This window comes from Moritella viscosa, from assembly GCF_900120065.1.
Taxonomy (GTDB): domain Bacteria; phylum Pseudomonadota; class Gammaproteobacteria; order Enterobacterales; family Moritellaceae; genus Moritella; species Moritella viscosa.
The window spans coordinates 1-115343 of the sequence record NZ_FPLG01000087.1 but is presented as its reverse complement, the minus strand read 5'-3'; the positions used below and the strand labels follow the sequence as shown (position 1 = coordinate 115343).

At 39.1% G+C, this 115343-nt stretch carries 75 protein-coding genes and 1 pseudogene (1 of these 76 running past the window's edge); 52 read left to right on the top strand and 24 right to left on the bottom strand.

The window, feature by feature from the left end; translation table 11 throughout:
• The 4 genes from BT797_RS12060 to BT797_RS12045 form a co-directional block, all read left to right on the top strand.
• Position 1 carries a 1-nt sliver of a type IV pilus twitching motility protein PilT gene (locus tag BT797_RS12060; RefSeq protein WP_045112034.1) on the top strand. 1034 nt of this gene lie to the left of the window's left edge, so a 1-nt sliver of its 1035-nt coding sequence is all that appears in the window; its start codon lies off the left edge, out of view; its stop codon straddles the left edge of the window (only 1 of its three bases is visible, at position 1).
• 11 nt (positions 2-12) lie between these two features.
• Entirely contained in the window at positions 13-1128 is a 1116-nt protein-coding gene (locus BT797_RS12055) for a PilT/PilU family type 4a pilus ATPase (protein WP_075472224.1), read from the top strand.
• Between the two features lie 63 nt (positions 1129-1191).
• A complete protein-coding gene (yaaA, locus tag BT797_RS12050) occupies positions 1192-1971 on the top strand; it encodes a peroxide stress protein YaaA (protein ID WP_045112032.1) in 780 nt (259 codons plus the stop codon).
• Between the two features lie 468 nt (positions 1972-2439).
• Entirely contained in the window at positions 2440-19167 is a 16728-nt protein-coding gene (locus BT797_RS12045; protein ID WP_075472223.1) for a LamG-like jellyroll fold domain-containing protein, read from the top strand.
• Positions 19168-19526: 359 nt separating this feature from the next.
• Here the strand turns inward: BT797_RS12045 and BT797_RS12040 are convergent, their stop codons facing one another.
• The 3 genes from BT797_RS12040 to BT797_RS12030 all read right to left on the bottom strand — a co-directional run bounded on the left by BT797_RS12040 (position 19527) and on the right by BT797_RS12030 (position 22311).
• The gene (locus tag BT797_RS12040; protein WP_045112029.1) at positions 19527-20174 is read right to left on the bottom strand and encodes a TIGR04211 family SH3 domain-containing protein; all 648 of its coding nucleotides are present in this window, start codon (positions 20172-20174) and stop codon (positions 19527-19529) included.
• A gap of 159 nt (positions 20175-20333) precedes the next feature.
• Positions 20334-21608, bottom strand: coding sequence for an inorganic phosphate transporter (locus tag BT797_RS12035; protein ID WP_045112028.1), 1275 nt, complete (start codon positions 21606-21608; stop codon positions 20334-20336).
• Between the two features lie 22 nt (positions 21609-21630).
• On the bottom strand, positions 21631-22311 hold the full coding sequence (locus BT797_RS12030) for a TIGR00153 family protein (protein WP_045112027.1): 681 nt from the start codon (positions 22309-22311) through the stop codon (positions 21631-21633).
• 276 nt (positions 22312-22587) lie between these two features.
• On the opposite strand from BT797_RS12030, the gene BT797_RS12025 reads away from it, so the two are divergent.
• Positions 22588-24081, top strand: coding sequence for a CYTH domain-containing protein (locus tag BT797_RS12025; RefSeq protein ID WP_075472222.1), 1494 nt, complete (start codon positions 22588-22590; stop codon positions 24079-24081).
• Positions 24082-24147: 66 nt separating this feature from the next.
• Here BT797_RS12025 and BT797_RS12020 read toward each other — a convergent pair whose 3' ends face one another.
• From BT797_RS12020 to BT797_RS12000, 5 genes are all read right to left on the bottom strand, one after another.
• Positions 24148-24468, bottom strand: coding sequence for a hypothetical protein (locus BT797_RS12020; protein ID WP_045112025.1), 321 nt, complete (start codon positions 24466-24468; stop codon positions 24148-24150).
• A 23-nt stretch (positions 24469-24491) separates the two neighbouring features.
• A complete protein-coding gene (locus BT797_RS12015; RefSeq protein WP_075472221.1) occupies positions 24492-25133 on the bottom strand; it encodes a hypothetical protein in 642 nt (213 codons plus the stop codon).
• 102 nt (positions 25134-25235) lie between these two features.
• Positions 25236-25928, bottom strand: a complete 693-nt coding sequence (locus BT797_RS12010; protein WP_045112023.1) for a PspA/IM30 family protein — start codon at positions 25926-25928, stop codon at positions 25236-25238.
• 23 nt (positions 25929-25951) lie between these two features.
• Positions 25952-26365, bottom strand: a complete 414-nt coding sequence (locus tag BT797_RS12005) for a YjfI family protein (RefSeq protein ID WP_045112022.1) — start codon at positions 26363-26365, stop codon at positions 25952-25954.
• A 234-nt stretch (positions 26366-26599) separates the two neighbouring features.
• Positions 26600-27496, bottom strand: coding sequence for a DUF350 domain-containing protein (locus BT797_RS12000; protein ID WP_045112021.1), 897 nt, complete (start codon positions 27494-27496; stop codon positions 26600-26602).
• Between the two features lie 179 nt (positions 27497-27675).
• On the opposite strand from BT797_RS12000, the gene glnE reads away from it, so the two are divergent.
• Positions 27676-30540 carry a bifunctional [glutamate--ammonia ligase]-adenylyl-L-tyrosine phosphorylase/[glutamate--ammonia-ligase] adenylyltransferase gene (gene glnE / locus BT797_RS11995; protein ID WP_075472220.1) on the top strand — a complete coding sequence of 955 codons (2865 nt, stop codon included), beginning with the start codon at positions 27676-27678 and terminating at the stop codon, positions 30538-30540.
• Positions 30541-30612: 72 nt separating this feature from the next.
• Here glnE and lpxL read toward each other — a convergent pair whose 3' ends face one another.
• Both lpxL and BT797_RS11985 read right to left on the bottom strand, forming a co-directional pair.
• Positions 30613-31569 (bottom strand): LpxL/LpxP family Kdo(2)-lipid IV(A) lauroyl/palmitoleoyl acyltransferase, encoded by a 957-nt coding sequence (lpxL, locus tag BT797_RS11990; RefSeq protein ID WP_082276054.1) that lies wholly within the window; start codon positions 31567-31569, stop codon positions 30613-30615.
• Positions 31570-31723: 154 nt separating this feature from the next.
• Positions 31724-33064 carry a TolC family outer membrane protein gene (locus tag BT797_RS11985; RefSeq protein ID WP_075472219.1) on the bottom strand — a complete coding sequence of 447 codons (1341 nt, stop codon included), beginning with the start codon at positions 33062-33064 and terminating at the stop codon, positions 31724-31726.
• Between the two features lie 280 nt (positions 33065-33344).
• On the opposite strand from BT797_RS11985, the gene nudF reads away from it, so the two are divergent.
• The 13 genes from nudF to BT797_RS11905 all read left to right on the top strand — a co-directional run bounded on the left by nudF (position 33345) and on the right by BT797_RS11905 (position 60692).
• The gene (gene nudF, locus BT797_RS11980) at positions 33345-33980 is read left to right on the top strand and encodes an ADP-ribose diphosphatase (RefSeq protein WP_045112018.1); all 636 of its coding nucleotides are present in this window, start codon (positions 33345-33347) and stop codon (positions 33978-33980) included.
• Between the two features lie 238 nt (positions 33981-34218).
• The gene (cpdA, locus tag BT797_RS11975) at positions 34219-35043 is read left to right on the top strand and encodes a 3',5'-cyclic-AMP phosphodiesterase (protein WP_075472218.1); all 825 of its coding nucleotides are present in this window, start codon (positions 34219-34221) and stop codon (positions 35041-35043) included.
• Between the two features lie 26 nt (positions 35044-35069).
• Positions 35070-35657: an esterase YqiA gene (gene yqiA / locus BT797_RS11970; RefSeq protein WP_045112016.1), complete on the top strand. Its 588-nt coding sequence runs from the start codon at positions 35070-35072 to the stop codon at positions 35655-35657.
• 21 nt (positions 35658-35678) lie between these two features.
• Positions 35679-37568 carry a DNA topoisomerase IV subunit B gene (gene parE, locus BT797_RS11965; RefSeq protein ID WP_045112015.1) on the top strand — a complete coding sequence of 630 codons (1890 nt, stop codon included), beginning with the start codon at positions 35679-35681 and terminating at the stop codon, positions 37566-37568.
• A 360-nt stretch (positions 37569-37928) separates the two neighbouring features.
• Positions 37929-40082 carry a peptidase domain-containing ABC transporter gene (locus BT797_RS11960; protein WP_082293701.1) on the top strand — a complete coding sequence of 718 codons (2154 nt, stop codon included), beginning with the start codon at positions 37929-37931 and terminating at the stop codon, positions 40080-40082.
• On the top strand, positions 40064-41449 hold the full coding sequence (locus tag BT797_RS11955) for an HlyD family type I secretion periplasmic adaptor subunit (protein WP_045112014.1): 1386 nt from the start codon (positions 40064-40066) through the stop codon (positions 41447-41449). Before BT797_RS11960 ends, BT797_RS11955 begins: the two co-directional genes overlap by 19 nt.
• Positions 41449-43590 (top strand): type I secretion system permease/ATPase, encoded by a 2142-nt coding sequence (locus BT797_RS11950; protein ID WP_075472217.1) that lies wholly within the window; start codon positions 41449-41451, stop codon positions 43588-43590. Before BT797_RS11955 ends, BT797_RS11950 begins: the two co-directional genes overlap by 1 nt.
• Before the next feature lie 84 nt (positions 43591-43674).
• Positions 43675-44019 carry a protein RtxH gene (rtxH, locus tag BT797_RS11945; protein ID WP_075472216.1) on the top strand — a complete coding sequence of 115 codons (345 nt, stop codon included), beginning with the start codon at positions 43675-43677 and terminating at the stop codon, positions 44017-44019.
• A gap of 17 nt (positions 44020-44036) precedes the next feature.
• The gene (gene rtxC / locus BT797_RS11940; protein WP_045112011.1) at positions 44037-44498 is read left to right on the top strand and encodes an RTX toxin-activating lysine-acyltransferase RtxC; all 462 of its coding nucleotides are present in this window, start codon (positions 44037-44039) and stop codon (positions 44496-44498) included.
• 24 nt (positions 44499-44522) lie between these two features.
• A complete protein-coding gene (gene rtxA, locus BT797_RS24290) occupies positions 44523-56492 on the top strand; it encodes an MARTX multifunctional-autoprocessing repeats-in-toxin holotoxin RtxA (RefSeq protein WP_139291674.1) in 11970 nt (3989 codons plus the stop codon).
• 347 nt (positions 56493-56839) lie between these two features.
• Entirely contained in the window at positions 56840-57859 is a 1020-nt protein-coding gene (locus tag BT797_RS11915) for a Fe(3+) ABC transporter substrate-binding protein (protein ID WP_045112010.1), read from the top strand.
• 146 nt (positions 57860-58005) lie between these two features.
• Positions 58006-59637, top strand: a complete 1632-nt coding sequence (locus tag BT797_RS11910) for an ABC transporter permease (RefSeq protein WP_045112009.1) — start codon at positions 58006-58008, stop codon at positions 59635-59637.
• Positions 59637-60692 (top strand): ABC transporter ATP-binding protein, encoded by a 1056-nt coding sequence (locus BT797_RS11905; RefSeq protein WP_045112008.1) that lies wholly within the window; start codon positions 59637-59639, stop codon positions 60690-60692. Before BT797_RS11910 ends, BT797_RS11905 begins: the two co-directional genes overlap by 1 nt.
• Before the next feature lie 94 nt (positions 60693-60786).
• On the opposite strand, the gene argR is transcribed toward BT797_RS11905, so the two are convergent.
• Complete coding sequence (argR, locus tag BT797_RS11900; RefSeq protein ID WP_045112007.1) at positions 60787-61248, bottom strand: transcriptional regulator ArgR; 462 nt, start codon at positions 61246-61248, stop codon at positions 60787-60789.
• Between the two features lie 323 nt (positions 61249-61571).
• Between argR and artP the strand changes: the two genes are divergently transcribed.
• The 8 genes from artP to rlmB all read left to right on the top strand — a co-directional run bounded on the left by artP (position 61572) and on the right by rlmB (position 70189).
• Positions 61572-62312, top strand: a complete 741-nt coding sequence (gene artP, locus BT797_RS11895; RefSeq protein ID WP_045112006.1) for an arginine ABC transporter ATP-binding protein ArtP — start codon at positions 61572-61574, stop codon at positions 62310-62312.
• A gap of 32 nt (positions 62313-62344) precedes the next feature.
• Positions 62345-63088, top strand: a complete 744-nt coding sequence (locus BT797_RS11890) for a transporter substrate-binding domain-containing protein (RefSeq protein WP_045112005.1) — start codon at positions 62345-62347, stop codon at positions 63086-63088.
• A gap of 132 nt (positions 63089-63220) precedes the next feature.
• The gene (gene artQ, locus BT797_RS11885) at positions 63221-63895 is read left to right on the top strand and encodes an arginine ABC transporter permease ArtQ (RefSeq protein WP_045112004.1); all 675 of its coding nucleotides are present in this window, start codon (positions 63221-63223) and stop codon (positions 63893-63895) included.
• Positions 63892-64557, top strand: coding sequence for an arginine ABC transporter permease ArtM (artM, locus tag BT797_RS11880; RefSeq protein WP_045112003.1), 666 nt, complete (start codon positions 63892-63894; stop codon positions 64555-64557). Before artQ ends, artM begins: the two co-directional genes overlap by 4 nt.
• A gap of 252 nt (positions 64558-64809) precedes the next feature.
• Positions 64810-65748 (top strand): malate dehydrogenase, encoded by a 939-nt coding sequence (gene mdh / locus BT797_RS11875; protein WP_075472215.1) that lies wholly within the window; start codon positions 64810-64812, stop codon positions 65746-65748.
• 152 nt (positions 65749-65900) lie between these two features.
• On the top strand, positions 65901-66698 hold the full coding sequence (locus tag BT797_RS11870; protein ID WP_045112001.1) for a tetratricopeptide repeat protein: 798 nt from the start codon (positions 65901-65903) through the stop codon (positions 66696-66698).
• 183 nt (positions 66699-66881) lie between these two features.
• Positions 66882-69401, top strand: coding sequence for a ribonuclease R (gene rnr / locus BT797_RS11865; protein WP_075472214.1), 2520 nt, complete (start codon positions 66882-66884; stop codon positions 69399-69401).
• 35 nt (positions 69402-69436) lie between these two features.
• Positions 69437-70189 carry a 23S rRNA (guanosine(2251)-2'-O)-methyltransferase RlmB gene (gene rlmB / locus BT797_RS11860; RefSeq protein WP_045111999.1) on the top strand — a complete coding sequence of 251 codons (753 nt, stop codon included), beginning with the start codon at positions 69437-69439 and terminating at the stop codon, positions 70187-70189.
• A 176-nt stretch (positions 70190-70365) separates the two neighbouring features.
• Here rlmB and BT797_RS11855 read toward each other — a convergent pair whose 3' ends face one another.
• Positions 70366-70932, bottom strand: coding sequence for an RDD family protein (locus BT797_RS11855; RefSeq protein ID WP_045111998.1), 567 nt, complete (start codon positions 70930-70932; stop codon positions 70366-70368).
• 172 nt (positions 70933-71104) lie between these two features.
• On the opposite strand from BT797_RS11855, the gene BT797_RS11850 reads away from it, so the two are divergent.
• The 4 genes from BT797_RS11850 to rplI all read left to right on the top strand — a co-directional run bounded on the left by BT797_RS11850 (position 71105) and on the right by rplI (position 73181).
• Positions 71105-71581, top strand: a complete 477-nt coding sequence (locus BT797_RS11850; RefSeq protein WP_082276052.1) for a GNAT family N-acetyltransferase — start codon at positions 71105-71107, stop codon at positions 71579-71581.
• A gap of 420 nt (positions 71582-72001) precedes the next feature.
• Positions 72002-72370 carry a 30S ribosomal protein S6 gene (gene rpsF / locus BT797_RS11840; protein WP_045111995.1) on the top strand — a complete coding sequence of 123 codons (369 nt, stop codon included), beginning with the start codon at positions 72002-72004 and terminating at the stop codon, positions 72368-72370.
• Positions 72371-72452: 82 nt separating this feature from the next.
• The gene (gene rpsR, locus BT797_RS11835) at positions 72453-72680 is read left to right on the top strand and encodes a 30S ribosomal protein S18 (RefSeq protein ID WP_006030173.1); all 228 of its coding nucleotides are present in this window, start codon (positions 72453-72455) and stop codon (positions 72678-72680) included.
• Positions 72681-72728: 48 nt separating this feature from the next.
• Positions 72729-73181: a 50S ribosomal protein L9 gene (gene rplI / locus BT797_RS11830; protein ID WP_045111994.1), complete on the top strand. Its 453-nt coding sequence runs from the start codon at positions 72729-72731 to the stop codon at positions 73179-73181.
• A gap of 85 nt (positions 73182-73266) precedes the next feature.
• Here rplI and BT797_RS11825 read toward each other — a convergent pair whose 3' ends face one another.
• The 3 genes from BT797_RS11825 to BT797_RS11815 are packed head-to-tail and all read right to left on the bottom strand — an operon-like array spanning position 73267 to position 78286.
• The gene (locus tag BT797_RS11825) at positions 73267-74871 is read right to left on the bottom strand and encodes an FGGY-family carbohydrate kinase (protein ID WP_045111993.1); all 1605 of its coding nucleotides are present in this window, start codon (positions 74869-74871) and stop codon (positions 73267-73269) included.
• 20 nt (positions 74872-74891) lie between these two features.
• Positions 74892-76580 (bottom strand): glycerol-3-phosphate dehydrogenase/oxidase, encoded by a 1689-nt coding sequence (locus BT797_RS11820; RefSeq protein WP_045111992.1) that lies wholly within the window; start codon positions 76578-76580, stop codon positions 74892-74894.
• A gap of 8 nt (positions 76581-76588) precedes the next feature.
• On the bottom strand, positions 76589-78286 hold the full coding sequence (locus tag BT797_RS11815; protein ID WP_045111991.1) for an FAD-binding oxidoreductase: 1698 nt from the start codon (positions 78284-78286) through the stop codon (positions 76589-76591).
• A gap of 173 nt (positions 78287-78459) precedes the next feature.
• Here BT797_RS11815 and BT797_RS11810 point away from each other — a divergent pair, with 173 nt between their 5' ends.
• The 13 genes and pseudogenes from BT797_RS11810 to BT797_RS11755 all read left to right on the top strand — a co-directional run bounded on the left by BT797_RS11810 (position 78460) and on the right by BT797_RS11755 (position 93657).
• Positions 78460-79488: an AraC family transcriptional regulator gene (locus BT797_RS11810; RefSeq protein ID WP_045111990.1), complete on the top strand. Its 1029-nt coding sequence runs from the start codon at positions 78460-78462 to the stop codon at positions 79486-79488.
• A gap of 117 nt (positions 79489-79605) precedes the next feature.
• Positions 79606-79920 carry a c-type cytochrome gene (locus BT797_RS11805; protein ID WP_045111989.1) on the top strand — a complete coding sequence of 105 codons (315 nt, stop codon included), beginning with the start codon at positions 79606-79608 and terminating at the stop codon, positions 79918-79920.
• 181 nt (positions 79921-80101) lie between these two features.
• A complete protein-coding gene (gene dnaB / locus BT797_RS11800) occupies positions 80102-81529 on the top strand; it encodes a replicative DNA helicase (protein WP_045111988.1) in 1428 nt (475 codons plus the stop codon).
• Between the two features lie 9 nt (positions 81530-81538).
• Positions 81539-82612: an alanine racemase gene (gene alr, locus BT797_RS11795; protein WP_045111987.1), complete on the top strand. Its 1074-nt coding sequence runs from the start codon at positions 81539-81541 to the stop codon at positions 82610-82612.
• Between the two features lie 345 nt (positions 82613-82957).
• Complete coding sequence (locus tag BT797_RS11790) at positions 82958-83611, top strand: TetR/AcrR family transcriptional regulator (protein ID WP_045111986.1); 654 nt, start codon at positions 82958-82960, stop codon at positions 83609-83611.
• A gap of 149 nt (positions 83612-83760) precedes the next feature.
• Positions 83761-83868 (top strand): annotated as a pseudogene (locus tag BT797_RS24285) (radical SAM protein); the annotation flags it as partial.
• Positions 83869-83991: 123 nt separating this feature from the next.
• On the top strand, positions 83992-85383 hold the full coding sequence (gmtY, locus tag BT797_RS11780) for a gamma-mobile-trio recombinase GmtY (RefSeq protein ID WP_075472211.1): 1392 nt from the start codon (positions 83992-83994) through the stop codon (positions 85381-85383).
• A 94-nt stretch (positions 85384-85477) separates the two neighbouring features.
• Positions 85478-89650, top strand: coding sequence for a gamma-mobile-trio integrase GmtZ (gene gmtZ / locus BT797_RS11775; RefSeq protein WP_075472209.1), 4173 nt, complete (start codon positions 85478-85480; stop codon positions 89648-89650).
• Positions 89647-90135: a gamma-mobile-trio protein GmtX gene (gene gmtX, locus BT797_RS11770; RefSeq protein ID WP_254796132.1), complete on the top strand. Its 489-nt coding sequence runs from the start codon at positions 89647-89649 to the stop codon at positions 90133-90135. The genes gmtZ and gmtX (BT797_RS11770) overlap by 4 nt, the downstream gene beginning before the upstream one ends.
• The gene (gmtX, locus tag BT797_RS24575; protein WP_254796131.1) at positions 90086-90301 is read left to right on the top strand and encodes a gamma-mobile-trio protein GmtX; all 216 of its coding nucleotides are present in this window, start codon (positions 90086-90088) and stop codon (positions 90299-90301) included. The genes gmtX (BT797_RS11770) and gmtX (BT797_RS24575) overlap by 50 nt, the downstream gene beginning before the upstream one ends.
• Before the next feature lie 153 nt (positions 90302-90454).
• Complete coding sequence (locus BT797_RS11765) at positions 90455-90886, top strand: hypothetical protein (RefSeq protein WP_244534185.1); 432 nt, start codon at positions 90455-90457, stop codon at positions 90884-90886.
• Between the two features lie 563 nt (positions 90887-91449).
• Complete coding sequence (locus tag BT797_RS11760; RefSeq protein ID WP_075472207.1) at positions 91450-91737, top strand: hypothetical protein; 288 nt, start codon at positions 91450-91452, stop codon at positions 91735-91737.
• A gap of 267 nt (positions 91738-92004) precedes the next feature.
• Positions 92005-93657: a hypothetical protein gene (locus BT797_RS11755; RefSeq protein ID WP_075472205.1), complete on the top strand. Its 1653-nt coding sequence runs from the start codon at positions 92005-92007 to the stop codon at positions 93655-93657.
• Between the two features lie 56 nt (positions 93658-93713).
• On the opposite strand, the gene BT797_RS11750 is transcribed toward BT797_RS11755, so the two are convergent.
• The 6 genes from BT797_RS11750 to BT797_RS11725 all read right to left on the bottom strand — a co-directional run bounded on the left by BT797_RS11750 (position 93714) and on the right by BT797_RS11725 (position 100305).
• Positions 93714-94616 (bottom strand): radical SAM protein, encoded by a 903-nt coding sequence (locus tag BT797_RS11750; RefSeq protein WP_075472203.1) that lies wholly within the window; start codon positions 94614-94616, stop codon positions 93714-93716.
• A 365-nt stretch (positions 94617-94981) separates the two neighbouring features.
• Complete coding sequence (locus BT797_RS11745; RefSeq protein ID WP_075472201.1) at positions 94982-95899, bottom strand: HNH endonuclease family protein; 918 nt, start codon at positions 95897-95899, stop codon at positions 94982-94984.
• Positions 95896-97278 (bottom strand): AAA family ATPase, encoded by a 1383-nt coding sequence (locus BT797_RS11740; protein WP_075472199.1) that lies wholly within the window; start codon positions 97276-97278, stop codon positions 95896-95898. The genes BT797_RS11745 and BT797_RS11740 overlap by 4 nt, the downstream gene beginning before the upstream one ends.
• Positions 97279-97897: 619 nt before the next feature.
• A complete protein-coding gene (locus BT797_RS11735) occupies positions 97898-98149 on the bottom strand; it encodes a hypothetical protein (RefSeq protein WP_217653258.1) in 252 nt (83 codons plus the stop codon).
• A gap of 217 nt (positions 98150-98366) precedes the next feature.
• Positions 98367-99737, bottom strand: coding sequence for a DEAD/DEAH box helicase (locus BT797_RS11730; protein WP_075472196.1), 1371 nt, complete (start codon positions 99735-99737; stop codon positions 98367-98369).
• Positions 99738-99741: 4 nt separating this feature from the next.
• The gene (locus BT797_RS11725; protein ID WP_075472194.1) at positions 99742-100305 is read right to left on the bottom strand and encodes a hypothetical protein; all 564 of its coding nucleotides are present in this window, start codon (positions 100303-100305) and stop codon (positions 99742-99744) included.
• 100 nt (positions 100306-100405) lie between these two features.
• On the opposite strand from BT797_RS11725, the gene BT797_RS11720 reads away from it, so the two are divergent.
• The 6 genes from BT797_RS11720 to BT797_RS11695 all read left to right on the top strand — a co-directional run bounded on the left by BT797_RS11720 (position 100406) and on the right by BT797_RS11695 (position 108521).
• Complete coding sequence (locus BT797_RS11720) at positions 100406-100714, top strand: helix-turn-helix domain-containing protein (RefSeq protein WP_075472192.1); 309 nt, start codon at positions 100406-100408, stop codon at positions 100712-100714.
• Between the two features lie 455 nt (positions 100715-101169).
• Complete coding sequence (locus BT797_RS11715) at positions 101170-103053, top strand: ABC-three component system protein (protein WP_075472190.1); 1884 nt, start codon at positions 101170-101172, stop codon at positions 103051-103053.
• Positions 103046-103660 carry an ABC-three component system middle component 1 gene (locus BT797_RS11710; RefSeq protein ID WP_075472189.1) on the top strand — a complete coding sequence of 205 codons (615 nt, stop codon included), beginning with the start codon at positions 103046-103048 and terminating at the stop codon, positions 103658-103660. The genes BT797_RS11715 and BT797_RS11710 overlap by 8 nt, the downstream gene beginning before the upstream one ends.
• The gene (locus BT797_RS11705) at positions 103660-106644 is read left to right on the top strand and encodes an AAA family ATPase (RefSeq protein ID WP_075472187.1); all 2985 of its coding nucleotides are present in this window, start codon (positions 103660-103662) and stop codon (positions 106642-106644) included. Before BT797_RS11710 ends, BT797_RS11705 begins: the two co-directional genes overlap by 1 nt.
• Positions 106645-106876: 232 nt before the next feature.
• Complete coding sequence (locus BT797_RS11700; protein WP_075472185.1) at positions 106877-107656, top strand: radical SAM protein; 780 nt, start codon at positions 106877-106879, stop codon at positions 107654-107656.
• Positions 107657-107918: 262 nt separating this feature from the next.
• Positions 107919-108521: a peroxiredoxin C gene (locus tag BT797_RS11695; protein WP_045111984.1), complete on the top strand. Its 603-nt coding sequence runs from the start codon at positions 107919-107921 to the stop codon at positions 108519-108521.
• A 111-nt stretch (positions 108522-108632) separates the two neighbouring features.
• Here BT797_RS11695 and BT797_RS11690 read toward each other — a convergent pair whose 3' ends face one another.
• A complete protein-coding gene (locus BT797_RS11690) occupies positions 108633-109094 on the bottom strand; it encodes a chemotaxis protein CheX (protein ID WP_045111983.1) in 462 nt (153 codons plus the stop codon).
• Between the two features lie 24 nt (positions 109095-109118).
• On the bottom strand, positions 109119-109559 hold the full coding sequence (gene zur / locus BT797_RS11685) for a zinc uptake transcriptional repressor Zur (protein WP_045111982.1): 441 nt from the start codon (positions 109557-109559) through the stop codon (positions 109119-109121).
• A gap of 813 nt (positions 109560-110372) precedes the next feature.
• On the opposite strand from zur, the gene BT797_RS11680 reads away from it, so the two are divergent.
• Entirely contained in the window at positions 110373-112187 is a 1815-nt protein-coding gene (locus BT797_RS11680; RefSeq protein WP_075472183.1) for an Ig-like domain-containing protein, read from the top strand.
• Between the two features lie 716 nt (positions 112188-112903).
• Here the strand turns inward: BT797_RS11680 and BT797_RS11675 are convergent.
• Entirely contained in the window at positions 112904-113182 is a 279-nt protein-coding gene (locus BT797_RS11675; protein ID WP_082295247.1) for a pyocin activator PrtN family protein, read from the bottom strand.
• Between the two features lie 745 nt (positions 113183-113927).
• On the opposite strand from BT797_RS11675, the gene BT797_RS11670 reads away from it, so the two are divergent.
• On the top strand, positions 113928-115034 hold the full coding sequence (locus BT797_RS11670; RefSeq protein WP_075472181.1) for a RepB family plasmid replication initiator protein: 1107 nt from the start codon (positions 113928-113930) through the stop codon (positions 115032-115034).
• Positions 115035-115343 lie beyond the last annotated feature (309 nt).

Here is a 115343-nt window from a genome sequence, read left to right as displayed (position 1 = left end):
AGGATGAATAACATGGGGATGCTACCACAACTCTTTAGTGCGATGAAAAAGCTTACTGGTTCTGACATGTATATTTCAGCGGGTATTGCACCAACAGTAAAACTACATGGCTCATTACGTGCGCTCTCGGAACATAAATTAACGGCTGAGCAATCATTAGCATTGGTGAAAGAAGCCATGTCTGAGGGGGAATATGCTTCTTTCTGTCGTACCAAAGAATCTAATTTCGGTATTTTCATACCGGATATTGGTCGTTTCCGTGTCAGCGCATTTTGGCAATTAGAAAAAGCGGGTATGGTGATCCGTCGTATTGAAACCGATATACCAGCAATGGATGAGCTACACTTGCCACCAATATTAAAACATACGGTACTAGAGAAGCGTGGTTTAGTATTAGTTGTTGGGGCGACGGGGTCTGGTAAATCAACTACGCAAGCAGCCATGGTGGGTTATCGTAACCAAAACTCATCAGGTCATATCTTAACGATTGAAGATCCGATTGAGTTTGTCCATGAACATGGTAGTTGTATTGTGACTCAGCGTGAAGTGGGAATTGATACCGAGTCTTTTGAAGATGCGCTGAAGAGCTCATTACGTCAAGCGCCGGATGTGATCTTGATTGGTGAAATCCGTTCACAAGAAACGATGGAGTTTGCCTTGGCGTTTGCGGAAACGGGGCATTTATGTATGGCAACGCTACATGCAACTAATGCCAATCAGGCTATCGATCGTATTTTGCACTTGGTACCAAAAGAAAAGCATGCTCAGTTGTTATATGATTTGTCTCTAAATTTAAAAGCCATTGTGGCACAGCAATTAATCCCAGTACAAGGTGGTTTAAGTCGACGTGGTGCATTTGAAATTTTATTGAACACACCTTTGGTCAGTGAATTGATCCGCAAAAATGAACTGCATAAAATTAAAGAAGTGATGATAAAGTCGGGCGAGCTGGGAATGCAAACCTTTGATCAAGCGTTATTAGCACTTTATAATACCAATATGATTAGTTATACAGAGGCTTTACATCACGCTGACTCGCCAAATGATTTACGCTTAATGATTAAGTTAAATCAAGGTCAAGCAGGCAGTGATAGTATGCTTGACGGGGTGACGATCGAAGCTTTGTAATGACGGGCTATAAAATTCATCGCAATATAATAAACATCAGTTTAAGAAAAGTAAGGAAGAGTTATGTTAATAGTGGTATCACCGGCTAAAACACTCGATTTTGAGACGCCGTCTATAACTGAGCAGTATAGCCAAGCTGACTTAACTGTACATTCGGCAGAATTGATTGATGTTTGTCGTCAATTAACGCCAATGGATTTGTCTTCATTAATGAAAATTAGTGATAAGTTGGCTGGACTAAATGTTGCTCGCTTTACCGAATGGTCAGCAGAGTTTACCCCCGACAATGCTAAACAAGCTGTATTTGCCTTTAAAGGTGATGTTTATACGGGTTTAGACGCAGAAACGTTTAGTGATGCTGACATGGCGTTTGCGCAGCAACATTTCCGTATTTTATCTGGTTTGTATGGTTTGTTACGACCACTTGATCTGATTAAAGCATACCGCTTAGAAATGGGCACTAAGCTCAGTAATGGACGTGGTACTAACTTATATCAGTTCTGGGGCGATATCATCACAGATAAAGTCAATGAAACGCTTGCTGCACAAGGCGATAAAGTGTTAATTAACTTAGCGTCCAATGAGTACTTTAAAGCGGTGCAAAAGAAGCGCTTAAAAGGACAGGTGATTACACCTGTATTTAAAGACTGCAAAGCGGGTAAATTCAAGATCATTAGTTTTTATGCTAAAAAAGCACGCGGTTTAATGGCGCGGTACATCATTGAGAATCAATTAACTGATGTGTCACAGCTAACGGCGTTTGATACTGATGGTTATTACTATTGTGATGCTGAATCAACGGATATTGAATTGGTGTTTAAGCGTGATGAAATCTTTAAATAATGAAATAGTATGTGTTATGAGTTAAATAAAGTGATGGTATAAATCAGTTTTAAAAAAGGATATTCATATTTGAATATCCTTTTTTTTAATCTAAATAATGAGTTAGTTTGAAACTGAATGTATTAGTAGGAGGATGGGTAAATAAAATTTTTTATAAGTAAATAGTTCATTCTATTTACTATTTCATAACAGCTATGTTTAAACAAACACAGGTATTCAAGGTGATTAATATCACAGCCTATTATTTTGGCATAATAAGTTCATCACAAAAAGTTGGTGTTATGTTGAACTTTTCATCTTTTAGTATTAATAACATCTTTAAGTACCTATTATGAGATAATTTAAAGTTAGAGTGTTAGCTTCACTCAAGGAAGACTGGTTAAGCTCATAACCTATATGCATTTTAATGATGATCTATATAGGTTATGGCTTAGCTAGTTGATATTATTTTATGGAAGAGTTATCAATATGCTTAAAATAAACAAATCTATTATTTTAGTTACTATCCTGTTGTTTCTGTCTATCTCCGTTTTATATGGGATAATTGACGGGTCTTCATCTTCATCTTCATCTTCATCTTTACCTAAAAATAATAGTCCTTGTTCTGCGGGACTTGATTGTTCCAATATAGACAGAGGTATCATTCGTGTTATTAAACCGACCGGTCTGTATTTGAGTGAAGCTATTCAGTTAGCTAGCACTCGATCTGAATGCTCAGCAGGCTGTGTCGTAGATCTAAGACCATTGTTAAATAAAAATATTATATTAAATAGTTCGCTAGAGACTGTTACCAACTTGTCCCACCCTATATGGGTGGTTGGTGAGCCTAGCCAACCAGCGGTTATTGATGGCGTGGGTAAATATCAAATCATATCAATTAATAATGATAAAAATACCGGATTTATTTCTTTTTTTGGTGTTCATTTTATTAATGGCCTAGCGCAGGGACAGAAGGGAACAAATGCTGGTGGTGGTGGACTCGGTGCTGGTGGTGCGATCTTTATTAATAAAGGCAAAGTTGTTCTTGAGCAAACAATTTTTAGTCAGAATACTGCAACAGGTGGTGATAGCGTTGATCCTGGTGGTGCAGGCGGAGATCCTTATGATAATCATTGTCAGAGTACAAGTGCAAAGCCTGGTGGTTCAGGTGGCCAGTTTAATAATAACGCTTCATTTAAATTATTAAGTGGAGGGGAAGGTGGTAAGGCTGGATCTAACTGTGGGTCAAAGCATTCTTGTGATCCTGAAGACGGACAACATGGAAAAACTGGTAGTTGGGGAGCTGGAGGTGGTTCTGGCGGTGGTGGTGGTGGTGATTGTAAAACATCGTATGATGCAGGTCGTGATGGTGGTAATGGTGCTAATGGTGGATTTGGTGCTGGCGGTGGTGCTGGAGGCTCTGGTGGTGGTGATGATAAGCAAGTTGGTGAATATGGACTTGAAGTTGGCCATAAAGGATATGGTGGTTACAGTGTTGATGAGAAGAATACTGGCTACGGTGGGGAAGCAAATAATGGTGTCGATGGTGGTAATGGTGGTGGTGCAGCTAAATTTGGTGGTGGCGGAGCTGGTTTAGGTGGTGCAATATTTGTAAGAGAAGATAATAATGCTCAACTTACAATGCGATTAAGCAAGTTTAATGATAATACTGTAAATGAAGGTGTATCAGGAAGTAGACATCCTGCACAAGCTAAAGGAACTGCATTATTTGTAACAAGAGATCAGCGTGATTACGATTTTAGTAATGATGATACCCTCTCTGATTATCCTCTATCTGAGCCCGTCCCTACCGTAGGGTTAAGTTTAGTTAACCTTAATAATGAACCTATCGATAGAGTTTATGAAGGCGAACGCGCTAATCTAAAAATTAATCTGTCTCAGCCTTTTGCTACTAAGACTCATTTATATTTTTATCTTAGTGATCCTGATGCTTATGCAAATCCAGGTAATAGTGATGATCCGGCAGCTATTGGCCAACAAACTAAAGCCGATTTTGCTTGGGGAACAACATTTATCTACTCTGTAGCCGTACCTGCTGAAACTGCAGGCGATATTTATCTGAATATTCCTAGACGCCAAGTCAATGATAAATTAGGCGCGTATACCGGAATTCAAACTTATTTAGACAAGCGTTTAGAAGGGGATGAGTCTTTTACTGTCAATTTATTAGCAAGTGATGCTTATGCTATTGATGTGAAAAATTTCTCACAAAAAGTAACAATAGAAGATGTTAACTTTCAAGTCGAAATATTATCAGACCTATCTCGCACGACTATTTGTGATCTTGCTGATGGTTTAGCCTCATCAGGCTCTCCTTGTGATCAAGTTACGTCACCAGTGGTTCGTAATAAAATTAATCTTGATGATATTAAAAGTTTGGGTTACGTAACTTTGCAGGCTAAGCGACCTGTTAATGTTCAGCGAGAATCAAAAGAGGAAGATTTACCTAATGGTTGGGATTCAAATGTCAGTCAGTACTCGACAGCTGTCCAGGGGGCATTCTTTAATAATGCATTAGCGGGTGGGCTACCGGTTCATTATAGTATTACAGAGACAGAGACAGAGACAGAGACAGAGTCTGGGGTTCAGTTCTTATCTAACCAAATCAATTATAACAATAATCGATATGAAAAAATTACGGATGGAAAGCTTGATGATTTAGAGGGGGCTCAAATATTTAATGCTGTCATCATTCCTGTTACCGATATAAATAATGAAAATAAAGAGAGTGATCTTCCTGCAGGTGCTGCCCGTATTTACTTCGCAGCGTTACCGGATGCAATCAAAGAGGAAAGCCAAAAATATACGCTCATACTTCAGGACTTTACAGATCCTAGTTATGATGCTGATCAGCTAGATATAATCTTACATAATACACCCGCCGGAGAATATCAGTTTTATCAACCTAAAAGTGAAGCAAAAGACGTTATATTTACGTTGCTTGATAGTGATGAATTTTCCCCTGGTATTATTATTTCCGATAATATTAATGGTGAGCAGGTAAACAAAACGGAAAATCCGTTATTATTAGCTGAAGATGAAAGTGCAATATTTTGGGTGAAACTAAGTAGTCAACCTAGTGCAGATGTCCACCTTAAAGGTGATATAGGATTAACTTTTTCTGCAGATAACTGGTTTACTTATCAAAAGGTTAATATTAGTTCATGGGGCAGTGTTATAAATGTTAGCGCTGATAGTAGCGACCCATTTTATAATAATTTAACGCTTGCTATATATCCTGAAACTGATGCACACAAATTAAAGATAACGGAAGGTAAAATACCGGATCTAACACAACGTGATGTGAGTATTCAAGTGCTTCCTGGTCTTGCCGAATATACGGAAGGAAGTAAAGATCAGCCTGAATTTATTATTAGTCTTGGACAACCGTTACCTTATGGAATCAACGTATTATATAGCATTGATGATAGTACGCCGAAAAGTATCTTTCTTGCTGCATACCATTCAAGTTTTACAGTCTCCTACCCACTTATTAATGATGATCTGATAAATGGTGTCCGTAAAATCAATATTAAATTGACGGGTATAACCAATCTTAGCGGTGAACCATTACAGGGGATTTCTTACTCTAAGGGTGGGGATACAGCTAGTTTAACTATCCAAGATGATGATATTTCAACGATTATAATTAGTCAGTATCAGGCGGAAAAACCAACTGTCGGCGATAAGGTTGTCTTATCACCAGAAGTGGCAGTTATCGGTTTTAAAGACAATGGCGATTTGATGATCCAACACCACGATCCATTGATAAAAGACATCGTTATTGAGAAAAAAGGTGCAGGTAAACTTGTTTCATCGGTTGTGGCTCGACATGGTTTATTGCAAGAAATAGCCCCGAATGAACAATCGGATAGCCCCTTAATTTATTTTCCTAAACTACCTTTAGAAGCTGAATTTACTCGTAATGAAGCATCTTTTACACGTAACGAACTCGTTGGAAATACTGTAGCCCGCTATAGAGGTCAATTAAAAGTAACTAAAACAGGATATTACCGTTTTAATTTAGCAGGACCGGCAACGGCATTAGCTGAATTATGGCTTAACCCTGTCAGTGCCGATAGACAGAATAAAGGATTAATTGCATCTTTAAATGAAGTACCGACATTGGGTACGAAAGACGATGAGGCAATCAGTTATCTACTTGATACAGAACATAGTTATTATATAGAGGCATTGTATCAAAACGCCTTGACGCAACCCGTTGGTGAATTTTCTGTCAGCTGGCAATTTAGTAAAGAGTCAGAAGGTTCTTTTTCTGAGTTAGTGGCTATATCCAAAGATAATTTGATCCCAGATACACTTACAAGTGGGTTCATGGTCGAAACTTGGCAGGATATCGCTGTTGACTCTATTGCTGAATTTAAAGCTAGCCAGTCATATCTAAATAAATCACCGGATAACAGTAAAATGTTGACTCGTGCTTTAGATATTCCATTAAATAATGAAGATAAAATTGGCCGCCGAATTAGAACTGTATTAACCGCACCGGAAACCGGTGAATATATATTTGCTTTAGCATCTGATGGTGATGCTCAGCTAACCCTAGAAGGTGCAGAGCTTGAACCACGGATCCTTGCTTATATTGATGGTAATGAGAAGTATGGTAAATATGAGGTGAAGGCTAAAGCTCATCCTCCATCATACACTCGAGTTCAATTTGAATTGTCACGATTTAATAATGCGATTACAGCGGAAGACCCTTGGACTGTAGAATATACCATGGGTGAGAATAAAGGAACATTACCACTCGGCAATAATAAAAAACTGTCACTGTTACCAGACTTGACAGGTGTTGACATGATTTGTAATGAATATGATTTTATTAATTCAGAGATTGTTAATTGGTATGGTAGTACTGATAACCCAGTATTAAATAATCAATTATATATAGGGAATCCTCCTACCGTTTCGAAGCCAGAACCCTGTAAGGACAATCCAGATCAAGGTTTATATCCAGACTATGATGGTAAAAGTATCACGTTTATTTTCCAGGAAAATATAAAAAGCGTAAGTGCTGACGACTATGTTAAGTTTATTGTTGATGGTCATGACCTAGGTGATCCGGCTGATTACCCTAAAGAGCATGATTGGTGGTGGGACGCAGCAATTGAAACTGAAACTCAAACAGAGGGGCAGAAAAACTCCCAGCAGAGTTCACGAAGGGTCCACCTGATTAAAGGTCAGCAATATACGTTAGAAGTATTACAGGTTAACAGCTTAGAGACGCAACACTTATCTGTTGCTTGGCAGAAACCATCCGATACTGGTTTGGTGTTACTGAGTGCAGATAGTCTCTCTCTTCCTCAGGTGTTGCTACCCATTGAATTGTTAGCGACTACATCAAATATAAAAGAATCGGAATTAGCAACAACACCAGATTCTGTGTCTGTATCTCTTAAGCTTTCTGGTAAATCAGTCTTTTTGTTGGGACAAGAGTATATAGTCAAAAGTATGACGTTAAAGGGCGCTACTAATTTAGATGGTACGCTATCTGCGTCGACCTTTATGCAATTTAATTCTGGCTTCAGTGGTTCTGTGAGTCAGGATGTCGTTCTTACTGAGGCTGCGACACCTGTTAATTTGATTTTACGTGATCAGGTCAGTGGCGCTGATGAAATGAATTTAACTGTTGGTCAGCAGCAACGATTAGGCTTTAGATTAAAATCGCAACCATTACCTAATGCGAAAGTAACCATAATATTAGAGCAGAGTGGTGTAGGTAGTGACGCAAATAATAGTGCCGCGATTCGTCTATATTGCGATGGATCACCAACTGAAGACTGCACTCAGTTTACTTTTACCGCAGAAAACTGGGATCAACCTCAGTTTGTTAACGTTATAGCTAAGTCTGCAGGTACGGATCAGCAAGGTACCTATTCACCGGATTTATCCTATATTAATTTGACCGCAAAACAAAATAATGATCTCCAAGCGACTTATACTTCAGATTCAATAAAAATACAGATATTTCCGAATAGTTTAAACACGCACCGGATCTATTTTGTCAAATCGAATGAAGAAAAGATTTCTGAAATAAGTTTCTCCTCATCGAGTGTTGGAAATATTATTGTAACTGATAATGAAGATACAGAGGTTAAAGGCTGGACATGGGGATTTAAAAATAAGCAACTTGTGGCATCAAAAAATGGTACCGAATTGTTAAGATTATTACCTTATTCTACAGAGGAGGCTGGCAGTGTTGATGCTGGAATTAACGCGGGTGTCGACCCTATAACCTTAACTGCCCAAGCGGTAGTTACTTCTGCATTGTTTAAACAAGAAACTAAATGGCGAGGGAATCTCTATATTACAGGGATCCAACTAGAAGCCAAAGGTGAGCGAACAACGGCGAGTGCTGATGTGAGTGTAATGTTAACAAATGGCTTACCAAAGATTACGATTCTCAGTAATATTACTGACGAAGACCTTGCCTTTAAGCAACCTAAAACTTTCTCTTATCATGCGCTATCATCAAGTGCCGAAGATAATATAACCGCTAATGTTGGTGAAATACTATTAACTGAGTTTGGTGCATTAACCGTTGTGGATAAAAAGGGATATGCAGCCTGGTCTTTTGAAGCTAATCCGCGTCCACAAGCCGATGTGATCACCTTTAATATCTCGAATGTTGCAAATGTCACGGAAAAAACAATCAGCTTAGTTGATATTAATAAGCAACCAAGGATTATTACCAGTTATGTTGCGTTAAGTGATCCGAGTAAACCGCTTGCTACCTTGTCTATTACGGATAATAGCGTAACTGAAGACGGTGGGGAAATAGCAATAACGGCAAGACTTGCAGAACCTGCAACGCAAGCGACCCGTGTTTATTTTAATATAAATACGCCAAGTTCAAATGAACCATCAAATATAGCGCTAAAACTGAAAGACAAAACTAACGGTTATGCGCTTGAAGTGACGGATGAAAATGTGTCATTAAAGGGAGAGGACAGTACAGGCATAACTTTAGAAATGTGGTTACATCCAGAAATCAGTAATAACCAGCAAGGGCTATTCGTTGGTGAAGACAATAACGAAGAAAGTAATTTATTGACGATAAAAAATCAGGTTTTGACTTCATTCAATGGTTTTAGTATTGAACTGCCTGACAATGTAATAAAAAAACAGTGGTTTCATATCGCTTATACGTCTTCAGCTTTAGGTGAGGTGTGGTATGTAAATGGAGAGAAAGTTGCAACAAACAATGCCAATGTTATTGCTACTATTCCGACTCATTTACGCGCGATTGGCCGGGCTAAAAATAAAACGGAGTATTTTTCAGGAGCAATAGATGAAGTCCGTATTTGGACTCAACCTCGAACCGATATGCAGATCCGCAGCAGTTATGCAATAACATTACCTACTGCTGGTTTGAATGACGATTATCCATCATTAAGTGGTTTGTGGCAGTTTAACCAATTGAGTTTAGCTAATATAGCCAATGAAAATATTCAATCGACATTGGAAAATAGCCAGGGAGACGAATTAGATCTCGAAGATTCGGCTGTAAAGCAAGATGTTTGGTTGGTTAAACAAAGTGCACAGGAAGGGGCTGATTATGAAATGCTCACGGGTTTTGTCACTCGTTCAAGCAATTTATTTAACCTTGAAACTGTCAGTCGAGGCCGGCTGTTCACCATTGCTGATTTTAATGGTGATAACTTACCTGATGCAGTGGTTATGGATGATTCAGGTCAGTTTTATTTACATCTTAATTTAAATAAAAAAATTAATCAGAGTCCTCAATTTCAGAAAGAACCACTTAATTTAATACTGAAAAATACGGTATCAATGACGGCTGGTGATTTAGATCAAGATGGGGACGTCGATTTGGTTATTGGTACTAATGACGGTCGCTTATATCAGCTAAAAAATACGGGTGATTTAAAAAAACCGCAATTTTTACAGGCTCATAGCCTTTATCAAAAAGGTACTAATCCAGAGCTGAAGAGTATGTTGTCTCCAACACTCGTTGATTTGGATAATGATGGTAAATTAGAACTCGTTGTAATAAGTAATGAAGGGAAAACAGTCCATTTTTCTATTGAGAAAGGTTTAGTAAACGCTGAGGAAAAAGGGCGTCACGTATTGACTCGCAGTCATACAAGCCTTCTCAATTTACCTAAGCTGAAACAGATGGAACAAGGCTACTTTATTCAATTTGTTGATTTTGATAATGATGGTGATAAAGATGCCGTCATTGATTATATCGGTAATAATCCGGGGCAGTTACCAGGGGGACTGAAGTATTTTGAAAATTACGGTAATGCGGAACAACCTTATTATGTAGCAGCTCCCCACAGTAATATTGCCAATTATTTGAGGCATCTTGATACAGATATAGGTGGTGATAATGTAACGATGCAGCATGCTTATGACCAAATTGAGTTCTATCAGTTTTTTGACTGGGACGGAGATGGTGATGATGATTTGTTCCAAAGTAATCATCAGGGTGTGATTAGTTTGAAGGAAACACAAGGTTTTTCTTTTGTCACCATTGACGAGGGGAATTCGGAAGCGAATATCATGATTAAGCTTAAAGATGATCAGCGTGCAGAGCCTCTTGAGTTTATTCAATTACAAATTGTCGAAGGTAATGTCAATCGAGCTGATTATCATACCAAAACGGGCAGTGATTTAGTTCGTATTGATATTAAAGATAATGACCAAGTAGGGTTGGTTGTGAAGCGGGAAGATGATTCAGTACTCACACTTAATGATCCAATTTTACGTATTGACGTGTCTGAGACAGAGACTGACGCTAAGCTTTATAAGGTCCATTTAGCGAGCCAGCCAAATAATGTCGTGAAAGTTAAAATTGCGACGACGGCTCCAGAGCTCGGTGGATTAGTGAGTAAGCTACCAGAAGAAGGCTTTAAAGATACAATTTCCTTTAAGTTTAATCCCGAAGGCGATAATTGGAAAACTGATCAGTTCTTTTGGGTTAAAGGTGTTGATGATTTAGTTGACGATGAATCTACTCTCTTTAGCTATTTGTTCATTACGAAGAGTGAAGATATAAATTATGATAATTTGGCAAATGCGCTGCCAGCGACAGGGATTGAGAATAATGATCACGCTGCGATAAATGTCAGTTTTTCAAGTTTACCAACAGCTGCGATAGCACCAGGTAGCATACATGCTACAGAAGGAGAAATTAACGCTGTTGAGGTTCGTCTGAATAGTAAACCTACACAGGCTGTGACAGTGTCCCTAGTGCCAGAAGATAACCAGTTAACCTTCTTTCCGCAACGACGTATTATAAAAATGGTCGATGTTGATGCTGCTAGTCGTCAGGTCAAAACTGTCATTGCTCGTAACGATAAGACATGTACTGACACACAAGGACTTTATGGAACCTTATGTTGGCAGTCAAATGGTGATTATACCTACCAGCAAGAAACAGCCGTTGAAGAGGGGCAAGCTAATGAGAATTTCTCTTATGTGATTGATAATGGTTATGGTCGTTTATCAAGTGATAGCCTCAGTATTGTATTAATAAATACTGAAGGTAAGCAGCAAAATGATCCAGTTATATTGAGTAAAAGTGGAAACCTATTCTTTAATGCTAATTCGTTGGCTGGTCAGCCAGTTGATTTAATATTTACCCCTGAAAACTGGGACTTAACCCGTACTGTTGCTGTGGCTGCTGTTGATGATGACATTGTGGAATATAATCATACTCGACAGATTGAACTGTTACTGACAGATCCTCAGCAAATGATTCTGGGCAATTATGGTCAGATTAATTGGGATAGTGACGGTCATTATCAGTATCGTTTGTCTAGGGAGCTGTCTGAGGGTGTCTATCAGGAACAACAGCTTTATTTTACCCAAATTGATAACAAACAATCTCACACATTGGATATAGCAATCGTTAGCAAAATTAATGAAAGTGGTGTTGATATAGCTGTTTATTCTTGTATAGATCGTGATAATTATAAGTCAGAACGCGATTGTTTTAAACGTCTTGATGATGCTGAAGAGCAAACGTTTACAGGCACAACTGATGGGCGACTTTCTGGTATGAGCCGTGATTTATTGGACCCGGTCTATCAAATGACAATGACGCAACCATTGTTAGTTAATATTGAAGATAATGATAAACCGATTGTGCGCGCGGGAGTGGATCTTAATGCGGGTGAAAATACTCACCCTGGTTACTTTACTTTCAGTGTACTGGAGAATGTAGGTTACCCAGGTGGTTTACCTGTTAACTATACACTTTATGGTTATAATTCTGCTGATCCTCATGGGGCAACCGCAGAATCTAAGCCACCAAAAGGCAGCGATGTATTGGCCGATCCAGGTCCCGACTTCCAAGGTTATGATACGTTAATGTCAGGTACTCTCTACATACCTAAAGATAAAAAACGGGTTAGTTTCCCCATTTTTCCGATTGATGATCTAACACCGGAAGAGTCTTTAGCTGCACGCTATGAAAAAGTTGTAGTCGTGATTAATCCGCCTGTATCTAATAAAGAGCATCCTGAATCTGCTGATCAATATCGCTTAGACTTGGCACATCCAGAGACACATAAAGCTGCTGTTCGTATTTTAGATAATGAAGATATCGGTCTGAAAATTGTCATGCCAGAAGGCGGTCTGAGTGTCGAAGAAGGGCAGTATAATGGATTTAGGGTTGGCTTAAAATCTCAACCACAGACTGACGTGAAATTAGCATTTTACTACGAGGATGTCCGTTATAAAAACCAGCGTGATCGTACCTTTATGGCTATCGAACCGATTGAATTTAGCACAAATAATTGGAATCAGTGGAAGACGGTAGATATTCACTTATTTAATAATTTGATTAGTAATGATGATGCATTAGCGCCTCGTTATAGCAATATTTATTTCACATTGCTTGATGAAAGTAATGAATGTCAGAAGGATTATGCTGACTCTTCTGTGTGTGAACCTTTTTATAATACGATGAAGGGGGCTCTGAATTTAACCAGCCCAATAGACGCTGAAGACAAAGATGCGCTCGTTATTGAAGGTGCAGTCAGTTTTTCTGGCGCTACTTTTGCTGAAGGAGAGTATGGGCAAGTTTCATTAACACCGATAAAAGGCAGTAAAGATTATTTAGGTGATTTTGTTTATCGTATTTCTGATGGGAAATTTGGTAGCTCAGATTCTCAAAAGGCAATACTCACCGCTATTTCCAAATCTCCGATTGGTAAGATCTATGATGTATTCGATTATCAGATCGCACTAAATAAAAATGATACGCTCATTCAAAAATTAGCGGTTGAGATTAGTGCCGTAAATCAAGCAATTCTTACTTCAGTCCCACCATCGGGGGAAAAAATAGCTTTCCCTGATGGGGATAATGGTACATTAGTATTTGATTTAGCTAATAATAGTTATACATATACATTGAACACGAATAGTAGTGAGTATACTCAATCACATTGGACTTTTTCAGACTCATTTGTTTACAGTCTGAACAATGAAAATGTTGAAGGTGACGTAAGTGATAACTTCGCATTTAATATTGATTTAACTAAGTATACGGATATGTCTGAAGGGAAAATATTATCTGCACAGGTGAATGGCTATAGTCCTGGGGTTTGTGATAGTGAAAATAATTTAACTGTTTGTATTGATAGTAATGGGGCTCCATATATCACAGGACAAATAATATCTGCTGCCTTAGATACAGGTTCAGAACTAGAGGGCAATATTCGAGCGAACGTAAGCCAGTATGGGCGAACATATGCGCTACCTAAAGTAACAAATATGTCATTGCGTGATAAGGATGATAATGATCTCTGGGTTGGAAAAGGATTACTCACGACAAATCCATTATTTACAGCAAATCCACTTAATTCAGTGGCAAGTTTAATTGCTGTGAATAATGAGATTAATTTAGCTGGTCAGTATGGCGAATTAATACTGGGTAAAGATGCGACTTATATTTACAAGCTTGATGAAACCCTAATTAAGGCTGGGCTTGATAATATTGATGAGCGTACAGTGACTGAGCGCTTTAAGTATATACTCAATAATCATTCTGATCATCTACTGGCACTGACTGTCACTTATAAGCAGTCTGGTGGTGCTAGTCTGGCGCAAGTGCAGGCTGATAGTGAGCTGTTATCTTCTGTTGAAGGTAAAAAACTGCAGTTCAGTGGTAAACTTTTGGATAAAGACAGCCCCATTAAACTCGTCCGAGCCGGACTGGTAACCAGTAGTGTTTATTTACAAGAAGCAGCGTTAGACCCTATCGAAATTGCGCAAGGAATCTCGGAAGTTTTAGGATTCCTTCAGGCGCGTTTGTATGATACTAGTGTCCCTTTACTTGGTCGATTAGGTGGTGGCCCAACAGGACTTACATCTGGTGATGCTAGCCATGCGAATATACCGAGCTTTTCTGAAAGAATTGAAGATATTGTCGTGAGTGAATTACTTAAACAACCGCACCTAACGACGACAGAAATACAAAGAATATTCACAAAAGCATTACAAGCTACCTTTGGTTATTATCATTGGCCTGTGCAAATTTTAAAGTTTGATAATGAAAAACTAATGCTAAAAGTTTCCTTTACTGCCGGATTAAGTGCTCAGACAGATGAATTTGTGACAGACTGGGGAATGCCAGGAATGGGACACTTTACTGGAGCAGCAAGAGGTACATTTAAATTTACCTCGGATCTGGTGTTTGGTATTAAGTTTGACCGTAAGAAAAAAGATACAGGTTATCAGAAATCAGTAAGACCTAGCATATTTATTGTCACAGACAGTGCTGCGCTAGATAGATTGCTTGGAAGCCCGGTATCTAAACCTGTTGAGCTTTATTCACTACAAACTTGGGAAGGAATATCGATTGCCCCTAATGGTATTGTTTTTATTACTCAACAGGGAAATATACCCGATATGGATAGTAAACCTGCAGAACCTAAGAACATGTTAGCTATTAATGCTGACCTGAAGAAGAGGAATGTTAAGGTTTATTGGCAATGGAAAAGGGTTAATCCAAGACACAGCGATCCTTATCAAGATAAACCTATATATGATTTTAGTGTTATAGAGGGCATAGTAAAAACATTATTGAGTGAGGAAGATGTGATATACGGTAAAGATAGTCATGATGCTCCCTTTATTGAAATATCACTCAAGCAACCTGAGTCAATAGGACCGAATAAGAATGTACCTATTATTATTAGTCATGAAGTGGATCCTGATCATAATCTTAATAAGGCTTCGACTAATCAGGAAAGGCAAAATATTGTAGCGGTATTGAACTATTTGTCGACGCTTAAGGACGGATTGAAGTTTAAAAACCGGTCCATTAAAGCGACCGATTTTAACGATAAGAACAACAATAGAGGCTCTCAAGCACTGAATTTTAATTTTGATATTAATGTTTTTGAGAGCATTGACTCAACATTACTTGGACCAAGGAATAGTACATTTACAGCGGATATTATAGTTAGTGAGATAAAACCTGCAGTAGAACTCAAGACTGATAGAACCTTAGTTATGCTTTCAACTACGCATAAAGACCCAAGTGTCATTTTGAAAACAAGTTGTGAAAAAACAGCTGATAATCGCTGTAAACCTGAAAAATTAAACATTAAAGCACCTTGGTTAAATGCACTGAAAGATTCGGTTAAATCAGTACCAAGTGATATGAATGTATTTAAGAAAAAATCGGTTTGGTCTGAAACGTTAAAACTTGAGGATGGTGATCTGAAAGTGATAGGTACCTTAAAGAAAAAAGGTAATGACTATCATATTGAATGGACATGGGAATTTTCATCACTTTCGGTTGAAAATGTAGCTTTTAATGGTAAAGATAAATTAAAAGACATTGATAATATTCAATTAAAAGGTGCAGATGACATACCGTGGAAAACTGTTCAATACACGCTTTCTAAGTATAAAATGATGTTTTTGAAATCAGAAAATACAGATACGCCTAAAGTTGACACGGTAAGTAAATTGTCTCTTAGCTTATCTTCAGCCCTTGACTTTAGTGGTGATATGCAATTATTTGTTGCGAGTGCAAGTATTAGTCAGGCTCCAATGCAACCGGCAAATGTGAGTGATACGGCGCAGACATCCCCAGCTAAAGTATTTAAAACACTTGTTGGCAACTATGATGACCGTGATAAAGTTATAGAATTTACGGAGGCGAATAGAAACGAAAATCTAGAGGCATATATTGTTGGTCAATATGGGATCTTATCTCTAACTGAGCAGGGTTATTATAATTATTACTTAAAACGTGATGTTTCTGAATCTAGTTATATTTTAAATTGCCTTGATTGGGAAACTAATCCGCCAGCAACAGCGCAAGAGTCAACGGATAAAATATTATGTAAAGATTTGTTGAATAGTGAATTCATCTCAATGACGGAGGAAGAAGAGGAAGAAGATCAGTATAAATATAAAATTAAAGCCCTGTTTAAAGGATATAAAATTTATTGTACGGACGAAGACAAAGTAAGTGAAGGGCAAGATTGTAAAGTACATAGTCCTAATATTTTGATGACGAAAACCACAAAAGGTGATCTTAAACTTAAAGGTGTCGCGTCATTAGAAAATGCAATTGATATTATGGGAGAGGGCATACCGAACTGGGAAACCTCGTCAAATTTGTCAAATAAATCAACATTGAATGAATTTTATAATCGTATTATCGCTAGGTCGTCTGAAGAAACGACTTATGGCATAACTCAACTCCAAGATGACTTTTTTATTTCGACTAAAAGTAATCTTGGTTTCCGTAAATTGAGCTTAATGATTAGGGACCAAAATATACTTAAGGTCAGTTTTGATAATCAGTCTGAAATTACATATTCAGGTGACTTTCATGATAATAGTTGGACCGGTGATAATTTATCCACTTTTGACTCTAATATCAAAGATATCGTAAAAGCGAGTAAGGGATTGATTCAACCGATGGCAAAAGCAAACTTATTTGCTGAGTTAGCGCTTAAAAGTACCAATGGGATACTTTATTGGACTGAACTTCGTAAGGAAAAACAAGGTGTAGTCAAATTCACACTGGGTGGTGATGCGGCGCTCTATGCGCAAATAGATACTGCAATAGGTAATAATGGTGGTGATGTAGTTGGCGGTAATGTTGATTTTCCTTTACCTTCGGTTGTTGCTAATTTAGGACTAACAGCACGTTATTCTGGAACGGATCTATTTTCTAATGTATCGAGCCGAGGTGGTGAATTTATCTTTGGAATTTATAATCTAGGTCTTGATCTTGGTTCTTTATTGTCGGATCAATTAGTGGAACCACTCTCGCATGTGGCGACTGAAATGGCTCCAATACGACCGATTGCGAACGCGTTAACGGCAGATATGAAGTTGTTTTCAAAGCTTAGCCTTCAACATGTATTTGATTCAAATAATGATGGTAAGGTAACAGTACTGGAAATACCTACGCCATTTTTGAAATCTCAGGGTTCTGCCAAAGCAAAGAAATATGCGAATATGCTTAAGAATGCGAATCGTTTTCTTGAGTTTACAGCGGATATTTTTCAGCTGATTGAAATTGCAGCTGACTTAGGTGAAGAATTATCTGGAGCAAAATCCTTAGAAGAAAGGATCATATCATTAGATGGTTTCTTGGTATCGCCTCAAGATATTCGTGTTACCCCTCATCGTGACACATCAAGTTTACCTGGTATTGATACATCTTTGGTTCCTTATGTTAATCAGCAAGGACATATTATTCTTGGTAGTGATAAAAACTTTGAGTTTACTAAAACTGCAACGGGTAAAGTTGGACCAAGTAAAGTTAAGCAAAGTTCACCTGAGCGTCCAGAACCTCCACGAGCTAATATAAAACCAAATAAAAACAAGAGTAAAGTGAAAGGGCGCTTTAACGAATTACGTAGTCGCGGCATTATTTCATTCCCAATTTTAAGTTCACCGTTGGACATACTTAAATTTATATTTGGTGATCCTGCAGAATTAATTTTAATTGATGTGCCTGATGTGGATCTTAGTTTTGAAATTGATCGGAAGTTCCGTCCTACCCCTATTCCTATCTTTGTTGGATATATTGGCGGTAGTATGCAAATAGCGACGGACATTAAAGTCGGTGTAGATACTGGAGGCTTATTACAAAGCATTTGTGGAAGTAATACTCCAGAACGAATTTGGGATTGCCAAGGAGAGCTGTCGGATGGTGATCGGTCATTACGTTTATTAAATAGTATTTATATTAAGGATTGGTCTGAGCAAAGTTATTATGCTGGTGGTGACGATAGTACCGATCAAGATTGGTGGGGTGGCTACGAACGGGAATTATCAGATAAAAATGTGTGGGACAAATATGAACTTGCAGGAGATGCAAAGGTTTATCTTGGTGCAGGTCTCGATCTCATTGTATTTGGTTCCTTCTTCCAAGGAGGACCTGGTCTAGCTGGCGGTGTTGATTTGGTGGATATTTGTGAAGTAACAACACCAAATGCTTGTGAACCACTTAAAAATGGTAAATTTACCGCTGGTGGTCAGTATGATGGTAAATTACGTGCTTATGATCTCGCTATGCAGTTGATAACAGATCCTAAGGATGCATTTGAGCTTGGTTTTACTTTATATGTTGAACTTAAAGCGTATGTTGAAGCCTTGAAAATAAGAATGTGGGAAGAGACGTTAGGTATTTTCCGACTTTATGATTTTACTCTTGAGGGTGTCAAATGGGCTGGTAATTCGGCTGTGATGGAGCAGGCTAGTATTGTCGGCGGTACAGTATTTTTTGATGCAAATGGTAATGATTTGTGGGATACCAATGAACCGATTGGTTTTACTGATAGTAAGGGACGTTCAACGTTCAACATTCCTTATCAGTATTTTGATAAGAATGCCGATGGTTTGATTGATGAACGAGATGGTTTGATTAAACTTATTAATGGTGTTGACACTAGAACCAGTAAGGCACAGCTAGTCATGCTCACAACAGTTCCTCAATCGAGTGTTATCACGCCGCTGACTACATTGATGACGCAACATATGGCGAAAGGATTAAGTTTAGATGAGGCTCATGAACGTGTTATTAATGAGTTCTCGCTACCGGAAGATCTTAATCTCATGGACTATAATACGGCTGGAAATGGTATGCGGAGTAGCCATTTACTAACGAACCAAGTTATTGCTGCACAGCAAAATGCATTGAATGTGTTGCAACAGCGTATGCATTAATAATGCTTTTTTAAATGGCTCAATGATACCTTGAGCCATTACTCTTCACGCAGGGCAAGTTGAATCTATTGGATAGACTTAATTGAGAGTGTTACGTTCAGAAATAAAGCACATGGTTTTAATGAACTGTAATTTCCGGTAACGTTTGAAAGTAATATCTCTAGCTTGGATAGAGTTTATAAATGAGGCGGCTTAATTTGATAGAAGGAATCTTTGGTGCATCTTGAAGTAGATTAGGTATAACTGCCCACCCTTAATATAATAGAAGATAGGCAGTTTATAGATTCAGGAATAGGGCTCATAAGTATCACTCTATTCGCTATGCTGGTGTTTAATTATTTACAATGGCGAATAAATAATTAATCCCAGCCATTATTTTTCTTTCGACGGAAGCGGATTGATGGGATTATTAACCCAGCAATTAAGCCTGCCGCAAGAATTAATGCACCTAAAATGATGAAACGATGTTGCGCATCTTCTTCTTTGGTATCTAGGCGTGCTGATAATTGCTCATTCTCTTCACGTAAACGTACTGCTTCTGCCGTTAACGCGGTATTTTCAGCTGTTAATGACGCAATATTGTTCGCTTGTGTTGCAATATCAGCTTCTTTACTGATGAGCTCGTCACGGTTAGCATTTGTTAACTCTGCCATTGCCGCCGAGTTTTTATTGCTGATTTTTGCCAACGCTTCTTTGGTTTTTTCAAGCTCAGCTTGTAGTTTTGGTGTACGTACTTTTAAACTTACTTGGCGAGAAAGTGATTTAGCGTTAATCCAAGCTGTTTTGTTTTTGCTGGTGGTGATCTGCGCAAAATTAGCGTTTGGATTAGTTTGCAGGTAGGTTACAGCTTCACCGGCTTTTATCGTACCAATAATACGATACTGAGTGCCTGGACCTGAGTGCATAAATATAGACACGTCATCACTAATATAACGTGTTTCTTTTGCAACACTCGATAAGCTAATGAGTGTTAACAATGATGCTAAAATGAGTTGTTTAATCTTCACAAGTTGTCCCGTAGACGAAATATTCTGATAGGCATAATAAATATAAAATCGAACTTCGACAAGCCTCAGATGATGTTTTCCCACCATAAAATCGAAATTTAGTGGATTCAAAAAAAAGGCCATCAAAAAATTGATGGCCTTTTTAAATTCTATAATCAATTACAGGACAAAGATAGCCTCTAAGAGCTTGTAGAAGATAATAGCGAGTACGGCACCTGCAGGTAATGTGACAACCCAGGATACAACGATCGTTCTAACGACGTTGAGATTCAGTGCTGCAATACCACGTGCCATACCTACACCTAAAACAGCCCCTACGAGCGTTTGCGTTGTAGAAATAGGTAAACCTGAACCTGAGGCAATAACTACCGTTGTCGCTGTTGCTAGCTGCGCTGCAAAGCCACGGCTTGGTGTTAATTCTGTAATGCCGGTACCGATAGTAGACATCACCTTATGGCCCATTGTTGCTAGGCCAACCACGATGCCAAAACCACCGAGTGGTAAAATCCACCACGCTAGCGCTGCTTTTTCGGCAATTTCGCCACCATTTTGCACAATTGATACAACTGCTGCTAATGGACCAATCGCATTGGCTACATCGTTAGAACCGTGCGCAAAGGCCATTGCACAAGCAGTAATGATCATTAAGATACCAAACACTTTCTCTACATTTGAGAAATGCATGTCTTTGTCATTGCTTGGGCTGTAGTTTTGTTTACTGATGTAAATGGCACCTGCAATAGCAACCAGTAGACTGACTACTGACGAAGCAACTAAAGCTTCAGTTGTCGTTAAATGTAAACCTACATGTTTTAGGCCTTTTTTAATTGTAACCATTGCAATAACAAATGTTGTTAAAGCCATGTAGAAAGGCACGTAACGTTTAGCATTAGCAAGCGGATCTTTGGTATCAAATATGAGCTTTTGAATACTCATAAAGGTGACGTAAGCGATGAGTCCTGAGAGTATTGGTGTTATAATCCAACTACCTACGATACCACCTGCTTTATCCCACTGTACGGCTTCTGGACCGACACTGACAACCGCAAAACCGATGATAGCACCAATAATTGAATGTGTTGTTGATACCGGCCAGCCAAAGACTGATGCGATCATTAACCAAGTACCAGCAGCGAGTAGTGCTGCGATCATACCAAACGCTAATGCATCAGGACGGCCTTGTTCTTTGAATACTGCAAGGTCAACAATACCTTTACGAACTGTATCGGTAACTTCACCACCGGCTAAATAAGCCCCGGCAAACTCAAAGATAATCGCGATAAAGATCGCTTGTTTTACGGTCAGTGATTTGGTACCTACAGAGGTCCCCATCGCATTTGCTACGTCATTGGCACCAATACCCCATGCCATATAAAGGCCGAAGACAGCCGCCATAAACAGTAGGTAAGGACCGTATGCTTGAATGATTTCCATTATTTATATACCTATAGTGATCTTAATTACGCGCTAGCATTAGTTCGAGACGTGCGCCAACAGTTTCAGCTTGGTCCGCTAATCCGCCAACCCATTCTAAGATTTTGTAAAGGAACATAACATCAATTGGATTGTAGTTATTTTCAATTTCACGCAGTTTTTGACGAAGTACGATTTGCATTGAGTCAGTATCGTCTTCGATACAATCGAGTTCGTTGATCATGTTTTCAACAAGATCGACTTCGCGGCCTTTAAAGCCTGTTTCTAGTAACTCATCGAGTTCATTAATGGCTTTTTTAGCCTGCGCGGTTGCATCAATGCAACGTTTTAGGTACAGCGTGAAATCATCAGCGATCTCTACTGGTAATTGTAGGTTTCTACCCATGACACGACCGGCGATATCTTTCGCCCGATTGGCGATTTTATCTTGCTGAGTCAGTAGGTCTAGCATATCGGTACGATCGACAGGCATAAAGATACCACGTGGTAGCTTTAAGCGGATTTCACGTTTCAATATGTCAGCATCTCTTTCACATTGTGAGATTTGCTGGCGGATAGTTTCCGCTTTATTCCAATCTTGTTGCGTAGTCGCAGCAAAAAATGGCACAAGTAATTCACAAGTCTCATGCACTTTCGTGATGTGTTCTTGTAACGGGGTAATCGGAGACTTAGCAAAAAGTCCTAAAATTGTATTTACTGGCATAGCCATAATCCATGTATGTGACAATAAGATGACACTTTTGAAGATGTCGGGAATGTTAAACCACTCTCACGAGTTTGCAATATAAAAATTGCCTTATTAGTGATTGAATGAGACCAAAATCAATATATTTTTGTTTTTACGGGAAATCTTATTCGCAAATTAAAGATTTAACCTTAGACAGGTTTTAAAATAATTGGTAAATTTTATACTTTAAAGTGTTAGATATTCTGTTGTATCTGACATTATTTTTATCGTTTATGAGTCTAGCGAGGCCGGATGAGTACGGAAGTTGAAATAAAATTTGTTGCTAAACCACAGGTTAAATCGCAATTAGCCGTGTTATTAGCGGATTATGTGATAATCGAGCAGGCTGTTAAGCCTTTATCTAATACTTATTTTGATACCACGACATCCCAATTTCGTCAGTTTGATTTTGGTTTGCGCACACGTAAAAGTTTAAATTTGTCTGAGCAAACCATTAAGACCGCAGGTATTGTCCGTGGTGGATTACATCAGCGTCCAGAATATAATTTACCATTACAAGGCGATTTTCCGACCTTGCTTGATTTCCCGGCTGAAATTTGGCCAAAAAATACCGATGTTGCCCAGTTACAAATGGATCTTGTGGATTTATTTACCACTGATTTCGAACGTACTATGTGGCATGCTAAATTGCCAAATGGGGCGGAAATAGAAGTGGTTTTCGATCAGGGTATGGCACGCAGTGGCGAACAAAGCTATCCGATTTGTGAAATTGAATTGGAATTAGTATGTGGCGATATTACCGATTTATTTACGTTAGCGCAGAAGATCACGCAATTGGGTAATGTACGTTTGGGTAATGTGAGTAAAGCTAAACGTGGTTATCAACTAGCAGGTTTATATACCCCTAGAATTAAACCGTTGGCGCTAAAAATGCCAGAATTAGAAACTGAAAACTTAAGGGATATATTTTTAACGACATTAACTCAAAGTTATGCGCATTGGCAACACCATGAGCAGCAGTATTTAGAAACCCAAGATATTAATGCCTTGGTTGAAGTTGTGTCAGCGATAGCGCTGATCCAGCAAACGCTACTCAGCTATGTGAATATACTGCCTGAAATCGCGCTAAAGCAAACGGAATTGACTTGGTTACAACAAGAGTTGTCAGCGGTAGATAGTGCGTCACAATTAAAGCAAGCGATGACCAATAATAGACAGTTTATTCGTAAGTTTCCTGAGTATAAACGCATAACCAAAGAATTACAGGCATTACAACATAGTTATATTAATTTTACGGACATTGAAACGTTATTTAATACACCAAGATATGCCAGTATTATGCTGTCTATTAGCCAACTACTGAGCCAAGGCTTAAGCAGTGTAAAACTTGATAGTGCCAATGTACTTTCGTTTGCTAATACGCATTTACAAGCCAGTTGGCAGAGCGTACTTGACTCGTCATTGTCAGCGCCACAACTCGATGCTGATACGTACTTAGTATTACATGCCAAATTAAAGCAAAATTTATTGATAGGGCATTGTTTTAGCCACCATTATTCAACAGATAAGCGTGATAAATTCCGTTTACCTTGGCAGGATATATTACAGGGTATTGATGATTTAGCGGTATTGCAGGTACTCATGGGTGTTGCAAAACAACAGCCAGAAGCAATTGCTAAACAAATCGAAAAGGTATTAGTGCGTAAACAACGTTCGTTATTGGATGCATTAGAGCAAACTCGCCATCAAGCATTAACGATGCGGCCGTATTGGTTGGAAGGATAAAAATATACAATCAGTGGCTGCGGATGTCACTGATTGTTACTCATTTCTTCTCTATAAAACGTGCTATTAATTTGAAAATCTGACAAGATCTTCAATGACTAATTTCTTAATTTCTAACTGTTGCTCTGGTTGTAGTCCATATTTTTCAGCCAGCTCAATATAGTCTTGGTTATTTAAAGATACGGTTAAACGAGGCCTTTTTGGTCGTTTATTAATAGTTAAACCGAGAATATCCCGGATCTGTTCTGACGGGCTTAAATTATTATCTAATGCTGCTTTCCGGATCTTGTATTGGATTTTTTCATCCATATCGAATGCGACTTGCACTGCTTTCATCGCTTTTTGTGATGATTGCCATCTTTCCGGTAATTCACGTGATTTAACCATCTTCAATCTGCCTTGTACTGTGTTTATGCTATTGGCCAGTATCCTGTAATACTGTCATTACCAAGCTGTACGGTCAAGTACACGTCAGTATCGCCGTTATTAAGTACCATTATATCGATTAACTTACTTTCTTTGGCATCATGTAAATGATAAAACTCAAATTGCTGACCTGGGTTTTCATCGGCGTATTTTGAAGGTGCTGCTGTTCTGAAGTCTGTTCTATGGTGATAACCAACGGTGGCGATATCTTGCTGGTAATAATGGTCAGCATGCCAGTCTCCTAACGATACCGGTTGTTCAGTACTTAACTCGGTAAAACCTTCTTCGAATACGTCACTAAATAATTCTAAATCAAATAATTGTGAGACGTCTTCGCGAGTAAGCTCAAGGCTTAACTGGAAATTGTTCTGGTCGTGGCCAGGTAATGATAACCAAACATAGGTTTGTTGCTCGCCTTGCAGCTTAAAGCGCGGGTAATGTTGGTGCTCAAATTCAAGAGTCTCAACAGCTATGACTTCAAATTTTTGTCGGCGTACTTCAGTCGGTAGAGTAAAGCTGTCACTAAACTCGATGATATCACCAATAATTAACTTACTGACGTGGTTGAGCTCCCGGGTTGGGGTTTCGGGTGCGGACTTTTTAAATAAATTTTTGAAGAAACTCATCATGGCTCCTAGGCATAGCAGAATGACAAATAGGAACAGCACGTGTTGCCACAATGACTGCTCCTATTGGGGAATAACTCACTAATTGATTAGTCGTTAAATTTAGCTATTTTGCTTGGCTTTTAAACGCTCTAATACCGAGTTCGCGTTACTTTGCTGTTGGCCAATGCCCGCTTCCGCAAGTTTTGCTTTTAATGATTGGTCGCTGCCTTCAGCTTGTAGTTCATCAGCTGCAAGCATACGATCATCAAAGTCTTGCTGTTTTTGTTTAATACGTTCTAATGAATCTTTCGCACTGAGTAGTTTTGAATTACTTGCGCTAAAATTGTCAGTGATAGCTGATGTTGCTTTTTGCACGCTATCAGTGGTCTTCACCATTGTTAATTGACGTTGATGCTCTGCCAATTGACGCTCACTTTTCTTGACTAAATCTTTTAGTTTTGCAGCGCTGCTCGTGAAACTATCTAAATTTTGCTGTTGTTCGATAACTTGTTGCTCTAGCTGGGCAATTTTTTCAGCTACTTCTAATGCTAGGGCTTCGTTTCCGGCATTTAATGCTTGTACAGCATAACCTTCGTGTTCAGTTAGGTTGGCTTTTACACGCTCCAATTCACGGCCTGATTGCATCTGTTTTGCCATTACATCCGTTAAATTACGTTTAGCATTGGTTAAATGGGTTTGGGCGTCACGAATTTCTTGTTCAAAGATACGCATTGAGTTTGCATCAACAATACCTTCACCTACTTCACGGGCGCCACCACGGATCGCGGTCATAATTTTCTTAAAAATGCTCATAAACTTCTCCTTAGAAGTAGGGGTTAAACTAAATAATCTGATAATTCAGTAATAACTTCGAGACTGTTATCACTTAATACAACTAATTCATGTTCTACATCAGCAATGGTTGATTGCACTGATAATGCGCCGTATACCACGTACATGTTATCGATTTTAGCGAATGATGACAGTGGCATCGGAATGTTAAGTTCTAACATCGCTTCTAGCATTTCGACACGTTTTTCTGTTTTAACTTCGTTTTCGCCCCAGAGATAAGCAATACAAAGAATTTGCTCATCAGTGACAGAAACAAAAATTGGAATTTCTTCACGGCCTTCAACGTCGACACGCAGTACATCAACATCACCGGAAATTGGTGTACAGTCAAATTTATAGCCTGTGTCAGACTTGTCGCCAAGAGCATTCAGATAATTTGCAATTTTATGTATGTTCATCTTGTTCCTTTTTGACATATTATGTCTAAGTGAGGTTAACTTTAAGCCTCGAGACATAATATGTCAAGGGCATAGAACTTATTTATTGTATTTTATATATTATCGTTATCTTATTTTGTCCGATAAATGACCGTAAAGTTCATTGTCTATAATGACTTAGTTACGTTATAGGACTGAGTGTATTTATTATCATAAATAATCTAAAAACACACAGTATTTACAGCCAGCTCGAGATTAAATTAATAACGCTGTGAGGATGAAGGCAATAGAGAGGTTGATTGCCATGTCCATTGTCGCGACACCTATGTTATTTTGTAGGTCAACTTCTTTATTAATATCCACGCCATTAAGAATTAATTTTTTAGCGATGATAGCGAGAATAGTAAAAGCCGTTAGCATGACTAAGCTAAACACCATCCAAGAACCTAAGGTGGTCATGAGATTGGCTGTATCGTAATAAATGTAGTTACTGGCTATCGTCACTGCTATCGCGACACCAATCAAGTAACCCCCGTGGCGCACAGCAACGGCAATATTATTATCGGTAAAGGCTTGCTGCATGGTAGTACCAAGATTACCGCGTGAATAACGGTATTCACGATAGCGGGTCATGACTAACATTAATGTTTGGGAGATCAAAAAACCACTAAATATAGCGATAAAGGTGATAACTTCTAACCCTTCTGCCCAAACTAATGTTGAACGAATTATGATAGCTGTTGCAATTGAAGCGCAGGCATCTACAATCGCCACCGCAACATTACGTTGCGCTATTTCAGTATTTTTATCGAGTAGATTGAGCGATACATGATCATGGATCCAACGACCCAGTTTAATTAACACAAGTCCTGCTAAGCCGTACAGGCTTATACCTAAAATTTCGATTGACAGTGTTGCGGCTTTTTCACCTGTTATCGCCCCAGAAAGTACAATTCCTAAGCCAAAGATAGCCCCGGCCAAACTAATACCAAAGGCAAAGTTATCCCGTTTGGCTAATTCATCGGTGGTATCTATATTATCGACGGCGCCAGTAAAAAATCGCATTGCAGAGAGTAAGGCGAGGGCGATGATGAGGTCGGCGATTAAAAAAAATAACAGTTCAGACGATAAGAGCGTTTCAAAAACAGACATTAAAGGTGGCCTTATTTTGCGATTTTAGCTGCCATAAACTCCCTACTAATGGTAAGTTTACTGGGGTAATTAATATCGGTAAGTAATAGCATGTAAGGCTGGGTGTGTCTATATGTGCATGCTTGATATAAATCGTTTAATTAATTGGATCACAAGTCTTAATTATATGGATGTCATTTATGAGTACTGAATGTCAAATTGTAGGTGTATTAGCTGATACGGGTGGTATTTATTGGCAACGTTGGTGCGAGCGAAACGCGAGCGACTTAGCCCTGTTGACAGCAGTACAAATTAGCCAGAGCCAACGGATATTTTCGTTAAGTGATTTTATTGCGGAAAGTTGTATTAATAATACCGATCTATTACGTGATATTTGGCAATCAGGCTTACTCGCTCAAGCATCACGTACTACGCTGGTGGAATCGCAGTTAGCGAGTCAACTTGCTGCTTGTGATTCAGAACCTGCATTGCTGCGTACTATTCGCCAATTTCGCCGTTTTCATATGTGTATTATCGCGTGGCGAGAGTTATTACAAGATGCAACGCTAAGTGAAAGTTTAACCCATACCTCCCACCTTGCTGACTGTTTAATTGAAGGCGCTCTAGAGTGGTTATATCAACTGCAATGTAAAGAGCAAGGAACCCCGGTTAATCACGACGGCGCTAAGCAGCAACTAGTAATCTTAGCCATGGGGAAATTGGGTGGTGGTGAACTCAATTTTTCATCCGATATAGATCTTATTTTTACGTATCCAGAAACCGGTGAAACCGTTGGTGCGGGACGTACTGTTGTGAATCAGAAATTCTTCCAACGTTTAGGTCAGCGGCTAATTGCGGCTTTACACCAAGTCACCGCAGATGGTTTTGCTTACCGCGTTGATATGCGTTTGCGTCCGTTTGGTGATTCAGGTCCATTAGTCATGAGTTTTAATGCGTTTGAAGAATACTACCAAAACCAAGGTCGAGATTGGGAACGCTATGCCATGGTAAAAGCTCGTGCTTTGGGTGGTAATGCTGAAACCAGAGTTGAACTGGAAAAAATACTTCGTCCGTTTATCTATCGCCGTTATGTGGATTTTAGTGCCATTGATGCGCTGCGTAATATGAAAGCCATGATTAAGGCAGAAGTGCGTCGTAAAGGATTAAAAGATAATATTAAGTTGGGTAGTGGTGGTATACGTGAAGTGGAGTTTGTGGCGCAAACGTTCCAACTTATTCGCGGAGGTCGTGAACCGGTACTACAAATAAAATCATTGTTAGCGACGCTTAAAGTCTTGCAGTCACTGGGAGAAATATCAGCAGAAAGCTATACCGTACTCACCGAAAGTTATTGTTATTTACGCCAAGTTGAGAATATTCTGCAACAAATTAATGATGCGCAAACCCAAACTTTACCGCAATCAGAATTGGATCGTAGCCGCTTAATTAGCGTGTTAGGTTATGCTGACTGGAATAGCTTTTATGTTTATATCAATCAAGTGATGGCGAATATTCATTCCGAATTCAGTCTGGTGATTGGTGGTGATGACGATGATAATGAAGAATCACAACCTGCGTTAGATTTATGGCATTTAGAACTATCAACAGATGAAGCAATAACTTTGCTTGCAGAATATGGTCTGGCGGAACAAGATGCGCAAAACTTTGTTCGAGATTTAAATCATTTTAAGACTGACTACGAACGTAAAACAGTAGGGCCTAGGGGTCGACAAACGATTGAAAAATTATTACCTAAATTGCTATTTTCGATCTTAAAATCGGATGATCCTGTTGCGTTATTACCGCGTATTATTGCCTTGTTATGTAAAATTTTAAATCGTACTGCTTATTTAGAATTGTTAGCCGAGAATGACTTAGCGTTAACACAGTTACTACGTTTGTGTGGGGCAAGTTCGATGGTGGCGAAACAGCTGTCGAGTCACCCCATTTTATTAGACGAGTTATTAGTGCCGTCACACTTATATCACCCAACGCCATTGCATGAATATCGTAGTGAGTTGCGCCAATTTATGCTGCGAATTCCGGAAGACGATCACGAACAGCAATTAGAAGCGCTACGCCAATATAAACAGACTCAATTATTACGTATTGCGGCTGCGGATATCGGTGGTGAGTTAGCGTTAATGAAGGTGAGTGACCATTTAACATGGTTGGCGGAGGCTGTGATTGATAATGTGGTCAATCTAGCTTGGCAACAATTAGAAGAGAAGCATGGCGTTCCTCACAATGTGGTTGAAACGGGTGAAAAAGGGTTTGCTGTTGTCGCCTATGGTAAGCTTGGTGGTATCGAATTAGGTTATGGTTCGGATTTAGATCTGGTGTTTATCCATAATTGTGAAGCCGCAGGCGTGACCAACGGAGCCAAAGTGATCGATAGCCGTCAATTTTATTTGCGCTTAGCGCAACGGATTATTCATATCTTTAGTACCCGTACTAGTACTGGTATTTTGTATGAAGTTGATATGCGTTTACGCCCATCGGGTAGCTCTGGTGTACTTGCTTGTCCGGTATCTCGATTTTTGGATTATCAATGTAAAGAAGCGTGGACCTGGGAGCACCAATCATTAGTGCGTACCCGTATCGTCTATGGCGATAAGCTGATTCAAAGTCGTTTCACTGAGGTTAAACGTAGTATTATAGCCAAACCGCGTGATACTACAGAACTGAAAAAGCAAGTGGTCGAAATGCGTTTGAAAATGCGAGAGCATTTGTTAAAAGCCAATGCTGACCAGTTTGATATAAAGCAGTCAGAAGGCGGCATCACAGATATCGAATTCATGATGCAGTATATTGTATTGAATCATGCTGCGCAGATGCCTAAGATCCAGTTGTGGCCTGATAATGTCCGTATTATTAGCCGTTGTGTGGCAGAAGGGTTAATGACTGAGGAGTTAGGCGCGAGCTTAACATCGAGCTATTGCCAAATGCGTGATGAAATCCATCGGCTTAATTTATTAGGCAAGAAGGGAGTTGTTGCGAATAGTGAATTTGTTGCACAACGTAAAGTTGTTATTGATTACTGGCAACAGTTGTTTGCACTGTAGTTAAATAAAAATCCTATTGATGCCCACATTACAGTGTTTTATCAATAGGACTTTATTTTGTTATGTAACCGATTACTTATACAAGCTCGGTTCACCTTCCGGACGCGTTTTAAAGCGGCGATGTAACCACATGTATTGTGGCACTTGTTCTAAAATAGATTTTTCGCATTCTTTATTACAGATAGTGGCATCTTTAACTTCGTCGCCCGTTGGGAAGTTCTCCAATGGTGCGCGAATGGTTAACTTATAACGACCATCTGGAAAGCGACAAGAAGACGCAGGGTAGGTTTTTGTATTATTCCCCGAGGCGAAAAGCGTGGTGCCAGTAATAGTACAGGCTTTTTCAACCGCAAAAAATGGTACAAATACGCTTCGACGAGGACCATAATCATGATCCGGTGCATACCATAATGGCTCACCTTCATCGAGTACGCGTAACATGCCTTTGATATCGCGGCGGTCAAGTAATCCTTTATTTGAAAGTGTGCGACCACGGCATTGTAAGTATTCCATTAATGGGTTTTTATTTGGGCGATAGATAGCATGGGCCGGTCGTAATAAACCAAAAATACGTGCCGACATTTCCAGCGATAAAAAGTGACCCCCTAGTATTAGCATACCATTACCGTCAGCTTTTGCTTGGTCGATATGCTCCTGACCTTCGATCACCATATTCTGCTTAATGCGCCAATCTGGCCAGAACCAGGCATTAGCAGTATCAACAACCGCTAAACCGGTATATTCGAAATTTTCTTTTGCGAGTGCTTTAATTTCGCTGTCAGATTTTTCTGGAAAACTTAAAGCCAGATTTTTTTGTGCTGTTTTTAAACGGCCGGGTAATATTTTAGAGACCAAGCGGCCTAAAGCCCGACCAAATACGCTTTGCGCTGTATTCGGTAGCAAAGAGATAAACCATAATAAAGTTGCCGCGAACAACAACGACCAGTTTTTAGGGTGTAAAAAACTGAGTTTAAATTTCGTGTTTTCTTTGGTAACCATCGGCTTGGTGGTTTTACTTTTATCTGTCATGAAAAATTCTCATTAATACGAGTTAACTCTATTTGCATTTATAAGTGATTGATAATTACATGTTAATAGATGCATGTTGAGCTGGTATATGCGATTTCAGATACAAAAAAGACGACACTGGTGGTCGCCTTATCGTTCTGTATTACGTTTTAATTTAGTATTGTGCTTCTAACCCAGCATTAACTAAACTTATATCCTCAGCGTTCAAGGTACCAGCGGCTTGTTTTAACTGTAACATACTAATGATGTAGTTATAACGTGATGCTGATAATGATTGCTTCGATTGATATAAACTTTTCGTTGCATTTAGCACGTCAATAATTGTACGTGTACCCACACCAAAGCCAGCTTGCGTTGCTTCTAATGCACTTTCAGATGATTTAACTGTTTGCTCGTAGGCCTTGATAGAACTTAGCGCGGCCGTCACGTTGTTATAATAAGTACGAATTTTTGTTTGTACTTCACGGCTTGCTTTGGTTAATTGTTCTTGGCTGGCTGTGACTTGATAAACGGCTTGTTTTTCTGCTGACGTTACTGCGCCACCTGTGTATAACGGCATGCTAAATTTGATACCCACATTACCTGAAGACACAGTATTTTCAGCGCCTGCACCACCATTGTTATTATCATTGCCATAATCCGTATATTTAGCACCGGCATTTGCGACTAAGTTCAATGAGATGTTATCAGTAGAGTTCGCTAAATCGACATTACCTTCTGCAATTTGCTTCGCAATACGTTGGATCTGGATTGATAAATTTTGGTTGTTAGCAATATCTAACCAATTATCACGCTGACCATTGGGTGCTGTAGGGCTAAAACGCGCAGTATTCAGTGGTGAAATATCGGTATGCGTTAAACCAGTGATTTCGGTTAACGACTCGTAGCTATTTGCGAGGGTATTTTCAGCGTTAATGACTTCTGCTACTGATAAATCGAAGCTTGATTGTGCTTCTAATACGTCAGTTTTGTCGGTTAGACCCACATTGTAACGTTGGGTTGTCTGTTCTAGTTGACGTTCTACCGCTTCTTTATTACGGTTAGAAAATTCTAAGGTATCATTGGCGCGGAGTACATTAAAGTAAGCATTCGATACGCGTAAGATAAGACCTTGCAGCTCGGCTTGAACGGCAAGTTCACTTTGCTCTGCTTGTTTAGCGGCTTGGCTAACATTAATGAAATTACTTTCTTCATATAATGACTGCGTTAAACCAATACCTACATTACCAGTTAAGGCGTTACCATTAGAGCTTGAATCTGTTCGATAATCGCTTGTCACTGTGTAACCCAGATCTGCACTTAAACTGATTTTTGGTAAGTTCGCTGCTTCTTGTTCTGTAATTCGTTCTAGTGCTGCATTGCGATTTGCTTGCGCTTCTAAATATAGTGGATCTTTGGTCAGAGCTTGTTCAAATATTTGTTGTAAATTATCTGCACTTGCTGAATTTGCAAAAAATGCCAGACCGCAGGCTAGAAGAATTTTATTAAACTTCATTGGTGGTTACCTTAGTGTAAATAGTTGCCGTTATGAATTTGCATAACAATAAGTAATGATAACTGCTTAGTCAAACTAATAATTATCCAAATAGAGATAGTTAGATTTATCGGATGTTTTAATTTTATACTAGGTGTTATCTCGAAGCTCGAGTTTTAAACGTTGAATCAATGCTTATATGGCATTATTAGTATATTTACTAGGTATCGTGCCTAAACCCCAGCTGCCAATATGGTATTCACCGTAACTAGTTATTATCATTATATTTTAGGATATGTAAATGAAAAGTCGAAAGTTAGAAATAGAATCCGAGTATGATATTACGGATATTGAGATCATAAACAAGCAGCAGGTTTTTAATGGTTTCTTTAAAATAAACACCTATACCTTTAAACATAGGTTGTTTTCGGGTGATTGGAGTGGTGAGATTACGCGAGAGGTTTTTGAACGTGGTAATGCTGCGGCAGTCATCCCTTATGATGCAGCGCGTGATGAGGTGGTATTGATAGAACAAATTCGCATCCCTGCTATTGAATCCAGTACGCAACCTTGGTTACTGGAATTAGTGGCTGGTATGATAGACAAACAAGGTGAAGACTCTGCCGAGGTGGTTAAACGCGAAGCCGAAGAAGAAGCTGGGCTAACTGTTGGCCGCTGTGATTTTATCATGCAGTTTTTTGCCAGCCCTGGTGGTACGAGTGAGGCGATTGATCTGTATATCGGTGAGGTCAACAGCAGTACTGCTGCAGGCGTTCATGGTTTAGAGAGCGAAGGTGAAGATATTCGCGTGCATGTGGTGAGTCGAGAAACTGCTTATAATATGGTGCAAACTGGGCGAATAAATAACGCATCGACTATTATTGGTATCCAGTGGTTACAATTGAATTTTGAAACATTGCAAAAGTCTTGGCTCTAGGGCTACAATACCTAATATATTTTAGGCTAAGTTGTTTGAATCTCTCATTATGTTACCGGTTTCTTATTCGAAATCGTGGAAGTGTGTGCTGGACAGCAGATTTATCATGTCCTATTAGGTATCCTTTAATAGTCTTAAGGATCTTTCAATTAGACTTGCTGATATGTCGTTACAATCAGTGTAGTTACTATTCGACATTACTAGGCAACATATTAAAGGACAAGGGTTAAAGATTATTGTGGGCGCGGACATTTCTAAATTAACAGCAAAGCATAACGTCATTAATTTATTACAAGTGACGGATACTCATTTGTTTGCAACTGCTGAGAAGGATCTTCTTGGCGTTAAAACACAACAGAGCTTTAGCCATGTTATTGATGCTATTCTGCAGAATCAACAACCGTTTGATGCTGTGCTTGCCACGGGTGATATTTCCCAAGATAACAGTATCGCTTCTTATCAATACTTTGCTCAGCATATTAAACGTCTAGACAAACCTTGTTATTGGTTACCTGGTAATCATGACAATATTCCTCTCATGGCTGATGCATTAAAATCTGAAGGCGTATTGTCGGATAAATATAAAGTTGTTGGCGACTGGCAGATTATTTTATTAGATTCGCAATTAACGGGCTCACCGTCAGGTTATTTATCGCCTGAGCAGCTGACATTACTTGACGAGCAACTTAGTTTACATCCAGATAAGTATGCATTGGTGGTATTGCATCACAATACTTATCCTGTGGGTTGTAAATGGTTAGATCAACATATTTTGCGTAATCCTGAGGCATTTTTAGCGGTGTTAGCGAAACACCCTAAAGCACGACATGTGTTATTTGGACATGTGCACCAGCAGTTAGACGAGACTTATGATGGCATTCACTTTATGGCGTCTCCGTCTACTTGTTTCCAATTTAAACCACATTGTGATGAGTTTACTCTTGATGCGAGAGCGCCTGGGTGGCGTTATTTACAACTGCACAGTGATGGGACTGTTAATAGTCAGGTTTGGCGTTTGTCTAATCATGATTTTAATCCCGATCTTGAGTCGAAAGGTTACTAACAATACTGGTAGAGGTAAATGAACAAATGGCTTCCACGCTACTACTCTATTTGCACGGTTTTAATAGTTCACCAAAGTCGGTGAAAGCACAGCAAATGGAAGATTATCTTTCATTACACCATCCCGATATAACGATCGAAATACCGAATCTTTCACCTTACCCTCAAGATGCTTGGCTACAGATAGAACAACTTATTTCAGCTTACCCTGCGCATCAGCTTGGGGTGGTAGGCAGTTCACTCGGGGGGTATTATGCGACCAAAGTTAATCAACAATTTCACTGTCCAGCGGTGATTATTAATCCCGCAGTAAAGCCCTATGAATTGCTCGTAGATTATTTAGGTGAGAATACGAACCCTTATACCCAAGTTAAATTTAATTTAGCTCAGCAGCACATTGATGAGCTACGGGCATTGGATTGTTCGGAATTAGTTCACCCTGAAACGATCTGGGCACTGTTACAGACCGATGATGAAGTGTTAGACTATAACCAAGCAACAACAAAATACGAAATGGCGAGATTGACAGTAGAGCAGGGAGGCGATCATGCTTTTATTGGATTTGAACGTTACCTTAGCGATATTTTAACCTTTCTTGCATTCAAACCGATGTAACGAACAGCATAAAAGAAACTCATGACTCAAGAATATAATGCGGGCTCGATTGAAGTCCTAAATGGTCTCGAACCAGTACGTCGTAGACCCGGTATGTATACCGACACAGTACGCCCTAATCACCTTGGCCAAGAAGTTATTGATAACAGTGTTGATGAAGCGTTAGCCGGTCATGCGCAAAACATTACTGTTACCTTACATGCCGATCAGTCGCTAGAAGTCAGCGATGACGGTCGTGGTATGCCTGTGGATATTCACCCAGTGGAAGGCGTGAGTGGTGTTGAGCTGATTTTATCTAAGCTACATGCGGGTGGTAAATTTTCGAACGATAGCTATCAATTTTCTGGTGGTCTACACGGCGTAGGTATTTCGGTTGTAAATGCGTTATCTAAACGTGTAGAAATTACCATTAGACGTGGTGGCCAAATTTATCAAATCGCGTTTGAGCATGGCGATAAAGTGTCTGAACTCGAAGTGATTGGCACCATTGGTATCCGTAATACCGGTACTAAAGTACATTTCTGGCCAGATGCGAGCTATTTTGATTCGGGTAATTTTTCGTCTAAACGTTTGATGCATAACTTACGTGCGAAAGCGGTATTGTGTCCCGGTTTAAACATTAAATTTGACGATAAAGTAAATAAAGAAAAACATGTATGGTGCTTCGAAAAAGGCCTGCAAGACTATTTAATGGAATCGTTACAGGGATGGGCAACATTACCCGAAGCGCCGTTTGTCGGCAGTTTTTCGTCTAATAATGAAGCGGCTGATTGGGCGGTTATTTGGCTACCTGAAGGTGGTGAATCAGTTACCGAAAGTTATGTTAACTTGATCCCAACTGCGCTTGGCGGTACCCACGTGAATGGTTTACGCCAAGGTTTACTCGATGCCATGCGTGAGTTCTGTGAATTCCGTAGCTTATTGCCACGCGGAGTGAAGTTAACGCCGGATGATATTTGGGATCGTTGTTCTTATATCTTGTCGGTTAAAATGCAAGATCCACAATTTGCTGGGCAAACCAAAGAGCGCTTGTCATCACGTCAGTGTGCTGCATTTGTTTCTGGTGTGGTTAAAGATTCGTTTTCATTATGGTTAAACTCAAATACAGACTTGGCTGAATTATTGGCTGATTTGTGTATTAACAACGCCCAGAAACGCTTAAAAGCTAGTAAGAAAGTGGCGCGTAAGCGTGTGACGAGTGGACCTGCATTACCGGGTAAATTAACCGATTGTTCGGGTCAAGACCCTATGCGTTCAGAACTGTTTTTAGTGGAAGGTGACTCTGCTGGTGGCTCCGCAAAACAAGCGCGTGATCGTGAGTTTCAAGCTGTCATGCCACTGCGTGGTAAGATCTTAAATACCTGGGAAGTTGATTCTGCCCAAGTACTTGCTTCAGAAGAAGTTCATAATATTTCGGTGGCGCTGGGTATTGACCCTGACTCGGATGATATTTCTGGTTTACGCTACGGTAAAATCTGCATCTTAGCCGATGCCGATTCCGATGGTCTACACATTGCGACCTTGCTATGCGCTTTGTTCTATAAGCATTTTAGAGCCATGGTTGAAGCTGGGCATGCGTTTGTCGCTATGCCGCCGCTATACCGTATTGATATTGGCAAAGAAGTTTTTTATGCATTAGATGAATCTGAAAAAAACGGTATTATCGACCGTATCGAAGCTGAAAAAAAACGCGGTAAAATCAACGTGCAACGCTTCAAAGGGTTGGGTGAAATGAATCCGTTACAATTGCGGGAAACCACCATGGATCCTAATACTCGTCGTTTAGTCCGCTTAACGATTGATAATGCAGACGAGACATTTTCAATGATGGATATGCTACTCGCTAAAAAACGTTCTTCTGATCGCCGAACTTGGTTAGAAGACAAAGGTGATATGCTCAGCGATAGCTAGTGTTGAATACATCACTAGCTATCGCTTATTAACACTCATTATCCTCAGAACTACAACTTAGTCCTGAGGATAAAATTCCCACCAAAATAAATTTAAACAATCTTCCTTCACGATATAACTAAGTCCTCGTCTATTTTTGAGTTTTGCCCACCTATCACGTTTGTAGGGATTATACGTAGGTGTAACCTAGGTTTTGGGCTTTGTTGCACTTAGTTACACTAGGTTACACTAAATTGTTAAAAATGAGGGTATATTCGCTAAATATGACTGGTTGTAACAATAGTTATAATAATAGTCGTAACGATTCTCAATTTCGTTAAGCAATTTACAGTAATTTATTAGGCGAATATTATTTACGTTATGAAAAATCTTACCTACAGCGACTCCAATCTGTCTTCTGAATACAAGAGCATATCTTCAGCATTGGCATGCTCGGCACTGCTTTTGAAGTTATCGGGAGCTAAGGAAAAGCCCTGCGAAAAATTTGATGGCAGTTTATCTTTTAAAAAGGCTGTTAAGCAGTTTGCAAGAACCAATAACGTTAACTTAGCGCTTTCTAAATTAACGCTGAGCAAAATTTCCCCAGAAATGTTACCGCTATCATTCAGGAGCCGTGCTGGTTTGTTTGTTGTGTTGGCTAAAATGTCTTCAGAGCAGGCTTTGATCCAGTCCCCAGAGGCTTCAGAACCGATGCTGTTGAGTATCGAAGAGCTGCAAACACAGTGGGGAGGAGAAGTGATACTTTTACAAGGTGCTGCTCTGCGTTTCGATATATCTTGGTTTATTCCTGAGTTTGTTCGCCACCGTAAACTACTTGCCGAAGTTTTACTATTTTCATTGATGTTACAGTTGATCGCTTTAGCCACACCTCTTTTCTTTCAAGTGGTTATGGATAAGGTTCTGGTTCATAACGCTTTGTCTACCCTAGATGTATTGGTGGTGATATTGGTTATTATTAGTATTTTTGAAGTGGTATTAAAAGGGATGCGAGAATACCTGTTTGCGCATACCTCCAACCGTATCGATATTGAACTTGGCATTAAACTGTTTCATCATTTACTGGGTCTGCCGCTCCTTTATTTCAAACAGCGTCAAGTTGGAGCTATTATTACCCGTGTTCAGGAACTTGATAGTATTCGTGACTTCCTGACAGGCTCGATGCTAACCCTTTGCGTCGATGTTATGTTTACTTTTGTTTTTTTCGGTGTGATGGCCTGGTTGTCGCCGCTGTTGACCTGCATTGTATTAGCAAGTCTGCCTTTTTACTTTGTCTTGGCCTGGCTTAGCACTCGCCCTCTGCAGGAACGCATTGAACGTCAGTTTCAGACTTCGGCGATGAATACTTCATTTTTGAATGAGTCAGTCAGTGGTGTAGAAACCATTAAGAGCTTAGCGGTAGAGCCTAGCATGCAAAGGCGTTGGGAATCGCAGACTCAGGAAATGGTTAAAGCTGGTTTTCAGACTCAGATATTAAACGGCGTGATTAGCCATGTAGTCACACTGCTTCAGAAAGTAACCGGAGTGGCTGTTATATGGGTTGGGGCGAATCAGGTTATGTCATTAGAACTGACTATTGGTCAGTTGATAGCATTTAATATGATGACCTCACATGTTAGTCAACCGATTGCCAAGCTTGTTGAGCTTTGGCAACAGTTTATACAGACCCGCGTTGCTGTCGATAAGCTGGGGGAGATGCTGAACTTGCCGATGGAGCAAGATCAGGGAAGTGAAGTTCCTACTTCTGTACTTTGTGGAGAATTACGGATGCAGAATGTTTCTTTTCAATATCAACCTGATCTAGCTCCCGTGCTGTGCGATATAAACCTACATATCAAGGCTGGTGAAAGCCTGGGTATTGTTGGTCCCTCGGGATCTGGAAAGTCGACGCTGACACGTCTGTTACAAAAGCTTTATACCCCGCAAAGTGGCAGTATTCTAATCGATGGTATGCCACTGCATAGCTTAGCTCCTGATTACCTGCGAAGCCAGATAGGCGTAGTGTTACAGGATAATTACTTGTTCAACCGCAGTGTCCGTCACAACATTGCGATAAAAGATCCCAGCGCTAGTTTAGAAGATGTGGTGGCGGTGGCTAAGTTAGCAGGGGCGCATGATTTCATTTTACAACTTCCGCTTGGCTACGACACTATTTTAGCGGAAGCGGGCAGCTCATTATCAGGTGGGCAGCGGCAACGGGTCGCTATTGCTCGAGCGCTAATGGCTAAGCCTAAAATTCTTATTTTCGATGAAGCAACGAGTGCGCTTGATGATGAATCGCAGGCGATTATTCAGGAGAATATGCAAGAAATATCCCGCTATCGTACCGTTATTATTGTTGCTCATCGGTTATCTACAGTACGTCATTGCGACCGTATTATAACCTTAGAAAAAGGCCATATTACTGAGTCTGGCAGTCATCAACAATTATTAGCGCTGAAGGGATGTTACGCCCGTTTATGGCAAATGCAGCAGGAATTACGCAAGGAAACAAACTCATGTTTATCAAATACTTAAGAATAATTCGTCAGGCGTTAAAATCGCAACGTAACGAGGCTAATGATATTAAGCGTTCTCGTGATGAATATGAATTTCAACCTGGCTACTTAGAAATTGTAGAGCGTCCACCTGCGCCTTGGACACGACGTACGGCATTGGCATTGACACTGCTACTTCTGCTGACACTGATCTGGTCGGTAATTGGCAGGCTGGATATCCATGCCAGTGCTGCTGGGCGTTTATTGGTCTCTAGTAATTCTAAAGTGATTCAGTCAATTGAATCCGGTGAAGTGGCTGCTATTAATGTCCGTGATGGTCAGCGGGTAACAAAAGGGGATGTGCTGATTGAACTTAATCCTATTGGTATTAAAGCGGAGATTCAGGAGATACAGGAGCGGTTAAATTTTAAAAATTTAGAGCTAGCCCGTTTGCAGGCGCTATTGAGTGATGAGCCCCTAAGCCGTTTTATTGTCCCTATGGGAGCTAGCCCATTACAGGCCAAAATTGCACGCGCCCACTTACGTAGTGAATGGTCTGAAGTTGAGTCGAATATAGAGAGTCTTAACGGCGAAATAGGCGTTAATTTGGCTAATCAGCAAGCGCGTAGAAGTGAAATTACAGAGCTAGGAGAACTGGCTGCGAATATTAAAAACCGACTAGATGCACAGCGTTCTTTAGCAAAAAATGATCTGATCCCGCGAATGGTATTGTTGGAACAGGAAAGAGAAAAATTAGAAATAGACAGATCCTTATCACAGCAACACGCAATGATTGATGTGCTACAGGCTGAATATAAAAGTAAAAAGGAACAGCGCAGCGGCTATTTGGCAAAAGTCCGCCGTGAATATTATGACAAGCTTAATGAAGTGCAGGCTTCAATTGCAGTTATGGAACAGCAGCTGATTAAGTTATTGGAAAAGTACCGCCAGCAGAGTCTACGTGCACCGGTCAGTGGTGTTGTACAGCAACTGGATATGCACACCCTTGGTGGGGTTGTAGAGGCAGCTAAACCGCTGATGATTATTGTACCTGACGATGCAGTGTTAGAAATTGAAGTGAAGATCCTTAATAAAGATGTTGGTTTTGTACATAGCGGTCAGGATGTTGAAATTAAGATCGATTCTTTTCCTTATACACGTTATGGAACGATCTCTGGCAAAGTGGCTTATGTGTCTAGAGATGCTGTTGAAGATGAGAGACTCGGTTTAGTTTTCCTCGCTCGCGTGAAGATCACGCAGCGTACTATTCTGGTTGAAGATGAAGAGGTGCCACTGCAGGCTGGTATGAGTGTCAATGCTGAGATCCGAACTGGTGATCGGCGAGTGATCGATTATCTGCTTAGCCCCCTGCAGCAGTATCAGTCTGAAGCGATGAGGGAACGCTAATGGGTGCTATCAAAAAATTTACACCAGAGCAAAATATACCTGCTAAAGATCCCGGTCTGGTTGCTCTAAGTAGAGCCGCCGCCCAATTTAAATTATCAGTGGATGTCGGACAATTGGCTCATCAGCTGGGACGTAGTGAAGGGCTCGCTGACAGTATAGACTTATGTCGTTGTGCACTTTGGATTGGACTACGGGCCCGCCAAAACTACAGCACGATGGACAGACTATCGGCGTTACCTTTACCTGCATTAATGCTGACTGCACAGGGCTGGATGGTATTGGAAAAGGTTGACGGTGACAGGTTGACTGTGTTTATACCGGATCAAGCTGACTGCCATGAGTATTCGCGGCTGGAATTCAGTGAGTTATGGCAGGGAGAGTTAATACTGCTTGCTGAAGCGTTAGATGTTCCTAAAAAAACAAAATTTGGTTTGGCTTGGTTTGTGCCGTCAATTCGTAAGCATACCTCGCAGTTTCGTTATGTGCTGCTGGTGTCTTTAATGCTGCAATTAATTGCATTGGTTACGCCACTATTGTTTCAGAATGTTATCGATAAAGTGTTGGTTAGTCGTAGCCTTTCCAGTTTGCAGGTACTCGGTATTGCGATGCTTGCGTTGGCAGTATTTGAGCCTATTTACGGTTTTTTTCGGGCTTGGTTGTTTGCCAATCTTGCCAGCAAAACGAATTCTGAGTTATCCAGCCGCCTTTATCAGCATCTGATTACTCTACCGCTAACTTATTTTCAGCAACGTCAGACTGGTGAAATTATTGCGCGAGTGCGGGAAATGAGCCAAATTCGTCAATTTTTAACTGGTTCTGCGTTGAGCATGGTGTTGGATCTCGCCTTTGTTGGGATATTTTTGGCCGTCATGTTTACTTATGCTGCCAAGCTAACTTTACTCGTGAGCGGAGCTCTGGTGTTGTACTTTATTTTTTGGTTGTTGGTCGGGCCGGCGCTTCGCACTAGGGTCACAAGAGAATATGAGTTAGGGGCTGATAATACCGCCTTTTTGATTGAATCTGTTACCGGCATTGAAACGATTAAAACCACTGCTACTGAGTTATCTTTTTTACGCCAATGGGAGCGCCAGTTGGCCAGCTTTGTACGGGCTTCTTTTCGAGCCAAAGTGGTTGGAATACTGGCCGGACAAGGGATCGGACTGATTCAAAAATTGACTTCTGCATTAGTGCTGTGGTGGGGCGTCACTTTAGTAATGGAGGGATTGTTAACTCCTGGAGAGCTGGTCGCATTCAATATGTTGGCGGGCAATGTTACACAGCCGATTCTGCGTCTTGCGCAGATCTGGCAGGACTTTCAGCATACTTTGATTTCACTGCGTCGCATCGGCGATATTCTTGACGAAGATACGGAACAGGGCAGTGGCGGTTTGGCATCTGTGCCTAAACTGGCTGGTGGGGTGAGCTTTAGTGGTGTGCGGTTTCGTTATCATTCCGATGGTCAGGAAGTCTTGCGTAACCTTAATATTGATATTAAACCTGGTGAGTTTATCGGGATTACAGGACCGTCTGGCTCTGGTAAATCAACGCTGACACGACTACTACAACGTCTCTATATTCCTCAGCACGGGCAGGTGTTGGTTGATGGTATTGATTTAGCTATTGCAGATCCTGTGGCTCTGCGCCGGAATATGAGTGTTGTACTGCAAGAAAGTTTACTTTTCTCTGGGAGCATTGCTGAAAATATCCGCCTTTGCAGTCCACTTGCGAGTGATGCAGAAGTTATGCAGGCCGCATCACTTGCTGGTGCTGACGAGTTTATCCGGGAACAAGCGGAAGGTTATAGCGCACAGGTCGGCGAAAAGGGCGGGCGCTTATCTGGGGGGCAGCGTCAGCGGATTGCGCTGGCTAGAGCACTGCTTACTAACCCGAGAATTTTACTACTTGATGAAGCGACCAGTGCCTTGGATTATGAGTCTGAAGCGGCCGTGATGGCGAATATGGATGCGATTTCTCAAGGACGTACAGTGATCAGTATTGCCCACCGTCTTAATACCCTACGCTATGCGGATCGAATACTTGTACTCGATAAGGGAGAGATAGTGGAACAAGGAACGCACCAGCAGCTGCTAGATCAGGAAGGCTCTTACGCCAACTTGTGGAGGCTGCAGGTAGCATCGTAGCCTTTTATAGGCTGCAAGTATGCCCTAAGACTGACTTAGAAAAGTAGCCTAGGGTAATTTTAACTTTAAAAAGAGAATAAATTTATGACTGAGAATTTTGTACAGACAGTATCAAGTGTTAACTATAATAAAGGCATTTTTTCATTGTATTTTGTTGGCCAAAATCAACAGAGTATGTCTAATGGTGTTATGGCTGAAAATGATGCTGATCTGGAATTGAAGCAAGTTGTACATATGCCAGCCACCGGGTTTATGTATATGGTTTCTATGGTTAAAAACATGCTTGAAGATCCGCGCATGGCTGCCGAGTTTGACAAGCTAGTTGCGGCTGGTTTTTTACCAACAGATCCAGCTCTGGAAGAATCTGGGGAGGAGTCTGAAATCGTGTCAGCTGCATCGAAAAAGAAGACTGCACGTAGCAAAAAATAACATTAAGAGGTTGATATATGAATATAAATTATCAACCAGAAGAGCTTGATGATTCAAAAATGCAGGCGATGATTGGTGGGGTTATGCTGTTGAGCCAGCACTCTCCTCTACATCAGCATTATGTTGTTGCTGAATGGCAACAACGTATTATGCCTGCTTTTGAGTTGAATCAGTTTTGCTATTACGAAGATGAGCAAGGCCGCCCAATTGCTTTTTGTAATTGGGCGTTTTTATCTGAGCAAAATAGAGATGAGCTACTTTCTGGAACAAGAGAGCTTTTGCCCTCCGATTGGCGTTCTGGCGAGCATATCTATATCCCAGAAATGATAGCCCCGTTTGGGCATGGGCGTCAGATTGTCAACGATCTTCGTCGTCGCGTGTTCTTACCATGGAAAGGACAAAAAGTATGTACTGTCCGCGGTAAGTTAAATATAAAAACTAATCAATGCATTCGAAGTGTGCAGTGGTTTTCAATTTGAATTAATATTTGAGGTATTGTTTTTATGGGTAAAGCATTTTCTAGAAGTACAGAGTATTTCTTTACGGGAATTTATTCTGCTGATGATGATGATAATGACATTGTTGCTATTGGCGTTGGTGGAGAAATACATGCCGGTGGGGGCAATGATAATATTACTGTAGTCTCTGCTTACACGACTGCATTTACAGGTAGTGGCGATGATAGCGTACAAGGTGCAGCCGGTTATATGAAGGTTGTGGATACTAGTGGTCATCTAAAGGTAAACGGTGCCGCAGGCTACGCTCTGATAAACAAAAGTGAAGATGGGGATGTTTCATTTACTGGTCTCGCTGGTGCAACGAAGATTGCTCATAGTGGAGATCATGGTCGTGTGACATATACTGGGGCAGCTGCTTCAAATAAGTTAGAGCGTCAAGGACTGACTGGTAATGTGACATTTGAGGGCGCCGGAGGCGAGAACAAGATCTGGAATGGAACTAATGAAGGTAATATTTATTTTGCTGGAGCGGGAGCTAAGAATCAGCTGAATCGCTCATCTAGTCTTTACAAGAGATCTAGCGGCGAGGTTACTTTCAATGGTATTGGAGCTTCAAATATCATCAGATCTCAAGTCGAGACCGGTAATATTTCCTTTAAAGGTGCAGGTGCCGAGAATTATATTATCCGTGAAGGCAAGGAGGGGAATGTCACTTTTCAAGGGGCTGGTGTATCGAATCGTATTGAACGTATCCACGATTCTTTCTACGATTCCTACAGCGAGACGAAAGGTGATATCCGGTTCGAGGGGGTTGGAGGTTACAACAGTATTAAATCAGATGTTGCACACGGTAATATAGCGTTCAACGGTGCTGGTGGTTTTAATTATATTACTCGTGAGGGCGCCGGCATTGAATATTATGGCGAAAGCCTACAAAATGCCAAAGCTGATGAGATTGCACTAACGACTGCTTACCTTGGTGGTCTAGGTATGATTAAACCCGTAGTCGTAAAGGGAGTAAAATCAACGAAAGAAGATAATACTTACCTTTTTACTTACAAGGATGAAGTCGAGACCAAAATCGTTAAAGTTAAATTGTCTAACGATGGGGTTACCGGCAGGCTGAACTACTATGCTACGGTTTGGCATAATCGTCATTCTTGGAATCGTGCAGAAAATTTTCATGAGCAAATTATTTCATCTGGCAATGGTTTTGAGAAGATTATTGCAGATGGTCTTTATAGCCTTTCTAATCTTCGGGTCGAGCATCATGAAGCTGTAACTATCCACTCAGTCGAAAAAGAATTGACTAAATCTGAATGGATGAGCTACGGCGGCGGAACAGCTATTAGTGCTAATAATATTATTCTGTCAGATGCTAAAATGGACGGCGCTTCTATTTTGACTGACGGTACAATGATCGATGTACAGGCTGTTAAGTCCAACAAAAAACCGAACACTTACATTTATGCTTCATTACAGGGGGAAAATACCAAGATCGTAGTGGTTGAATTAATTAATGATTCAGAGAATGGAGAGCTGAAATACCGAGCAACATCTTGGTATAAAATAGGTGATTATACGGCTAACCTTGCGAACGAAGATATTTCTGAAAGTAATGGCTATCGGCATGCTGCTCATTCACTTCGCGATCTGAACTACAGTGTAGATACTGTACGTATTAGCTCTGAGGTTGCTGAGGTTGCGGATCTCACTGAAAACCGTGTAAATGGACTTATTCAATCTTCTGCTGACTTTGGCGAAAGTTCGGGTGATGTGCGCTTTAATGGTGCTGGTGGCGGTAATGTAATTAAGTCCAATGTGACGCGCGGTAATGTGTACTTCAACGGCGTTGGCATTGGCAACGTAATTTTGCACAGCTCTAAGTTCGGTAATACTGAATTTAATGGTGCTGGTGCAGCGAACGTGATTGTTAAAAGTGGTTTGGAAGGGGATTTAACGTTCCGTGGCGCAGGTCTTGCTAACGTACTCGTTCACCAAAGTAAGCAAGGTAAAATGGATGTTTACGCTGGTGGTGCCGTCAACGTATTAGTACGCATTGGTGATGGCCAGTATTTGGCGCATCTATTAGCGTATGGGAATATATCAGTACATAAGGGCAACGGGGCAAGCCGAGTCGTTATGTTTGGCGGTTATAATACGCATACGCAAATCGGTAACGGTAACGGGACCTGGGCTGCTGCTGGTGGTTTTAATGTTATGACCCAGGTGGGTGATGGTGATATTACCTCTGTTTTAGTTGGTGGTGCTAATGTACTGACAAAAATTGGGGATGGTGATTTAACCTCCGGTATGATTGGTGGCGCTAACATCATTACCCACATTAGTGGAGATGAACAATCCTCTGATACCACTGCTGTTGCTCTTGGTGGGTTAAATGTATTGACCAAGAAAGGTAAAGGGAATGCGCTTGCGGTAATGGCCGGAGGCGGTAATGTCCTGACCCATATCGGAGATGGAAGCACTACCGGCGTAATGGTTGGTGGAGCTAACATCTTAACGAAAGTCGGAGACGGTGATACCACTGGGATAATGCTTGGTTTAGGTAATGTTTTAACCCATATCGGCAATGGTCAGACTCTAGGCGTGATGGGCGCGGTTGGTAATGTATTTACCAAAGTGGGCGACGGAACGGCTATTGCTGCGATGGTCGGTGCTGGCAATATCTTTACACATGTCGGCGAAGGTGACTCTTGGGCTCTGATGGGCGGGGTGGGTAATGTATTTACCAAAATAGGCCATGGAAATGCGTTGGCACTAATGGTTGCAAAAGCGAATGTATTTACTCACATTGGTAACGGCACCACTGTTGCTCTGATGTTAGCGGAAGGAAATATTGCAACTAAAATAGGCAATGGAATGACCATGGCTGCAATGGTCGGCAATGCTAACATTTTCACTCATGTTGGAGATGGTGAGACATTTGCGGCTATGATCGGTCAAGCAAATATTCTCACTAAAGTCGGTAATGATGTGACTGCAGCTCTGATGGTTGGTCAAGCTAATATTTACACGCATGTTGGTGATGGAACAAGCATTGGCATTCTAGCAGGTGAAGCGAATATCATGACGAAAGTCGGCAATGGAACCACGCTTGCTGCGATGTTTGCTAGAGCTAATATCATGACCCATGTCGGTGATGGTCTGACAGGTGTTCTGGCGCTTGGTCAAGCGAATATTGTAACCAAAGTTGGTGACAGCTTTATGGGCGTTGTTGCAGCGGCAAAGGCGAATGTGGTAACACATGTCGGTGATGCGACGACTGCGGCAGTCTTACTTGGCCAAGGAAATATCTTAACCAAAGTTGGTGACGGAACTACTGTTGGCTTGCTGATTTCTAAGATCGGCAACATCATGACGCATGTCGGTGATGGTATGACCATTGGTGTGGCGAAAGGCAAAGCGAATATCATTACCAAAGTGGGTGATGGGCTTGGCGTTAATGTAGCTTGGGGCGAGGCAAATATTCTGACGCATGTTGGTGATGGCGATCGCTATAACTTTGCCAAAGGTAAAGCCAATATCATTACTAAAGTGGGCAATGGGCAAGAAGTTTCTGTTGTTCATGGTGACGCTAATATTATTACCCATGTAGGTGATGGCGATGATTACACTGGCGCTTGGGGTAATGCTAATATCATTACTAAAGTGGGTGACGGACGTAATGTTGTATTCGCCAAGGGTAAAGCTAATATTGTTACGCAAGTTGGTGATGGTGACAGCTTCAATGCCTTGTGGAGTAAAGGTAATATCGTGACCAAAGTGGGTGACGGTATGCAGGTTACTGCTGCGAAAGGCAAGGCGAATATCGTTACTACTATTGGTAATGGCCTAAGCGTAACCGCGACCTATGGCGATTTGAATATCAATACTAAAGTCGGTGACGGTGTTTCTGTCAATGTTGCCTGGGGTAAGTATAACGTCAACACCAAAGTGGGCGATGGCCTGAATGTTGCAGTAATGAAAGGTAAAGCTAATGCGAATATCCAAGTCGGTGATGGCTTAGGTATTAATGCTTCTTACGCACAAAATAATGTTGCAATAAAAATTGGTAACGGCGATTTCTATAGTTTGTCTGTTGCATCGAGCAATACTGAAAGTAATAAATTATCTTCGCTATTCGATAATATCAAACAGACGATATTAGGTATGGCTGGTAGTCAGGGGATCAATTTCTTGGTTCAGGGTGATGATGCTTCGACATCAGGTTTTCGTAGAGGTCGCGGAGCAATTGCTACTCCGGAGATCACTAAACTTAACGGATTCCAGATGGAGGAAATTGCTAAGATCGGCAGCAATCTTGGCAACAGTATGTCTGGTTCGGTTACCGATGTAGAAACGCCGGACGTTGCTGTGATGGAAAAAGAATTAGCGATTGATGAAGATGTGCAATCAACAGAAAATAAAAATCTGATTGTTAATGGTGACTTCGAACAGGGTAAGAATGGTTGGAATGGAACCTATGGGGTTGAAGCGTCCCACCCTGCAAGAGTTTATGGTGCCGATGATAAGGGGCATGGAACACGAGTCAGCGAACTAGATACTTACACTAATACTAGCCTCTTCCAAGATTTGAGCAACCTATCTGATGGTGAAATCATTTCTTTGAGTTTTGATTTTACAAAACGTGCAGGCGTTTCGACCAAGGCTGGTATAGATATTATCTGGAATGGTAACCTTGTATTTTCAGCCTCGGGTGATGAAGCAGCTTGGCAGCAACAAACATTGAAACTGACGGCAAAGGCCGGTAGTAATCGAATCGAATTTAAAGGCACAGGCGACAATGATGGACTGGGCTATATCTTAGATAATATCGTTGCAATATCTGAACAACTGCAAACTGATGCTGTTAGCAAACATGCAGAACAGAATAAAGCTACGCAAAATGCAACCGCCGACAAAGAGCGCGCAGAGGCTGATAGTCAGCGCCTCAAACAAGAAAAAGCTCAACAGCTTGCAGCTATATCTGGCTCGCAATCAAAGCTTGAAGCGACCGATCAAAGCGCATTAGAAACAAATGGTCAAGCAGAGCGCGAAGCGCTTGTGGCAGAGCAAGAAGACATTACCAAAGAACTGACGGATATGACCAAGGGGCTAGATGCACTTGACGGTCAAGCTAATTACCAAGGTGAATCTGGTGAGCGTTGGAGAGAACACTTTGCTGGCGGAATTTTAGATAACGTTCAAAGTAAACTTGACGACGCCAAATCGCATTCAAATGAGCAGCTTGAGAAAGCGGCGCAGAAAAATAAACAGAATCAGTTAAATGTTCAAGATGCAGTGGCAAAATCTGAAGCGGGCGTAGCTAAAGGCGAAGAAAAAAAAGCCAATGTACAACAAGATATTGACGATGCAAAAACAAAAGCGAACTTACGAAAGGATGAAGCTTTAGTTAAGGAGCAAGAAGCACAGCAGGCCGCAACTAAAGCCAATGCTGACAGCAATAAAGCTCAGAAACGTGGAGAACAAGATAGTGCAGCCGCGCAAAATAAATCTTCGCAAGCGCAAGCAGATGCTAAAGCTGCAAAGCAAGATAAAGATGAAACCCCGAATCGTGATGGTGCTTCAGGAAGCGGTCTTTCTGGTAAAGCATATGAAGCACAAGAGGTTGCTGAAAGCACGGGTCATGTTGACGCAGATTTTGAAGTTGCCGCTGACGGGCGATTCAGTGAAGGTTTGACGGAACAAGAGCAGAAAGCGATTGAAGGAGCTACTCTAGCAGTAAATCGTCTGACGATAAATGCTAGAAGTCATGGCTCAAAATCTGCGGCGTTTATTACCGAGATGTTCAGTAATAATGGGACGAAGGCGATTGAAGCAACTAAAACTGTTAACTCCCAAGAAGTTCACCGTAAGGAAGTTCAGATATCCGGTATTCAACAGGATGTGATGAAAGCTGGAATTGCGCAAATACTTGGCGATAAAATATTTGACTTTAGGGCCGGTGGTAAAGAGTCGGATGAGTCTTCATTCCACTTCAGGCAAGGGCCTGATCTACTAGACCAATTGACTAAGCTGATCCCAGAAGTGGGAAATGTGTTGATCACCGATGGCAATAAAGCTAAGTCCAAAGAGTTGCTTGAAGGTGTGTGTTTTGCGCTGTCAGCCCGCTACATGATGGAAGAACGTGTTAACGGTATTGGTGGTGGTAAGGCATATATGGAATGGTTAGAAGACTCAGTTCATGCATACAACGATAATCAAACTAGCAATAAAGTGGATTCGGGTTCAACAGAGCAAAAATTATTGAATCAGTACCGTCGCCAGAACCTAGGTTTGGCGGTTAAGGATCTGCTTTCAATGCAATATAGCCAATCGATGGATGCGTCCACTGAAGCTGCACGCGATGCGGCTAACAAGAAATACAGCGGCAAATTGAAAGCTAATGGATTGACTGGTGCAAATATTAATGACGCACTGAGTTATGCTGCTGACGGATATGAATCAGTGATGGATAAGCTTCGTAACCCGAGCAAATCCGTGTATATGACATTTATGTCTAAAGGACACGCTATGTCAGTTGTGGTTCACAAGAAAGGTAATCAGAAAGTTTGGTCTTTCTATGATCCTAACTTTGGCGCCAAGTCATTTGTCCAGTACGATGACTTCCGTGGTTTCATGAATAAGTTCCATAAAGGACTGCTGGCGATATACAAGTTTCAGGAGAGTGAAGAAGCCGGTCAAAGCTTCTATGTTCGTTTCAATAAATTTGAAGATGGCGATATCTCTGCTTATGACGGTCTTTGGAAGCAGAGTCGAGAAGGTGAGCAAGGCTATGTGCTTCGTGCGCTGAAAGAACAGGGTAAAACATTCTCTTTAGGGAATAATGCAACTGGTCGAGTTGTGGATTTCCAAGATGAGCAGATCACTATGGAGATGACAACTAAGCAAGGCCGTAAAATCTTGCTTGATGTTGAAGGAAGTAACTTTAAACAGGCTGTGGATCTAGTTGAAAAAAATATTGCTCAGGTTTTAGCTGATCCATCTACGGCAAAGTTCTCAATTAAGCGCAATGCTGACATTGAGCAGTTTGAAAGTTTAGGTAAAGAAAAGTCTATTGTGACGGAACCGGCAGGGCAAGCTGGTGATAGTGATTCAAGAAAAATACACTATACACAGCCTTATATTGATGATCTTTTGCATTATGTGGCAGAAGCAGTACCTGGAGGGTCAACAAATCGACAAGACAGTTATGAACAGTTAAAAGCACATTATTCATCAGAAGAAATTGCCAATAAATTTGCTGGATTACGTGGTGATGCTCGTTCACATATGATCACTTCAATGTATAGCGGTCTCGATAACCCTTATATCAAAAAAGCAATGAGTAAAGCTGAAGCTGCTCGCTTAAATGGTATAGGTAATTGTGACGAAATGACTTCGTTGGTAGTTGAAAAATTCCTTAAAGATAATAAAACTGGTTTTGCTATTGTCGGTGTCGATACTTGGGACAGTGTATTACCTGAAAACAAATTAAATACAGGTCATGTATTTATTATTGCGGGTTTAACTGAGCGGCCATCAATTACGGGGGAAATTATAACTGCTAATACAGATTTTGAGCATTTTGATATAAAGGCCAATCCTGGGGCATTTGTTATTGACCCTTGGGCTAAACAGTCTTATTCGTTGGATGATCCAAAATGGAAAGCCAAACTTTCAGCGATTTATAATCAAGCCTATGAAGAAGATCTCATCGCCGATGGTAAATCAATGTTATCATTAGAAGAATCAAATAAGATTGTTGCTAATATTAATATTTATGTTGATCAAGAAGGTCTCTCTTCTGAAAAATCGATCGGCACAATGTTTGATTTAAAAGAAAAGGCCGATGCTAAGCGTCATTTTAAAAATGCTGTAATCAGTAAAATATATAGTGACGACTTTATTGATAATCAAAAGGTTAATTTTATGGCTTATCATGGCCGTAATCAGAATGAGGCTTCTATCGTAGTGTTAGAAGATATTCATCACCAAGTGGCGGCCGGTCAAAATGGTATTAATCTTCTAAATCAAATTAATAGTACCGATGCAGGACGAAAAGTTTTAAATGATTTGCATAGTAGTGGTAAGAAACTGGTTATCTCATTTGCAGAGAAGGACGCGTTTTTTGATCAATACACCAATAGTCAAGGAAAGATTGTTGATAATGTTGCGCATTTAGTATTATCCACTGCTGATATTGATACGGATCCCCGAGTTGCTGCTACGGCAGTTGTTGACGCTGCTGCGAAAATGACCAGTGCCAATTTTGATGTTAATGAATTTGAAAGTCAGTTTGCTAAGAAGAAAGTTACATTGAAGCCAATGTTTTCTGTTAGCAAAGAACCTGGTTATTTTGACGTTAATTTTGATGATGTTGCTGCAGTTTCTGAAGTGAAAAAACAGGCGGCAGTGACAGGTAAAAGAATTGGTAACAGTTATCAGGATATTCTTGATAAATTGGCGCAGTTTCATGAGACATCGCCTGTTGGTAAAAGGGTGATTGCTCAGGAATTAGAAAGCGCCATTTCCCAATATGTGGTAGAACATCCAAGTTCAGGGCGTAATTCAGCGTTACTACATTTGCAGCAAAGCCTAGAAAATGGGGACAGTTTACTGGACGAGTCGTCCAATAAAGATAAAAACCATAGTCAGCAAGAATCGTTAGATGGTACTGCGCGTAAGGCTAATACCCAAGATGTTGATTCTTGGGATACAGTAGCCGTAACGTCGAATGATGATAGTGGTGAAACCCGCTTTGACGGTCAGCTTATTATTCAGACGGAAAATGACCCGGCAGCTGCGAAAGCGGCGGCTAATTTGGCCGGTAAACATCCTGATTCAAGTGTGGTCGTTCAGCTTGATACTGATGGCAAGTACCGTGTGGTCTATGGCGATCCAGAACAACTATCCGGCAAACTACGCTGGCAAGTAGTCGGTCATGGTCGAGATGAAAGTGACAATAATAATACTCATTTGAGTGGTTACAATGCAACTGAACTGGCAGCTAAGCTCACGCAGTTCAATCAGGACTTCAGTCAGGCGGAAAATATCAGTAGTAAACCGGAGCATATCAGTATTGTCGGTTGTTCGCTGGTTAGCACTGATAAGCAGAAAGGTTTTGCTCAAAGTTTCATTACTGCTATGGCGGAAAATGGTGTTCGTACAGATGTTTCTGCACGCAGTACTGAAGTAGCCGTTGATGCTGCTGGGCGTAAGCATACCCGTGATGTAGACGACAAATGGGATAAGAAACTGGTTGATAACAAAGTAGTACTGAGTTGGGATGATCAGGGCAAAGTCGCTGTTCGCGAAGAAGCTGTTCGTAACAGTGTTGCCGAAGGTGATATTGACCTTAGCCGTGTAGGTCAGAGTGAAAACGATCGGGTGGTTCGTGGCGCCATTGCAGATAATGATGATGTCTTTACGGCTCAGAAAAAACGTGAAAACAAACTAGAAACCAGCAGTTCGGATAAACCGGATAACAAAGTGAGTTACTCTGGCAATATTCAGGTGAACGTGGGTGATGGTGAGTTTACCGCGCTCAACTGGGGTACCTCAAACGTGGCCGTTAAAGTTGGTACGGGTGGCTTCAAGTCGCTGGCCTTCGGTGATAATAACGTCATGGTGCACATCGGTAACGGTGACAGCAAACATAGTTTCGATATCGGAGGCTATCAGGCTCTGGAAGGTGCGCAGATGTTTATCGGTAACCGTAACGTGAGTTTCAATATGGGGCGCAGTAACGATCTGATCGTGATGATGGACAAGTCTATTCCGACGCCGCCATTGGTTAATCCTTTTGATGGTGCTGTACGTATTTCTGGTGTACTTCAGGAGATTGCTGAATCAGGGAAGGGTCAGGACTGGCTGGCTGCTCAGGATAGTCAGTGGACATTAGCGGGTGCGAAGAAATTCGTTAACGACATGTCGGGTCTGGATCAGACCAGCAGTGTTGATTATAAAAGCTTAGTTAATCTCGACTCTCAAAACGAACGCAGTAGCCGTGGATTGAAGAGTGATACTGAAGCAGCATTGAACAAGAAATATAACGAGTGGTTGAGTGGTAATAAGAGCCCTGACACCAGTAAAATGAGCCGTACAGATAAGCTTAAGCAAAAAAATGATGAACTAGCATTTAACCTTGCAGTAGGCGGCCGAGGTGCGGATATTCAGGTCACGACTGGTAACTGGAACTTTATGTTCGGTGATAATATACAGTCAATTCTAGATACTAACCTCGGTTCGTTGTTCGGTGTAATGACTCAGCAGTTCTCTGCATCAGGAAAAGTTCAAACAACCTTTACTTATAATCCTCAAGATTTACCTCGTCAGCTGAAGAATAAGTTGTTGGGTAAACTTGCTAGTGTTGGTGCTGATACTACCTTGGCTGATATTTTTGCTGTTGATTATACAGCAGGCGGTCAAATAGTTGCGCGTAATGGCGAAGCTGTTGATGCTGTCGCTATATTGACTGAAATGGTGGAAGTTGTTGCTGAATTTGGTGGCGGACAGCTGAAATATTTTACCGACCCGTCGAAATTGCTAGATAGCTTAAAATCAAGTTTGGATATGGGTAAAGATGGGCTAACCTCTTTTGCTGAAAGTCATGGTTTAAAAGAGAAAGCGCCAGCAGAACAGGACGATAAGTTAGCGGTCAGCGTTAATAGTGAAACTGGTTCTCAGGTTAAGCCTACAACGATAGGTGAAGTTAAAGAAAAAGAAGAACGTCCATTTGGATTCAATGCACTGAATTTACCTAATTTATTTTCAACTATTTTTAGTTCAGATAAACAGTTAGAAATGAAGTCTTTGGTGACTAATTTGAAAGAAAATCTCACTGCTGATCTGCTTAATATGAAGGAGAAAACTTTTGACTTCCTTCGTAATAGTGGGCATTTAAAAGGTGATGGTGATGTAAATGTATCTCTGGGTAATTATAATTTCAACTGGGGTGGTGACGGTAAAGATCTAGGCGCTTACCTTGGTGATAATAATAATTTCTGGGGTGGCCGCGGTGATGATGTTTATTATGCGACTGGCACGTCGAATATCTTCACTGGTGGAGAAGGCAATGACGTGGGCGTATTGATGGGCCGTGAAAACATGATGTTTGGCGGTAAGGGAAATGATACTGCTGTTGTCGCTGGTCGTATTAACCATGTATTTATGGGCGACGGTAATGACCAAGTCTTTGTCTTCGGTGAAGGTGGAACCATTGAATCTGGCTCCGGCTTAGATTACGTTGTTACATCTGGTAATTATAATTCTGTACAGGCAGGTAATGATCAAGACTATGTGGTGACGATTGGTAATCACAATCAGATCGACTTAGGTCATGGTGATGACTTCTCGAACGTTTTCGGCAATTATAATAAAATTGACGGTAAAGCGGGCAAAGATGTGATCAAACTGATGGGCTACCACGCAGTGGTTAACGCTGGGGCTGATGATGATCATTTAATCGCAGCATCTATCTCGAAGTTCAGTAAACTAGATGGTGGTGAAGGTAATGATCTGTTAGTACTTGGTGGTTATAGTAATACCTTCCAAGGCGGCGCCGGTATTGACAGCTTTATGGTAAGCGCTAATGTCATTGAGAATCAGGTCACAGATATTTCTAAAGATGATTTCATTGTCTTTGATAATGTGAACTGGAATGATCTATGGCTACAGCGCAGTGGTTCTGATTTAAAGATTCTGATAAACAGTAAGACTGACTACCGTTCGGATCAAGCTAAATTTGAAAGCCTAGGTTCGGTAACCTTCTCTGATTACTTTGCGGGTAACCGTGCTGAGTTGGTGATCAGTATGGATGCTAAACAGAAATCAGGTGTACGTGATTATGTAGCCTTGTCGAATAGTGCTGTCGATAACCTAGTACAGGCTATGAGCGGTTTTGCGCCATCAGTTGGTAATGCTGGGTTTATGGATTCGCTAGATAACAGCGCACAGCATAAGGTTGCGTTAGCATGGGGTAATGTAAATAAGGGAACTGGCTATATAGCGTAATTTTATATTGTTATTCGCTTGCGAAACAGGACCGACTCACTGTGATTTAAGTATGATACTAGCAGCGTATTTTTTACGCTGTTAAAAGTAAAAATCAGTGAGATATATAAAGGGCTACCTCATTACTGAGGTAGCCCTTTTTTTTGCCCAGAAAGTTGGAAAACCCATTTAAAAAGTAATTTTCTTGAGTTAGTGTCTGTCCAATACTCCTATTTAAATAGAAATCAGACTTTATCATTATCCTTAGTTAATCTTTGTGATAATTATTATCATTTACACTTGTGAATCTTTTTATATTCTTATAAACTCCGTTTCATATTGTAAACAATTCGTATTTAGAGGTAAGGATGAAAAAGGGAATATTTGGTTTATCTGCTTTAGCATTAACAACGTCATTAATGAGCGCTACTGCTTTTGCCGGTGAAGAAGTTAATATTTATTCAAATCGCCAAGCGAACTTGCTTAATCCGATCCTTGAACAATACACGAAAGATACTGGTGTGAAAGTTAACATTGTATTTGCGAAGAAAGGACTTGCAGATAGAATGAAACGTGAAGGTCGTTTATCAAAAGCTGATCTATTACTAACAACTGATATTAGTCGTTTAGTTGAAGCTGTTGATAGCGGTGTTACTCAGTCTGTATCAAGCGACGTATTAGAAGATAACATTCCAGCGCAATACCGTGACCCAGATGGCGAATGGTTTGCACTAACAACACGTGTACGTAATATTTATACTTCACGTGAAGCTTATGGCGACGTTGCTAACATCACTTATGAAGAACTTGCAGACCCTAAATATAAAGGTCAAATCTGTACTCGTTCAGGTAAACACCCATACAACGTAGCACTTATCTCATCGATGATCTCACATCACGGTGAAGCTGAAGCAAAAGTATGGTTGGAAGGTGTTAAAGCTAACTTAGCACGTAAACCACAAGGTAACGATCGTGCACAAGTTAAAGCGATTAAAGAAGGTGTTTGTACTGTTGCCCTTGGTAATAGCTACTACCTAGGAAAAATGTTAAAAGATCCAAAACAAATTGCTTGGGCTGAATCTGTTAACATTAACTTCCCTAACCAAGAAAACCACGGCGCGCACGTAAACGTTTCTGGTATGGTGTTAGCGAAATACGCACCGAACAAAGGTAACGCAGTTAAACTGATGGAATACCTGTCTGGCGCGAAAGCACAACAAATGTATGCTGAAGTGAACATGGAATACCCAGTTAAAGCGGGTATTAAAGCATCTAAGCTAGTTTCATCTTGGGGTGAGTTCAATGCTGACTACATGCCTGTAGCAGAGATTGCAAAACATCGTAAAGCTGCACTAAGACTACTTGATGAAGTTAAATTCGACTTGTAGAATAGCGTATAGCCCTATAATACATTGGGTTAACAGTGAATGTTACGGCTGATTTGGTTGTTAACAGACTGATTTAAAGGTTGGTTTAGTTACTTAGTAACTGACCAGCCTTTTCGCGTATCTAAACAGGAGTTATTTTTCCGTTCATGAATCATAAGTTAGCCTTTTCTTGGCATTCTAGTAGTTGGTTTATTGCGATAATGTTAGCGCTACCTATTGCCGCGTTGTTTTATCAGGCAATTGGTCCCAGTGCTGATGTTTTTCAACACCTTATTGATACAGTACTTCTCGACTATGTTCAAAATACCTTCGCACTTGTTTTCCTTGTTTGTTTAATCAGTAGTATTATCGCGTTACCTGCCGCTTGGCTTATTGCCATGTGTGATTTTCCTGGGCGTAAAAGTTTACAGTGGGCATTGATGTTACCAATGGCCATGCCTGCTTATATTGTGGCCTATATTTATACTGATATGTTTGATTATGCTGGACCGGTACAAATTGCCTTACGCGGTATATTTGGCTGGCAGAGTGCCAGTGATTATTGGTTTTTTGATATCCGAACCATACCCGGTGCTGCAACTGTTTTAGCATTGGTGTTATATCCTTATCTTTATTTATTAGCTCGGACTTCATTTCTGGAACAATCAACCAGCCTTATTCAAGCAAGCCGTGTACTCGGCAGTTCAGCACTATCGAGCTGTATTCGTGTGTCATTACCCCTTGCGCGTCCTGCAATTGCTGTTGGTTTATCGCTGATCGCGATGGAGACTGTTGCTGATTTTGCTACGGTGAATTATTTCGCGGTAAATACGTTAACCACTGCGGTTTATGATACTTGGATTGGTCACGGTAGTTTAACGGCTGCCGCGCAATTATCGGTGATGACGTTATCGGTGATCTTATTGTTTGTCGGTTTAGAGCGTTTTGCACGTCGTAAACAACAAGTGTTTCAAAAAAGCATGCTACATGAGCAAGAGGTGCGTTATCAGTTAACGGGCTGTGCTAAGTTATTGGCGATGGTTTGGTGCTGGTTGTTGGTGTTTGCTGGTTTCTTATTACCGTTTACGGTATTAGTTAATTATGCATGGCATTACTTTGCTGAATCTTGGACTGAGGAGTTCTTTCAATACAGTGCAAACAGCTTAATTCTTGCGGTTATTGTCGCTGGTTTAGCGGTTCTTTGTGCGATATTATTGGGTTTATACCGTCGTTTAGTCGGTTCTAAATATGCGACTATTCCAGCACGCATCAGCACCATGGGTTATGCATTACCCGGTACTGTATTAGCTATTGGTATTATTATTCCGTTAACGTCAGCCGACTTTTTATTAAATGATATGACTGAATTGTTGTGGGACTGGACACCGGGTTTGGTCTTTACTGGCACTAGTTTTGCACTTGTTTTTGCTTATCTTATTCGTTTTTCTGCGATAGCGGTGGGTTCTATTGAAAGCAGTATTGATAAAATATCGCCGTCACTAGATATGGTCACGCGCACGCTAGGGCACCGTCCGCATAGTATGATCCGTAAAATTCATATTCCCTTAATCCGGAAAGGTGTATTGGCAGCATTTTTGTTAGTCTTTATTGAATCAATGAAAGAGTTGCCAACGGCTTTGTTATTACGCCCATTTAACTATGAAACGCTAGCGACTTACGTATTTCAGTTTGCTTCTGATGAAATGTTAGAGCAGGCTGCATTAGCGGCCATTGTGATTGTGTTAGTTGGATTAATCCCGCTTATTTTCTTGAACCGTTCTTTGGAGCAACAGCACTGATGACACTATCTTCTTCTCCTGCTTTACGTATTTCTGATCTGCATTGTAGTTATGCTGGCGTCGATATTTTAATGGGGCTTGATCTGAGTTTAGGTAAAAACGAAATTCTGTGTTTATTAGGCCCAAGTGGTTGTGGTAAAACGACAACGTTAAAATTGATCGCGGGGTTACTACCACCCACGCAAGGTCGCATCGAAATTAACGGTAATGTCGTTGATAGTGGTGAATTCAACCTGGCACCAGATAAACGTAATGTGGGTATGATCTTTCAGGATTACGCATTATTTCCACATTTAACAGTGACTGACAATGTCGTATTTAGTTTACATAAACAAAGCAAAAGTAAACAAAAAGAAAAATTGGATTATGTACTTAATCTGGTTAATCTGACCGAATTCGCTGACCGTTATCCACATCAATTATCGGGTGGTCAACAGCAGCGTGTCGCTATTGCCCGGGCGTTGGCAAGTTCGCCGGCGTTATTATTACTTGATGAACCTTTCTCTAATATTGATAGTCAGGTACGCCATCACTTGATTGAAGAGATGCGCGGCTTACTTAAGTCGCATAACATGAGTGCTATCTTTGTTACCCACAGTAAAGAAGAAGCGTTTGCTTTTGCCGATCGTTTAGCTGTTTTTCATCAAGGTAAGATTGAGCAATTAGGGACGCCAAGTGAGCTATATAACCAACCTGCGACACGTTTTGTTGCAGACTTCTTAGGTAAGGTTAACTATTTAGATGCAGTGGTCGTCGATGACTACAGTGTACAAACTGCATTAGGTATTATTCGCGGTAAGCATAAGTTAACTGCAGCTGTTGGTGAACAAAAACTGCTAGCTCTTCGACCTCAACAATTAAACTTAGCACTTGCAGAGCGGGGGATCGCAGTGATCAGCAAGCAACAGTTCTTAGGTATGACTACACATTGCATTATCACCTTAATAGATAACAATATGGCATTATCGATATCAATGCAGCAACCAATGGTCATCGGTGATGTGGTGAAAGTGACAGTTGAAAATCATGAGCTGGTGTTATTTGATCATGATTAACTGATTAACTGATTAACTGATTAACTGATTAACTGATTAACGAAAGTAATGTTTGGCGTGCGAATCGTCGCTGCGCCAAACATTAATATGCTTATTACAGATACTCAAACAACTCTTTTACTGCACTATCTACTTCTGCAATAATAGTGGTGCTAGTCGGGGTTATGAAAATAGTGTCATCGCCTGCTATCGTCCCCAAAATTCCTTCAGTACGCCCTAATGAATCTAATAAACGAGCGATCAATTGTGCCGAGCCTGGGCTTGTTTGGATCACAATAAGACATTCATTATGGGAAATATCTAATACTAAGCTTTTTAACTGGCTGCTAATCGTTGGCACACCTAACTCCGCAGGGAGGCAATAAACCATTTCATCCTTGGCATTGCGTGTGCGTACTGCGCCAAACTTACTGAGCATTCTTGATACTTTCGATTGGTTAACGCTGTCAAAACCTTGATCTTTAAGCGCATCAACGATGTCACCTTGTGAACCCAGGTGCTCTTCTTTTAATAATCCTTTAAATGCTTTTACTAACTGATCTTGTTTTTCACTCATACTTGTTACCATGTCAGTTGATTCATCTATAATTCAAGTTGCTAATCTTAAAATTAATGTGGTTTTATTATGATACTGTCATTAATTTTATAGTTCATTTATAAAGTTTGCTACTAAGTCATTAATACAATGAATAAATGGATTAGGTTAGCGATGAACTGAATAATTATGCATATGATACCAGCAGGATAGATTTTATCTAGTTTATTTGGTTAATGTGGCACCTGTGCATAAAAACCGAATTAAAGTGAGTATTTATGTTGATATTGAGGTTTGTTCGGTTACTATACTTATATCTAGTGAAATTATATTCAGTTACCATTATGAGCATCGAACTAAAAAACATCTGTAAATCTTGGGGTCAACTTGATGTATTACAAAACATCGACCTTAAATGTGCAAAAGGCGAAACTTTAGTGCTGCTTGGTCCAAGTGGTGCTGGTAAGAGCTCACTGTTGCGTGTGCTTAATTTACTTGATACGCCAGATAATGGCTCTATCAGTATTGCCGGTGAAAAATTTGATTTTTCTGCCACACTGAGTGATAAGAAATTAGCTAAGCGTAGCCAGATGCTAAGACAGAAAGTAGGTATGGTATTTCAACAATACAACCTATGGCCGCATATGTCTGTGATGGATAACTTAATTGAAGCACCCGTTAAGATTTTAAAGCAAACAAAACAACACGCTCGTGAAGAGGCCATGAAGATCCTTGAGCAATTACAATTAACTGATAAAGCCGATGTATTTCCATTAGCCTTATCAGGTGGTCAACAGCAACGTGTCGCGATTGCACGTGCTTTAATGATGAAACCAGAAGTATTGTTATTTGATGAACCGACAGCGGCGTTAGATCCAGAGGTCACTAATCAAGTGGCTGAAATCATTAAATCATTAGCTATCACAGGTATTACGCAGGTTGTTGTTACGCACGAAGTGGACTTCGCGCGTAAAGTCGCTAGTCAGGTTTGTTATCTTGAAAACGGTGGAATTGTTGAATTTGGTGGTGCTGAGCACTTCCAGCAACCACAAACGCCACAGTTTACAAATTACTTAAAACATTAGATTATTTAAATATTAGGAATAGGTTGATCCAAATGAAAAAATTACTCACAGCATTAATTCTAACTTCAGCAGCGGCGCAAGTAACAGCGGCAGAACAAATAAAATTTGTCACTGAAGCGACATATCCTCCGTTTGAGATGATGGATGAAAATAACGAATTCCAAGGTTTTGATATTGATATCGCCCGCGCAGTTTGTACTGAATTAAAAGCTGAGTGTAGTTTTGCTAACCAGTCATTTGATAGTTTGATCCCAAGCCTAAAGTTCCGCCGTTATGATGCTGCAATTGCAGCAATGGACGTAACGCCAGCACGTCAAAAACAAGTTGATTTTTCTGATATTTATTATGAAAACTCAGCGGTACTTGTGGCTGAAAAAGGTAAATACAATGTGGTTGCTGATTTAGCAGGTAAAGCAGTAGGTGTACAAAATGGTACATCACACCAAGCTTACATGACAGATACTTATGCAGATGAAAAAGTATTATTACTTAACTTCCCATCATACCAAAAAGCATTTTTAGACCTTAAAAATGGTCGTATAAATGGTGTATTTTCAGACTCTGCAGTAGCGCACGATTGGTTAACTAAGCACAGTGGTGGTAACTACGAAACTGTGGGTAAAGCCGTCACTGATGCGAAATACTTTGGTGCTGGTTTTGCTATCGCAGTGCGTAAAGGTAATACTGAATTATTAGCTAAATTGAACAAAGGTTTACAAACGATTAAAGCGAACGGTACTTACGATAAGATTTACGCAAAATACTTTGCTAAATAACTGATAGCAGTGTTTAATCTCGGCCTGAGTTGCATTGCAACATCAGGGGATAGCCAAGTTATTGTAATAACGAGATAATTCATTTTAAAGTGCCTTCTAGGGGCACTTTTTGTTTTTACGTCCGGAGTTTTTATGGATCTTTTGCAGCTTCAATTATTATTGGATGCAACAAAAATCACCCTTGGCCTCGCGCTAACATCATTATTGGTTGGCTTGGTTCTTGCTATTTTATTCTGTGTTGCTGAAATGCAAAAGAACCCACTGATTGCCAAGCCGGTTAGCTTATTTGTTACTGTATTACGTGGTTTACCTGAGATATTGATTGTATTTTTCATTTTCTTTGGTGGTACGCACATCCTATTTCGATTAACCGATGAATACTATGACATTAGTCCGTTTTGGAGTGGTGTAGTGGCATTGTCGTTAATTTTTGCGTCTTATGCATCACAAACATTACGTGCGGCTATTCAATCGGTGCCGAAAGGTCAACAACAAGCAGCACAAGCGCTTGGCATGGGGCCTATGCGTTGTTTTCTGCGTATTACCTTACCGCAAGCATGGCGTTTAGCATTACCGGGTTTAGGCAATCAGTGGATGGTACTGCTAAAAGATACTGCGTTAGTCTCCTTAATTGGTGTGACGGACTTAATGAAACAAGCTGATTTGTTATCAGGTAGTACCTATAAGCCCTTCACCTTTTTGGTCGCGGCAGCAGCGATTTATCTGATTATAACTTTGATTAGTCAATGGTTGTTAAAGCACTTTGATAATTACATTAATCGTTTTGATGCCGGAGTAGCAAAATGACGTTAGATCACTTCTGGTTATTATTTAATGGTTTGAGCACCACCCTTGAAATTACTTTTTTCAGCTTATTGTTTGGGTCTATGATAGCGGCGTTGTTAACGCTGGCGATGATCAATAAGATCCCTGGATTAAACTTATTATCACGGACTATTATTTTGGTCTTTACCGGTACCCCGTTATTGATTCAAATCTTTTTGGTATACAGTGGTCCATCACAGTTTGAGTGGATCAAAGACAGCTTCTTATGGGATTACCTGCGTCAGGCTAAAATTTGCGCGATTATTGCGTTATCGTTTAATACGGCGGCGTATTCATCGTTACTCTTTAAAGGTGCGATTGAATCGGTACCACGTGGTGAATGGGATGCATGTAAAGCCCTCGGCATGAACCGCTGGCAGACACTAGCTGTTATCGTGCCACATGCGATACGCCGGGTATTACCGTCTTATTCTAATGAAGTAATTTTGGTACTCAAAGGTACATCATTAGCCAGCTCGATCACGATTATGGATGTGATGGGTTATGCCAATCAAATCAATGGTCAAACCTATGATGCATTAATGGCCTTTTCTGCAGCGGGTATTATCTACTTAGGCATGAATGGTATCTTGGTATTAATCTTTAAACAACTAGAGAAAAAAGCCCTCGCGTTCCAATCTTAATTTCTGCATTAGTTGCTTACTGATATTGTTATTGATACCGATATCAGTGAGCAAATTGTATTATTTCACCTGAAAGTGAATCGCTAATAGATAGAAAGCGAAACTCTTAAAACCCATACGTAATTCATTTATTTACCGTGCATATTCGTGTTGTTAATTGTTTTTTAATCAATGTTGCAGTAAGGTAGCAGTGATTAAAGGAATGTGTGAATATTGTATTCTACATAAACAATTAAGATAATGGAGACGTCTATGAAAGTTGCTGTATTAGGTGCTGCTGGTGGTATCGGTCAAGCTTTAGCCCTACTTTTGAAAACTCAACTACCTGCTGGTTCAGATTTATCACTATATGATATCGCACCAGTAACTCCAGGTGTTGCTGTTGATTTAAGCCATATCCCTACAGACGTTACTATTGCTGGTTTTGCTGGTACAGATCCTACAGATGCACTTGTTGGTGCTGACGTTGTACTTATCTCTGCGGGTGTTGCTCGTAAGCCAGGCATGGACCGTTCAGATTTATTTAATATCAATGCTGGCATTATCAAAAACTTAGCCGCTAAATGTGCTGAAGTATGTCCAAATGCATGTATCGGTATTATTACTAATCCTGTTAACACTACTGTGCCAATCGCTGCTGAAGTACTTAAGCAAGCGGGTGTTTACGATAAGCGTAAACTATTCGGTATTACGACGCTGGATGTTATCCGTTCTGAAACTTTTGTAAGTGAGCTTAAAGGCATTTCACTTGCTGACGTTGAAGTGCCGGTTATCGGTGGTCATTCAGGTGTCACTATTCTTCCGTTACTTTCTCAAGTTAAAGGTGTTGAATTTACAGCAGAAGAAATTGCGACGCTAACACCACGTATTCAAAATGCTGGTACTGAAGTTGTTGAAGCTAAAGCGGGTGGCGGTTCTGCGACACTTTCTATGGGTCAAGCAGCAGCACGTTTCGGTCTTTCTCTTGTTCGCGCACTACAAGGTGAAGAAGGTATCGTTGAATGTACTTATGTTGACGGTGGCTCTGAGCACGCAACGTTCTTCGCACAACCTGTACTACTAGGTAAGAACGGCGTTGAAGAAGTATTAGCATACGGTGACTTAAGCGAATTTGAAACGAACGCACGCGATGCAATGCTAGAAGAACTAAAAGCGAACATCACATTAGGTGAAGAATTCGTTGCTGGTTAATCATTACATTTAGCCTGTTAGGTTAAAGATGATGACAATTGAAACCCAAGTTATTTTTAACTTGGGTTTTTTTATTTAAGAAAGCGACACATCGGTCGATATAACTGTTACTACAGTAGTTATTATCGCGCAAATTTTTTAGGTTGATTGATATGTTTATAACACCGACAGCTAGGTTAACGACAATTTGTCATTATGTGAAAGCTGCATTATTAGTCATGGCGACGAGTGTGTCTTTGGCCGTTGTAATGCCAGTCTTTGCAGAAGAAAGTGTCAAGACTGTCGTGTTTAGCAAACCAGTTGGTGAAAAAGAGCAACGTATTACCGACAGTGGAGAACGTGCTGTTGCAGCGGAGAAAGCAGGTAAAACAGCATCTGCATTCAGCGAATATCCCAGTGCGATAGAGCTATATAGTGATGATGAACTCAATCAATTAATTGCAGAAAATACCCACCTTAAAAGGGTACGTGCAGATGAGTGCCAACTCGTTGCTGATATTAAAGCGCGTGCTGAATTAGTAAGGCTACCTACTTATCAATTTCTATGGGGTGACATGTTAGCCTGGGGTGTGTGTGTTGATAAAAATGCCGAACTTGGTATTTATTATATGCGTGCAGCAGCAAGACAGGGTCAACCTCGAGCATTAGAACAACTGGGGCGTTACTATGTACAAGGGAAATTTGTGCAGCAAGATATCGAGCGTGCTGTACCGTTATTTGAACAATCTGCTAAATTAGGTTTTTTACCGGCGAAAATACAATGGGCCGAGTTATTAATTCAAGGTTACGGTAGTCCTTATGATTATCAAATGGCTTACAGTTATTTATATAATACTGTGACGGCTGATGTTAAGATGCACAAAAAATTAACCCAGTTATTAGCACAATTAGAAAACTTAATGCCTGAACGTGTGGTTACAGCAGCAAAGAATGCCGCTAAATATCAGTAAGCATGACGAATTAAGTACCTCATTGAAGCTAACTGAATAGTCAATTAGAGTTAGATTAGATTCGATCCTGCGTTCATTTGGCACTATCCTTCTCGTATACCGACTTACTTATGGTACAAAACTGTATCCTGACGTAGTTTGGGTATATAATCTGACCGTTATTTCCTCCAATTTGGACCTTCTATGAGTAAAGACCCTTTCCACTCGCGTGAGCAGGAAAAATATAATAATCCTATTCCTAGTCGAGAATTCATTCTTGATTATCTTCGTAGCCTAGATAAGCCGATTAATCGTGAGCAAATATTTGCCGGATTAACGTTACAAGGCGAAGAACACGAAGAAGCTTTACGTCGTCGCTTACGTGCGATGGAGCGTGATGGGCAGTTGGTTTTCTGTCGTAACAGAACTTATGCACTACCTGAACGCTTAGATTTGCTGGAAGGTTTGGTATTGGGTCACCGCGATGGTTTTGGCTTCTTCCGTCCTGATGATGGTGGTAAAGATTTATTTATCTCTATCCGTCAAATGTCGACGTTATTCCATGGCGACCGTATTCTTGCACAACCTGTAAAAGAAGAGTTTAAAGGCCGTAAAGAAGCGCGTTTCGTGCGTTTATTAGATGCTGAACCACTGCAACTTGTTGGTCGTGTTTATTTGGAAAAAGGTATTGCCTTTGTACGTCCAGATGACAGCCGTATTAAACAAGAAATACGCATTAGTGATGAAGAACGTCTCGGTGCTCGTGCTGGTCAAATGGTTGTGACTGAAATTGTAAAACGTCCAACTTATAACTTGCCTGCGTTAGGTAAAGTGATCGAGATACTGGGTGAAAATATGGCACCTGGCATGGAAATCCAAGTGGCGATCCGTACGCATGATATTCCGCATGTATGGCCAGAACATATTCTTGATGACATGGCAAAATTGTCACCAGAAGTCCCTGAAGATGCGAAACTAAATCGTGTTGATTTACGTGATCTACCGTTGTTAACGATTGATGGCGAAGATGCGCGAGATTTCGATGATGCTGTATTCTGTGAACGTAAAAAAAGCGGTGGCTGGCGTTTATGGGTAGCAATTGCAGACGTAAGTTCGTACGTGCAAACTAATTCAGATTTAGATTTAGAAGCACAAGGCCGTGGTAACTCGGTTTACTTCCCTGAGCAAGTAGTTCCTATGCTGCCAGAAGTATTATCGAATGGTTTATGCTCACTGAATCCACATGTTGACCGTTTATGTATGGTTTGTGAAATGACCATTTCTGATGCTGGTCGTTTATCGGGTTATAAATTTTACGAAGCTGTGATGAACTCACATGCGCGTTTAACGTATACCAAAGTAGCTAATATTCTTGATGGTGATACTGAACTTCGTGATGAATACGAAGCGGTAGTACCACATCTTCACGAATTACATAACATGTATAAAGTGTTGAAAAAAGCACGTTCTGAACGTGGTGCCATTGAATTTGAAACGTTAGAAACGCGTTTTGTATTTAATGAACATCGTAAAATAGATAAGATCGTACCGGTAGTACGTAACGATGCGCATAAACTGATCGAAGAATGCATGATCTTAGCGAACGTTGCATCGGCACGTTTTGTTAGCAAGCATAAAGCTGCGGCATTATTACGTGTGCATGATACACCGGGTGAAGAAAAACTGGTTAACTTCAGAAGTTTCTTAAGTGAGACGGGTCTAGAGCTAAAGGGTGGTTTGAAACCAACCCCGCTAGATTACGCTGATTTGATTAGCCGAATTCAAGATCGTCCGGATAAAGAACTTATCCAAACAATGCTACTACGCTCAATGAAACAGGCTGTATATCAAGCAGAAAATAACGGTCACTTTGGTTTAGCATTAACTGCGTATGGTCACTTTACATCACCAATTCGTCGTTATCCAGATTTAGTCTTACACCGTGCGATCAAGTTTGAAATTGCTAATCAAGCGGCAGTTAAAGCAGGTAAACCCTTAACGAAACGCTGGACTAGCACAGGTGGTTATTGTTACCAAGTATCGGATGTTGAGACACTCGGAGAGCATTGCTCATTAACAGAGCGTCGTGCCGATGATGCAACGCGTGATGTGTCAGATTTCTTGAAGTGTGAATACATGCAAGATCATCTTGGTGATACATTTGAGGGTGTGATCGCAGCGGTAACGGGCTTTGGTTTCTTTGTGCGTATTAAAAATCTTAACATCGATGGTTTAGTACACGTGTCTAGTTTACGTGGTGATTACTATAATTTCGATGGTAGTCGTCAAACGCTACGTGGAGAATCAAGTGGTGTTGAATATCGTATTGGTGATCAAGTTGAGGTGAAAGTCTTAGCGATCAACATGAATGATAAGAAGATTGATCTTGAGCTAGCGGGTGCAGTAACACACAGTCGTCGCAGTAAACGTAAACCCGCAGAATTTTCAGGTAAACGTAAACCTGAAGGTGCAAAAGCGAAGCCGAACAAAAAGACTAAATTAAAGTTAAAAACTAATAGTGATGTAGTGGTAAGTGCGGCTGATAAAGCACGCGTTGCTGCCAAGCTACAGCCTCAAACAGGCGATGCTGTTGAAAAAGGCACATCACCGGTTGATGCCGTTAAGCCGAAAGGCAAGACTAAGCCAGCAAAGAAAAAAGTAAAAGCCAAGGCTAAATCACGTCCGGGCAGAGCTGAACGTTCAAAGCAAAAAGCTAATAAATAGTAATGGTAATAATAGTAACAAGGTAGAGAGATAGAATGAGCAGTGAACTAATTTTCGGTATTCATGCAGTTAAATCATTATTGGAGCATGAACCAGAGCGCTTCATTGAAGTATATGCATTAAAAGGACGTGAAGATGATCGTCTAACACCATTAATAGCAGAATTAAATGATATTGGTATTGCAGTGCAATTGGTTAACCGTAACACACTGGATAAGAAGTGTGACGGCGGCCGTCATAACGGTGTATTAGCGCGCGTTAAAGAAGGTAAAAAACTAAATGAATCTGATCTTGATACGTTACTAAACCGTATTGAAGAAAAAGAAGAACAGCCATTATTACTAATTCTTGATGGTGTTACTGATCCGCACAACCTAGGTGCTTGTTTACGTAGTGCAGATGCGGCCGGTGTTCATGCTGTTATTGTGCCTAAAGATAAGTCTGTACAACTGACATCTGTGGTGCGTAAAGTAGCGTGTGGCGCAGCAGAAACAGTGCCACTGATTGCAGTAACAAACCTTGCACGTACTATGCGTGAGCTACAAGAACGTCGTATCTGGATTGTGGGTACTGCGGGCGAAGCTACACAAGATTTATACCAGCCTAAGTTAACTGGTCCATTAGCTATTGCGATGGGTGCGGAAGAGAAAGGTCTGCGTCGTCTAACGCGTGAACATTGTGATGAACTAATTAGCATCCCAATGGCGGGTAGTGTTTCAAGCTTGAACGTATCAGTAGCTACTGGTATTTGTTTGTTTGAAGTTGTACGTCAACGTCAGGCTAAATAATCCTAGACTCTTGTTTAGTCAGTCGGTTTAACCAATCGGTTTTACAACAATGAGTTGATATAAAAAAAAGCGTCCAATCAATGGACGCTTTTTTATTAACTCTTTTTTATGAATTAAAGTTTTTACCGACTATAGTTTGCTGCGTGATGGTATTACTTAGCTTAATGCGCTTGCGATTAAGCATCCATTACGTCTGAGGCTTCACTTTTACCGTCACTATCTATATGCGCTTCGCTACTCGCAATTTTACGGCCTCTTGGCATCTTCACAACTAATGTTTTAGCTAAGTCATCATGTAGGCAGCGGCGTTGATCACCTCTAAAAATCGCCAAGAAATTACTGATTGTAATTACAAAACCAAAGAGTGGTAGATAAGCGACAATCCAAAATGGCAGGTAACGCTTAAGGATAATATCTTGTAAGCTGAGGCGTTGGCCATTTTCACCCACTACCGCAATTCCAACAATGCGTTTACCTAGGGTTTGACCATATTCTTTAAGTAGGTAACTGTTTAGCGCCATGAATAACACAATCTCAAGTAAAGATACTTTGACTTGAGTGGCAAAGGAAATTGTAAAGTTTTCATCGATACCGGCACTTAAATTCAGTAAATCAAAACCGAGAATAAACGGGACTAACATTACAGTCGGAAAAATAACTTTATCTAATATTGCTGCTTGAAAGCGTTGAGCTAACGTAGCAAGTTCAACATATTGACGTGATGACGAAGGTTCAGGTTGCATATGACTTCTATAAATTAGTTAGTTAACTGGATTCAGACATAGATGATAATCAATCCTTAGCGTAATAATCAAGATTTACTCGCACTTATTTATGAATCTAAGTTTTAATACACAGCGTAAATAATATTGTTATTATGCTTGATGATTTTAATTTTAGTATACGGGATTGATTATGACTTGGATGTGTTATCGGTTTAGCGAGTTGTCGAGTTTACAACTCTATGATGTATTGCAATTACGTGCGGCTATCTTTGTTGTCGAGCAAGATTGCGTTTATCAAGATATTGATGGTTTAGATATGCATCCAGATACGCGTCATATTCTGCATTATAGTACGACGGGTGAGTTACTTGCTTATTTGCGTATTTTAGCCCCAGGTGTCAGTTATCCTGATGTGGCTATTGGTCGAGTGGTTACTGCTGCATCGGCACGTGGTCAAGGTCTTGGTCATCAGTTATTAGAGTGCGGTATTAATGCGGCCAAATCAGCATGGCCTGAGCAAGATTTATACCTTTCTGCACAAGCCCATTTACAGCATTATTATCAAGGCTACGGATTTACGAGCGTGACGGTAGAATATTTGGAAGATGGAATACCCCATGTTGGTATGCGCTGGAAAACGAGTGTTGGGTATTCGAAAAGCTCATAACAAATAAGACTAATAACAAGCACGATAGCATGTAAGGTGATAATGTTTTTATCATAACAACTCCTTGTTTAACATTGATAAACTTCAGTTATTTTTATTTTTAATACTTTATTTAATAGGCCACATATTATTCGCTATTTTTGACAGTTTGATGATAAAGCTAAAAATCAGTATTTGTTATTAACGCTTTAACTTATCAACAGTTAAACGATTGGTTTTGACTAATACTTTAGACTGAATGTGAAATTTGCTGTCACCATAGAATAGTTTTTTACTATTATCTGTGTTTGCTAGTTGAATTATCCGCTGTGGCACTATATAATTCGCGGTCTCAAAATTAGTCAATTTTCTATACGTTCCTTGCCTCGATGGACCGACTAAGCCAGAGCCGAGGCTGATTAAACCCGTGAGGAGCTTACGATGCGTCATTACGAAATCGTATTTATGGTTCACCCAGATCAAAGTGAACAAGTTTCAGGCATGATCGAGCGTTACAGCGCTGTAATCACTGAAGCAAATGGTACTATCCACCGTCTAGAAGACTGGGGTCGTCGCCAATTAGCATACCCAATCAACAAACTTCATAAAGCTCACTATGTTCTTATGAACATTGAAGCTGGCCAAGATGTTATTGATGAGCTAGAAAATAACTTCCGCTTTAACGACGCAGTGATCCGCAACATGATCCTACGTACTAAAGGTGTAGTTACTGAAGCTTCTCCAATGGCTAAAGCTAAAGAAGAACGCCGTGAAGCGCCTGTTGCTACTGAAGCACCAGCTGCTAAATAATAGCGTTTTAGCTATAGGTATTTGTTTATTGGATAGCATTTAGTTATCCAATTATTTGAGAAGATTTTAGGAGATTTTAATTATGGCACGTTTTTTCCGTCGTCGTAAATTCTGTCGTTTCACTTCTGAAGGTGTTACGGAGATTGATTATAAAGATATCGCTACGTTAAAAAACTACGTAACTGAAAGCGGTAAAATTGTACCAAGTCGTATTACTGGCACACGTGCTAAGTACCAACGTCAACTTGGTCGTGCGATTAAACGCGCACGTTACTTGTCTCTACTTCCATACACTGACTTACATAAGTAAGCTATTGTTTGGTCGTCAAGACTAACTCTATATTTTTGAGGAAAGGTAATGAAAGTAATTTTATTAGACAAGATCGCTAAATTAGGTGCATTAGGCGAGACTGTTAACGTTAAAGCTGGTTATGCTCGTAACTTCCTTTTACCGAAAGGTAAAGCGGTTCTAGCAACTAAAGCAAACGTAGAATCTTTCGAAGCACGTCGTGCTGAACTAGAAGCTAACGTAGCTGCTGTTAAAGCAACTGCTGAAGCTAAAGCTGCAACAATCAACGCTCTAGAAGCTGTTGTAATTGCAACTAAAGCTGGTGACGAAGGTAAGATTTTCGGTTCTATCGGTACTCGTGACATCGCTGATGCGATCGTTGCTGCTGGTGTTGAAGTTGCTAAAAGTGAAGTTCGTCTTCCTGAAGGCGCTTTACGTACTCTTGGTGCGTTCGAAATCAGCATCCAAGTACACAGCGAAGTATTCGCTACAGTGAACTTAGAAGTTGTAGCTGAAGCTTAATTTAAAGTTTAACTTTAGATTAATCTCAGTATAAAGCCATGGTGTATACCATGGCTTTTTTTATGCCTGTAATTTGAGGACATCACTATTTTGGGTAGCCAGTGATGGTACGAATAGACTGGTATAAAGGTTGTAACTGTTTATACATCTTTAGATAGACTTGGTTATAAAGTGCATCATAAGTCGCGACGATCTCTGGCTGCGGTTGAAAGACTTTATTTACTCGTGTCATTCCTGAAATTGCCTGATCAAAGTCGGCATAAATACCGAGCCCAACTGCAGTAACAATCGCAGCCCCTAATCCCGATGTTTCGAATGTATGTGGGCGTTCTGCTGGCATATTAAAAATATTGGCCGTTAATTGCATCGCGACATCACTTTGAGAACCGCCTCCTGATACCCGCAACGTGGTTATTTTTACCTTGTTACGTTTACTGATACGTTCTTTACCTTCTCGTAATGAATAGGCAAGTCCTTCTAATATCGCACGATAGATATGGGTACGGGTATGTACATCACCAAAACCAATAATACCGCCTTTGGCTTCAGGTCCGGGATCGCGTGCGCCAGGTGTCCAATAGGGTTGTAACATCAGCCCCATAGAACCGGCTGGAATTTTTGCGACTAAGCGATCGAATAATACTTCTGGTGCGATACCTTCAGCATCTGCGAGATGTTGTTCTCGTAAACCAAACTCTTTTTTAAACCAACTGATTAGCCAAAAACCACGATAAATCATGACCTCTGAAGAATAGTGACGGGGTATCGCGGAAGGAAATGGCGGTAAATGTGGGGTGGCTTCCACGTATTTTTCTGTGGTGATATTAATCGTAGCGGTAGTGCCATAACTTAAACACGCGATGTGAGGGCGGTTACCACCAGAGCCGATAATTTCGCAAGCTTTGTCTGATGCCGAGGCTATCACAGGTAACCCAGCTGGAATCCCTGTATAGGCCGCCGCACCTTCGGTAACATGACCAATAAGTTCACCGGGTTCAATGAGTTTAGGTAACATTTTCGGATCTATCGCTAGCATATTCCAGCGCCAATCTGATTTTTTTAACCACGCTAATTTTTTATAATCAAACGGAATATAGCCAACTTGGCTACCGATTGAATCAACTATGTTATCGGTGAACTTATAATTTAGAAAGCCTGATAACAGTAAGTATTTGGATGTATCGCGCCATATGTCGGGTTGATTCTGACGGATCCAAATCGCTTGTGATTTTTCTTGAAAGCGCTGAATAATATCCTCAACACGGGCAATGTTAAATAACCAGTTCCAAGGCCATTGAATATTCTCTTGTTGCGCATGACGTTGATCTAACCAGATGATCGCCGGTCGTAATGGTTTACCTTCCGCATCGAGATTGATCACTGTGCCACGTTGGGTGGTGATCGACATGCCTACTATGTCTTGTTTATTGATCTCAGGGAATTGCTTAAGATCTTGCCAAAGTAAATCACAGGCCTGTTTGACGGCTAGCCAGTAGTAATCAGGATCCTGCTCTGCCCAACCTGGTTGCGCTGAAAAGTAGGGGGTGATCACTTGCTGTCCTTTGGCGATCAAATTTCCTTGGTTATCAAAAAGCAGTGCGCGAACACTTTGGGTTCCATTATCAATACTTAACAAATAGCGTTGCTGCTCCGATGCTAAAGGTAATGATGTTGGAGTACGACTATCCATGTAAATTATCTCCGACTGAGCTAGCTTGCCACAACGTGAGGTGAGCTATCGTTATGTTTTGGTAAACAATGACTATGCTTTGGCAAACTATAGTAACGCTGAATTATGGTTTGATAGCGACCGACTTCGTGTTGCCATTGCGCTTCATTCCAGTGTAACGCTGCTTGGCAAAGCGGCTGTAATTGCACGAATAACTGTTCTCCACCTTTTGGCAATAATAGCCCGATACGACAACGACGTAGTAATAAATCATCAAGATGAATCACCATTTCGTGCTGTAGTATCCACTTTAGTTCAGCAAATAATGTATTTGTGCTACCAATCAACTTGAGATCACCGTGAGTGGCGTTATTGATCAAATGACTATAGTGGTTACCATACTGACTTTTTAAACGCTGTATTTGCTGCGGGGTCAAGATACTGTCGATTGGCTTAACTTTGATCGGTTGAAATAGTTTAGCTGCTTGTAACTCGATGAGATTTATATCTGGTAAGTAATGCTGCGCGACCTTTAATACATCGAGAGCGATTAACCTGAAGGTGGTGAGCTTACCGCCTGCGACACTGATCAAACCTTGTTCATTCCAGATAGAATGTTCACGTTTTTCATCTGACGGTTTGGTATTTTTTACCTTACTTCTGGTATTGGCAGTGCTATTTGTACTATTACTGACTACAGGCCGGATCCCAGCGTAGGTTGATATCACATCGGCTTCGCTAATATTAGCTTGCGGAAACTGCCTGTTGATCCCGGTAAGTAAATAATCAACTTCGCTTTGGCTAATGCAAGGTTGTTGATCTAAATCGCTGTTATGATCAAGATCTGTAGTACCAATCACAGTACTATTCTCCCAAGGAAAAGCAAAGATAGGACGCTTGTCTTCAGGGTGGAAGTAGCTAACCGAATAGGCGAGTGGTAAGCGCCAGCTTGGGATAATTAAATGACTGCCTCGCAATGGCCTAATCGCTTTTTTAGCTTGCAGTTGCTGGCGTAATTTGTCAGTCCAAGGACCCGTTGCATTGATTACCACGTTGGCTTTTAAGCTAAATACTTGTCCAGATACCTGATCAGATACTTTAATGCCAGTGACTCTATCGGCGGTTTTAATCAGATGCTCTGCGCTGAGATAATTGATGGCACGACCACCAAGTTCTTGCGCTTCTTGTAATACCCGCATGACCAAACGAGCATCGTCAGTGACTGCATCGGCAAACTGTGTTGCACCCTGCAATTTGTTCTGTTCAATCCCTGGGACATGAAAGTCACCAATGCCTTGATTAATATAACTATGATTACGTTTCCCACCAATCCAATCATAGATGGTCAGCAAGCTATTAAACACAAAGGGGCCTGGAAATTGAGATTTATAATGGCCCATCAAAAATTGCAGAGGGTTGACTAAACCGGGTAACTCGTTAAGCAGTTTTTCACGTTCAGTCACGGCATCTTTGGTCATATTATATTGACCACTACCAAGATAACGCAGACCGCCGTGTACCATTTTTGAAGACTTGCTGGATGCACCCCAAGCAAAATCTTGTTGCTCAACTAATAATACTTTCAGTCCAGCTTGGCTGGCACTTAACAATATGCCAGCCCCCGTGATTCCCCCACCAACAACAATCATATCCCAAACAGTATTATCAGCAGTTTGTTGGATCTGAGATAGATGCTGTTTACGACTCAAGCTGGTTAATATATGGTTCATATTACCTCCTAGCTGACCTGTTCTTGATGTTGTGTGCTATCACTGTTTGATTGCGCACTCAGTGTTGATGTTTGTTGTGGTACGACTGCTGATGCTGGTTTTGATGCAATGAGGCAATGTGGATTCATTATTTGCTGTGGATCAAATGTGTCGCACAAAGACTGAATAGCTTTGAGCGTCAATTCTCCTTTCTCTGTAGTTAAGTAAGGTTGGTGATCTTTACCGACGCCATGCTGATGGCTAATGGTGCCTTGGTTGTTAACGATGATCTCTGAGGTGGTATGTTTTAACTTTGCCCATTGCGCTAAAGTTTGCTGGTAATTGTCACCGGCTTTGAAAATATAAGTGGTGTAAATACTAGAGCCCTGTTGGTAAAAATGAGACAGATGAGTAAACACATGCATTTGTGGTGAGCCAGCAGTTGGATCCTGATTTAATACTGTGCGTAGATTGGTTTCTATTTTGGTTAATAGATTATCGACGTTATGCCAGTCAGTTGCTGTTTCTAGGGTATCAACGACATAGCCTTTTTGCCATAACGCTTCGCGGAAGTAGGGCATGGTAAAGCGTTTTTCAGCCCATTTATTACCCATGAATGACCCTGTGTATAATCCTTGGTATGCTTTGGTGATCTTTTTTAGTTGCTTTAATGCGCTGCGACATTGGAACTTGGTCCCTGTTAAGCCAAATGTCATCATGCATTTACCTTCTTTTACCCCAAATGCAACGAGGGCTTTTTCGAGTAAGGCTATTTGTTTTTCGTGTCCGGCTAAGGCGAGTTGGGTTTCGGTCTCGATAGCATTGCTTAAACGCAGCATAGACAGTTGTATATCGGATTGGACGAGTGTTTTTGCTGCTTCTTTGGCTTGCTGCCAACTCGGGAAGAAGGTCACGTAAAAGTTCTCTTGTGCTGCGAGTTTACGCACACGGACTTTGACTTCAGATAAGATACCAATACGGCCTTCTGAGCCCATTAACAATGCTTTAATATCAGGGCCAGCTGCCGAAGCGGGGAAAGTTGGAATATTTAGTCGACCTACAGGGGTGATTACTTCACCTCCGGCAAATAGTTCTTCAATGCGGCCATAACGTAAAGACTGTTGACCACTCGATCGCGTGACTACCCAGCCGCCAATGGTTGAAAGTTCGAAAGATTGCGGGAAGTGCCCTAAAGTATAACCTTGCGCACGTAACTGTGCTTCGACTTGTGGTCCCGGTGTTCCTGCGCCAAATGTGGCGAGCTGGCTTTCGGTATCGAGTGCAATGAGCCGATTCATACGCCCCATATCGACAGTTAAAATAGCGTGTTCGGATGCAAATGGGTTGATATGACCTGCTACACTGGTACCGCCACCATAGGGGATGACGAGGATATTGTGTTGTTGACAAAAGTGAAGGATCTCGACTAAATCATCACTGTTTTCTGGAAAGGCGACGCCATCCGGGAAATATTCAAAATCACCACTGCGCATGGCTAACCAGTCCGGTAAACTCTGCCCCCTAGCGTGACGAATACGTACTTCAGAATCGAGATTAAATAACGGGTGTTTGGGCAACCGGGAGGCTGGTACTTGTTTCATCACCTCCTCAAGCTGCGCATCGATGAGTGGTGTTGTTGCCCCTACTTTTGAAAGTAAAAATGCATCAGCAGTACTCGGTAGATCTAATTTATTGGCTTCATCGCCCCAACCATTCCAACGTTTCATAATCTCATCTTCCTCTGTAATATTACGGTATGTCATCTAGTTTAGATGTAAAGTACGGTTGATAGCATTGTCGTATTAAGCCAACATAAGTATCAAATTAGGACTAACTCACAATACCTCAGGGTAAAGCTCGTTATACTCATAAATACGTATTGAATAAGGATGATTCAGTTATGGTAGGGCTAGGTTCAGTATCAGTGCCAGTAATAAAGCAGTATTTACGCTATGTGGAAACGTTGGATATCGATGTACCGGCGTTATTGTCACGCAGTAATATCACTGTGGCAACACTTGCCCAAGAAAGTGAGCGTATCGCTGGTGAGCAATTACAGGCATTTTTGGCCAACCTTATTATAGCTACTGATGACCCCTTATTCGGATTGAAAAGTGGTGCCTTTGTTGAGCCGAGCTCGTACAGTGTACTGGGTTATATCACGATGACGTGTGCGACGCTTGAGCAAGCACTTGAACGTATCCAACCTTATGAAAAATTGGTGGGCGACATGGGCGTAACTTCAATTAATTATCAATCTAAGCAGCTATGTATCAATTGGCATTGTGCTTATACATTTGAAGATGTGCGGGATCAAATGGTCGATAATGTATTTGCTTCTTGGCTTGCTTATGTTCGCTGGTTGTCAGGGCAAGATTTAGGGCCGTTGGAAGTACACCTGCAACGAGCAGCACCAGCGCCAGAACTTATACATCACTATCAGCAGGTATTTTCTTGTCCAGTACTATTTTCACAACCAAGTAATAGTCTTATTTTGCCGCGTGAATATCTTGATATTCCGTTACGGCAACCTGATCATAATTTATTGAAAACCCTTGAGTTACATGCCGCTGGACAAGTTTCTGCCCTTGGTGATACACACAGTTTTAGTGTCCAAGTTAAAGATATTATTCGTATTTTATTATCGAAGGGCATTACCCGCAAAGATATGGTCGCTGGGCAGTTAAACATGAGTGAAAGAACACTACAGCGGAAATTGCAGCAAGAGCAAACCAGTTATCAGAAATTATTGGATGAGGCGCGTTTATCACTGGCTCAGCAGTATTTAATTGAAACACAGATGGCGGTAGATGATATTGCCATGCAGTTAGGATTTAGTGAAGCGCGTTCTTTTTTTCGTAGTTTTAAGCGTTGGACAGGAAAAACACCGAGCGTTTATAGAGAGTGTAGTTCACAAAAATTAAGTTAAGTCAGCCATTTATAGTCCCAATACTTTCATTTTTCGAGTATGAGGTCTAATATTTGTAAAAATAATAAAATTAACCCTTACACTGCTTCAAAGCAGGATGCAATTAGTGAGTATATGATGAAAAAAATTACAACAATGATCGTTGCGTTAGCATGTTTAGTACCTTCTTTATCTATGGCTGCGGGTGATGTTGCTGCTGGTAAAGCCAAAGCAGTCGTGTGTGCAGCTTGTCATGGTGCGTCAGGTATTTCTGCTGTTCCTATGTACCCAAATTTAGCGGGTCAGAAAGAAATGTATTTAGTTAATGCATTAAAAGCATACAAAGCGGGTCAACGTACTGGCGGTATGGCACCTGTGATGGGAGGTCAAGCTGCCGCACTATCTGATGCTGATATTAATAACGTAGCAGCGTATTTCTCAAGCCTTAAATAGTATTGAGTTAACCGTTACGTTAATAAGCACATAAGCCTCATTGTGGGGCTTTTTTATTAACCAAAAAATTAGCAAACGATTTCTTCATATAAATTTTTCCCACTTCTCTGGTTATTTCATTTCCCCTACAGGGATATTTTTAGGATAATGGTTAATCACACTAAATTTCGTGAGTGCTAGCATGGCCGAAAAACGTCAAAACCAGTTTCAAAATCAGTTTTCAAAAGATAAAAATAGAAAAGACAGTGCTGTTGATGCGCTAAAAGTGCCGCCGCATTCGTTTGAGGCTGAGCAATCGGTTTTAGGTGGCTTATTCATTGATAATGAAGCCTGGGATCGTGTAACCGAATTTATTGTAGCAAAAGATTTTTACAGTCGCCCACATCAACTTATCTTCGAAGCAATGGCAAAGCTGGTGGACCAACATATTCCACTGGATATTATTACCGTTTCCGAATGGCTAGATAATGAAGAATTACTTGATGATGCAGGTGGTTTTGCGTATCTGGGTGATATTGTTAAGAATACCCCAAGTGCGTCAAACATTACTGCTTATGCCAACATTGTGCGTGAACGAGCTGTGATACGTGAACTTATTGCGGTAGCCAGCGATATCAGTGAATCAGGTTATGAGCCACAAGGGCGTAAAAGTACCGACCTACTTGATTTAGCGGAAAGCAAAGTATTCCAAATTGCAGAATCAAGACAGAGCGAAGGTCAAGGTCCGAAGAACTTAGAAAGCGTATTGCAAGAAACTGTTGATAAAATTGAAGAGCTTTATCAAACTCCGCATGATGGTGTGACGGGGGTTGCGTCGGGTTATAATGATCTTGATGCCATGACCACCGGCTTCCAACCATCAGATTTGATTATTGTCGCAGCTAGGCCATCTATGGGTAAAACGACTTTTGCGATGAATTTATGTGAGCACGCGGCGTTAAATCAAGATAAACCAGCGGTTATTTTTTCACTAGAAATGCCTGCGGAACAGATTATGATGCGTATGCTCGCGTCACTCGGTAAAATTAACCAAACCAAAGTACGTACTGGTCAATTAGATGATGATGATTGGGCGCGTTTGTCTGCGACCATGAAGAGCATGCTTGAGCAGGGGAAAATGTACATTGATGACAGTTCTGGTTTGACTCCGACCGAAGTACGCTCGCGATCACGTCGTATTGCACGTGATCATGGTGGCATCAGTATGATCATGATTGACTACCTACAATTAATGCGCGTACCTGCATTAAGTGAAAACAGAACCTTGGAGATTGCCGAAATCTCTCGTTCATTGAAGTCCCTTGCTAAGGAACTTAAATGTCCTGTGATTGCCTTATCTCAGTTGAACCGCTCGTTGGAGCAACGTGCGGATAAGCGTCCAGTTAACTCAGACCTTCGTGAATCAGGCTCTATTGAGCAGGATGCCGATTTAATTATGTTTATTTATCGTGATGAAGTTTATAACGATGACTCTCCTGATAAAGGTACCGCCGAAATTATTATCGGTAAACAACGTAACGGCCCTATTGGTAAAGTTAGACTGACCTTTAATGGTCAATTCTCGCGTTTTGATAATTTTACTGGTCCTGCTTATGATGATGATTATTAAGGAATAGCTATGCGTTCAGCAACGGCTGAAATATGTTTGCAGTCATTGCAGCATAACGTTAAACAGATAAAAAAAATTGCCCCCAACAGTAAAATAATGGCTGTTGTTAAAGCAAATGCTTATGGGCATGGACTACTTGCAGTCGCAAGCGCGCTTAAAGCGGTTGATGCATTTGCAGTTGCTCGGGTTGAAGAGGCTCTCACACTGCGTAGTGGTGGTATTGTAAAACCAATCTTACTGCTTGAAGGTTTTTTTTCGACAGATGAATTACCGATCTTAGTGGCGAATAATATCCAAACATCGGTTCATATTGAACAACAACTTGATGAACTAGAGCAAGCAGATTTAGATGCCCCTATTCATGTTTGGTTGAAAATGGATACCGGTATGCATCGTTTGGGCATTCGTCCTAACAACTGTAAACGTGCAATTGAGCGATTAAAGAATAATACTAATGTAGTGCAACCAGCACGGTTAATGACGCATTTTAGTTGTGCTGATGAAGCAGATCCAAGTATCACCCAACGCCAAATTGATTTATTTGATGAATTAGTTGCTGGTGAAGAAGGTGAGCACTCTATTGCTAACTCTGCGGGGGTTTTGGCTTGGCCTGCCGCACGTCGAGAATGGATCCGTCCAGGTATTATGCTGTATGGTGTTTCACCGATGATCGGCGCTACAGCGGTAGAGCATGGTTTAAAGCCAGTGATGACCTTAACCACAGATTTAATTGCAGTACACGATATTAAAAAAGGTGAAACGACAGGTTATGGCGGTATCTGGAATGCGTCGGAAGATACACGCTTAGGCATTGTTGCTGTAGGCTACGGTGATGGTTACCCACGTATGGCGCCAGAAGGAACACCTGTATTAATTAATGGCCGTATTGTGCCGATTGTTGGCCGGGTATCTATGGATATGTTAACGGTTAATTTAGGTGCCGAATGCGAAGATAAAGTGGGTGATAAAGTGATTATGTGGGGGGCCGGTTTACCAGCAGAATTAGTGGCAGAACACATAGGAACCATTGCATATGAACTCGTAACTAAGCTTACGCAACGGGTTACACTTAAATATTTATAAAAATTAGTTGACCCTGATGCCCAGATTTTTTTTGCCAAGACCAATGAAAGTTAAGTCATATCAATGCATTATGTTATAGGTAACATAGAGTCATGAATTTAAATGCATAAAGTAGATTAAAATATGTACATTTCATCTGCAATTTACTCATTAATTACGTTATGATTAACTAGAGTTCAAGCTCTACCTTTGGATTTAATAGGGATTTAAATCTATAAAGTAACTTATTGTTTTATTTCGGAATTCATTAATAATTATAAAATTGATTTATGTGGCTAGTGGCTGCGACTAAGCTTATCTAATCTCATTTTTATCATTTAATTTGTATAGCAGTAAGAGGGGCATATGACAGATAATAATACAACACAACGAAATCTTCCTAGACAAGAAAGAAGCCTTGAAAGAGTAAAGCAAATTATTGATTCAGCAGCAGCCTTATTTGATGAGATTGGTATTGCTAATGCGACGCCTTCAGATATTGCTAAGGCATCGGGTTTAACGAGAACATCGTTATATCGTTATTTTCCGAACAAAGCATCGATTATCCGAGCGCTCGCTGAGCGTCATTTACAAGCGCTGCAATTACGCTTCTCTGCGGTGCCAAATGATTTGCCGCTTGAAGAACGTATTGAACTAGTCATTGAGACATACGCTGAGTTTTACCGTAAAGAACCTGGCTACATGGCGGTTTGGTCGGGTGTTGACTCATTACCTGAACTTAAAAGTATCGACCAGTCAGCACTCGATTTTCATTCTGCTGTTATTCAAAAGCAAATGACGAGTATTGTATCTGATGATATTAGTAGCGAACAAATTAAAATGATCTCGGTTATTTTACCGCGTACCGTAGGTTCTATTTTACGTTTAGCAGTTCAAGAACCTGAATCTGCGGATAAATACGTACGTGAAGCAAAAGTACTAGCGACAGTATACTTGACTCATTACGCTCACCTTACTGGTTATGACTTTAAGATAAATTCAAGCTCAAGTTCTGAATAACAATGTAAGGTTGTTTATTGTTGCCGTGCCATTAGACTCGATACGAGTATAATAACCGAATAAGCTAGCAGTGCTGAATAATATAGCCACTGCTAGATTCCTTCCTAAATTAGCAGCGGATGCTGACTCTTAAATAATGGAATTGTTACTTGCCTATCTCTTATGTTGAACCTGTGTTTCGTCCACCGAGTGAATGGCGATCGTTGATCTTACAGGTCGCAAATGGCTGCTCTTGGAATAACTGCTCTTTTTGCGATTAGTTGGGGTATAACAAATATAATATTTCAATGTAGTTTAGGGATATTTGAATAGAATATCTTGTGCTAACTTTATATTACATGCATGTGTTTAGTGTAAAAGTGTAATATAAGGAATGGGTAATGTTAGCCTCTATAATATGTAAGTCTGTCATCACAGTTGATAATACCGGTAGTCAAATTGAGTTGCCTGTTGTTATCACTGGTGAGGGCATCCTCGATAGCTACCTACGCTATTTGAAGAAGCACAGCAATAAAAGCCAGACCTGGATAAATGCATCGGCTCATGCAATAAGATTACTACTTGATTATATAGATGCGAATGATGGTTGTTTTGAACATGCCCGTGAGATGTTCAAAAGCTTTGCTGACTGTCTTTATACTGGCACTATTGATGAAGAGGGTCATGATCCGTCTAACTTGCGCTGGCAACCTCGTCGCGTTATTAACGCCGATCGTATTGTTTACTACATCACGGAATATTCTGATCATCTTGCAGATATACTTGATAATAATAATCTACAGTTAAATCCTTTCCGTAAAGCGACAAAATTTGAAGAAAAGCTGAATTGGGCTGCTAGTTCGCATCGGCTAAATAATTCTTTTCTATCTCATCTCTCATCAAGAAGTCGTGATGAAGAATCGATGAAACAATCTAGGGTTCATAGAGGCAGGGCTAGTTATTCTGGTCAGCGTCATGATCTTGAGCAAATATACGCATTTCCCGAATCTAAATTTGATCCATTAATAAACATTGGCTATTCAAGGCCAAGCATATCCTCGGCTGCACCAGATGAACAACGATTAGAACTTCGGAATGTATTGATATCTTATCTTATGTTTTACGGTGGATTACGTATAAGTGAATGCTTTCATATCTGGGGTGATGATATTCAGATAAATGCTATTACGGGTCAATCAAAGGTTAATGTTTATCACCCATCGATAGGTACTTCCCCTAAATTTTATAACACATCAGGTGTTACAGATAGACAAACCACTCTAGGTCTTTATTTCGCCTTCAAGCCTCGAACACATTATAGAAAAACTAGCTGTATGTATGCGGGTTGGAAGAGTCCCGCTGTCGATAAAAATGGCGCTCGATTTGTGCATTGGTTTCCACCGAGTAAAGGCATCGAGTTTGCAAATTATTGGCGTAGTTATATGAAGATACAACGTGTTAATCCACCTGAAGATAATATGCATCCATTCGCATTTACGAATGCGCAAGGAGCTCCTTACTCAATGTCTGCATTCAGAGAACGATATCAAGTTGCACTTCATAAGATTGGCATGACGATGAGTAAAGAATTAGGCACTTCACCGCATGGACTGCGCCATTCATATGGGCAGAGAGTTACTACAATGCCTCTAGGGGATGGTATTTCAGAAACGGAGCATCGTATTATGATTCAAAGAATGTTAGCCCACGTATCTCCTGACTCGCAGGAAAGCTATAAACGATTTACTGATGAGCAAATTACAGAAATGCTCGATAAGGTCGAAGAATCTTAATCATATGATTAAATGTAGGGCGTATATAAAAATATTAATAATATTTAAAATCATAAAGTGAGTGTTTAAATTGAAACGTAAAAATAGAAACTGCATGTATAAAACACTATCAGAAATTAGAAATGCGATAGAAATTATAAATCGTGATGTCGATGAAATATTGATAACAGGGTATACCTCATATAGTAAAAACTATCGGCGCGATAATCTCTTACCCTCTCGAATAAATCATGTTTGTACACATTCGGAACGATCTAAATTTATTGCTGAATATGCCAGTGAAATTAAGGTTGAGCAAGGGGGTGTAAATTTATGGGATGCATTATTGAGGCGTAAGGTTGTGGATATAACGCTCGAATATGTACGTGATGAAATAGAATTAATAAACAGCAATGCTAGTGAAGTATTGATAACAGGCTCGTCCACGTATGTTAAACACTATCAGCGTGCGAAGTTCTTACCTCGTAATATAACTGAGGTATTTACACATTCGGAACGATTTGAATTCATTGCTGAATACGCTAATGAAATGAAGGTTGAGCAAGGGAGTGTAAATTTATGGGATGCTTTATTGAGGCGTCCCACTATTAATATAACACTCGAATATGTACGAGATGAAATAGAAATTATAAACAGTAATGTAAGTGAAGTATTGATAACCAGTTCTGTTTCGTATAGTAAAAACTGTCAATACGGTAGATTCTTACCTCGTAGTATTCCTAAGTTTTTTACAGGCTCAAAACAAGCTGAATTCATTGCTGAATATGCTAATGAAATGAACGTTAATAAAAGAAGTGTGGGTTTATGGGATGCTCTATTGAGGCGTAAAGTTGCGGATGTAACACTAGAATATGTACGAAATGGGATAGAAATCATAAATAGTGAAGCCTGTGAAGCGTTGATAAGCAACTCTGCCTCGTATGCAGAAAACTATCATCGCAATAAGTTCTTTCCTAGTACTATAGTTCAGTTTTTTACAGGCAAAGAACAGGCTGAATTCATTGCTGAATATGCCAATGAAATGAACGTTTTTAAAGAGAGTGTGAATGTGTGGGATGCTTTGTTAAGACGTCCTGTCATGGATGTAACACTCAAGTATGTACGTGATGGAATCGAAATCATAAATAGTGGCGCCGGTGAAGATTTGATAACAGGTGTGTCTACGTATACTGAAAACTATCAACGCGTAAAATTCTTACCTGGTAGTATAAATCATTTTTTTTCAGATTTTGAAAAAACTAATTTCATTGCCGAATATGCCAATGCAATGAACGTTGATAAAGGGAGTGTAAATTTATGGGATGCCTTGTTGAGGCGTCCGGTTGTGGATGTAACACTTAAATATATACGTGATGAGATCGAAATCATAAACAATGAGGCCGATGAACTATTAATAATAGGTCATGACTCTTATATTGAAAACTATCAGCGTGCTAAATTTTTACCTTCTAATATCCCCCTGGGTTTAAAAAAATTGGAACAAGCTGAATTTATCGCTGAATATGCTAATGAAATGAACGTTAACAAAAATAAGGTGGGTTTATGGGATGCTTTATTGAGGCGACCGATTGCAGATGTAACACTCGAATATGTGCGTGATGGGATAGAAACCATAAATAATGATGCTGGTGAAGTATTGATAACCGCTTCTTCTTCATATGCTAAAAATTATCATCGCAATGAGTTCTTTCCTAGCACTTTAACTCAATTTTTTACAGACTCGGAGCAAGCTGAATTCATCGCAGGGTATGCCAATGAAATGAACATTGATAAAGAAAATGTTAGCTTATGGGATGCTTTATGTCCTCAGCGGAAAGTAAAATATACTCTAGAAATAATAAAAAAATCTCATCCTAAATGGTTTCTATATTTTTCTAGTTTTATGGCTAACCAAAATAACATATCTCAAAAAGAGCGTGCTTTTAAAAATTTCATTCAATATTTCATTGATGAATTTGACTATTCACTTAACCCGCTAGTTTGCCTATCTCAGAAAGAAAAGAAAATAGATTTAAATGAGTATGAAAGCTTTTTTTCATCGTTTGGAGAATCTTCGAAGAAGATATTTCATACAATTGTAGTGGAATTTATTGATTTTATCATCGCCGATTTATCCGGATTTGATAATGATACAGAAGAAGATGAAGCGCCTCTTTTATCAAATACATTTAACTATTTTGAAAGTGATCTGCTTCATATTAAATCACCAAAATTTAGCGAGTCAAATAAACCAAGATTGGCTTTTTCATATATAGTAAAAGCACGTGAATGGATATTTCCTGACAGTTGTAATAATTTTACTGATCTAAAGCACCTACATAACCTTGTAGATCAAGACTGGATTGAGGTAGAGGAATCGAAGATTAATGCGTTGGATCTTAACTGTGTTTGGCGTCATCGAAAAAAAGATAATAAAACAAGTAGAAAAAAAGATATAAACAGCGGTAGAAGCGTTGAGTTTGTATATGAAATATGGATGCCGACACGATGGATTATGCTGTACACATTATTACAGGTTCCAATTCGCGGTGTGCAGGTCACAAAGCTCGACTCCGGTGAAGCAGATAGTTATCTGCCCGTTATCAATAACGGTGAGATAGAATGGATTAACAACCCATCTAAATTGAACTCTGTAGTAAAAGAATCTTTTATAAAGCGCTATCCAGGCGACCATGCCGGTATGTATGTTACAACAAATAAAACATCATCATCACAAGGTGGTTACGCTGTCCCTTATATCCCTTTTGATTTGTGTAAATGGATCATTCAATTTCGTGAATTTCAATCTACTTATAATCCACTGGATAAACCTACGCTGTGGACGGAAATTAAACTACGTCGAAAAACCAATACTAAAAAATTAAAAAGTATGGGGTCTCAATGTTTTTTATTTCGAGAAATGGGCGATGTGACGCCAATGAACGAGGCTGTATTTAGAAATGCTTTTGCATTTGTTTTAGCTCAAATTGAAACAAAAGACCTTAAATTAACGAAGAAATTAAACGATAAAAATGCTTTGAATAGTTATGAAACTGTTTATACACCTCACTCCCTTCGTGTCAGTCTTATTTCTGCTTATATTACCGATGGTAAAATCCCAATTGAAGTGGTGAGTAAAATCGTAGGTCATCACTCGTTAATGATGACAATTTACTATACAAAAATAGGTGGTGGGCAGTTTCGGCATTACCTCGAACAAGCCGAAAAAAACATGTTTAAAGCCAGCGGTGATAATTTGGCTCTCGAACTACTTGAGAAGCAATTAGAGAGAGCAGATGAAAACCTTATTTGTAATACAAATGGTGGGGTTGAGCAATTTACAACAAACTGGCCTACTTCAAGTTACTTTATTTCAGACATCGGTATATGCCCAATGGCCGGTACTGGCTGTAATGAAGGAGGTAAAATTATTGAGTCTACAAAAACAAGGCTGCTCTATGCTCCTGTCCCGAAAGGTTATCTTGGTGAGCGTAATTGCCCTCGGTGTCGTTTTTTTATGACCGGAGTTGGATATATACCGGGTCTTGCAGCCGTTATGCACCGGATTCAAACTGAGTGCGGAAGTCTGAATGAAAAACAGAAAGAATACACAATAGACGTTAAAATACTTGAAGATGAAGCATATGATTGTGAACTGGAAGATATACCATTCACGAAGAGGTTAGAACTTGCGAAATCAATACAAAACAAAGAAGCATACGCAACAAGATTGAATGCTCATAAAGATGATATTGTTGCTATTGCAAGGCTTGTTGAAATGTCCAAATCTCTCGTTAATAAGTCTAATTCAAAAAATAAACTCGCATTAGTTATAAATAATAATATCGGGGAAATAGGTATTGAATATAACGATTCAAGTGAATTTGAACTCTTTGATACAGTTTGCCAGGACTCAGAAATTTATTCGATAGTTGATGCTGCAAATGTTACCCCACGTAGAACGCAGTTAATTGATGCAATGCTACAGGCAAATAATGTAAGTAGCGCATTGTTCAAAATGCCTGTGCAAGAACAGCTTAAAATTGGTAATCAAGTTACTCAGTTGTTGTTAAAGCGTCTTGGGTCATGGAATAAATTAAACAGTGTTGCCGCAGGCGGTACAAGGCTAAATGAAAATAGCGCATCAGTCGTGAATAGTAGTTCAATGAAAAGTATAACGAAAGAGGTTCAGCTGCTAATCGATAACGCTAAGTGTAGTGGACTGCAATTAGCAACTAGCACTGCGACTAACGATGACAATGTTATTGACGTTAAGGAAATCAAATGACATTGGATGAAAAGCTTGAAAAGTTGGTGCTTGAATCAACGGCTAAAACAGGTAAGTCATTAACGACATTGCATAACATATGTAAAGAACAGTATGAGCGAGGGTCGTTAGACTTTACGATTGCAACAATCGGTCGTTTGTCTGAGGAGGTTGGTGGGCCAAAAGAGAATGCGATACGTAACAAAACCCGATCGGGTGATAAATACAAAACGTTACTCAAAGCCTGGCAAAACGAATATAAGAAAAAACCAAGGCCACGAACTACAAGAAAGAAAGATCAGTGGGCAGAAGATATTCAAGATCATCAGACTCGGTGGCTAGCTTTGGATTTGATTAATGAAAATCGTAAATTGCATGCCGAAAATTTAAAATACAAAGAAGTCACAGTATTACAAATTGATATGCGTAAACCACCACTGACCACAGGTAAAACAGTTGCCGCTAAGAGAAGAAAAAAAGGTAAACATCGAATTCACAGCAAGTGAATTAAAATCATTAAGTCATGCAATATCGGAACAGTTTTTTAATGAATTTGGTTTAAGTAAAGATTCTCGTGGCAGGGTAGAACAAGATGGGAAAGAGATATTTAAGATTGGCTTTGTTGGAGCAATTGAAAAAATATTAGATGCGTATGCTATTGAGGAAAAATGATGGCACTTCTTATTAAAGTGTAAATAGTTGGTTAAGCTGGATCTCCTTCGTAGTTAGGGTTTTCCAGTATTCCTTGCCCTGAAAACGAATGTGTATCTTGATTTTTTAAGGGTGCTGCATGTTTCATTTTGATAATTTAAGCTTACTAGCAAGATGAAACATGCAACAGGTGGTGATATGTTTGAAATTAAGCAAAGTGAAATTTTTTATGTCTATAACAAAGTGAAGCGTGACTTGCCTTCTGCCTTTACTTATAACACTGATCGTAATCTTATTGCTAAAACTGAGCCATTGAGAGCTATTGTAGATGCAACCGAGGATGAAGCAGCTTTTTTGTTAACTGCATATGCTGAAATGCTGGTTAATAATTTAACACCCGAATACATCGTCTCATTACGTGCTAGCTTACGCAGCCACCGAAGCCGAGCTAAGCGTCAGCATACAAAAGAAAAGCCTACCAGCGTGACGATAAGTGCTGAAACACAAGAGCGGATAAACAAGTTACGGACTGAGTTGGGTCAAGATGGAAAGAAACTAACTCAGGAACAGATAATTGTAATGGGACTGGATAAGTTGGGTCAATAAAGTGTACTGCCTTATACTTTATCTTGTGGTTTAAGATCTTCAATAATCCCCCTGTATCAGAATTGTTGTTCAGTTTGAATCATTGAAAATTGTATTTTTATAGAAATATTCCGTCAAGCATACCCAAAAAACAACTCTGTTTTATCTTTATTCACTCTGAAATTAATAGTGATTTTTAATTAAGTAGGTGTGTTCGATGGAACATAGATAAATGTAACACTCAATGGCAGCCTTAAAAGTGAACAGTTATTGGGTGTTAAATGTTCTAGTTGGTTAAGGGCGGATTAATGGTTTTAAAATACATTAATGTCAGTTTTCACTTTAGCACTTGATTTTTATGACTTAAATTAAATGAAACCTCAAGCTCTCCATCCAAAGGGGAAAAACTGTCTAGATACTAAGATTATGAACTTAGCTAAATTGGTAAGCGAACGAACAAGAACACAAATGTAACTCAATGCGTAGTAATTAATGACAGAGGTTACATGTAGATTGAACATTGATCTATTAGATGAGAGATTTCAACAATTTAACTATTCAGCCTGCGGGCACTGGAGATAAATATGAAAAATATTTTTGAAACACAGCAAACCAGAGCAAGAAAAGAATTTAATGCTTTGGGGCGCGCTGAGAAAAATAATATTACAGATTCAGAGCTTATTGCCGAGATGACTGTCGATATGAAAGACCCTGAGTCAGCAGCGTCTGTATTACAAGCTGCTGCAGCTGTAATGTATATGAAGGGAGTGAAAAATGGTGACACTCCTCTCACTGACGCTACTAATCGATGCTTAGAGCGAAAAAGAAAAGCAAATAAACTTAGCTTAACTATTACCCCTAGTTTTAACTGATTACTTAATTAGCTCTGAATTTTATGACAATGGGATGTATTTCAGAGCTTATTTTAATCTACTTAGCCATGTGGTTTGTCTTTTTACAACATTTAACTCTGTTGTTGCTTAATATCAGTGAGTATATTTTGGCAAGCAGTGAAGATAGCAACGTTCTCTAGCCTTGCGGAAAAATGATAAAGGTATAATGCTTTGTTTTTAATCATTTACTTCAAGGTTGACGTAAATTAAGATCGTGATACGCATTACTAATGTCTAGAGGAACTGATGAAGAAGATTACTAAAGTTGAGCTTAAAAAATATACTGAGATGTATATCAGTCTTGAATCAGATGAGTACTTTATTTCACCTCAAGTTTATTCTCCTCTATACCGGCAACTATATGAAGCTTTAATGAAAGGGGAAGAGCCGCCCCTAACTTCCGATTTTAAATTAGTAGAACATAAACAAGATTTTGAAGAATGCAATACTCCGTTTGACCGTTATTTAGTTGCAATTTTTGGCTCTAGATTTGAATTAAGCCATCCTCTACCACTGCCTAATGAAGATGCAACTCCAGAAAAGTTAGTGCTGTATTTAAATGCTAGATACGGTAAAACCTCAACTGAAGTATATAGCTTTAATTACGATCGAGAAAAAAAGCAATTACTCGCTCTCTTTCCTAAAAGCTTAAGGCCACGTTTTGAAACTGGCTTTGAATCAACTTGCCGCTCTAGTTGGTATAAATTATTTACATTTAACTACAAGTTATCGACATTAAATCGTCAATGGAAAAGTTTCATCCGCCGTGCAGACTCAAAACCTGATGCCAAAACACTTTTTGACAACGTTGTTAAATTTAATGATATAGACAGCCTGAAGTCTCGGGAAAACTCGTCTTTGTTCATGACTCTATTCTATGAACTTGATCAAGGAAGGCCCGATGGTGATGATAATTATTCAAGATTAATCATAATGTTACCTATTGCGTTGGAGCTTGTGGAAAGAGCTGTCAAACGTAAAGTGATAGTTCTATGGGATAATGCTTTTGACTGTGAAGAAATAGAGGATGAAATAACAGAAACGTTTAAAAATAAGAATGAAGTATGCTCGTTATTACTGAAGGAAATAAAACCTAGGTATGATGTATACGAGGATATTAACCATGAGTTTTACGACACGTTAATGACAACTATCCTAAAAAATGACTATTACAATAAAGTATTAGCAAAGTTAAGTTTTGAAAATAATTTAATCAGTAGCCCTGAATGGGAATCCGCCCTAGGTTTTTTGTGTCAACAATCAAGGTGGATACAAATAAAATTAGATACTAATAAACAGGCAGATAAAGTAGCTCAAGCTCTGTCAATAAAATCTGACCAGATAGATTCTGATATGTTGCTCATATCTAGAATGGTAAATAGACTTTTAGAAATCAAATTACAAAACGTTGATGAGCATATTTTGTCAAACATATCACTTTTTGTTGTCGCAGCAATAAAACACTCTTTTCCTTCTGAAATCAAAGGTGCATTAAAAGGTGCAAAAGATCAGTTTTATCATGTATACAACCGCTTATCTTATAGTGTTCATCGAGCTGAAGAACGTGAACTCCAACCATGGCAGCTTGAGACAGTAATTAGACCCTCATTACTCCACTTTTTACTGTATTGCTCTGAGTTACTCATATGGGTTGGAAAGGAGACCGTTAATGACTTAAGTAAGTTTATGAGGTTGAGGAAGATAATTTATCAATCTACCTTAAATATCAATAATGAGCTTGAATCCACTCACCATTATTTGGCTCTTTATATCTCTAACAGCTTTTCTTCTGGACAACCTGGCGTTGATGTTGTTAAAAAACATTTTTGGGAGGGGGCGGATCTTTCAGGTGAACTAATGAAGGAACACCTAAATAGAACCAGTTACTCTTGGCCGTAAATATGGATTAAAACACTACGTTTATACCAACCTCTTCAAATTGATTACTAGATAGCTTACAGCCCTCGTTGCCATTCTTGACGTAAAGGGATTGCCCCTGGCTGTTGCTGTGCCAGCTGAACCTTTGCAAGTAACTGCGCTTTATCCTGTCCCAAGGTGCCTTTTAGGACCAGGTAATTCGAAGCGTGATCAGAGCGGAATATTGTTTGCTCCAATTCAAGCGTAGTTAAAAGAATTTCCATTTCTTTAAACAGTTCTTGCTGGCGTAACTGACGGTAAGGTTGTCGATTTTCTTTTAAGAAATTTTCAGCAAACCGCTCTTCACCAAATGGGAAGCTTACAACCAAAGTAGATAAATAATCTGGCTGGGTTTCATTCATCAAGCGGGCTGAATTAATGGCATGCTGCTCAGAAAACTCAGGGCCACCTAAACCGTTTAAAATCATCACGGAGCTTTTCATACCGGCTTGTTTAATTTTGTTAAGGGCAACAACTGAACTTTGGTAGGTTTCGCCTTTATCGATGAGTTTTAAAACCTCATCATCACCACTTTCACAACCTACGTACATGAGTTTAAGACCCAAAGCTCTCAGTTCTGTTAGCTGCTCAACGGTTTTATTCGTTAAGTTACGGGGTAGGCAATAGCTAGAGACACGAGTCACTTGAGGTAGGTGAAGCTTAATAAGCTCAAGGATCTGTTTTAGGCGATTAAATGGCAGCATCATAGCATCGCCATCAGCTAGAAAAACACGGCCTGTAGATAAGCCTGATTGAGCTACGCTTATAATTTCTTTTTCAATCTGATCTATTTTTTTCGGTTTGAATTTTTTGTTCTCACCTTCATACATCGAACAGAACGAGCACTTATTCCATGAGCAACCATTAGTCACTTGTAAAATTAAGCTCTTCCATTCGCTTGGTGGTCGAAATACTGGTTCAATGTATTCTATAGGGTACATATCGATAACTTTTTAAGATTAAAAGCCAATCTTAAATCATAACGGTTTAATTTACGATTTTTTGTTGATTGATATTTATAACTTGGTATTGGACATAATAAGTTGCCAGTTGCGTATTAACATGAAGAAAATCGATCATTAACTTGGTCTATTTTTGGTGTATTATTTCATTACTTGTTTTTTCGATAACTATTTGATCAATTACCGTATGATGTACTGGAATTCATGAACTGACAAAATTAATTACAGGTCAATGCCCCCTAATCGTGTTTTTTAGGCGATTATCCACTACAAAATCACACACTTGAACTTAAAATTTAATTAGAAATTAATATTATGGACCCTTCTTAATATTTGTAAAATCGTTAATTATTGAGTTTTTTGTCGGCGATTAATTTAATTAAAATCATAGGTAAACTTCCTAAAAATGGAGTCATCAATTGCATAAAGTTGTCACTATTCAACACTATATATTTTCTTAGATATGTGTGTGTCTTCTCGATATTAACACTTTTATTCTTTAGCATATCAAACACATCTTCGAGTTCATCGAGTAACCGATCCTTAGTATATTTAGAAGTATCAGAATATTTTATGTAACTACAATTTAAAGAGTCTATCACATCATCTATCACATTAACTTTACGATCTACAGTCAATTCTTGTCTATTGAGCTTACATATCTTAATTGTATTCTTCCCTCTCAAATCTGCATCAATACCTATAATTCTAATGCCTGATTTTTTTGCATCAACTTCAAAGCGAAAAAAATCCTCCGGTGCATCGACTTCTGGATGAAGTAAGTGTGGTTTTTCAGCAGCCAACTCTTTTGAATCAACTTTAAAACTATCCAAATCTAATGTTCCATCGAGTAGTTTTGTGGGGGCATTAACTCTTGTTCCAATAATAGTAAAATGATTATGCTTTCCTCCATCTCGATTACAAGTAATGCAAGATGGTATTAAATTTGTCCATTCGTAACAAAGCCAGTAATAACCAGGGTGTTTTACATCATCGGTAACTTTCTTTTTGGGTCTATAATGTTCAATATCAGCTTTACAAATTCGTTCACAATATGCACACTTATTCTTATAAGCAAGAGCGAGTTTATCTTCCACACGTGAGCGCCCTCCATCTTCAGTGGTATATGCATCTCGATAGATTGAATCATTAATCAATGTGGTATTTATTTTAGGAAAACAAATATTATTTAAAATCGGTAAAATATATTTGTCTTCTAATTTCGTTGTTCTATCAGAATTATTCTTAAACACAAGTCTCATTTTTCGTGCCTATTCTTATACCGTTCGATTAATGCACTTTCTATTTCGTCATTATTAATTTCTTGTATTTTTTTATCAATAGCTTTTTTAAATAGTACTTCATTATAATTATTATCTGTATAAATAGGTTTATCCCCCTTAAAATTATTAGAGAAAATATCTTCCATTCCAAATACAGGTGAGGTTAAAATTGCATTAGGTAGCAACTCATCAAAATCAATTCTATTGTCTAAACGTTCCATGAATATCCCATTTTCAGCCGTTCGGCCAACGGAATAAATAGCACTATTTTGGGGAGCTCCTAATATTGGTATTGGACTATGTGTTGAAGCAATAAATAGAACATTAGGGAATAATTCTGTTAAAATTGTTGGTAGTTTTTTTTGTAACCTAGGGTGTAAATATAATTCTAATTCATCAATCAGGACTATTGCTCTCATTTTTTTTTCAAGTGATTCTAACTCATAATCAGCTACTGACATGGATAAATTTAATATAATATCGCCAACCATAGATATTATATTTTGATATCCAGTTGCTAAATCCTGAAACTGTACTTTGGGTAATAAATGTCCATTTGTATCTTTTTCAACATACCAAACTTCATTATTATCATCTACAATAACGTCCTCTAAATTAGGCATCAATTGCTTAAACTTATTTACACAATCTTCAAATTTTTCTTTTTCTTTAGATTTAAAGTACCAACGACTTAACCCTTCTTTTTCTATGTTTCTTAGTAACACTTGTGATTCAAATAAACTAGAACATGGCTTATACTCTTTGGTACTTCTGTCACTGCCCATCTCTAAACGGCTTGCTCCATAGCCTAAGACCCGAAACCCCATCTTTTGAAATGGTAGTGAACTATTTTGTATCTTGGGAATTGTATTTTCTTGCCCATCTATAGAAATGATTATTTTGGCTTTTAAACCAATAGGCTTAATCCCATCATAGACTCGCTCATCATCAGCCTTACTTAGCCCCCTAGCTAATGCTTGAAGTATATTCGTTTTACCGTAGCCATTTTGACCTGTGAGAAAAATCCAAGATGAATCAAAAGGTAAATTCACATCAATATTATGAATCCCTTGGAAATTTGAGACCCTAAAATTATGCTTACCTACTTCAGGCTTAAAATCATGAAACTGAGTAAACGTTTTTTTATGATAGATACTTCTTTCCTTTAAATAAATAGCTATCATACTAACTGCAATAACAATAGTGATATAAGGAATTTTATCTAATACAAGATTAAATGAGTCACTTGTAAATACGCGACTTAAAGGCTCGAAAATATCATTTAAAACAACAAGTAAGTCCATTAAAATGATGATTGTTAAGCTAATTAATATGTATGAAGTTTTATGTTTTTTCAAAATTTAAAAACCTATTTAAATATAAAATATTATGTTCATCTGAACCACAATCATGATTCATACAATGATCAAGTTTAAGTGAATTAACAATAAGCTGAACTAATGATGGAGGAGTGAAATTTCACCGCCCTCTTGATCACAGGCATCTAAATAATCTTGTTTAATTGCGGAACGTTTATCACCGGAAGGACTGACTGGAATATTATTCTGCTTTTATTTTTCCTGTTCATAACTATTTTTTAGCATAACGCAATAAGAAGAAATCCGATACAAAACATTTATATCCTGTGGTAGTCAATTGATAATTTACACTTAAGGCGTTATGTAGTGACTCAATAATACTGGCCACTACTTTGGGGTCATTCTTGTCAATTATGTTATGTGAAAAGCAAATTACAATCATCGCATGAGAAATTTATGGATAATCGATATGAACATATTTTGAGTGAGTTGAGGTCTAACTCTCAGAAAGGAGCGATATCGGCTTAATACAGGGCTTACTTTTATGTTGTTAATGCCCGCTGCGCATTATGTCGTTTCTACGTACATGGATAAGGCTCATTTCTATGTTCACAATAATTACACTGTGTCGTTCCTATGAACGTGTTATAGAATGAGTCTAAATTGGGTAATGCTTATCCTCATATGCTTCAATAAAAGAAATAAGCTTTTCAAGTTCATCACCTTCAGAGGTATTCGGTTCAGCATCAAATAGTCCCTCAATTCTCTTTAGTACAATGTGGTAGTCACTTTCCGATGCTTCTCGTACCATCTTAGCTAGTGACGCAGACGTTAGCTCGTCAGCGTGTGAATTATAGAGTTCTAATCCTTCTACGAATTTATATTCTAAGTGTATTTTTTTATTCATCATTTTACCTTTAAATAGAGTCTTACATTAGCTGGAATGCAACAAAATTACTTAACCATTACAGGTGGGTACAAATTTAGAGAACTATGAATTATTTATTTAACGCGAGCTAACTGGTCCGGAAGAACAAGCTAATTGTCGTCTAATCGTTCTCAATTATCACGAGAATGGATATGTAGTTCACCTTCATTTAAATAACCTAATTCAGTGTGAATACGGTTTAAAAAACGGAAAGCAGACGCTGCTTAAATGTGCCTAGTGTTAAAACAAAATCTTGGGTAGCAAATTGAGAATTGTTTATTTCGAGCCCCCATTCAATGTTTACGTTAAGTTTGTCTACAGCCGACGTTGAATTTGATTTGCCGGCACTAGATCCATAGATATTATCGATATCAAAACTCTGCTCAGTACTACGGTCTAATCGCATAACGGTATTATTGTCTGGTAGGTCTTCAGCGATACGCTCTGCAAAAGATGATAACTGACTCTCTGCAATGGTATACAGCCATGCCTCCTGGTTCTCTGCGTCACTTATACGCAGTATTCGACCTAATACCTGCCTGAAGTACAATTCGGTTTTAATATGGCTTAAATGACAGCACACTTGCAGCCGTGGAATGTCAGTTCCTTCTGATACCATCCCAACACTAACAATCCACTGAGTATCACTTGTTCTAAATCGCGTAATTTCATTAAGGGGGTCATCGTGACGATAAGTAACGATCACTGCTGATTGGTTGAACTCATTCTGTAATAACGATAATAATTCGTTGGCATGCTCAACTGATGATGCAACGACAAGGCCACCTGCTCTGGTGTTTATCTGTCTTATTTCAGTTAATTTTTGGCAACTTAACCTTAATAAATACAGCATTGCTTCACGGTTGGTTATGATCGCTGAATAAGGGATAGATTCATTCATCAAGAGTTCTTGAATTGAGTGGAAACATTTAGCTTCTTTGCTTGCGCTATTAATGCTCAAGTTATCGTTATCAACTAATACGACCTTTGGGGAACGGCAAACTCGGTCTTTAACTGCTTCAGACAAACCATATACATAATCACATTGGATCTCATTTTCAGGTTTAGAATATCGGGAGAGTGAAATAGGCTGAGCATCTGATCGCCATGGTGTACCTGTTAAAGCGAGCGTGAAGGCTGCGTAGTCTTGGATCTTAGTTAGTATTTCCATTCCCCAAACATTTGCTTCAATAACGCTGTTACCTGAACAATGGTGTATTTCATCGAACACAACTAATACGCGATAACGTTTAAGTAAATCCCAAAACTCATCATTCATATACAACATATTTTGATACGTATAAGAACCACCAACTGAGCCGATACCACCATTAAAGGAGCAGTTTAATCGCCACGAAAAGGTGCTTTTAATACTTTCTGCCACAGCTAACGATGGTGAGAAGCATAAGACTAAATCTATACTGTCTTGTTGCTTTAGTGACGACGCAACTTCAGCGGCCATTACCGTTTTACCTGCCCCTGGTGTAGCCAAGCATAAAAAGTGAGGTTGTCCTGAAACGAATTTCTTTAATGCTGCATCTAAGCATTCTGATTGCCAAGTTCTTAACATTTAATTATGCGGCCAATTCAACGGTGTTCAGTACTTTTGTTAGGGCATTTACTTTGCCAAGCAATTGAACTGAACGTTCCCGAGTTTCTAAGTAAAAGGGCTTGAACAGATCACTTTGTTTCGGAAAACGTTGCATTAAATCTTTAAATTCTTCGACCTCACTTAGTGAGATAGCTAGTTCTGCTTCATATGTTTTCTTTTCTTTGGATAGTTCATAGAGGAAATTAGTATTGTTTTCGCCTTTTTCATTCGGCAATACCTTTACTTTCGGTTGTTGTGTTGCTGGTACGTCAGCACTGGATTTAATCACAAAATTAGTAGTAATAAATTTTTCTGATTTGATGTACCGGCTATTTTTTACTTCCGAATGAGTATGCTTTATTAGTAGTTTTAGCTTGGTTAGTTTACAAATTACACGATAAATGCATTTACGAGTTTCAGTCTTATCATTAAAAAATTCTGACTCATACATGAGTGCGTCTCGTATTTCTGAAACTGTAAAATTATTTATATTTATTACTATCAATAAATTATATACATCAGGATGCAGTGCTATAGCTTTCGCCATTATTAATATCTCAAAACCAAAACTTAGGATTGCTAAGTATACAGTAATCAGTAAAACTTAGACAATCTAAGCTATTCAGGATTACTAAGATGAAACACTTGTGGTTAGAGAGAACCCAATCCCAGCTCGCCTTAAACAAGCGCGTAAAAAAGCTAACATTACCCAAAAGGATTTGGGTATTAAAATAGGTATGGAACCAAGTTCGGCAAGTGGACGCATGAACCACTACGAAAAAGGGCGTCACACTCCTGATATCACCGCTTTGCAACGCATGGCGGATGAGTTAGGCGTGCCACTTAATTACTTCTTTTGTGAAGATGATAATGCAGCTGAATTAGCGTGCTTGATTGATAAATTGTCTGAAGATGAAAAGTTATTATTAATAAACAGGTTAATAAATATTAAGTAAGGAATCTCTAGCGATAAATAGGGTTTATTTTGGCAAGCATAGCTTTCAATATTATTTATTGTGTTGTAATTCATTTACTACATGCTCATTACAACCTAATAGATAAGTCCTGGGTATGAGTTGGAAACCTAGTTTATCGCTTTCATAAAGTCTTTTTATATCGGTATTATTAAGTCATTTCCGGCATCATATTACTTACATATGATGCCAATCAGTTCGTATTTTCCTTCGGTAAATAAATTCACAGTGTTATGAAAAAAACAGTTACACACTCAATTGTGGGTAATAAGATAATGCATTGATTTTAAAACTAGTTTAAGGTGTTGGTTTTATATTTGATGATTTTAATCATATATATAAAGATGTCTCTTTACACGACCTAAGTTTTATAACCGTGGATTTATTATAGAGATCATCATATTAAATGATTATAAAGCTTAGGGCATGAAGGTTGTATGTTAAAAAAGATTAGATTAGATAGAACCCGTACTTATGAGCTCGCTCTCGCAACTAAATATATAGCCATAATGTTAGATGCTTTTATTGATGGTCGCAGCCATTTCAAATCATTGGGTTGTGAGCAAGGTGATATTGATAAATGGGATGACTTAGTTATTGATCTTGGGGATGATATTTTTGAACATATTCAGGTCAAAAGGCAACTAACTCCCTTTTCAAGTTTACCTTTAGAGAGAAGTACGAAAGCTTCCGGGAAAAATAAAGGAGCACCTCAGGAGCTATCACCGCTAGATGAGTCACTTGCCAGCCTGGCTAAATGGTCAAGAGGAAAGACACCTAAAGAGTTAGCAACTCGTCGTTTTGTAATTGAAGTCCCTGATTTAACAGTTCAAATAAAAAAAGATTACCAAGTTAGACATTTTTATGATTTATGTCATCAACATATTAATTATATGACAACTGAATCAGCTCTAGCTTTATTGGCTGAACAAGATACTAGTGTTAAAAATGCCTATATTTGGCTCACTACATGGTGTGACTTTGATGGGTGGGAACATATAATCAAAGCGTTCCGTTTATTAGATGTTCGTAGCTCTGGTCTTGAAATTGATCTAGAAGAAACAACAGAATCTTTTTTATCTCGACACTTTTCAGACAGTACTAAAACACGTAAAACAATAAATTCTTTTATTGACCAAAACTCCACTTATACCGTTGCAATACAACCCCGACATATTCTTTCTGAACTTGAATCCGAGTTAATCGCTGATAAAGAAAGGTGGACTCAATTTAAAAGATGGAATAGTAACTGGGAGATCTCAGGAATATGCAATTTGAATGGTGATGATATTGAAGAACCAGACAATTTGGTTCAAAAATTCTGGAATTCAAATGAGAAAACATCTTTAAAAATCATATCCTTAAACCAGGCTGATAATATAAACTGTAAAATATCAATTCCTCTAATGCGTTTTTCTCTTCATCTTGATGGAACGTCTGCCGCGGTATTTAACGAAATGGATATATGGAAATCACAGGCAAGAAATGCGGTCTCACATACTTTAGGGGTTAGTGAATATGACTTTGAATCACTGAGATGGTTTTCAAGTAATCTTTCGCCAAAAGCAACTTCAGAATATAGGGAGTTGAGATTGACAAAAGAATTGGAAAAAGAGGCTAATTTTTTTTCAGATGAAATGTATAACGTTACCTGGACTAAAGTTTGCGACGTTTTGTGTCATAAAATTAGAGACATGAAAAATGTAGAAATAAGAGACGCAATTGAAGAACGCTGGCTTAATTGGAAACCAAGATTAGAATCAAATGTTAGTGATAGAAATGATTTTTTAAAAAAAATGCTTCAACCTAAAAGTGAAGGTGAAGATATTTACTCAGAACTTAGAGTTGGCCCTAAATCTACCAATATTCTGGCTGAAGGAATTAAGTTTTTACTCATTGTATCTGCAGCCCTTTACGATAAAGATGATTGCTGGAAGGTAACTAAAGATGGTCTGTTGATAAATACGTTAGCACTTGGCTATTGGGGCGGACCGTCAGATAAACCTCGTTATGCAAGAGAGTTAACTGATGAAGCCGGTATTGCACAGCTTTTAGGTAGTGAACTTAACTCTATACTAATTATGTCTCAAATTAAATCATCACCGAGTGATGTTCTTGATGAAAGTTTAGCCTTTTCTCTAGAAGAAAAAGATAGCCTCGCTACATCAAAAACACCAGACCTGTTAGTGACAAATTCTATTTTATTTAGACGTTTAATAAACAGAGGGTCTTTGCTGGACATCAAAACATTCTTCGAAGAAAGTTTGCAATCTAGAGCGGTGGCTAGAGAAGAGAGCATTAAAGGAGTAATAAATGGATAGTATTGAAAAGTTTATTTTAGAAATTTATGGAGTTTCAAAAAATAGATTTGAAATTCAAGATAATAGTGAAATTATCGATGATTTTTTATTATCTTCCAATGAAGAAAGAATAGACCGAGCGGTACTGCGTATGCGTAGGTTTAGTAATACAAAAGGTGGTTGGCGTACATTGCTAGTTGCATCAGTAAGCGATAAGGAAAGCTTAACTAATGTAATTCGATGGGCAGCTGAATGTAGAGATCTTTTATCTGAACCCGAGGCTTCAGACCTTTATCTCTTTATAGATACCAATGCTTGTAATTTAAGCCTAGAAGAAGCAACTAAAATTGAATCAAGTGAGCAATTTTGTAGGAAGTATGTAACACGTCCTAATGAGGCTCTATCGGCTCTACTAGCAAGAACATTTCTTTGTCCGCTAGTTGGTGCTGATTTACACACCAATATTTCAGATCCTTTAATTGATGCATTTAAAAAAACAGGTGTAGAGCATACTTGGTTTAATGAAAGTGAGCAGTCATTATGGCGTAAAGCTTTTTTGTCTGGTGAGTCAGGTAGTGATTTAGTAGATATGTTATTTTCACCAATAATCAGTAAAGAAGAGCTCTAATGACAAAATTAAAATCTTTAACACTTAGTAATGTTCGTCGTTTTAGCGAAAATACAAAAATTGAATTTGGTGAAAGTGCCACGATTATCATTGCCCCAAACGGAACAGGTAAAACATCCATTTTTGAGGCTATTGAGTTTATTTTAACTGGAAAAGTGAGCAGATTAACAACGCTGGAAACTTTGGTTAGAGACAAGCAAGATCAAGCAACCATTGGTATACAATTTAGTTGTAACGCGAGTAAAACAGCTAAAATTAATAGCTATGGTGAAACTGAATTTATAGGTGACTTAACTAGTGTTTTAAGTCAAACAGCCTCAGAAGATTTACCCTATTTACTAAGACTAACTCATATGCTTGATCAACGTGGTAGTCATTGGTTTGTACAATCAGATACCGCCGGAACACAACTAAATAAATTACCAATTGGTCGAGATGCGGCAAGTGCAAATAAATTAGTAAATAGTGTAAAAAGAGCAGCAAACTTACATCAAAAAGATGCGAGTAGAGATTTGGATGAAGCACAGAAAAAATTAACTGATTTCCAAGGCTTAGTAAATAAGAAGACCGAAATTGAAAAAAATTCCAAACAGCCATTAGTTGCTATTCAAAGTTTAATTAAAAGTTTAAACAATATTGCTATCACTCTAAATCATGACAGTAGGGTTTCAGCTGAAAAACTATCTGAAATTAAAGATGTTATGATCCAGCTAGTATCTAAAACAGAAATGAAGTATCAAGAAGAAAGTAAGAAAAAGAATAATTTAGTTGAGATTAAACCTATTGTTGAAAACTACTTAGATTCCTTTTCTAAGCTGAAGTTGGCGTCAAATAAAAATAGTGAATTACAAAAAAAAGTATTGGCGGATAGAGCAAGTTTACAAGCAAAGCAGTTAGAAGAAGCAAATATAAATACGTCATATAATACGATGCTTAACGAGTTAAATTCATTGAAAGTTACAATGGAAAAGATTGAGCAATACGACAAATTGAATGATGAAATTAGTCTTATCAAGCAACGTATATTTTTGGTTGGTTCTCAAATTGATGAAGCTGAAAACAAGGACGAATTGACTAAATTAAAGCATAAAGAACAACTTGAACTACAGAGCAAACATATACTTATTAATAAGTCTTTTGAAGCATTAGTGAATGAAGAAGCAAGCGTAGATCGAGCTAAAGAGCACTTGCTAACACTAGTACAGTTAAATAATGAAGAAAATGAATTTAAAAAGGCCCTTATAATTTCGGAAACTAACGTTTCTGTATGTTCAGATAATGTTAATTTAATTACGAAAGAAAAGAATATAGTTAAATCAAAATTAGAAAAAGAAGAGTTACATTTATCGCATTTGACAAAAGCATCGGACTCTATACGTTCGGCGGTTACTATTATAGCGTCTGAATTACCAAAGAATCAGGACGATTGCCCTGTCTGCGGAGAATCTCATGGATTTACTGAGCTTCACAGAAGAATTAGTGTTGAATTAGCAAAAATAGATCCGAGTATTACTCTTATAGCTGACAGTGTTCAGGAGCTTAGAATAAAGCTAAAAAATAAAGAACGTCTCGTAATGGAAGCTAAAGAAGAGCTATCTAAAGTCGTGTCGATTAATGTTAGATCAAAAGATTTAGTCATTAATATTAGAGCTAAAATCACCGAGATTATCGAAAATATAGTGTTACCTGAGCGATTTAATAATTCATTATTAAAAATTAAAAATTATGCTCAAGAAAACAATATTCAGGCTTCTAAAAACGATTTAGAGGCTGTGCTTATAAATATTACTACAGAACGTAATAATCTTACATCACAAAAGAATTATCTTAAGCCTATATCTATAAGTGATATTGAGAATGTTGAAGAGGATTTACGGTCATCAGAGTTTAAGATTAGAGGTTTAAAATCTAGCGGGGAAGAGGCTAAGCGAACGTATGAGCAAAAGAAGAATGAGTTAGAAAAGTATGTAATAGCGGATATTGATAGACTGAATGTTAAAGCTATCAGTAATAAAGAACGAAAATTAAATGAATCAAAACTTCTATCTCCCCCTATTAAAGAGGAACTTGAAAGGATACGTTTAACAATAGAGCGAACATTAAGAGATAAGCAGCAAAATCAATTTGAGATAGACGAGTATTCATCAGTGGTTAATAAAACCAAAGTTACTTGGGCTAGTTTAGGGCTACTTAATGAACCTGATTTAGCAAGCTTAATTGTATTTATTGATAACGTTAATGAAAAACTGATAAATTTAGTTAGGTGTAAAAACGAATTAAATAATATTCAAACTGAAATATCAAGATGGACCGAAAATAAACAGTTTACTGATTTGCAAGAAACTATAAATAGTATAAAAGGCGAAGCTTCTGAAACTATATTTTTGGAGTCTTTGATTCTTGAAACTCAGCAACAATCAATAAAAATTGATGAGATAAACAAAAAATTAGATACTCTTCAACTTTTCTCCAAAAAACTTGCTGGTGAACTGAAAAATATAGACGGTAGAGTTCAAGAGATTGAACCTATGTGGCGTTCTTTACTTAGTCGAATTGTACTTGACCCACGATATTCTAAAACAGGGTTGGATATCACCACTAAATATAATAAGCCGGTTGCTACTATTTCCGCGCCTTTGCATAATGGTGTTACATCAGTAAATATGCTTGCAAGTGAAGCTCAAATTACCGATTTACAGTTGACATTTTTGATGGCTATGGCACAAAAACAAAACTGGTCTCCATGGCGCGGGCTTCTTTTGGATGACCCTACTCAACATCATGATTTAGTACATTCATCGTCTGTTTTTGATTTGCTACGTGATTTTATTGTTGAGGATGGCTTTCAGCTTGTTTTGACCACTCATGACAAGGTTCAGGCTAATTTTCTAAGGAGAAAGCTTGAAAATGACGGGGTGCCTGTGACTATATGCCAATTACAAGCGACAGAGCATGGAGTCATTGCGAATGAATTAGTGCTTTAATCATTAAGCGAAATACCTAAAGGTCGTGTAATAAGCTATTGAACATGGCTATTTATATTCGCTTTGCTTCCTAAGTTCTGGTTTGTAAAGCGTGACCTTTGACTTCCTGCCATTTTTATATTACATTTTATATTGTATGTAATATAAATCATTAGTTATAAAGCCAATCTATATCAGTGATCTAATCACTCGACGCATAAAATATTATATTTTCACCACAACTACACTGAGTATGTACACGCAACCTCAGAAAAAATTTCGAGCTAAAAAGATAGCTGATATCGAAGCCGAAATTTTGAGTGTCGTTGCTAGCGGGCAAAAACATCAGCGCGTTTTCCTCGCTGATGGGGATGCCATGACACTACCATTTAAGCGGTTAAAAGAGATCTTGTTACTTATTCGTAAACACATGCCACATGTGCAGAGAGTCAGTGCATATTGCTTACCACGTAATATTAAAAGTAAATCATTAGCAGAGCTTTATGAGTTATGTAATTTAGGATTGGGTATTGTTTATGTTGGTTGTGAAAGTGGAGATGATAAGGTTCTCGCATTAGTTGAAAAAGGGGAGACTTATGATTCACAACTTGACGCCCTATATAAGCTGAAAGGCGCGGGCATTAAAACTTCTGTGATGATACTCAATGGTCTGGGTGGTACTGAGTTTACCGAGCAGCATGCATTAAACTCTGCGCGCTTAATGAATGCCGCGCAGCCAGATTATTTATCGACGTTAGTGGTGTCTTTTCCATTAGGGCAAGCTAAGTTTGCCCAAAACTTTGTTAATGGCTTCCAGTTACCTGATCAGCAGGGCTTGTTTTTGGAAATGCAAATGTTGCTCGAGAATTTAGACCTGAAAAATACCGTGTTCAGATCTGATCACGCCTCTAACTACCTGTCTTTAAAAGGAACGTTAGGGAAGGATAAAGCACAGTTGTTAGCGCAAGTACGCAGTGCCATCGAAGTGCCAGAACTGAGCCCGCTACGAAAAGAGTGGCAACGCGGATTATAATTTCACGATCACAGGCACTGTAACAATCACAACATTAAGCGCTGTTATTATCACAGCGTTAACAAAAATCGATTACACAAGATGACAACTAGAAAGTGCGGTGCTATGGTTATATTTCAATAACGTTTATCTTATAATCACCAAGTATTTGATAGTTTTAACCTATCAAAATGATTGTCTAAAGCAATTGGTTTAAGATTATATTTAATGTAAAAATTATGCCGTAAAATAAGCAAATATTTAATTAATTTAGGAGATTAAAATGGTTTTAGTAGGACGTCAAGCACCAGACTTTACAGCTGCAGCAGTACTAGGTAACGGCGAAATCGTTGATAGCTTTAACTTTGCTGAATTCACGAAAGGTAAATCAGCGGTTGTATTTTTCTATCCACTTGATTTCACATTTGTTTGCCCATCAGAGCTAATCGCTTTTGATCACCGTCTAGAAGAATTCCAAAAACGTGGTGTTGAAGTTATCGGTATTTCAATCGATTCACAATTCAGCCACAACGCATGGCGTAACACTTCTATTGAAGATGGCGGTATTGGTCCAGTTAAATACCCACTAGTAGCAGACGTTAAACATGATATTTGTCAAGCATATGGTGTTGAACATCCAGAAGCTGGTGTTGCTTTCCGTGGTTCTTTCCTAATCGACACAAACGGTGTTGTTCGTCACCAAGTTGTTAACGACCTTCCATTAGGCCGTAACATCGACGAAATGCTACGTATGGTTGATGCACTAAACTTCCACGAGAAAAACGGTGAAGTTTGTCCTGCACAATGGGAAGAAGGTAAAGAAGCAATGGACGCATCTCCAGAAGGCGTTGCTAAATACCTAAGCAAAAATGCTAAAGGCCTATAATTTTACTTAACTTATTAAGTAAAATTAAGTCCTAATAAAAAAGCCAATCTCATTGAGATTGGCTTTTTAGTATTTAATGAGCTTGTTTTAAATAACGTTTAGCTGAGTTCGTTAATCAAAGCATATCTCAATAGATGCACTGCCGAATGCACTGGTCAGTGGCAGCAATAGTTTAGGCCCTTCAGCTTTGTGAGTCACGGTATGTCCTTTACCTGATACCACAATTGGTGTCGACATATCAAAATCAAAACCTTTATCGGCTAAAATGCGTTTTGCGCCACCTGTGACCATATTGGTTATCTCACCGACCATATCAATGACTTCGGCGTCAATTTTAGCTGGTTTTTCACCTAGCATATTATTCATGATCGCTAATGCCAATGATTCATCAAAGGTGAGTGAAAATGAGCCTTTGGCTTGCGTTGACATCATTCCCATGATGCCGGAAATATCACCTTTGGCTTTATCATCTTTTTTGAGTCTTGGCTTACCGGGTGTTAATTCCACTTGTGCCATGGTATTTAATACATTTAATAAAGATGAGATAAATGGATTGATAAACTCTACACGCATAGTTTGTTGTTCCTGAAAATTTAATTATTCACGACAATCAGCACAGATACCGTGTGCTTCGACTGTCTTAGTCGTAATTGCAAAACCATGTTCATCGGCAAGTGATTGTAGTAACTCTTCTATTTCTGCATTATGTAATTCAATAACACCACCACAACTCTTACACAAGAGTAGTTGAGAAGGGTGTTTTTCACCAAAATGCGGACACAAAATAAATGCGTTACTTGATTCTATCTTATGGATAAAACCTTCTTCAAGTAGAAAATCCAGTGCACGATAGACGGTGGGTGGTTTTGCGTTTGGTTCTAACTGCTGCAATTGAGCAAGCAGATCGTAAGCGCTGATCATGGCGTTGTGCTGTGCCATTAACAGAAAAATCTGCTGCCTAATTGGGGTGAAGCGAACTGCACGAGTAACACAGAGTTGTTGTGCTCTGTAGAGTAAATTGTTCGCTGAATCTGTCATAGGGATCATTAAAGTAGCTGAGAAAGGATAATGCTAACACATTAAGATTAGTTGTCTAATCGTGAATAGAGATAACCTAGGTCTAAGTCGAAAGTTTATTACTATTCTGCAGTTATGGCTGTATGCATAAGTGAGTCGGTAGGTTGATCTTTATGTTACTATTTTCGGTTTTATTCTGAATCCAGAGGTCAGTTTAGCTACTGCGATTTGTTGTCGTTGTTATACCGTTCTTTTTACCTCGATTTTAGTCGTCCTTTCTTTTTCCATATGTTCAACATAGTCATTATAACTAGTTAATATTAGCGAAAACACTATTTCCATTTTTGCTGCAATAAGGCTCCAACGATCCTATAAATATAACATATATATTTATAGGTATAATTATTCATGCTCTTACTTTTGAAGGATTCCGCTTAGTTTTCAATATATTATATATAACTTTGAACTTATAAAATTGAAGTTGTTACGTTAAGTGTCTGATATATTTAATTTAATTTAATTTAATTTAATTTAATTTTATTTTTTGAAACTGTGCTGTTGATGTTGGTTAATTATAACGAAGACTAAATACTGTACTTCTTTGATGTCTAAGTAATGATATGTTTATTTTTTGTTACGTAATATATCGTGCAATAAAAACACTCGTAATTAATAATAGTTCTCATTTGCGGAGTTGGATAAATTATTGTTTAATCATGCCTTATTTTTATATTGAATAGCCATTTTTCAATCTTATTAACGTTTTATGTTTTAAAAAACGGACGTTCAAGATGGAAATGCTCTTCTAACAATAAATTATTATAGGAATGTTTTATGCGTAAAATTATCATTTTATGTTCATTAATTATTCTTGGTTGCAACGATGATTCATCAACAAAATCAGTTGAAGCCAAGGATATTCTATCAATTAAAATAACTCACGAAAATATAGCGGGTTCTCCTACTGCAAAAATTGCTTCGGATTCTTCCTTACTTTTTAATGCTATTGCATATTATAAAAACAATTCAAAAATGGATATTACCAAAGAAGTGAATTGGGTTACTTCAGATCCGGCTGTAGCAACAGTAAGTAAAACTGGTCTAGCAAAAGGTATTACTGAAGGTATCACGACAATAATGGCAAAATATGGTGCTATTGACAGTAACGGTATTTCATTGTCTGTGACTGATGCTAATGTTTCTAGTCTTCGGGCTGGGTTTACCTCGGGTTATTCCGGTACTCTTCCTAAGGGACGTTCGTATCCTACAGTTGCTATTGCGACTTTTAGTGATATGACTAGGAAATATGTAGTGTCTGATGTTAGCTGGGTCAGCAGTGACCCGTTGGTTGTATCTGTGAATGAAAATGGGATCTTGAAAGGTATTAGTGCTGGTGTGGCAAAGGTAACGGCTAATTTTAAGAATGAAAAGAGCAATACCTTAGAAATAAAAGTAACAGATGCTGTCATTACTAAAATCCAAGTATTACCTAAAGAAAATCATTTGAAATCCATTCCTATTGGATTTACACAATCAATGGTTGCCGTAGGTGTATTTAGTGATGGAACTAAACAATCATTACTGAATGGTATTACTTGGCTTAGTGATGATGAATCTATTGCCACGGTAACAAATGAAGGTGTTGTTAAAGGTATTAAGGGAGGACAAACTACAATAACAGCTCAATATGATAATTTTAACAGTGAGCAATTATCGGTTACGGTTCCCGCGATTACACTCTCTGAGATGGAAATTTTGGGAGGTACTCATTATGTAGCTAAAGGAGAAAATCTGCAAATTTTTGCATCAGGTACTTTCAGTGATGGTTCAAAAATGGACATCTCAGATGATGTTTCTTGGTTTAGCGATGATGAAAATGTGGCTTTTGTTGATAGTGTAGGAAGCGTCCATGGTATAAGCGTTGGTCAAACTAATATTTTGGCAAAATTTGGAAATATTAAGTCTGAATTTATTGTAGATATTAATCGGGGGCTATCAACGTTCAATATTGTCAAGCTTGGAGCTGGAATTAATTCTAGTTATACACAAGTAGTTGGAGATAGAGGTCTTTTAGCTGGAGAGGATGATATTACTTTGACATATCAAGGCGACAATATTGATGTCTCAGTTAGTTCTTTTGTTAAAGATATTCAAGCAGAGGATATTGGACATTATTTCATTGAGAGCAAGGACGATGAGGGTAATATTATTGGGTTTACTGGGTATGTAAATGTTTATAAAAGTAGATATGGATATAATGAAAGTTTTTATACGCGGTTTTTCTCTGGGTATTCAGTACCGAATGAAGCAAAGATTAACTCTATATATCGTGGGGAGCTTTTATATTCCACACTATCTTCAAATGATGAAAAAACGGATATAAAGACTGGTAATATTGTCCTTAATTTAGATGAGAGTAATCCATCCTGTACAGTTCATCGAGATAAAGTATATACATGTGGTGAGCTTGTTGCTCCTTATGGCAACGGGTTTGTCTCTATTCTCTATGATGAACAAGGAATAAGAGGAGGTGATCTCTTCATTGATTTTTATGGTGATAATAGTGAATTTGCTTCTGGGTATATCTTTGAGCAAGGTTATCGAGGAACGTCTGATAACCTTGATGTTTTCTTATTAAATAAACGATAAGTTACATTAGCCTGAGGACAGTGTTAGCTTGTAACAAGGTTAACACTGTTTCATAGTATCTTGATCAGCTAGCAAGCCTTTGTAGGCAATCACGGAACTCAACACTTAAGCCTATAATCTCAGTTAAAGTTGGTCGATAGAGGACGTTGAATATTTCTTTTCCTCATTTGAACTCAATAAGTACCTTCCTGCCGAGTTTTTGATAATTTCAATGTATGCTCTCAGCGTGGCGAGGTACATAACTTTATTTTTGAAAGTTATTGCTTCCGGGTGTATGATGTCGCCTTTAATTTTGACGATGGTCACAGCTTTAAATCGTAATTCTTTGCTTGAAAGTATGCGCTTTTCGATAGAAAAAGAGTCATTAACTCTTACTCTTCGAGAGGACTATAGGGGAAATGTAATACGGGTATCAGGGTAACTAAAAGCAAAATTACTATAATATAAAGAGAGATAAACAAATGACGAAGCCAGTTACTAACAGTGTTCACGCCGCAGGACGCTTCTCCATTGCACCAATGTTGGATTGGACACACTAGTGGCTTTCTTTGGTTATAAGTAACTGTTATTTAACTAGTTAATTAAATAATGATGACGTAATTTATTCGTGGGGTCATATAAGGGGGCAAATGAGTTGAGAAAGGAATGTTTGGGGTTAAACTTAGAAAAAGGCAACCCTAAGAAATAGAGCTACCTTTTGATTTTATACAAAAGAATTAGATGATTTGAAAAGATTTCCATATCCTTTTTTCTTCTTCCTGTCTTTTGTCAATGTAGTCACTAAAATCAGAAATATGACACACCATTGGAGATTTATTAGAATCCCCCAGCCTAAAACAAGGAAAAGGCAAAGAATGCGTTTTAGCCAAATTTAAAGCTGTTCTACGTGCAATATTCAAATACAATTCTGCAATATCTTCAACATTGATAACAACGTTTCCAAATTGCTTTAAAAGCATTTTATGAGTTCGTGATAATTCATCAGTTTTTTTCATAGTACATAGCCCAAGCGAAATTGGGCTTATCGGTTTACACCGATAATGTAGAAGAAATTCTTCTACGTTGAATTAATTCCTTTTTTCAACACATACATCTTACTAAAACAAGGTGATTTTTGAAATGATAAAGAACTATAAATATCTGCTCTAAAGTTTAATAAATGAGTCGGCTTTTAAAACTCAGAGGGAAACATTGATTTTTAGGAATAAAAACAAACCTAGATAACCCCAACCTCCTAAGAATTACACCCCCACCTCCTGAAAATTACACAGTTTTAGCCGTACTCTCCTAAGAATTACACAGTTTTAGCCGTACTCTCCTGATAATTCAGAATATCTAGATATATCTTTTTAGATAGATTTAATAGATAGATTAGAAAACAGATAAGGTTGCTCTAGAACAACCAATGGAAAAACAAAATAATTTTTTAAGTAATTTTAGTGATCTTTTAAAATATTTTTTAATACTTGCTCTGCAAGCTCTTCTGAATAAAACCTTGCTTAAGATGTTGATAATACTAGTGGGTTATAACAATTTGAGGTGTTTTATCAGAAGTGAAAATCAAAGATTTTCTTGCGGAGCATATAAATAATTCTGTAACGCTATTGATTCTTTTTAGATTTGTTATACAACAATATTAAACAGAAGAGAAAAGCCAAATTTCTAATCAAACATAGATAATCCGCAAAAATACATTTATTTATTTCTTTTCTATAAATTTAATCGAAAGGAAATATTATAATGACTACTTACACTAAAATAAATAATTACGAAGGTTTATCAAACCAAACCATCACAATACCAACGTTCCAAATCCAAAGTGCTTTTTTCAGAAACAAATCTGTGCAAAAAGAAGTTATTTCTTGTCCGATCAGAAAAGAGAAAGTAAGATCTAATGACGTTCAAGCGAATATTAAACACGACTTATTTATATACAGTCACTTACTTCAGAAACATCATCATTTAGCTCTTAACCATCAATCTAAAGAGCTTATATACGTTAAATGTGAAGCTGGATCAAGCATTGTAAAAGCATGTAAGGTTAAGGCTAATCACACTATTGCAGAAATATGTAATGCGTTAGAAGAATTTGCTGAAAAACTATCAGCAGATAAAGAAATTACTGTTGAGAAGTACGTTGATGAAAAGATAGTTGGGACCTATACATTCTCAATATTTGAAAAGATTTCTTATGATAAAAAAACTAATACATTAAGTTATATGTTTAGTGAAGAGTTCTTAAGCTACTTAAACTTAGATGATAAATGCCTCACTATAATACAAATAAGCGACTTTAAAGACGTTAAGAGTAATAAGACAGGAGCTTCGATTTATCTACTTTCACAATCAATGTCTAATCTTGATAAAGAGAAATATCTTAAAACAGAGTATTTATCTGAAATTCTAGGAATTAAGAAGAATTGTAATCAACTCTTCAACAATGCATTTAAACTTTTATCTAAAAAAGTATTTCGTGAAAGTGCAGAAGGTAAAGCGTTAAGAAAAACTAGATCAGAAGAAGAAAATAAAGTGCATGATAAAGATAAAGAAAAGATATTAGAGTTTAATAAAGAGGTAATAATAAAGCTTAAAGATGGAAAGTTCATTGTATGGTCTAAATATGTAATAAAGAAAATTGCTAAAGCAGTTGTTGATGTGAAAGAGAAAATTAAAACGTTTACACCAACCGAAATACTAGCAAATAAAGAAACATTTATGAAAAAAGGAGCTTTTGCAAAACTAATATCAGAGTTTAATGAAATGAGCGTTGAAGACAATTCAAAGGCCGAATTAAGCAACGTTAGCTTATATGATTATGTAGATTACCCTGAATCTTATTTTGATTAACAGTTACTTTCTGTTTGTCACTTAAACCAATAATCCTTTATATATTCACAATTTAAACATTGCATTCAATACTAAAGTATTTTTAGTTAACTTGTCTCTATGCTCAGATCAGCATTTAACGAGAAAGTCAAGCGAATAATACGTTTTTTCTTTACATTTTCAATGATTGTGGTACAATATATCTAAAGTAATATTAAAATAATTTAAGGAAAAACAACATGAAAGCAACAAAAGCATTAATTACATTGTCAGCAGCATCATACATTCTTATTGAAGCAGGTAGAGTAGATATTCTAGCAGGTCTTGGAT

Bases quoted from the DNA above. Each gene is read 5' to 3' on its own strand.
- BT797_RS12055 (WP_075472224.1), top strand. From the start codon at position 13: ATGGGGATGCTACCACAACTCTTTAGTGCGATGAAAAAGCTTACTGGT.
- yaaA (WP_045112032.1), top strand. From the start codon at position 1,192: ATGTTAATAGTGGTATCACCGGCTAAAACACTCGATTTTGAGACGCCG.
- BT797_RS12045 (WP_075472223.1), top strand. From the start codon at position 2,440: ATGCTTAAAATAAACAAATCTATTATTTTAGTTACTATCCTGTTGTTT.
- BT797_RS12035 (WP_045112028.1), bottom strand. From the start codon at position 21,608: ATGGAAATCATTCAAGCATACGGTCCTTACCTACTGTTTATGGCGGCT.
- BT797_RS12030 (WP_045112027.1), bottom strand. From the start codon at position 22,311: ATGCCAGTAAATACAATTTTAGGACTTTTTGCTAAGTCTCCGATTACC.
- BT797_RS12025 (WP_075472222.1), top strand. From the start codon at position 22,588: ATGAGTACGGAAGTTGAAATAAAATTTGTTGCTAAACCACAGGTTAAA.
- BT797_RS12020 (WP_045112025.1), bottom strand. From the start codon at position 24,468: ATGGTTAAATCACGTGAATTACCGGAAAGATGGCAATCATCACAAAAA.
- BT797_RS12015 (WP_075472221.1), bottom strand. From the start codon at position 25,133: ATGAGTTTCTTCAAAAATTTATTTAAAAAGTCCGCACCCGAAACCCCA.
- BT797_RS12010 (WP_045112023.1), bottom strand. From the start codon at position 25,928: ATGAGCATTTTTAAGAAAATTATGACCGCGATCCGTGGTGGCGCCCGT.
- BT797_RS12005 (WP_045112022.1), bottom strand. From the start codon at position 26,365: ATGAACATACATAAAATTGCAAATTATCTGAATGCTCTTGGCGACAAG.
- BT797_RS12000 (WP_045112021.1), bottom strand. From the start codon at position 27,496: ATGTCTGTTTTTGAAACGCTCTTATCGTCTGAACTGTTATTTTTTTTA.
- glnE (WP_075472220.1), top strand. From the start codon at position 27,676: ATGAGTACTGAATGTCAAATTGTAGGTGTATTAGCTGATACGGGTGGT.
- lpxL (WP_082276054.1), bottom strand. From the start codon at position 31,569: ATGACAGATAAAAGTAAAACCACCAAGCCGATGGTTACCAAAGAAAAC.
- BT797_RS11985 (WP_075472219.1), bottom strand. From the start codon at position 33,064: ATGAAGTTTAATAAAATTCTTCTAGCCTGCGGTCTGGCATTTTTTGCA.
- nudF (WP_045112018.1), top strand. From the start codon at position 33,345: ATGAAAAGTCGAAAGTTAGAAATAGAATCCGAGTATGATATTACGGAT.
- yqiA (WP_045112016.1), top strand. From the start codon at position 35,070: ATGGCTTCCACGCTACTACTCTATTTGCACGGTTTTAATAGTTCACCA.
- parE (WP_045112015.1), top strand. From the start codon at position 35,679: ATGACTCAAGAATATAATGCGGGCTCGATTGAAGTCCTAAATGGTCTC.
- BT797_RS11960 (WP_082293701.1), top strand. From the start codon at position 37,929: ATGAAAAATCTTACCTACAGCGACTCCAATCTGTCTTCTGAATACAAG.
- BT797_RS11955 (WP_045112014.1), top strand. From the start codon at position 40,064: ATGTTTATCAAATACTTAAGAATAATTCGTCAGGCGTTAAAATCGCAA.
- BT797_RS11950 (WP_075472217.1), top strand. From the start codon at position 41,449: ATGGGTGCTATCAAAAAATTTACACCAGAGCAAAATATACCTGCTAAA.
- rtxH (WP_075472216.1), top strand. From the start codon at position 43,675: ATGACTGAGAATTTTGTACAGACAGTATCAAGTGTTAACTATAATAAA.
- rtxC (WP_045112011.1), top strand. From the start codon at position 44,037: ATGAATATAAATTATCAACCAGAAGAGCTTGATGATTCAAAAATGCAG.
- rtxA (WP_139291674.1), top strand. From the start codon at position 44,523: ATGGGTAAAGCATTTTCTAGAAGTACAGAGTATTTCTTTACGGGAATT.
- BT797_RS11915 (WP_045112010.1), top strand. From the start codon at position 56,840: ATGAAAAAGGGAATATTTGGTTTATCTGCTTTAGCATTAACAACGTCA.
- BT797_RS11910 (WP_045112009.1), top strand. From the start codon at position 58,006: ATGAATCATAAGTTAGCCTTTTCTTGGCATTCTAGTAGTTGGTTTATT.
- BT797_RS11905 (WP_045112008.1), top strand. From the start codon at position 59,637: ATGACACTATCTTCTTCTCCTGCTTTACGTATTTCTGATCTGCATTGT.
- argR (WP_045112007.1), bottom strand. From the start codon at position 61,248: ATGAGTGAAAAACAAGATCAGTTAGTAAAAGCATTTAAAGGATTATTA.
- artP (WP_045112006.1), top strand. From the start codon at position 61,572: ATGAGCATCGAACTAAAAAACATCTGTAAATCTTGGGGTCAACTTGAT.
- BT797_RS11890 (WP_045112005.1), top strand. From the start codon at position 62,345: ATGAAAAAATTACTCACAGCATTAATTCTAACTTCAGCAGCGGCGCAA.
- artQ (WP_045112004.1), top strand. From the start codon at position 63,221: ATGGATCTTTTGCAGCTTCAATTATTATTGGATGCAACAAAAATCACC.
- artM (WP_045112003.1), top strand. From the start codon at position 63,892: ATGACGTTAGATCACTTCTGGTTATTATTTAATGGTTTGAGCACCACC.
- mdh (WP_075472215.1), top strand. From the start codon at position 64,810: ATGAAAGTTGCTGTATTAGGTGCTGCTGGTGGTATCGGTCAAGCTTTA.
- BT797_RS11870 (WP_045112001.1), top strand. From the start codon at position 65,901: ATGTTTATAACACCGACAGCTAGGTTAACGACAATTTGTCATTATGTG.
- rnr (WP_075472214.1), top strand. From the start codon at position 66,882: ATGAGTAAAGACCCTTTCCACTCGCGTGAGCAGGAAAAATATAATAAT.
- rlmB (WP_045111999.1), top strand. From the start codon at position 69,437: ATGAGCAGTGAACTAATTTTCGGTATTCATGCAGTTAAATCATTATTG.
- BT797_RS11855 (WP_045111998.1), bottom strand. From the start codon at position 70,932: ATGCAACCTGAACCTTCGTCATCACGTCAATATGTTGAACTTGCTACG.
- BT797_RS11850 (WP_082276052.1), top strand. From the start codon at position 71,105: ATGACTTGGATGTGTTATCGGTTTAGCGAGTTGTCGAGTTTACAACTC.
- rpsF (WP_045111995.1), top strand. From the start codon at position 72,002: ATGCGTCATTACGAAATCGTATTTATGGTTCACCCAGATCAAAGTGAA.
- rpsR (WP_006030173.1), top strand. From the start codon at position 72,453: ATGGCACGTTTTTTCCGTCGTCGTAAATTCTGTCGTTTCACTTCTGAA.
- rplI (WP_045111994.1), top strand. From the start codon at position 72,729: ATGAAAGTAATTTTATTAGACAAGATCGCTAAATTAGGTGCATTAGGC.
- BT797_RS11825 (WP_045111993.1), bottom strand. From the start codon at position 74,871: ATGGATAGTCGTACTCCAACATCATTACCTTTAGCATCGGAGCAGCAA.
- BT797_RS11820 (WP_045111992.1), bottom strand. From the start codon at position 76,580: ATGAACCATATATTAACCAGCTTGAGTCGTAAACAGCATCTATCTCAG.
- BT797_RS11815 (WP_045111991.1), bottom strand. From the start codon at position 78,286: ATGAAACGTTGGAATGGTTGGGGCGATGAAGCCAATAAATTAGATCTA.
- BT797_RS11810 (WP_045111990.1), top strand. From the start codon at position 78,460: ATGGTAGGGCTAGGTTCAGTATCAGTGCCAGTAATAAAGCAGTATTTA.
- BT797_RS11805 (WP_045111989.1), top strand. From the start codon at position 79,606: ATGAAAAAAATTACAACAATGATCGTTGCGTTAGCATGTTTAGTACCT.
- dnaB (WP_045111988.1), top strand. From the start codon at position 80,102: ATGGCCGAAAAACGTCAAAACCAGTTTCAAAATCAGTTTTCAAAAGAT.
- alr (WP_045111987.1), top strand. From the start codon at position 81,539: ATGCGTTCAGCAACGGCTGAAATATGTTTGCAGTCATTGCAGCATAAC.
- BT797_RS11790 (WP_045111986.1), top strand. From the start codon at position 82,958: ATGACAGATAATAATACAACACAACGAAATCTTCCTAGACAAGAAAGA.
- gmtY (WP_075472211.1), top strand. From the start codon at position 83,992: ATGTTAGCCTCTATAATATGTAAGTCTGTCATCACAGTTGATAATACC.
- gmtZ (WP_075472209.1), top strand. From the start codon at position 85,478: ATGTATAAAACACTATCAGAAATTAGAAATGCGATAGAAATTATAAAT.
- gmtX (WP_254796132.1), top strand. From the start codon at position 89,647: ATGACATTGGATGAAAAGCTTGAAAAGTTGGTGCTTGAATCAACGGCT.
- BT797_RS11765 (WP_244534185.1), top strand. From the start codon at position 90,455: ATGAAACATGCAACAGGTGGTGATATGTTTGAAATTAAGCAAAGTGAA.
- BT797_RS11760 (WP_075472207.1), top strand. From the start codon at position 91,450: ATGAAAAATATTTTTGAAACACAGCAAACCAGAGCAAGAAAAGAATTT.
- BT797_RS11755 (WP_075472205.1), top strand. From the start codon at position 92,005: ATGAAGAAGATTACTAAAGTTGAGCTTAAAAAATATACTGAGATGTAT.
- BT797_RS11750 (WP_075472203.1), bottom strand. From the start codon at position 94,616: ATGTACCCTATAGAATACATTGAACCAGTATTTCGACCACCAAGCGAA.
- BT797_RS11745 (WP_075472201.1), bottom strand. From the start codon at position 95,899: ATGAGACTTGTGTTTAAGAATAATTCTGATAGAACAACGAAATTAGAA.
- BT797_RS11735 (WP_217653258.1), bottom strand. From the start codon at position 98,149: ATGATGAATAAAAAAATACACTTAGAATATAAATTCGTAGAAGGATTA.
- BT797_RS11730 (WP_075472196.1), bottom strand. From the start codon at position 99,737: ATGTTAAGAACTTGGCAATCAGAATGCTTAGATGCAGCATTAAAGAAA.
- BT797_RS11725 (WP_075472194.1), bottom strand. From the start codon at position 100,305: ATGGCGAAAGCTATAGCACTGCATCCTGATGTATATAATTTATTGATA.
- BT797_RS11715 (WP_075472190.1), top strand. From the start codon at position 101,170: ATGTTAAAAAAGATTAGATTAGATAGAACCCGTACTTATGAGCTCGCT.
- BT797_RS11710 (WP_075472189.1), top strand. From the start codon at position 103,046: ATGGATAGTATTGAAAAGTTTATTTTAGAAATTTATGGAGTTTCAAAA.
- BT797_RS11705 (WP_075472187.1), top strand. From the start codon at position 103,660: ATGACAAAATTAAAATCTTTAACACTTAGTAATGTTCGTCGTTTTAGC.
- BT797_RS11700 (WP_075472185.1), top strand. From the start codon at position 106,877: ATGTACACGCAACCTCAGAAAAAATTTCGAGCTAAAAAGATAGCTGAT.
- BT797_RS11695 (WP_045111984.1), top strand. From the start codon at position 107,919: ATGGTTTTAGTAGGACGTCAAGCACCAGACTTTACAGCTGCAGCAGTA.
- BT797_RS11690 (WP_045111983.1), bottom strand. From the start codon at position 109,094: ATGCGTGTAGAGTTTATCAATCCATTTATCTCATCTTTATTAAATGTA.
- zur (WP_045111982.1), bottom strand. From the start codon at position 109,559: ATGACAGATTCAGCGAACAATTTACTCTACAGAGCACAACAACTCTGT.
- BT797_RS11680 (WP_075472183.1), top strand. From the start codon at position 110,373: ATGCGTAAAATTATCATTTTATGTTCATTAATTATTCTTGGTTGCAAC.
- BT797_RS11675 (WP_082295247.1), bottom strand. From the start codon at position 113,182: ATGAAAAAAACTGATGAATTATCACGAACTCATAAAATGCTTTTAAAG.
- BT797_RS11670 (WP_075472181.1), top strand. From the start codon at position 113,928: ATGACTACTTACACTAAAATAAATAATTACGAAGGTTTATCAAACCAA.